This is a genomic window from Gluconobacter sp. R75690, from assembly GCF_015244525.1.
Taxonomy (GTDB): Bacteria; Pseudomonadota; Alphaproteobacteria; order Acetobacterales; family Acetobacteraceae; genus Gluconobacter; species Gluconobacter potus.
In genome coordinates, this window is record NZ_JABCQB010000006.1 from 1 (window position 1) to 113,502 (window position 113,502).

The 113,502-nt window shown below is 58.0% G+C and carries 113 protein-coding genes, 1 tRNA gene and 2 pseudogenes; 78 read left to right on the forward strand and 38 right to left on the reverse strand.

Annotated features, from left to right (window positions below; all coding sequences use genetic code 11):
• Positions 1-177, forward strand: a pseudogene (locus HKD27_RS08670) (IS5/IS1182 family transposase); the annotation flags it as partial.
• A gap of 262 nt (positions 178-439) precedes the next feature.
• On the opposite strand, the gene HKD27_RS08675 reads toward HKD27_RS08670, so the two are convergent.
• The 5 genes from HKD27_RS08675 to HKD27_RS08695 form a co-directional block, all read right to left on the reverse strand.
• Positions 440-1,729 (reverse strand): Zn-dependent hydrolase, encoded by a 1,290-nt coding sequence (locus tag HKD27_RS08675; protein WP_194689207.1) that lies wholly within the window; start codon positions 1,727-1,729, stop codon positions 440-442.
• 33 nt (positions 1,730-1,762) lie between these two features.
• The gene (locus tag HKD27_RS08680) at positions 1,763-2,188 is read right to left on the reverse strand and encodes a VOC family protein (protein ID WP_194265458.1); all 426 of its coding nucleotides are present in this window, start codon (positions 2,186-2,188) and stop codon (positions 1,763-1,765) included.
• Between the two features lie 141 nt (positions 2,189-2,329).
• Positions 2,330-3,646, reverse strand: coding sequence for a CapA family protein (locus HKD27_RS08685; RefSeq protein ID WP_194265457.1), 1,317 nt, complete (start codon positions 3,644-3,646; stop codon positions 2,330-2,332).
• Positions 3,647-3,667: 21 nt separating this feature from the next.
• Positions 3,668-4,963 carry an MFS transporter gene (locus HKD27_RS08690; protein WP_194689208.1) on the reverse strand — a complete coding sequence of 432 codons (1,296 nt, stop codon included), beginning with the start codon at positions 4,961-4,963 and terminating at the stop codon, positions 3,668-3,670.
• A gap of 84 nt (positions 4,964-5,047) precedes the next feature.
• Entirely contained in the window at positions 5,048-7,372 is a 2,325-nt protein-coding gene (locus HKD27_RS08695; protein ID WP_194689209.1) for a TonB-dependent receptor, read from the reverse strand.
• Between the two features lie 357 nt (positions 7,373-7,729).
• Here HKD27_RS08695 and HKD27_RS08700 point away from each other — a divergent pair, with 357 nt between their 5' ends.
• The 3 genes from HKD27_RS08700 to HKD27_RS08710 all read left to right on the forward strand — a co-directional run bounded on the left by HKD27_RS08700 (position 7,730) and on the right by HKD27_RS08710 (position 11,020).
• Entirely contained in the window at positions 7,730-9,136 is a 1,407-nt protein-coding gene (locus tag HKD27_RS08700; RefSeq protein WP_194689210.1) for an amidohydrolase, read from the forward strand.
• A 98-nt stretch (positions 9,137-9,234) separates the two neighbouring features.
• The gene (locus HKD27_RS08705) at positions 9,235-10,104 is read left to right on the forward strand and encodes a LysR family transcriptional regulator (protein WP_062493673.1); all 870 of its coding nucleotides are present in this window, start codon (positions 9,235-9,237) and stop codon (positions 10,102-10,104) included.
• Between the two features lie 34 nt (positions 10,105-10,138).
• Positions 10,139-11,020 carry a LysR family transcriptional regulator gene (locus HKD27_RS08710; protein ID WP_062493663.1) on the forward strand — a complete coding sequence of 294 codons (882 nt, stop codon included), beginning with the start codon at positions 10,139-10,141 and terminating at the stop codon, positions 11,018-11,020.
• A gap of 35 nt (positions 11,021-11,055) precedes the next feature.
• On the opposite strand, the gene HKD27_RS08715 is transcribed toward HKD27_RS08710, so the two are convergent.
• The 5 genes and pseudogenes from HKD27_RS08715 to HKD27_RS08735 all read right to left on the reverse strand — a co-directional run bounded on the left by HKD27_RS08715 (position 11,056) and on the right by HKD27_RS08735 (position 19,173).
• A complete protein-coding gene (locus tag HKD27_RS08715; protein WP_194265453.1) occupies positions 11,056-11,814 on the reverse strand; it encodes an IclR family transcriptional regulator in 759 nt (252 codons plus the stop codon).
• 201 nt (positions 11,815-12,015) lie between these two features.
• Entirely contained in the window at positions 12,016-14,235 is a 2,220-nt protein-coding gene (locus tag HKD27_RS08720) for a pyrroloquinoline quinone-dependent dehydrogenase (RefSeq protein ID WP_194689211.1), read from the reverse strand.
• A complete protein-coding gene (locus HKD27_RS08725) occupies positions 14,235-14,639 on the reverse strand; it encodes a glycerol dehydrogenase (RefSeq protein WP_370544256.1) in 405 nt (134 codons plus the stop codon). Before HKD27_RS08725 ends, HKD27_RS08720 begins: the two co-directional genes overlap by 1 nt.
• Positions 14,640-14,765: 126 nt before the next feature.
• A pseudogene (locus HKD27_RS08730) lies at positions 14,766-16,130 on the reverse strand (carbohydrate porin); the annotation flags it as partial.
• Between the two features lie 622 nt (positions 16,131-16,752).
• Positions 16,753-19,173, reverse strand: coding sequence for a membrane-bound PQQ-dependent dehydrogenase, glucose/quinate/shikimate family (locus tag HKD27_RS08735; protein ID WP_194689212.1), 2,421 nt, complete (start codon positions 19,171-19,173; stop codon positions 16,753-16,755).
• 619 nt (positions 19,174-19,792) lie between these two features.
• Between HKD27_RS08735 and HKD27_RS08740 the strand changes: the two genes are divergently transcribed.
• The 7 genes from HKD27_RS08740 to HKD27_RS08770 all read left to right on the forward strand — a co-directional run bounded on the left by HKD27_RS08740 (position 19,793) and on the right by HKD27_RS08770 (position 30,761).
• The gene (locus tag HKD27_RS08740) at positions 19,793-21,325 is read left to right on the forward strand and encodes an MDR family MFS transporter (RefSeq protein ID WP_194689213.1); all 1,533 of its coding nucleotides are present in this window, start codon (positions 19,793-19,795) and stop codon (positions 21,323-21,325) included.
• 232 nt (positions 21,326-21,557) lie between these two features.
• Entirely contained in the window at positions 21,558-22,229 is a 672-nt protein-coding gene (locus tag HKD27_RS08745; RefSeq protein ID WP_228120710.1) for a TetR/AcrR family transcriptional regulator, read from the forward strand.
• On the forward strand, positions 22,226-23,320 hold the full coding sequence (locus HKD27_RS08750; RefSeq protein WP_228518414.1) for an efflux RND transporter periplasmic adaptor subunit: 1,095 nt from the start codon (positions 22,226-22,228) through the stop codon (positions 23,318-23,320). Before HKD27_RS08745 ends, HKD27_RS08750 begins: the two co-directional genes overlap by 4 nt.
• On the forward strand, positions 23,298-26,408 hold the full coding sequence (locus HKD27_RS08755; RefSeq protein ID WP_194689214.1) for an efflux RND transporter permease subunit: 3,111 nt from the start codon (positions 23,298-23,300) through the stop codon (positions 26,406-26,408). The genes HKD27_RS08750 and HKD27_RS08755 overlap by 23 nt, the downstream gene beginning before the upstream one ends.
• Positions 26,405-27,841 carry an efflux transporter outer membrane subunit gene (locus tag HKD27_RS08760; protein WP_194689215.1) on the forward strand — a complete coding sequence of 479 codons (1,437 nt, stop codon included), beginning with the start codon at positions 26,405-26,407 and terminating at the stop codon, positions 27,839-27,841. The genes HKD27_RS08755 and HKD27_RS08760 overlap by 4 nt, the downstream gene beginning before the upstream one ends.
• Complete coding sequence (locus HKD27_RS08765) at positions 27,838-29,754, forward strand: alpha/beta fold hydrolase (protein ID WP_194689216.1); 1,917 nt, start codon at positions 27,838-27,840, stop codon at positions 29,752-29,754. The genes HKD27_RS08760 and HKD27_RS08765 overlap by 4 nt, the downstream gene beginning before the upstream one ends.
• An 8-nt stretch (positions 29,755-29,762) precedes the next feature.
• Complete coding sequence (locus HKD27_RS08770; protein WP_194689217.1) at positions 29,763-30,761, forward strand: DUF4105 domain-containing protein; 999 nt, start codon at positions 29,763-29,765, stop codon at positions 30,759-30,761.
• Positions 30,762-30,794: 33 nt separating this feature from the next.
• On the opposite strand, the gene HKD27_RS08775 is transcribed toward HKD27_RS08770, so the two are convergent.
• On the reverse strand, positions 30,795-31,967 hold the full coding sequence (locus HKD27_RS08775) for a low temperature requirement protein A (protein ID WP_194689218.1): 1,173 nt from the start codon (positions 31,965-31,967) through the stop codon (positions 30,795-30,797).
• A 104-nt stretch (positions 31,968-32,071) separates the two neighbouring features.
• Entirely contained in the window at positions 32,072-32,935 is an 864-nt protein-coding gene (locus HKD27_RS08780) for an N-formylglutamate amidohydrolase (protein ID WP_338085582.1), read from the reverse strand.
• Positions 32,936-33,043: 108 nt separating this feature from the next.
• Between HKD27_RS08780 and HKD27_RS08785 the strand changes: the two genes are divergently transcribed.
• Positions 33,044-33,118, forward strand: a tRNA-Val gene (locus tag HKD27_RS08785).
• A gap of 191 nt (positions 33,119-33,309) precedes the next feature.
• On the opposite strand, the gene HKD27_RS08790 is transcribed toward HKD27_RS08785, so the two are convergent.
• The 9 genes from HKD27_RS08790 to HKD27_RS08830 form a co-directional block, all read right to left on the reverse strand.
• Positions 33,310-34,413 (reverse strand): site-specific integrase, encoded by a 1,104-nt coding sequence (locus tag HKD27_RS08790; RefSeq protein ID WP_194689219.1) that lies wholly within the window; start codon positions 34,411-34,413, stop codon positions 33,310-33,312.
• A 186-nt stretch (positions 34,414-34,599) separates the two neighbouring features.
• The gene (locus tag HKD27_RS08795) at positions 34,600-35,151 is read right to left on the reverse strand and encodes a Rha family transcriptional regulator (protein ID WP_194689220.1); all 552 of its coding nucleotides are present in this window, start codon (positions 35,149-35,151) and stop codon (positions 34,600-34,602) included.
• Positions 35,148-35,357, reverse strand: coding sequence for a hypothetical protein (locus HKD27_RS08800; protein ID WP_194689221.1), 210 nt, complete (start codon positions 35,355-35,357; stop codon positions 35,148-35,150). Before HKD27_RS08800 ends, HKD27_RS08795 begins: the two co-directional genes overlap by 4 nt.
• 74 nt (positions 35,358-35,431) lie before the next feature.
• Positions 35,432-36,565, reverse strand: coding sequence for a hypothetical protein (locus tag HKD27_RS08805; protein WP_194689222.1), 1,134 nt, complete (start codon positions 36,563-36,565; stop codon positions 35,432-35,434).
• Between the two features lie 42 nt (positions 36,566-36,607).
• On the reverse strand, positions 36,608-36,865 hold the full coding sequence (locus tag HKD27_RS08810) for a hypothetical protein (protein ID WP_172493347.1): 258 nt from the start codon (positions 36,863-36,865) through the stop codon (positions 36,608-36,610).
• 262 nt (positions 36,866-37,127) lie between these two features.
• Positions 37,128-37,478, reverse strand: a complete 351-nt coding sequence (locus HKD27_RS08815) for a hypothetical protein (RefSeq protein ID WP_194689223.1) — start codon at positions 37,476-37,478, stop codon at positions 37,128-37,130.
• The gene (locus HKD27_RS08820) at positions 37,475-38,200 is read right to left on the reverse strand and encodes a phage regulatory protein/antirepressor Ant (RefSeq protein WP_194689224.1); all 726 of its coding nucleotides are present in this window, start codon (positions 38,198-38,200) and stop codon (positions 37,475-37,477) included. Before HKD27_RS08820 ends, HKD27_RS08815 begins: the two co-directional genes overlap by 4 nt.
• Positions 38,197-38,676: a hypothetical protein gene (locus HKD27_RS08825; protein ID WP_194689225.1), complete on the reverse strand. Its 480-nt coding sequence runs from the start codon at positions 38,674-38,676 to the stop codon at positions 38,197-38,199. Before HKD27_RS08825 ends, HKD27_RS08820 begins: the two co-directional genes overlap by 4 nt.
• On the reverse strand, positions 38,663-38,890 hold the full coding sequence (locus tag HKD27_RS08830) for an Arc family DNA-binding protein (protein WP_194689226.1): 228 nt from the start codon (positions 38,888-38,890) through the stop codon (positions 38,663-38,665). The genes HKD27_RS08825 and HKD27_RS08830 overlap by 14 nt, the downstream gene beginning before the upstream one ends.
• 34 nt (positions 38,891-38,924) lie before the next feature.
• Between HKD27_RS08830 and HKD27_RS08835 the strand changes: the two genes are divergently transcribed.
• From HKD27_RS08835 to HKD27_RS16755, 4 genes are all read left to right on the forward strand, one after another.
• On the forward strand, positions 38,925-39,386 hold the full coding sequence (locus HKD27_RS08835) for an Arc family DNA-binding protein (RefSeq protein WP_194689227.1): 462 nt from the start codon (positions 38,925-38,927) through the stop codon (positions 39,384-39,386).
• A 214-nt stretch (positions 39,387-39,600) separates the two neighbouring features.
• Entirely contained in the window at positions 39,601-40,332 is a 732-nt protein-coding gene (locus HKD27_RS08840) for a hypothetical protein (protein ID WP_194689228.1), read from the forward strand.
• Between the two features lie 62 nt (positions 40,333-40,394).
• Positions 40,395-40,859, forward strand: coding sequence for a type II toxin-antitoxin system VapC family toxin (locus HKD27_RS08845; RefSeq protein WP_370544257.1), 465 nt, complete (start codon positions 40,395-40,397; stop codon positions 40,857-40,859).
• Positions 40,860-40,924: 65 nt separating this feature from the next.
• Entirely contained in the window at positions 40,925-41,143 is a 219-nt protein-coding gene (locus HKD27_RS16755; RefSeq protein ID WP_194689230.1) for a KTSC domain-containing protein, read from the forward strand.
• 18 nt (positions 41,144-41,161) lie between these two features.
• On the opposite strand, the gene HKD27_RS08855 is transcribed toward HKD27_RS16755, so the two are convergent.
• Positions 41,162-41,758: a hypothetical protein gene (locus HKD27_RS08855; RefSeq protein WP_194689231.1), complete on the reverse strand. Its 597-nt coding sequence runs from the start codon at positions 41,756-41,758 to the stop codon at positions 41,162-41,164.
• 277 nt (positions 41,759-42,035) lie between these two features.
• Between HKD27_RS08855 and HKD27_RS08860 the strand changes: the two genes are divergently transcribed.
• Positions 42,036-42,497: a helix-turn-helix domain-containing protein gene (locus HKD27_RS08860; protein ID WP_228518425.1), complete on the forward strand. Its 462-nt coding sequence runs from the start codon at positions 42,036-42,038 to the stop codon at positions 42,495-42,497.
• Positions 42,498-43,061 (forward strand): PIN domain-containing protein, encoded by a 564-nt coding sequence (locus HKD27_RS08865; RefSeq protein WP_194689233.1) that lies wholly within the window; start codon positions 42,498-42,500, stop codon positions 43,059-43,061.
• 11 nt (positions 43,062-43,072) lie between these two features.
• On the opposite strand, the gene HKD27_RS08870 is transcribed toward HKD27_RS08865, so the two are convergent.
• Positions 43,073-43,729, reverse strand: a complete 657-nt coding sequence (locus tag HKD27_RS08870) for a LexA family transcriptional regulator (RefSeq protein WP_194689234.1) — start codon at positions 43,727-43,729, stop codon at positions 43,073-43,075.
• An 83-nt stretch (positions 43,730-43,812) separates the two neighbouring features.
• Between HKD27_RS08870 and HKD27_RS08875 the strand changes: the two genes are divergently transcribed.
• Positions 43,813-44,034 (forward strand): helix-turn-helix transcriptional regulator, encoded by a 222-nt coding sequence (locus tag HKD27_RS08875; RefSeq protein ID WP_194265427.1) that lies wholly within the window; start codon positions 43,813-43,815, stop codon positions 44,032-44,034.
• Here the strand turns inward: HKD27_RS08875 and HKD27_RS08880 are convergent.
• On the reverse strand, positions 44,028-44,303 hold the full coding sequence (locus HKD27_RS08880) for a hypothetical protein (protein WP_194265426.1): 276 nt from the start codon (positions 44,301-44,303) through the stop codon (positions 44,028-44,030). The two genes, HKD27_RS08875 and HKD27_RS08880, sit on opposite strands and share 7 nt — an antisense overlap.
• Positions 44,304-44,425: 122 nt before the next feature.
• Between HKD27_RS08880 and HKD27_RS08885 the strand changes: the two genes are divergently transcribed.
• From HKD27_RS08885 to HKD27_RS08905, 5 genes are all read left to right on the forward strand, one after another.
• Positions 44,426-44,719: a hypothetical protein gene (locus tag HKD27_RS08885; RefSeq protein WP_194265425.1), complete on the forward strand. Its 294-nt coding sequence runs from the start codon at positions 44,426-44,428 to the stop codon at positions 44,717-44,719.
• A gap of 118 nt (positions 44,720-44,837) precedes the next feature.
• Positions 44,838-45,704 (forward strand): helix-turn-helix domain-containing protein, encoded by an 867-nt coding sequence (locus HKD27_RS08890; protein ID WP_194689235.1) that lies wholly within the window; start codon positions 44,838-44,840, stop codon positions 45,702-45,704.
• Positions 45,701-46,270, forward strand: coding sequence for a hypothetical protein (locus HKD27_RS08895; protein ID WP_194689236.1), 570 nt, complete (start codon positions 45,701-45,703; stop codon positions 46,268-46,270). The genes HKD27_RS08890 and HKD27_RS08895 overlap by 4 nt, the downstream gene beginning before the upstream one ends.
• Positions 46,267-47,772: a DnaB-like helicase C-terminal domain-containing protein gene (locus HKD27_RS08900; RefSeq protein WP_194689237.1), complete on the forward strand. Its 1,506-nt coding sequence runs from the start codon at positions 46,267-46,269 to the stop codon at positions 47,770-47,772. Before HKD27_RS08895 ends, HKD27_RS08900 begins: the two co-directional genes overlap by 4 nt.
• Before the next feature lie 595 nt (positions 47,773-48,367).
• On the forward strand, positions 48,368-49,480 hold the full coding sequence (locus tag HKD27_RS08905; protein ID WP_194689238.1) for a sulfotransferase family 2 domain-containing protein: 1,113 nt from the start codon (positions 48,368-48,370) through the stop codon (positions 49,478-49,480).
• 165 nt (positions 49,481-49,645) lie between these two features.
• On the opposite strand, the gene HKD27_RS08910 is transcribed toward HKD27_RS08905, so the two are convergent.
• The 3 genes from HKD27_RS08910 to HKD27_RS08920 form a co-directional block, all read right to left on the reverse strand.
• Positions 49,646-50,242 carry a hypothetical protein gene (locus HKD27_RS08910; RefSeq protein ID WP_194689239.1) on the reverse strand — a complete coding sequence of 199 codons (597 nt, stop codon included), beginning with the start codon at positions 50,240-50,242 and terminating at the stop codon, positions 49,646-49,648.
• Between the two features lie 63 nt (positions 50,243-50,305).
• Positions 50,306-51,340 carry a hypothetical protein gene (locus HKD27_RS08915; RefSeq protein WP_194689240.1) on the reverse strand — a complete coding sequence of 345 codons (1,035 nt, stop codon included), beginning with the start codon at positions 51,338-51,340 and terminating at the stop codon, positions 50,306-50,308.
• A 79-nt stretch (positions 51,341-51,419) separates the two neighbouring features.
• Complete coding sequence (locus HKD27_RS08920; protein WP_194689241.1) at positions 51,420-52,112, reverse strand: HNH endonuclease; 693 nt, start codon at positions 52,110-52,112, stop codon at positions 51,420-51,422.
• Positions 52,113-52,207: 95 nt separating this feature from the next.
• On the opposite strand from HKD27_RS08920, the gene HKD27_RS08925 reads away from it, so the two are divergent.
• The 22 genes from HKD27_RS08925 (at position 52,208) to HKD27_RS09025 (ending at position 68,478) form a co-directional block, all read left to right on the forward strand.
• Positions 52,208-52,828 (forward strand): hypothetical protein, encoded by a 621-nt coding sequence (locus HKD27_RS08925; RefSeq protein ID WP_194689242.1) that lies wholly within the window; start codon positions 52,208-52,210, stop codon positions 52,826-52,828.
• A gap of 62 nt (positions 52,829-52,890) precedes the next feature.
• The gene (locus HKD27_RS08930) at positions 52,891-53,235 is read left to right on the forward strand and encodes a hypothetical protein (protein ID WP_194689243.1); all 345 of its coding nucleotides are present in this window, start codon (positions 52,891-52,893) and stop codon (positions 53,233-53,235) included.
• A 2-nt stretch (positions 53,236-53,237) separates the two neighbouring features.
• Entirely contained in the window at positions 53,238-53,708 is a 471-nt protein-coding gene (locus HKD27_RS08935) for a terminase small subunit (protein ID WP_194689244.1), read from the forward strand.
• Positions 53,680-55,164: a DEAD/DEAH box helicase family protein gene (locus HKD27_RS08940; protein ID WP_194689245.1), complete on the forward strand. Its 1,485-nt coding sequence runs from the start codon at positions 53,680-53,682 to the stop codon at positions 55,162-55,164. The genes HKD27_RS08935 and HKD27_RS08940 overlap by 29 nt, the downstream gene beginning before the upstream one ends.
• A gap of 7 nt (positions 55,165-55,171) precedes the next feature.
• On the forward strand, positions 55,172-56,716 hold the full coding sequence (locus HKD27_RS08945; RefSeq protein WP_194689246.1) for a DUF1073 domain-containing protein: 1,545 nt from the start codon (positions 55,172-55,174) through the stop codon (positions 56,714-56,716).
• A gap of 3 nt (positions 56,717-56,719) precedes the next feature.
• Positions 56,720-57,541, forward strand: a complete 822-nt coding sequence (locus tag HKD27_RS08950) for a phage minor head protein (protein WP_194689247.1) — start codon at positions 56,720-56,722, stop codon at positions 57,539-57,541.
• Between the two features lie 65 nt (positions 57,542-57,606).
• Positions 57,607-59,025, forward strand: a complete 1,419-nt coding sequence (locus HKD27_RS08955; RefSeq protein ID WP_194689248.1) for a DUF2213 domain-containing protein — start codon at positions 57,607-57,609, stop codon at positions 59,023-59,025.
• Between the two features lie 3 nt (positions 59,026-59,028).
• Positions 59,029-59,529: a hypothetical protein gene (locus HKD27_RS08960; RefSeq protein WP_194689249.1), complete on the forward strand. Its 501-nt coding sequence runs from the start codon at positions 59,029-59,031 to the stop codon at positions 59,527-59,529.
• Complete coding sequence (locus HKD27_RS08965) at positions 59,514-60,581, forward strand: DUF2184 domain-containing protein (RefSeq protein ID WP_231748112.1); 1,068 nt, start codon at positions 59,514-59,516, stop codon at positions 60,579-60,581. The genes HKD27_RS08960 and HKD27_RS08965 overlap by 16 nt, the downstream gene beginning before the upstream one ends.
• Before the next feature lie 3 nt (positions 60,582-60,584).
• Positions 60,585-60,941 carry a hypothetical protein gene (locus tag HKD27_RS08970; RefSeq protein WP_194689251.1) on the forward strand — a complete coding sequence of 119 codons (357 nt, stop codon included), beginning with the start codon at positions 60,585-60,587 and terminating at the stop codon, positions 60,939-60,941.
• A 4-nt stretch (positions 60,942-60,945) separates the two neighbouring features.
• Positions 60,946-61,371: a DUF4054 domain-containing protein gene (locus HKD27_RS08975; protein ID WP_194689252.1), complete on the forward strand. Its 426-nt coding sequence runs from the start codon at positions 60,946-60,948 to the stop codon at positions 61,369-61,371.
• Positions 61,371-61,946 (forward strand): hypothetical protein, encoded by a 576-nt coding sequence (locus tag HKD27_RS08980; RefSeq protein ID WP_194689253.1) that lies wholly within the window; start codon positions 61,371-61,373, stop codon positions 61,944-61,946. The genes HKD27_RS08975 and HKD27_RS08980 overlap by 1 nt, the downstream gene beginning before the upstream one ends.
• On the forward strand, positions 61,939-62,319 hold the full coding sequence (locus tag HKD27_RS08985; RefSeq protein ID WP_172493316.1) for a hypothetical protein: 381 nt from the start codon (positions 61,939-61,941) through the stop codon (positions 62,317-62,319). The genes HKD27_RS08980 and HKD27_RS08985 overlap by 8 nt, the downstream gene beginning before the upstream one ends.
• Positions 62,277-62,849: an LIC_12616 family protein gene (locus HKD27_RS08990; protein ID WP_194689254.1), complete on the forward strand. Its 573-nt coding sequence runs from the start codon at positions 62,277-62,279 to the stop codon at positions 62,847-62,849. Before HKD27_RS08985 ends, HKD27_RS08990 begins: the two co-directional genes overlap by 43 nt.
• Before the next feature lie 6 nt (positions 62,850-62,855).
• The gene (locus HKD27_RS08995; protein ID WP_194689255.1) at positions 62,856-64,019 is read left to right on the forward strand and encodes a DUF3383 family protein; all 1,164 of its coding nucleotides are present in this window, start codon (positions 62,856-62,858) and stop codon (positions 64,017-64,019) included.
• Positions 64,019-64,456, forward strand: a complete 438-nt coding sequence (locus HKD27_RS09000) for a phage tail fiber protein (RefSeq protein ID WP_172493313.1) — start codon at positions 64,019-64,021, stop codon at positions 64,454-64,456. The genes HKD27_RS08995 and HKD27_RS09000 overlap by 1 nt, the downstream gene beginning before the upstream one ends.
• Positions 64,456-64,932 carry a phage tail assembly chaperone gene (locus tag HKD27_RS09005; protein WP_194689256.1) on the forward strand — a complete coding sequence of 159 codons (477 nt, stop codon included), beginning with the start codon at positions 64,456-64,458 and terminating at the stop codon, positions 64,930-64,932. Before HKD27_RS09000 ends, HKD27_RS09005 begins: the two co-directional genes overlap by 1 nt.
• A gap of 2 nt (positions 64,933-64,934) precedes the next feature.
• Positions 64,935-65,066, forward strand: a complete 132-nt coding sequence (locus HKD27_RS16650; RefSeq protein ID WP_255522942.1) for a hypothetical protein — start codon at positions 64,935-64,937, stop codon at positions 65,064-65,066.
• Between the two features lie 7 nt (positions 65,067-65,073).
• Positions 65,074-66,882 carry a hypothetical protein gene (locus HKD27_RS09010; RefSeq protein WP_194689257.1) on the forward strand — a complete coding sequence of 603 codons (1,809 nt, stop codon included), beginning with the start codon at positions 65,074-65,076 and terminating at the stop codon, positions 66,880-66,882.
• The gene (locus HKD27_RS09015) at positions 66,882-67,604 is read left to right on the forward strand and encodes a phage baseplate protein (protein ID WP_194689258.1); all 723 of its coding nucleotides are present in this window, start codon (positions 66,882-66,884) and stop codon (positions 67,602-67,604) included. Before HKD27_RS09010 ends, HKD27_RS09015 begins: the two co-directional genes overlap by 1 nt.
• Complete coding sequence (locus tag HKD27_RS09020; protein ID WP_194689259.1) at positions 67,601-67,900, forward strand: phage baseplate plug protein; 300 nt, start codon at positions 67,601-67,603, stop codon at positions 67,898-67,900. Before HKD27_RS09015 ends, HKD27_RS09020 begins: the two co-directional genes overlap by 4 nt.
• 86 nt (positions 67,901-67,986) lie before the next feature.
• A complete protein-coding gene (locus HKD27_RS09025; protein ID WP_194689260.1) occupies positions 67,987-68,478 on the forward strand; it encodes a hypothetical protein in 492 nt (163 codons plus the stop codon).
• Here the strand turns inward: HKD27_RS09025 and HKD27_RS09030 are convergent.
• From HKD27_RS09030 to HKD27_RS09045, 4 genes are read right to left on the reverse strand one after another with little or no spacing between them, the layout of a single operon-like run.
• The gene (locus tag HKD27_RS09030) at positions 68,449-68,613 is read right to left on the reverse strand and encodes a hypothetical protein (RefSeq protein ID WP_194689261.1); all 165 of its coding nucleotides are present in this window, start codon (positions 68,611-68,613) and stop codon (positions 68,449-68,451) included. The genes HKD27_RS09025 and HKD27_RS09030 overlap by 30 nt on opposite strands.
• A gap of 60 nt (positions 68,614-68,673) precedes the next feature.
• Positions 68,674-68,889, reverse strand: a complete 216-nt coding sequence (locus tag HKD27_RS09035) for a hypothetical protein (protein ID WP_194689262.1) — start codon at positions 68,887-68,889, stop codon at positions 68,674-68,676.
• Positions 68,890-68,903: 14 nt separating this feature from the next.
• Positions 68,904-69,236 (reverse strand): type II toxin-antitoxin system HicB family antitoxin, encoded by a 333-nt coding sequence (locus HKD27_RS09040; protein ID WP_194689263.1) that lies wholly within the window; start codon positions 69,234-69,236, stop codon positions 68,904-68,906.
• Positions 69,233-69,487, reverse strand: coding sequence for a type II toxin-antitoxin system HicA family toxin (locus HKD27_RS09045; RefSeq protein WP_194689264.1), 255 nt, complete (start codon positions 69,485-69,487; stop codon positions 69,233-69,235). The genes HKD27_RS09040 and HKD27_RS09045 overlap by 4 nt, the downstream gene beginning before the upstream one ends.
• 689 nt (positions 69,488-70,176) lie before the next feature.
• Here HKD27_RS09045 and HKD27_RS09050 point away from each other — a divergent pair.
• From HKD27_RS09050 to HKD27_RS09135, 18 genes are all read left to right on the forward strand, one after another.
• The gene (locus HKD27_RS09050; RefSeq protein ID WP_194689265.1) at positions 70,177-71,175 is read left to right on the forward strand and encodes a baseplate hub protein; all 999 of its coding nucleotides are present in this window, start codon (positions 70,177-70,179) and stop codon (positions 71,173-71,175) included.
• Positions 71,175-71,813 (forward strand): Gp138 family membrane-puncturing spike protein, encoded by a 639-nt coding sequence (locus tag HKD27_RS09055; protein ID WP_194689266.1) that lies wholly within the window; start codon positions 71,175-71,177, stop codon positions 71,811-71,813. Before HKD27_RS09050 ends, HKD27_RS09055 begins: the two co-directional genes overlap by 1 nt.
• Before the next feature lie 72 nt (positions 71,814-71,885).
• Entirely contained in the window at positions 71,886-72,239 is a 354-nt protein-coding gene (locus tag HKD27_RS09060) for a hypothetical protein (protein ID WP_041112360.1), read from the forward strand.
• Complete coding sequence (locus HKD27_RS09065; RefSeq protein WP_194689267.1) at positions 72,226-73,188, forward strand: hypothetical protein; 963 nt, start codon at positions 72,226-72,228, stop codon at positions 73,186-73,188. Before HKD27_RS09060 ends, HKD27_RS09065 begins: the two co-directional genes overlap by 14 nt.
• Before the next feature lies 1 nt (position 73,189).
• The gene (locus HKD27_RS09070) at positions 73,190-73,792 is read left to right on the forward strand and encodes a DUF2612 domain-containing protein (RefSeq protein ID WP_194689268.1); all 603 of its coding nucleotides are present in this window, start codon (positions 73,190-73,192) and stop codon (positions 73,790-73,792) included.
• The gene (locus tag HKD27_RS09075; protein WP_194689269.1) at positions 73,792-74,847 is read left to right on the forward strand and encodes a hypothetical protein; all 1,056 of its coding nucleotides are present in this window, start codon (positions 73,792-73,794) and stop codon (positions 74,845-74,847) included. The genes HKD27_RS09070 and HKD27_RS09075 overlap by 1 nt, the downstream gene beginning before the upstream one ends.
• 12 nt (positions 74,848-74,859) lie before the next feature.
• Positions 74,860-75,051 (forward strand): hypothetical protein, encoded by a 192-nt coding sequence (locus tag HKD27_RS09080; RefSeq protein ID WP_194689270.1) that lies wholly within the window; start codon positions 74,860-74,862, stop codon positions 75,049-75,051.
• Complete coding sequence (locus tag HKD27_RS09085; protein ID WP_194689271.1) at positions 75,048-75,509, forward strand: hypothetical protein; 462 nt, start codon at positions 75,048-75,050, stop codon at positions 75,507-75,509. The genes HKD27_RS09080 and HKD27_RS09085 overlap by 4 nt, the downstream gene beginning before the upstream one ends.
• 11 nt (positions 75,510-75,520) lie before the next feature.
• Entirely contained in the window at positions 75,521-78,400 is a 2,880-nt protein-coding gene (locus tag HKD27_RS09090; protein WP_194689272.1) for a hypothetical protein, read from the forward strand.
• A 3-nt stretch (positions 78,401-78,403) separates the two neighbouring features.
• The gene (locus HKD27_RS09095; RefSeq protein ID WP_194689273.1) at positions 78,404-79,159 is read left to right on the forward strand and encodes a hypothetical protein; all 756 of its coding nucleotides are present in this window, start codon (positions 78,404-78,406) and stop codon (positions 79,157-79,159) included.
• 65 nt (positions 79,160-79,224) lie between these two features.
• Positions 79,225-79,494 carry a hypothetical protein gene (locus HKD27_RS09100; protein WP_172493298.1) on the forward strand — a complete coding sequence of 90 codons (270 nt, stop codon included), beginning with the start codon at positions 79,225-79,227 and terminating at the stop codon, positions 79,492-79,494.
• The gene (locus tag HKD27_RS09105; protein WP_194689274.1) at positions 79,494-79,973 is read left to right on the forward strand and encodes a hypothetical protein; all 480 of its coding nucleotides are present in this window, start codon (positions 79,494-79,496) and stop codon (positions 79,971-79,973) included. Before HKD27_RS09100 ends, HKD27_RS09105 begins: the two co-directional genes overlap by 1 nt.
• 82 nt (positions 79,974-80,055) lie before the next feature.
• Complete coding sequence (locus HKD27_RS09110) at positions 80,056-81,891, forward strand: hypothetical protein (protein WP_194689275.1); 1,836 nt, start codon at positions 80,056-80,058, stop codon at positions 81,889-81,891.
• Positions 81,892-81,915: 24 nt separating this feature from the next.
• Positions 81,916-82,251, forward strand: a complete 336-nt coding sequence (locus HKD27_RS09115) for a hypothetical protein (protein WP_194689276.1) — start codon at positions 81,916-81,918, stop codon at positions 82,249-82,251.
• A 122-nt stretch (positions 82,252-82,373) separates the two neighbouring features.
• A complete protein-coding gene (locus tag HKD27_RS09120; protein WP_370544258.1) occupies positions 82,374-82,949 on the forward strand; it encodes a hypothetical protein in 576 nt (191 codons plus the stop codon).
• A complete protein-coding gene (locus HKD27_RS09125; protein ID WP_194689277.1) occupies positions 82,949-83,974 on the forward strand; it encodes a glycosyltransferase in 1,026 nt (341 codons plus the stop codon). Before HKD27_RS09120 ends, HKD27_RS09125 begins: the two co-directional genes overlap by 1 nt.
• On the forward strand, positions 83,971-84,516 hold the full coding sequence (locus tag HKD27_RS09130) for a hypothetical protein (RefSeq protein WP_228518415.1): 546 nt from the start codon (positions 83,971-83,973) through the stop codon (positions 84,514-84,516). The genes HKD27_RS09125 and HKD27_RS09130 overlap by 4 nt, the downstream gene beginning before the upstream one ends.
• Positions 84,513-85,268: a hypothetical protein gene (locus HKD27_RS09135; RefSeq protein ID WP_194689278.1), complete on the forward strand. Its 756-nt coding sequence runs from the start codon at positions 84,513-84,515 to the stop codon at positions 85,266-85,268. The genes HKD27_RS09130 and HKD27_RS09135 overlap by 4 nt, the downstream gene beginning before the upstream one ends.
• 267 nt (positions 85,269-85,535) lie before the next feature.
• Here HKD27_RS09135 and HKD27_RS09140 read toward each other — a convergent pair whose 3' ends face one another.
• Positions 85,536-87,860, reverse strand: a complete 2,325-nt coding sequence (locus tag HKD27_RS09140) for a TonB-dependent hemoglobin/transferrin/lactoferrin family receptor (RefSeq protein WP_228518416.1) — start codon at positions 87,858-87,860, stop codon at positions 85,536-85,538.
• 206 nt (positions 87,861-88,066) lie between these two features.
• Here HKD27_RS09140 and HKD27_RS09145 point away from each other — a divergent pair, with 206 nt between their 5' ends.
• A complete protein-coding gene (locus tag HKD27_RS09145; protein ID WP_194689279.1) occupies positions 88,067-88,651 on the forward strand; it encodes a biliverdin-producing heme oxygenase in 585 nt (194 codons plus the stop codon).
• A 698-nt stretch (positions 88,652-89,349) separates the two neighbouring features.
• Here HKD27_RS09145 and HKD27_RS09150 read toward each other — a convergent pair.
• On the reverse strand, positions 89,350-90,024 hold the full coding sequence (locus tag HKD27_RS09150) for a YitT family protein (protein WP_228518417.1): 675 nt from the start codon (positions 90,022-90,024) through the stop codon (positions 89,350-89,352).
• 172 nt (positions 90,025-90,196) lie between these two features.
• Between HKD27_RS09150 and HKD27_RS09155 the strand changes: the two genes are divergently transcribed.
• On the forward strand, positions 90,197-90,385 hold the full coding sequence (locus HKD27_RS09155; protein WP_194689363.1) for a hypothetical protein: 189 nt from the start codon (positions 90,197-90,199) through the stop codon (positions 90,383-90,385).
• Between the two features lie 822 nt (positions 90,386-91,207).
• Positions 91,208-91,801: a hypothetical protein gene (locus tag HKD27_RS09160; protein ID WP_338085572.1), complete on the forward strand. Its 594-nt coding sequence runs from the start codon at positions 91,208-91,210 to the stop codon at positions 91,799-91,801.
• A 76-nt stretch (positions 91,802-91,877) separates the two neighbouring features.
• On the opposite strand, the gene HKD27_RS09165 is transcribed toward HKD27_RS09160, so the two are convergent.
• Both HKD27_RS09165 and HKD27_RS09170 read right to left on the reverse strand, forming a co-directional pair.
• Entirely contained in the window at positions 91,878-93,221 is a 1,344-nt protein-coding gene (locus tag HKD27_RS09165; RefSeq protein ID WP_194689280.1) for a gluconate:H+ symporter, read from the reverse strand.
• A gap of 130 nt (positions 93,222-93,351) precedes the next feature.
• Positions 93,352-94,122, reverse strand: a complete 771-nt coding sequence (locus HKD27_RS09170; RefSeq protein ID WP_194265086.1) for an SDR family oxidoreductase — start codon at positions 94,120-94,122, stop codon at positions 93,352-93,354.
• A gap of 286 nt (positions 94,123-94,408) precedes the next feature.
• Here HKD27_RS09170 and HKD27_RS09175 point away from each other — a divergent pair, with 286 nt between their 5' ends.
• The 10 genes from HKD27_RS09175 (at position 94,409) to HKD27_RS09220 (ending at position 105,587) form a co-directional block, all read left to right on the forward strand.
• On the forward strand, positions 94,409-96,055 hold the full coding sequence (locus tag HKD27_RS09175; RefSeq protein WP_194689281.1) for an FGGY-family carbohydrate kinase: 1,647 nt from the start codon (positions 94,409-94,411) through the stop codon (positions 96,053-96,055).
• 78 nt (positions 96,056-96,133) lie between these two features.
• On the forward strand, positions 96,134-97,462 hold the full coding sequence (locus tag HKD27_RS09180) for a sugar ABC transporter substrate-binding protein (protein ID WP_194689282.1): 1,329 nt from the start codon (positions 96,134-96,136) through the stop codon (positions 97,460-97,462).
• A gap of 27 nt (positions 97,463-97,489) precedes the next feature.
• A complete protein-coding gene (locus HKD27_RS09185; protein ID WP_194689283.1) occupies positions 97,490-98,413 on the forward strand; it encodes a carbohydrate ABC transporter permease in 924 nt (307 codons plus the stop codon).
• A 1-nt stretch (position 98,414) separates the two neighbouring features.
• Positions 98,415-99,242 (forward strand): carbohydrate ABC transporter permease, encoded by an 828-nt coding sequence (locus HKD27_RS09190; RefSeq protein ID WP_194689284.1) that lies wholly within the window; start codon positions 98,415-98,417, stop codon positions 99,240-99,242.
• Between the two features lie 53 nt (positions 99,243-99,295).
• Positions 99,296-100,399 carry an ABC transporter ATP-binding protein gene (locus HKD27_RS09195; RefSeq protein ID WP_194689285.1) on the forward strand — a complete coding sequence of 368 codons (1,104 nt, stop codon included), beginning with the start codon at positions 99,296-99,298 and terminating at the stop codon, positions 100,397-100,399.
• A gap of 18 nt (positions 100,400-100,417) precedes the next feature.
• Positions 100,418-101,191: an SDR family NAD(P)-dependent oxidoreductase gene (locus tag HKD27_RS09200; RefSeq protein WP_011253692.1), complete on the forward strand. Its 774-nt coding sequence runs from the start codon at positions 100,418-100,420 to the stop codon at positions 101,189-101,191.
• Between the two features lie 185 nt (positions 101,192-101,376).
• A complete protein-coding gene (locus HKD27_RS09205; RefSeq protein ID WP_194689286.1) occupies positions 101,377-103,566 on the forward strand; it encodes a TonB-dependent siderophore receptor in 2,190 nt (729 codons plus the stop codon).
• Positions 103,550-103,849: a hypothetical protein gene (locus tag HKD27_RS09210; protein WP_194689287.1), complete on the forward strand. Its 300-nt coding sequence runs from the start codon at positions 103,550-103,552 to the stop codon at positions 103,847-103,849. The genes HKD27_RS09205 and HKD27_RS09210 overlap by 17 nt, the downstream gene beginning before the upstream one ends.
• Positions 103,846-105,309: a PepSY domain-containing protein gene (locus HKD27_RS09215; RefSeq protein WP_194689288.1), complete on the forward strand. Its 1,464-nt coding sequence runs from the start codon at positions 103,846-103,848 to the stop codon at positions 105,307-105,309. Before HKD27_RS09210 ends, HKD27_RS09215 begins: the two co-directional genes overlap by 4 nt.
• On the forward strand, positions 105,306-105,587 hold the full coding sequence (locus HKD27_RS09220) for a hypothetical protein (protein WP_194689289.1): 282 nt from the start codon (positions 105,306-105,308) through the stop codon (positions 105,585-105,587). The genes HKD27_RS09215 and HKD27_RS09220 overlap by 4 nt, the downstream gene beginning before the upstream one ends.
• 12 nt (positions 105,588-105,599) lie before the next feature.
• Here HKD27_RS09220 and HKD27_RS09225 read toward each other — a convergent pair whose 3' ends face one another.
• Entirely contained in the window at positions 105,600-108,077 is a 2,478-nt protein-coding gene (locus tag HKD27_RS09225) for a phosphocholine-specific phospholipase C (protein WP_194689290.1), read from the reverse strand.
• A gap of 211 nt (positions 108,078-108,288) precedes the next feature.
• Positions 108,289-110,766, reverse strand: coding sequence for a TonB-dependent siderophore receptor (locus HKD27_RS09230; protein WP_194689291.1), 2,478 nt, complete (start codon positions 110,764-110,766; stop codon positions 108,289-108,291).
• Between the two features lie 237 nt (positions 110,767-111,003).
• Between HKD27_RS09230 and HKD27_RS09235 the strand changes: the two genes are divergently transcribed.
• Positions 111,004-111,942 carry a LysR substrate-binding domain-containing protein gene (locus HKD27_RS09235; protein WP_194265096.1) on the forward strand — a complete coding sequence of 313 codons (939 nt, stop codon included), beginning with the start codon at positions 111,004-111,006 and terminating at the stop codon, positions 111,940-111,942.
• Here the strand turns inward: HKD27_RS09235 and HKD27_RS09240 are convergent.
• On the reverse strand, positions 111,935-113,428 hold the full coding sequence (locus HKD27_RS09240; RefSeq protein WP_081107225.1) for an aspartate ammonia-lyase: 1,494 nt from the start codon (positions 113,426-113,428) through the stop codon (positions 111,935-111,937). The two genes, HKD27_RS09235 and HKD27_RS09240, sit on opposite strands and share 8 nt — an antisense overlap.
• Positions 113,429-113,502 lie beyond the last annotated feature (74 nt).

A 113,502-nucleotide genomic window follows, 5' to 3' on the forward strand; every position in this document is an offset into this window, starting at 1 on the left:
GGAAAATCCGTCGTTCGGTCCCGTGTCGAGCATGTCTTTGCCGATCAGAAAGCACAGACGGGACTGTTTGTCCGGACAGTGGGTATCACCCATGCCACCATGAGGATCGGGCTGGCAAATATCGTCTACAACATGCGCCGCTGTCTGTTCCTGGAGTGGATTAACGCCGATGCGTAGTCACCCAGAACATGGAACTCTCGTTCTGTTCAAAAAGCAGGCCCAAAATCATCAGCCAGAACCATTGATGCCTGCCCGTTGCAGCCGAAAATCAGGCCGCAAAAATTTCAATCAACGGTTCTTCGATCCGTTCAGGTTCTGGATTAGATCCTTTGTCAACACTGCCTCACTTCTGCCCCTACAAAGTGAGGAGCAGGATTTCCTGCGACAGGCAGTGCATGCGACATTAACATCAAGCGCTGCCCCGCCGAGATGTCCCGTTTCAGGATGCCCGCTTGCGCAGAAGTCTTTCCAGCAGGCTGGCACCCAGAAGAAAGTCTTCCATTTCCATGCTTTCGTCTGGGTTATGGCTGCCATTCTCGTTTCGGACGAACAGCATTTCAGTCGGAACGCCCTGCCCTGCGAATGTTGCCGCGTCATGCCCGGCCCCGCTGGCCATTGAAACGACCGCGATACCCATTTCCGCTGCCAGCTCTTTCACCTGCGCCTGAATCGTTTCATCCATGACAGCCGGCGTGCTCTGGGTACGCGGGCCCAGGTCAACACGGACTGAGAACTCTGCTTCCACCCGACGGGCCTGCTCGATGACCCGTGCGTTCATGCGTTCCAGCAGAGCTTCGTCACGTGAACGGATATCGATGACCAGATCGAGTTTGCCCGGTACGGCAGCAAAATTGGCCTGTGCCGGATCCGTCTGGCACACCCCGAACGTCAGGGTCATTTCCTCGCCGGCGGCTTCAACCGTTTTCCAGTCTTCATGAAGCGCCATCATCATGCTCGCACCGGCCATGACAGCATCCGAGCGGAAACGCCGCGGCGTCGCGCCAGAATGGGCGTACTGGCCGTGAATGACTGCGGAGCGATATCGGGTACTGCCGCAAATTCCGGTCACGACCCCAACGGGAACATCCGCCTCAAGCAATACTGGCCCCTGCTCGATATGGAGTTCCACAAAGCAGTCGATTTTTGCCGGGTCCAGAACGGGCGCCTTGCCACACAGTTCGGGATGTGCACCGCAGGCCAGCATATGATCGCGCAGTGTCACGCCATCATCACTACGCGGTGTCTCAAGGGCTTCTGCAGGCAGCAGGCCAAAAGCCGTGCGGCTGCCCAGATAGGACACCGGGAACCAGACGCTTTCTTCCGCACGGGTCACGATCAGCGTCGTATCGCGCTCAGGCTGGAACGCCGCTCTGGCCCAGGCGCACAGGATCAGAAGCCCTGCGATCGCCCCTGCTGCACCGTCAAAATTGCCACCGCACGGGACCGTATCCACATGTGAGCCGGTCATGACCACAGGCAGATCACGGTTGCGGCCCGGAAGCGTGATAAACAGGTTCGATGCCCAGTCCCTGCGGATTTCCAACCCATGCTCTCTGGCGATGTCTTCAAACAGGGCGTGTGCCCGGTTCTCGCCCTCGCCATAGGATGGGCGGGTCATTCCCCGCCCGTCAAAGCCGATATCATGCAGGCGATCGAACACCCGGTTTGCCAGTTCCGGATCAAGAACAGGGGCAGCAGCCGTATTGGAAGAGGTCAGGGAACTGGACACGGAAACTCCTTTTAGAACCGGATGGGTAGAGACTTACTGCTTGGTAAAAAGCTGCTTCATGTCGGCTAGCGCCTTGAATTCCAGCGCATTGCCTGCCGGGTCACAGAAGAACATCGTCGCCTGTTCACCGGGCAGTCCTTCAAAACGGATCTGTGGCTCCAGCCCGAAGGTAATGCCGTGACGACGGACGCGCTCCGCGAGGGCTTTCCAGTCATCCATGTCCAGTACGACGCCAAAATGGGGAATCGGCACGTTGTGTCCGTCCACCGCCCCGCTTCCAGCGTCACCTTTATGGCATGCGTCGGGAACAAGATGGGTTACGATCTGATGGCCGTACAGGTCGAAATCAATCCAGCTGTTCGTGCTACGTCCTTCCGGGCAACCCAGAACTTCACCATAGAAGACACGGGCAGCATCAAGATCGTCGACCGGAAATGCAATATGAAACGGATTAGGCATCTCTACACCAGAAATTAAGAAGGAATATCGGAATAACATGCAGAAACCGACATATTATAGAACGAATATATGTCTTCTGATGAAAGCAAAGGTTACCTTTGCGGATGATCTCTTGAGACTCTCCGCAAAGGCGGTGGCATATCAGTCCTGTTTCAGGACAAGTTTTCCCTTTTCACGCGTGAAGCGAACGCCATAGGGCTCACAGAGGATCTCGAAGCGAGACAGGATGCTCTCACCTTCTTCCCCTTCAGCGAGAAAAGGCAGGCCGCGCGTATGGGCGCTTTTGCCCAATCCAAGCGAGACGGGATGGATTTCCATGGAGGACAATGTTCCGTCTTCTGCGAATTCGCAGATCGGCAGCAGGGTTTCCCAGAAGCGCCGATCGGCCGGGAAGCCCTTCGTGTCATTCAGGGTCCGGGTCTTGTAGACCTGATGCGGCGTCACATCCGTGCTGACCTTGTAGAAGGTATAGGAATCCTCCGGCAGCATATCGACAAGTTCGTTCTGACCAATGAAATTACCGAGGCTATAGAAGATCGGTTTGCCCTTGTAGAGTTCCATTCCCTTCAGAAGATGCTGGCCGTGGCAGACCACGATGTCAGCCCCCTGATCGATGGCATCCCGGGCAAAGGCTTCCAGAAACTCGCCCGGCTTTTCCCAACTGATGGTTCCATCGGCGTCATACCCGACTTCATGGGTATGAACACTGACGATGACCACGTCAGAGACAACCCGGGCTTCACGTACCCAGCGCCCGATTTCCTCCAGATCCCGCGCATTCGGGGCGGTGGTGATGCGGGTTTCACTGCCCTCGACAAAACGGGTTCCATCCAGCGTCAGCGTGTCTTCCGGAGCGGGATAGCCGAAGCCCAGCTTGATCTGCTCCTGCTTGATTTTCTCCAGACCAAGACCTGCCGAAATTGTCTGCAGAACCGAAAGCTCTTCCGGCTTTACCTGATACGTCGTGCTGAAATGCAGCGGATTGAGACCGGGGCGTCCCTGCATGCTGCGGGTCTGATCGGCAGCTTCCTGTCCGCGCGCGAATGTCGAACAGCACGACAGCATCGAGACCGTGCCTCTGGGATGGCTGAAATAGGCCGGACGACGCGCTTCCTCGAGGGTCAGCCCCACACCGGAATACAGGATTTCGCGCTTTCTCAGTTCTTCGATTGCAATGCGAAGACCGGAAATGCCGTAATCAAGACAGTGATTGGTAGCGGCTGCGAACAGGTCGAAACCTGCGGTGCGGAGTTCATCCAGGATCCAGGGATGGGCGCTGAAATGAGATCCGCCATGATCAAGGGCGGGATCGCCCTGATAGTCGCTTGGCATGATCTCAAGATTTGTGAAGGACGCATCGCAATCCCGGATCATGTCAAACAGCGGGGCGCAGACCGGATCGATATCCGTGTTCAGCCGACGCAGGACAATGCTGTCGCCCGTGAGGCAGACTTTCATATACAGGTCTTTCAACTACAGTTACAGAATTTCAGAAGGAATAGAGGGACCGGAAGGGGCCGTGATCCTGCGTGTCACGGACCAAAGGATGACGGCCCCGACCGCGACCGTGATGGCCATGCACACCATCCCGGCTGACAGGGTTCCTGTAAGGGATGTCAGTTTTCCGACGACCATGGGGCTGATGACGCCGCCCCAGAGCCCGATGGCGTTGATCAGTGCAAACCCGCCGGTTGCAGCGCTTCCCTGGAACACATTGGCGGCCATCGCCCAGAAGACGACGTAGGATGCGTAGATCCCGGCCGTAGCCCCTGCCAGAACGATCATCTTCAGGACAAAAATATCCGGAATGACGATTGTCAGCAGAAAGCACAGGCTGGCCAGAAGCGCCGGAGCGTAACAGTGGAAGCTCCGTTCCTTCAGCCTGTCCGAACGGGCACTCCAGTAGGCCATCGAAGCGACGGAAATCACGTAGGGAAACGAGGAGTACAGCCCGACCGCCAGGGACGAATGAACGCCGGATTCATGAATGATAGACGGCAGCCAGAAATTCAGCATGTACATTCCGGCCATGAGTGCGAAGAAGCCGAGCCCCAGGAAATAGATCGCCGGGTCCCGGATGACAGCGGAAAATTCCACATGGCGTACGTTCTGCCGGACGCTCCATGCCTCGATTGTCTTGCGTTCCTGTACCGACAGCCATGCAGCGTCCTTTGGTGCGGTGGGAAGCACGAAAGCGACGATGACGCCGAGCACGATGGACGGCAGCCCTTCGAGAAGAAACATCCAGCGCCACCCCGCCAGACCGGCGACCTGATCGAAGTGGGACAGGATCAGCCCCGAGATCGGGCCGATAATGATCCCGGCCAGAGGCAGTGAGAGTTGGTGCCAGAAAATGACGGCCGACATCCGGTTCTCAGGATACCAGCGGGCCAGATAATAGGTGCAGGTCGGGGCAAAACCTGCTTCGAACACGCCCAGCAGGAAACGCAGGACATAAAAGCTGTCGCGGCTGTGAATGAAGCCAGTCGCCGCCGATGTCATGCCCCACAAGACCATGATTCTGGCAAATGTCTTGGGTGCCCCTACCCGCGATGACCAGAGACTGATCGGAATTTCGAACAGGACCAGGCCGACGAAGAAAATCCCGGCCGCAAATCCGAACTGTGCCGCAGTTAGGTCCACATCCTGGGAGATATGGCTGCGTGCAAACCCCAGATTGGTTCGGTCGATACTATCCATCAGGTAGATCACAATGATCCACGACATGATTCGCCAGTTCAGGCGATGGTAAAGTCTGGTCTGTATCTCGTTCATCAATACCCTCTCTCCTGCGGCACCAGGGCGCTTCCTGTAGGAAAATATTCCGGCACGTTAAAACGGTTCCGGAATATTCCGTAATCAGAAATCATAGGAAAAACGGCCGCCCACAAATCTTGGCTGTCCGGAAATGCCCATGTTGACCGTTGTCGCAAGCGTACGGCTGACGATGTAGTCGCGGTTGAGAATGTTCGTGGCGTAAGCCGTAACAGCCCAGCGTCCCTTGACCGGCTTGAAGGTCACACTGCCGTTCATGAGGAAGTATGCAGGCAGCAGGTAGGTTCCGGTTCCACGTGGGACAGTATCCTGTGCACCACGATATGAGTAATCCCCCTGAAGCGTGACGGTATATTTCCTGAAAACGGGTTTCGTTTCATAGGAAATACTTCCGTTCAGCGTCAGTTTGGGGATACCCATATCTGCGCCGTTATAGCTGTCAGTTATCGACTTGTACTGTCCGGTCTTGGCATAATAGGCGGTCACGGCCTGCACGTTCAGGACCTGGAAGTCATCATAGGTTCCGCGCTGATACCCTACGTTCTGAGAGATTGTCAGACCGCGGAAAGGATGGGCGCTGATCGAGAGTTCCGTTCCGAAGATATGCGAACGGGGCACATTGACATAGGAACCGACCGTCCCCCAGCCGGGAACCAGGATATAGGAGAAATACTGCTGGTCGTGGTAGGAATCCCAGAATGCCGCGCCATTGATCCGAAGACGGTGATTGAAGAATTCACTCTTGAAGCCGACTTCGTAAGCCATCAGCCATTCAGGTTTGAAGCCCGCAGCCTGCTGTTCCGTCAACGTCGTGTTGGCCGTAAAGCCACCCGGTTTCACGCCACGCCGGATATCGGCATAGAGCATTGCATTCTGCATCACCTGATAGTTGATGCCGACCTTGCCCGAGAACTGGTTTGTCAGGGCGCCGTGATTGGCGAAAACCTGACTGTAGGTCTTTGCCAGCGTCACAGGGTTGTAGCGGTAGACGGCGTCGTCGAGAAACTGGCGGTCGTCACTCTGATGCTCCAGACCGAAGATCAGGTGCAGTTTGGGCGTCAGAGCGTATTTCAGGTTCACGAACTGTGAAAAATTCTGCTGTGGCTGCACATGGGTGCTGTCCTGAAAGTAATACTTTCCGGAGCGATCCGTGTAATCGAACCAGTTCTCGCCCGAGGCCCGAACGCGGTTGTAGTACATGCCCGCCACCCATTCGAGCCGGTTGTGGAGCGCCATGCCCGAAAGGCGTACTTCCTGCGAGAACACATTCATGCTTCCCGTCAGATAGCTGTCACCGGAACGATAGGCTTCCGCGTCACGATCGATATATTCATGGCGCTGCTGCTGCTGGAACGAGGAGATCGTTGCCAGGTGCGCCCAGCCCAGATCCCGGTCCGCGTTGAGATTGATGCCCCACTGCATGTCGTTATAGGACGGCTTGCTGTTAGGGGAGATCCCGAGAATCTTGGCGTACTGGGGATTGAGATTCCAGCCCGTCGCATAGATGTCCTGATCGCGCGGGAGGATGTTGTTGCTGTCGGACAGGACGAAACCGGCCTGCGCTTCCGAAGAATCCTGCGACCAGTTGGCGGTCAGTTTGATGTTCGTTTTATCGTCGGGCTGCCAAGCCAGTTTGCCGCGTAGCGCGCCCTCATTGGCGCGCCCGATCGACTCACCGTTGACCCGGTTGTAGCGGAAGGCCCCGCCCTGCAGCATCTGCCCGGCAAGACGAAACTGGAGCCGGTCCGTGATCGGTGCGGACACATAGAAATTCGTCTTGCTGCGCTCGTAGCTCGCGATGTCTTCCGATGCACCGTAGTGAAGGGTCTTGGTCGGATCATTGGTCGTGATGCGGACTTCGCCGCCCGTGTCGGCAATGCCATGCTCAAAACCGACCGGGCCGGGCTCGACACCGACGGAGGCCACGTCGAACATCTGGCCGGAACTCATCGCCGTGATGGTGTACGGTACGTCATCGAAATAGGTCATGACCGAGGACATGTTGTTCTGGGTATAATCCTGCATACCGATGCCGCGCAGGTAATAGTCCGGAACGTTCGAACCGCCCTCAGTCTGGATCGTGAGGTTCGGCACCAGATTCTGGATATCCTCGACGGTCGTGACGTGATGCGTCACGAGGTCTTCAGCGGTCAGATTGGTGATGTTGCCAGCGCGGTGCTGATCGGCTCCGAACCCGAACGCCCGACGCTTCGTCGTGACGCTGATAACTTCGGGATGATCCTGCTTTGCCACCGCATGATGTACGGGTGCGACATGAGCATCCGCATGTCTGGACGGGACTGTCCGACGGGCTTTGTCGTTTTTCGAAGTGGCTGCATATGCCCCTGCCATCGAAAGACATCCCGTACAGACAGACAGCATCAGGAAGCCGCGGAATGCGTTTTTCATAACAGAACCCTGCCGTTCAGCCCGAACCATAATCATCCTGAACTCCTGCTCATAAACCGATCATCCCGCAGACCGGCAATCCTTATGTTTCATATTCAGAACATATTTAGGTTTCCGGACATAGCTGTTCCTGTTTGATTCAAAAGATAATAAAACTATCTCATGAGATGCTTACAGTGAGATAAATCAGCAGATATCCTTAAATTTCAGGGATCGAGATTTCCATAGAAGATGAAAAAAACATTTTGTTGCTGGTTTTCATCAGGAGATGTCGTTAAATTTTTTCAGGAATGATCGCCTTCAACAATATTCCAGATTCGTTCCAAATGGATCCTTGTCCAACCTCAGGAATGCTTCATGCCAATACGAAACACGGAAAAGATCTGGGATCATGTCGACGCCCTGGCGGATGAAGCCATTGCCCTGAGCGATAATGTATGGGCCGTGCCCGAACTCTGTTACGAAGAGCATCACTCCTGTGCGCTGCACACGCGGATGCTGTCTGATCATGGCTTTGTCCTTACCCCCCATGTTGCAGGCATCTCGACGGCTGTGATGGGCGAAAGCGGAGAGGATGGCCCGGTCATTGCTTTTCTGGGTGAATACGATGCCCTGCCCGGTCTCGCGGCGGCTGCAGGCTCCTTCGATCATACTCCGACGACCGAAAACGGCCATGGATGCGGACACAACCTGCTTGGCGCTGCATCCCTTCTGGCCGCTGTTGCTGTTCGGGACTGGCTTGCGGTCATGCAGATCCCTGGCCGCGTCTGGTATTATGGATGCCCGGCAGAGGAAGGCGGAGCGGGAAAAGGTTTCATGGTCAGAGGTGAGGCATTCACAGGAGTGGATGCCGCGATTTCATGGCACCCATCCTCGTTCTGCGGAGTTCTCCCACCGTCTTCCCTGGCAAATGTCCGGATGGATTTCACATTTACCGGCCGTTCGGCTCACGCAGCGGCCGCACCACATCTGGGGCGGTCAGCACTGGATGCGGTCGAACTGATGAGCATGGGCGTTAACTATCTGCGTGAGCACATGCTTCCCACCTCGCGCATTCATTACGCTTACATCAATGCCGGCGGGACCGCGCCCAATGTCGTGCAGTCTGAAACGACAGTCCGTTATTCCGTTCGGGCAGAAGGTCTTTCCGAAATGCTGGCACTGGCCGAGCGGGTGCGGCAGGTGGCTCAGGGAGCGGCCCTGATGAGCGGAACTCAGGTTCGGAGCATTGTAACCGGAGGCGTTGCGAACCTGCTCCCCTGCCCGCCCCTTGAAAAAGTGATGCAGGAAAGTTTCGAGCAACTCGGGCCACCACCTTTCAGCGCCGAAGATCAGGTTTTCGCCGCAAGGATACAGGAGACCCTGTCAGCGGAGGATATTGAGTCCGCTCTTCAGCAGGTGGGATGCTCCGCATGTGATGCGCCGCTGTCCGACTTTGTCCTGCCTGCTGGAAGCCGGTTTTCCCTGGGCTCCACGGATGTCGGGGATGTCAGCTGGACCGTCCCGACGGTTCAGGCTCTGGGAGCAACCTGCGCCATCGGTACTCCCCTCCACTCATGGCAGATGACGGCTCAGGGTGTTTCCCCGGTAGCACATAAGGGCATGATCCATGTCGCAAAGGCGATGGCCATGACCGCCATTCGATTATTCCGGTCCCCGGATGTCCTGAAGGAGGCTCAGGACGATCACGCACAGCGCCTTCTTCGCACTCCTTATGTCTCTCCCATTCCTGCGGATACTTTTCCGCCTCAGGGAAAGTTCTGAAAAAAAGAACCGGAGATCCTGTTCTGATATCGTGGCGCTTGCCATACCATGAAGTCCGCGGAAATCATTTCCAAGTCAGAAACGAGAGACAGCGCATCTTGGACACACGCTTTCTGGAAAGCTTCATCGCCATCGTGGAACGAGGTTCCATCGCCGATGCCGCGCGTCAGCTTTCACTCACCCCTGCGGCCGTCTCCCAGCGCATCAAGGCTCTTGAAGACCAGATCAGACAGCCTCTGCTGATCCGTGCCGGCAGGACCGTGACACCGACTGCTGCAGGCCTGGCCATCATTGAGAAGAGCCGACAGCTCATCAAGGGTGTCGAAGAGCTGCGGTCCCTCGCCTTTCAGGAAGAATTTGCCGGCGAACTGAAAATCGGCGCCATTTCCACTGCCCTGACCGGCATCCTTCCCTTCATGCTGAAAAAATTCTTCATCGAGTATCCACAGATCGACCTGCATGTCACACCGGGTCAGTCGATCAAGCTGTATCATGAGGTCCTGGAAGGACAACTGGACTGCGCAATTATCGTTGAGCCTCCTTTCGGTATTCCCAAGACATGCGGCTGGAAAAGGCTTCTGTCGGAGCCTCTGATAGTTCTGGTTCCGGAAAACTGCGCTGAAACGGATCCTCTGAAGATCCTTAAAAATAATGTTTTCCTCCGGTATGACCGCAATCAGTGGGGCGGTCGTGTCGCCGATACCTTCCTCAAGGACAACAGGATTTTCCCCAAGGAACAGCTGGAGCTTGATTCCCTTGAAGCCATCGCTCTGATGGTCAGCCAGGGCATTGGCATTTCCCTGCTTCCGGACTGGCTCCCGCCATGGCCGGAAGGGCTCAAAGTCCGGAAGATTCCTGTCTCCAGTACACCACCCCAGCGCCATATCGGCCTGCACTGGCTGCACGCCTCACCGCACGCCCATCTCATCAAGACCATGGAGCCATTCCTCACCCTCAAGAAGGCCTGAAGGCTCTCACTTTCCCCATTCCGGATAACCGTTCATGGACACACGCTTCCTTGAAAGTCTGCTCATTGTTATCGAGCAGGGCTCCATCGCAGGAGCCGCACGCCAGCAGCACCTGACCCCCGCAACCGTGGCGCAGCGGCTTCGGACACTGGAAGAGGAGATCGGCTGCTCCCTTGTCCAGCGGAACGGACGCCATGTGCGTCCGACCGAACATGGCCTGGCTATTCTTGAGCAAAGCCGTCGGATCGTCACTTCCGTCCGTGAACTCTGCGTGATTGCGACAAGCGACACTCCGGTCGGAAAACTCAGGCTGGGGGCCATTTCCAGTGCCGCAAACGGCCTTCTGCCTCCTTACCTGAAGCGCTTTTTCGAATGTTTTCCTGAAATCGAATTGCACATCATGCCGGGGTCGTCTTCCGCACTTTACAATGCCGTTCTGGATGGGGCACTGGATGCGGCCTTCATCGTCGAGCCGCCATTCAACATTCCGGAAACCTATGTCTGGGAGACGCTGCGCTCAGAGCCGCTCATCGTTCTTGTTCCCGGCGATGTAACGGAGACCGACCCGCACGAAATCCTGCGGAACTATCCCTTCATCCGTTATGACCGCAACCAGTGGGGCGGACGCCTGGCGGATGACTATCTGAAACGTACCGGAATCTGGCCTCATGAACGGCTGGAACTGGACGCACTCGATGCCATCACGACCCTCGTCAATCAAGGAACCGGCGTCTCACTGATTCCGGACTGGGCCCTCCCCTGGCCGGACGGCTTCCATCTGAAAAAAGTCTCACTCCCTGCTCCGGCACCGTGCAGGAAACTGGGATTTCTTTCCCAAAGGAATACTCCCAGAAGACGCCTGATTAACCGCCTCCTCGATATCCTCCAGTCTCCACTCGGGTCTGCCAGCATGTGAAGGCCATTACGCGCGAAGGCGATCCCGGAGCCCTGTCAAATCGTTTTTCCAAACACGCTTCTGGAACCTTCCAGGTTGGCACTTGCGACATGCTTCATCATCATCCAGGCAAGCTGGATCAGGCGTTGCCGGGGTAGTTCCGCCGCCGGTCCTGACAGGGCAATGCTTGAACGGACTTCACCACTGCTTTCCCGCCAGGGAATGGCAACGGCATTGATCCCGGGCCGATAGGATTCAAGATCCAGGGCATATCCCTTGACCCGGACATTCTCGATTTCCAGAAGAATGTTTTTGCTCAGGGCATTTGCGCGTGTGGCAAGCACACGTTTTCCCAGCCCCGGCACAAACGCCAGAAACACCAACCCGACCGAGGAGCCTTCGAGCTTTTCCCGGTCATGCAGACGGGACGCGGCGAAGAGCGGGTCCTTCAGATCCACGATATCGACGTAAGCAGCCTTGTCTCCGCTAGGAACCGCAAAATAGACCGTGGCGCCACTCTCCCGGGCGATCTGCTCCAGAACAGGCCGCATCTTGTCGCGAAAAACATAGTCATTCCCCACGATGCGGGAGAGATTGAGGATACGTCCTCCAAGATAATAATTCATGTCCCCCAGACGGCGGTGAACATAACCAAGCTGCTCCAGCGTCTGAAGAATGTTGTGGGCCGTCGTCTTGCCCAGACCGGAGATGATGGCCAGATCCCGTAGTCGCGCGGCACCACCCTGATGCGCAATGATTTCAAGCAGAGCTACGGCGCGTTCGATGGATTGAATCAGTTTTGGAGTTTTCGACATAGAACCTTTTCTCTTGAATGGCCGAAATGATCGAAACGCAGCCTGATAGCCCTGTTTAGCCGAAATGCTTTCTCCGACGGATCAGGAAAACATTTGGCCGCTTTGCTCGCAGGCAAAACGGCCATTTTCATGTCCCCCACCGGGCAGGGTTCGCGCCTCGACGTTTCCCGGAGACCGCACTTCATGCGGCCCCCGTTTTTTTCAGTTCGTTCCCTTGGGAAGGGCGAAAACAACCATCTGGTCAGAGATCGGCGTCATCATGAAGTGGTGACCACCAGCCATGATCGCAACATACTGCCGTCCGTTGGCTTCATAGGTCATCGGATTGGCCTGACCGCCCCCCGGAAGAACATGCGACCACAGGACCTTGCCTGTCCGCTCGTCGATGGCCCGGATCAGGTTGTCGGTTGCCGCACCGATGAAGACCAGACCACCCTTGGTAATGACGGCACCGCCATTGTTAGGTGTTCCGATTTCCCAGGGCAGTCCTGTCGGCAGGCCCCACGGACCGTTGGCACGCGCCGTTCCCAGCGGATGCTGCCACAGAACCTTCTGCCCATGCTTCATGTCGATGGCGGTGATCATCCCGTAAGGCGGCTTGTGGCACAGCATGCGGGTGAACGGGTCCCAGAAAGGTGCAATCGTGATCGCATAGGGCGTCCCTTCCATCGGACCATTGCCTTCCGCCGAGGCTCCGGCACCGGGCTTGTAATGCACGGCATCAATCGGCATCAGCTTCAGGCTGTCCGCCTTGCGACGGGTGATGAGCTGGGCATACATCGGGGACGCGTTCCAGTTGGCGATCAGGATGCCCGTTTCCGGATCATAGGCCATGGAGCCCCAGTCGCTGCCGCCATTGTTGCCCGGATACATGATCCACGGCTTGTCCAGGCTGGGTGGCGTGAACTCACCCACATAATGCGCGCTGCGAAACTTGATACGGCAGTAGAGCTGATCCAGCGGGGACATGCCCCACATATCCTTTTCCTGAAGCTCCGGCATGCGCAGGGCAGGCATCCCGACGGACCAGGGCTGCGTGGGTGCACGCGTATCGCCCGGAACATTCCCTGCCGGAGCCGGCCGCTCCTCCACGGGAAGGATGGACTTGCCCGTCCTGCGGTCCAGAACGAAGGTCTGTCCCCGCTTGGTTGGCACGATAATGGCTGGAACCGTCTGTCCGTCAGGCGTCGGCATGTCCATCATCGTGACCTGCGAGCCCATGTCGTAGTCCCAGACGTCCTTGCGGGTCGTCTGGTAAACCCAGCGCGGAGATCCGGTCTTGACGTCAAGGGCTACGATTGACGTGGAAACGGCATTTTCCTCAGGGCTGCGATAACCGCTGAAATAGTCGCCAGCCGAGTTTCCGGTCGGAACATAGACCAGTCCCAGCGCGTTATCGCCCGTCAGCGCGGCCCAGGAATTGGGCGTGCCACGGCTGTAATGGTTGTTGCCGGTCGGCTGCGAATGGTCATCGGGGCGCTTGACGTCCCAGGCCCAGACGAACTTTCCGCTCTCCACATCATAGCCGCGCACGACCCCGGATGGCGCCCACCGGCGCTGACCATCCAGAACCTCGTGATTGACGACAACCACACCATTCACGACCATCGGCGGAACCGTCATGGCCACGAAGCCCGGAACGGACTCACCAAGACCCTGCATCAGGTTAACCTGTCCGCCATGACCGAAAGTAGGGCAGAACTCACCCGTCGCCGCGTCCACTTCGACCAGCCGCATATCCAGCGTGCCTTCGATGATGCGGTTGTGGCATGGCTCGCCTTCAGGCACCTGCGATGATGTGAAATACGTCACGCCCTTACACGCCGCTGTGTAGGGAATGGACTCATATTTCACATTCAGATCGCGGCGCCAGATCTGCTTACCCGTTGTCGGGTCGAGCTTTATGATGTCGTTCTGTGCCGAACACATGTAGAGACCGTCGCCAACCTTGATCGGTGTCGTTTCGGCCGCCCATTTGTTGGCTTGCCCAGGTCGCGGATAGCTGCCCGTGTGATAGGTGAACGCCACTTCAAGCTGGGAGACATTCTCTGGCGTGATCTGGTCCAGAGGCGAATAGCGCGTCTGGTTGTCATCATGTCCGTATGTCGCCCAATCCTCACGCGCCGGACTGGCGCTCTGCTGCGGCACCATGGCCGGCAGTGCCGACGCATCAATGGAATCCATATCCGGCAGATTGGCGGCATTCACGCCCGGGGCCTGCGGCGCATAAGCGGACGGGCCTGCAAAATAGCTCGGGTCTGGCGGCGCATCCCGTGCCGGTTCGTCGGCTTTGCCCGGCCCCGGAATTGAAGCGGAGGGCGGACCGCCTGCTCCGGCAGGAGCGAACTGTGCATGGGCCGCAAATGGCAGCGCAGTCAGCGCCAGAGAGGCCACTGTAGCGAAAAGATATGGCCGACGCATCAGACGGCTCCCTTGCTGGAAAAACGTACTTCCTGACGGCGCAGGACCGGAATGGACAGGGCGACAAGAACGCCCAGAAGGGTCGGCCCAAAAGCGCGCGGAAGAAGATCGATCGGGCTGAAACCCACTTCCCACAGGGACCACCCCCATGTGTAGGCCAATGCGCCGAGATACAGGAACGCGCCCATCGTGCGCCCCAGGATCATGAGAATGCCTCCGGCAGCCAGAAGCAGCCCGCAGAGCGCATAGTAAAAAGAGCCGCCCAACATGGCGAGATCTACTCCGCCGATGACAAAGGCCACACCGACGAGGGTAATAACGAGACCAAGAAGCAGAACGAGCCACTCCACAAAAGTCGCATTATGAAAGTGCCGGAACATTACATTCCAGGATGAATTAACCATGAACCTTTCCTTTCCCGGATGGGAATTAGTGATTACATGCAAGTTGATTAAATAAGAACTCCCGAGATACCTCACGAAGGCGTGATATAACTTGGTATTCTTATAATAGTTACTTTGAGTTTTGCTTCAAAGTGTGATTCCGGTTTCAAAGTCCAGTATTAATGGATTTTTGTATTTATTGGTTCCTCCCGTGCTCCAGATGTACTGGGCACCTGGACGGATCAGCAGCCAGGGCGTCGGACGCCAGCCATAATTGAGTTCGATCGAGTGCTCGCCGGAAGGCTTGTAAATTCCTGTAGCCCCCGTGCCCTGCAGTTCACGAACCCAGTTCGTAAGTTTCGGGCTGACCCAGAGCATCTTCATGCCAAGGCTAACCGTGTCGTTCGGTCGCGTGGGGAATGTCCCTTTGCGTGTCAGGCCCCAGTCAACGAAATACGGCGCAACAGACGTCCGTGGATCGCCCCACGTAAACGACGCGAAAAAAGATGTTCCACGGTTCGGATCATTCCCGTCACGCTCCAGCATCCGGTCGAACTGGAACCAGCCGCCAAAACGCCCGCGCACCTTGGAAACCGGCGCAGAAACCAGGTACTGCTCCGGGATCCCGAAAGTCCCAAGTTGCGAATAGACGTTCTTGACCTCGGAAGAGTCCCAGTAGCCACCAATTTTCACGTTGGTCTGAAGCGGCCCGCTGTAATCGTCTTTTCCACCCTGATGCCAGACAAGCTGGAACGGAAGAAACGTTCCCGTCGCGCCATGCAGGTTCATTTTCCAGCCGTTATGCGTATTGCCGATCGTAGGGTCGACGGAATAGGCCCCGAACTGAATGGAGTAATGGTCATTTCCCGCCGGATAGAATTTGACCCATGCGCCCGGATGGGCGGTTGGATAATAACTGTATCCGGAGTTGTAAGCGATTGACTGGGGCATGCCGCAGATCGCATTACTTTCGAATTGGCAATAGTTGTTCATGCCCCAGTACATGGACCATGATTCGAAATCCGTTTCGGCGTTCATTTCACCGACATCCGTGGTCACATACCGGTTCCAGGGCATTTCCCAGGAGAGGAGTGACAGACGTACGGTCGGAGAACCGTAGATTTCCTGCGGACTATCCAGCGCCGGCAGTTTTGCCCCAAGTCCGAGGCCGGCACGTGACGTTACGGTAAGGTGGAACAAACCGATCGAGAATCCCGTCAGTTTCTTGAGATCGAAGTCCACATTGACCCCGACCTCATGCGCGTAACGGACATTTTTCGAAGCTCCCCCCATCGGGTTCCCTGCACTATCCTGAAAATAATGCCCCCCGATGTTGATGCCCTTTTTCGTCAGCCACGTCCGCCACCCGGCCCAGTCTCCCGTCATCGTGCTCTGGGTCAGCCAGTCATGAAAACTGTCGGGGAAAAAGCTGTTCTCCGTCGTATCGGAGGTAGTGGCCATACGTGTGCCACCGTCGGCATCCGGTGCAGTCTTCACAAGTAACGGTCGTGGATTCACTGTTCTGACAGGAGAATTTTTCGCAGAAGACACATGAGAATTTACACGACCATGAACGTTCCCCGTCTGAATGACGGGAATCTTGGAAATATCCTGTGCTTTCAGCCCGCAAGGAATCCATAGAAGTATTAAGGTACTTACATAAAGGACCCCTTTTTTACGACCAGGATCGTTAGAGTGGTTTGACATATATTTAAAGGCTCCCTGCGCGCCTCCCATTCTTCAGAAAAGAAGTCGCAAAGCCTAGAAATCAAAAAACCGGACCAAACAAAATAGCTCACCCGATGACAAAAACCGGACTGAAATCCATTAGGAATGGACTTCAATCCCAATGGAACCCTAATCTATTGTTTTAAATGGAATTATTTATCGTCTGACCATTCATGAAACCGGCAGAAAGCTGCCCCTCACTTGTCCGTGTAGAAAACGGATCAAACGCCAGTTTTTGGCGGCCGCAAGCACTGATTTTCGTATTCGGATGGACGACAATTCCGGAGCAGAGCAAGGCGCTGTTTAGCCTGCTGTAAAGTTTCAGAACCTGTAGTTCTGAATACACGCCCAATATGAAATGAAGCGACAGGGTTTCCATCTCGGAAAACCCTGTCGCCGGGATGTCTCAGTTGGCCTGAGTTGTCTGCCCGTCATCCAGGGCATAGGCGAGAATATAATCGCCCGTCCGCGTTCCCATTCCCGCATGTCCGCCGGCAGCAATCACGATATACTGCTTGCCGTTGATCATGTAGGACATCGGATTGGCCTGACCGCCCGCCGGAAGACGTGCTCTCCAGACCACTTTGCCTGTGCTTTCATCAACAGCGCGCAGATAGTCGTCCGCCGTTGCGCCCAGGAAGACGAGACCGCCTCCGGTCACCATAGTGCCACCAATGTTAAACATGCCGGTTGGCAGTGGCAGATTGGTATGCGTGCCAAACGGGCCGGTATCGCGCGTCGTGCCGATCGGATGCTGCCAGACGATTTTCCGGCTGACGAGATCGATCGCGGTCAGCGTGCCCCACGGTGGTGCGTCACAGGGAACCATAAGCGGGTTCAGCCAGGGGTGGACGTAGCCAACATACGGCGTACCGTACTGAGGACCATACACACCACCCTTCACATGCGGTTCGTTGCCGCTGCCATCCCACGGGGGCACAAAACCCGCCTTCTCGACGGCGTCACGCGGCGCCATACGCAGCATGAAGGGGATATAGTTGGCCGTGGAAATGACCAGCTTGTTCACCGGATCGACAGACGCGCCATTCCAGTCCACGACACCGTCAAACGCCGGGTAAACGATGGTTTCCTTCAACTGTGGGGGCGTGAACTGCCCCTGATAGGCCGCCTTGCGGAACTGGATGCGGCACATCATCTGGTCGATCGGCGTTGCGCCCCACAGATGCTTCTCTGTCAAATCTTTTGGCGAGACAGAAGGAAGACCGACCGAATAAGGCTGCGTCGGTGTGGTCCAGTCTCCGGGAACGGCGCCCTGGGGGGTTTTCTTTTCCGCAACCTCGGCAACGGGCTTGCCCGTCTCGCGGTTGAGCATGAAGAATTCGCCACGCTTGGTTGTCTGGACCAGAGCAGGGATTGTTGAACCATCAGGTCCGGGCAAGTCGATCAGCGACGGCCCCACCGGAACGTCCATATCCCACACGTCATGATGGACGGTCTGGAAATGCCAGCGCAGTTCGCCGGTCTTCGCATCCAGCGCGATGATCGAACTGCTGAACTTGTCATCGAACGGACGACGATGCCCACCGAAGTAGTCCGGCGGCGCGTTGCCGGTTGGCAGATAGACCAGGCCCAGCTTGGGGTCGGCTGTATAGACACCCCAGGCATTGGGCGTGTCGCGGGTCAGTTCATCATTGGGTCCTGGCGTCCAGGTCTGCGGATTGTGGCCCACATCCCAGGCCCAGACGATCTTGCCTGTGACGGGATCAAACGCACGGACAGCGCCTGACGGCTCGAACGTGGCCTGATTGTCGAAGATCCAGCCACCGGTGATGACGCGATCACTGATGATCATGGGCGGCGACGTGACGAAGTGGAAACCGTCGGGGACATGACCCAGATACTGCGTCAGCGAGATGAAGCCGTGTTCTCCAAAATCCTCGCAGGGCTTACCCGTTCTGGCGTTCAGAGCCATCATCCGGGCATCGAGAACCGGGGCAATAATACGCTCTGGGCACTCTGCGCTCGCTCCTTCAGGAGCCTTGTAATAGGAGACGCCACGGCAGGCGAGATAGACGTCCGGGCCGGTATTGGCCTTGGGATCGTATTTCCATTTGATCTTGCCCGTTGCCGCATCGATGGCTTCAACCCAGCTGTGACCGGTGCAGACATAGAGCGTGTCGTCGACCTTGATGGGCGTATTCTCGAAGTTGAACTCATGTCCACCATCAGTGCCGCCCTGATCTTCACCAGCGCGCATGGTGTCGCCCGTGTGCATGCTCCAGGCGAGCTTCAGGTTCTTCACGTTCCCGGCGTTGATCTGCTTGAGCGGAGAGAAACGATCCTGGCCCTGAGTGCGGCCATAATACTGCCAGTCCTGATCCGGAACGGAGGTATCAGATCCGCCGTCGGAACCGGACGCCAGCTGTGCGGCCCCGGAGATACCGTTTGGCTGCAATGCTGCGACAACCAGGGTCAGGAACGTTACCGCGGTGACACCACCGACAGTAAGTGTCGCAGCACGGGAAACCGGAAACAGCCTGCCCCGGAACCAAGGCAGAAGAACAAGAAGTCCAAGAACGATGAATGCGACAAGGCGCGGTTCAAGTTCCCAGAACGTCAGATGGACTTCCGCCAGAGACCAGACCAGCGTTCCGAAAATCGTGACGGCCACGCCCCAGAGCGCAAGACTGCGCCGTGTCCAGGCCAGCGCGGCACTTGCCGCCAGGGCAAGACCAGCGATCAGGTAATAGAATGTTCCACCGAGAGAAATAAGTTCTATTCCACCGATGATGAGCGTCAGGCTCACAATGAATATCAAGCCACTTATAGCCCATGGCCTTGATCCCGTAGGGGTTTCGCTCGACATTTTACCTCCAATGTGAACGTTTTTATTTTGAATTCAGAAACCGGATTTGCGTTATTTATTTTAATTTTTACTCCATACCTGGTTCCCCAATGCCTCACATCCGTGGATGTTCATGTCTTCTGACGAAACGCCTGAGATGGTTTCCGAAAGGGATTTGCAAATGTGAAGATGTCTTCATTTCTCTGCAGACCATAAAATACGGAAAAGAACAGGCTTCATTAATATTAAATAGAAACAGGTATTTCTGTATTATTTTTCGAATTAAAGTAAGTCATTTTACAAAATATACTCCATCGTCAAAGGGAATTATTTCCATTAATGGCAAACAATAAATAAACACCATCAATCGATTGTGAGTATCTGTTTTGTGATGCTTGCTCACGGAACCAGAACAGATGTCTGCAAGAGACTCACTCTGACGAACGGAAAGATCAGCTCTTCTGATCCGGATGCAGGCCGGAGCAACGGTTGATCAATCATGACGGGTGTGGTCCGTTAGCGCTGATCCGGGCTGACCGAAGCGGGTGACAGGCCGCAGCCCAATGACAGGTAACGCGTCCGGACAGTCGTGATCCTTATGGAAAAACGCTGCTGACGTTTTGAAATTATGGAATTTTTCGTGCAATCCGTCTCCGCTGATCTCCCATCCCGCTATACGCCTTCGACGCGCCTCCGCGTTTTTGCCGGTCTGATCCTGACCATGATCATGGCGGCGCTCGATCAGAGCATTGTCTCCACGGCACTTCCTACGGTCGTCAGCGATCTGGGCGGTCTGGCCCACATGTCGTGGGTGGTGACGGCCTTCATGCTGACATCGACGATTGCCACCCCCCTGTACGGCAAGCTTTCCGACATGTTCGGCAGACGCCCCCTGCTCGGGTTCAGCATCGGGGCCTTCCTGCTGGCTTCGCTTCTGTGCGGGGTGGCCCAGAGCATGTGGCAGCTGATCCTGTTCCGGGGATTTCAGGGGATCGGAGCCGGCGGGTTGATGACCCTGTCCCAGACCGTGATCGGCGACATGGTCACACCGCAGCAGCGCGGCCGGTATCAGGGCCTCTTTACCGGCGCTTTCGCCGTCAGCAGCGTGACCGGCCCATTTCTTGGCGGCGTACTGACCAGCGCCCTTTCATGGCGCTGGGTCTTTCTGGTCAATCTTCCTGTCGGACTTCTGGCCTTTACGCTGATCATGCTGAGCCTGCCCTCTGGTGGCGCTGAAAAAAGGCCGCGTATTGATTATCTGGGGGCCGCGCTTCTGGGGATTGCGACAGCCGGCTTTCTGCTTCTGTTCAATTCCCTCGGAACCGCCCTGTCCTGGACATCTCCCCTCACCCTGCTTCTGCTGACAGGAAGCACGGCGGTTTTCCTGCTGTTTCTCTGGCAGGAACGGCGCGCACCTGAACCTCTCGTCAGTCTTGGCTTGTTGCGGATTGCGGATTTTTCCGTCTGCGTGGCGGCAACGGGGATCATGTCGTTTGCCATGATGGGGTCGATGATTTTCCTGCCGCTCTATTATCAGCTCGTCCTGGGGGAAACTCCCGCGACTTCAGGCCTGATGATGCTGCCGCAGGTCGGCACCATGATGATCAGTTCGATCCTGGGCGGTTATGTCTCATCGAGGACGCAGCGTTACGAACTCCTGCTCGTGATTGGTGTCGGTATCGAGTTTCTGGCCCTCGCCCTGATTGCGCTGTGTGCCCGTCATGGTGCGCCCGCGCTCTCGTTCCTTCTGAGCCTTGGATGCCTGGGAGTCGGGATGGGCATTGGCATGCCCAATGCGACGGTCATCATCCAGAACTCCGTTCCAGGAAACATGCTGGGGATCGCCACAGCCATGATGGCATTCATCCGCTCCTTGGGCGGATCGCTTGGCGTGGCGCTTTCAGGGGGCGTGATGGCCCTGATGCTGCGAAACAGCCTGAATGCCCTCCCCGAAAAGATCGATGTGCCCACATTTCTGGAAAACGGCATGGCCGCCATCCAGACGCTTTCTCCCGCCCTGCATGAACAGGTGAAGGCGGCCTACAAGACGTCGATCAGCGCGAGCCTGACCGTCAGCAGCAGCTTCATGTTCCTCGCCTTTATGCTGATCGTGGGACTGATGGCACGCAAGAAACTGAATGCAGGAAACTCCGGAAACGACCAGACCGCATAGGCTTCAGGTCCGCTCCTCCCCTTACGTCCGAGACTGACAGAAGCCGCCTGGTTTCCCGCTTTTCTTAACGCGGAAGAAACATGTCGCCGCGATACTGCAGCGGTTCTTTCGATCGGGCTGACATAAAAATTCCACAGGCCTGCAAGGATCACACTCTTGCGAGACTGAACCGTCTCGTCTACTGACAGCAGACCATCCTGACGCCACTCAGACACCCGCAAGGAGACATGGCATGGCTACGAAACGTTATGGAGGACGGCCTGATACCAGGATGTCCGAAGAACTTGATGCCCTGATCCTCCAGACGGCCGTGCATCTGTTCGGCGAAAAAGGATATGCCGCGACCTCCATGGAGCAGATCGCCGCCGTCGCGCAGGTGGGCAAACAGACCATCTACCGGCGTCATGCCTCCAAGGAGATCCTGTTCAAGACGGTCATCACCGAACTCGGACAGAGCCTTCTCGGAGCCGCGGCTCCTCCCGAGGACATGGTCTCCGCCGACCCTCTTCTGGCCCTGCGCCAGACCATGCGCATGCTGATCGATCTCGTGCTGCAACCCGATACCATCGCGCTGAGCCGAACCTTCATCGCCGAAGGATGGCGTTTTCCCGATCTGGTCGAACATGCGGGGGCCCATGTCTTCGAACCGCTGGAAAAGCTCACGTTCAAGCTTCTGGGTGAGGTCGAAAAAGCCGGTCTGCTGAACAGGACCTGTGGTTGCGAGGAGACATCCCGGATGCTCTCCGCCCTTCTTCTGAGCTGGCCCCACCAGCAGAGGCTCTTCGGACGGATGGTTCTCGCAACGCCCCAGGAGCGCGACCAGTATCTTGAGCAGACCTGGAACGCCGTCATGAGCGGAATCCTCGTCTCCCCCCAGGCCAGCACGGCGGAGACGTCCCGATGAGAGCTTCTGCCGGCAGATTGCCCGTCATGCTGGGCAGCAGCCTTCTGCTTGTTCTGGCAGGCTGTCACAAGAAAGAACCGGCTCCAGACATCCGTCCCGTCCGTTCCATGGTGGTGCAGCCCGTTGACAGCACAGCCGGCGAACCCCTGACGGGTCAGGTTGCTCCGCACCGCACCGTGACCCTGTCGTTCCGCCTGCCCGGCAAGATCGTTGAACGCAGCGTCAGCGTCGGCAGTGCCGTTCATGCCGGAGAGGTCGTAGCCCGCCTGGACGAAGTGGGCGCGACGCAGACCCTGCAAGCCGCGACCGCAGACGTAGAAGCCGCAAAGGCCGACCTCATCCAGATGGAAGCGCTCCGTAAACGCGCTGTCGCCCTTCTCCCGGTACAGGCCATTTCACGCAACGAGTATGACGACGTCATCCGCCGCTACCATACGGCCCAGAGCACGATCCAGTCCGCTCAGGCCCGCATGCGGATTGCGCGGGAAGGCGTTGAACACACAGGCCTGACGGCTGATTCCGACGGGATCATCACGGACCGTCTGGCGGAAGTCGGGGAAGTCGTTGCTGCGGGCCAGCCCGTCCTGCGCATGGCGCAGAGTGGCGAGCGTGACATCCAGTTCGATATTCCGGCCTCCCTTGTGCGCGCAACCGGCCTGATGGGACGGACATTTTCGGTCTGCCTCGACGCCGAGCCCCGGCTCTGTACGACGGCAAATCTTTATGAACTCGCACCCGATGCCGATCCCCTGACCCGGACCTACCGGGCCAAGGCGCTTCTGCAGTCCCCACCTGTGGACATGACTTTAGGATCGGTCGTGGTCGGTCGCATGACGCTGACGGACCGTCGGGAAATCCGCCTGCCCCCTTCGGCCCTTACGGCACAGGACGGCAAGCCCGCCGTCTGGGTCGTCGCTGCCGACACATCGACCGTTGCCCTGAGACAGATCGAAATTGCCAGCTACACCGCCACGGATGTGCTCGTCTCATCCGGACTGAACGCCGGGGACCGCGTCGTCACGGCCGGTGTGCAGGCGCTCTATCCGAACCAGAAGGTCACGCTGCTGAATGACGCCGATGTCCGCCCCTGAGTCTCCGGCCCCCGGTGGTGTGAACCTGTCGCGCTGGTCGATCAATCATCGTGCGCTCGTTCTTTTCTTCATGATCCTGATCGGTGTGGCGGGCTTCAGGTCCTATTTCGCACTGGGGCGGAACGAGGATCCGCCGTTCACCGTCAAGACCATGGTCGTGCAGGCCATGCTTCCCGGTGCTTCCGTCGAGGAAACGGCCCATCTTCTGACAGATCCCATCGAAAAGAAGCTGCAGGAAACGCCCTACTTCGACTACGTCAAAAGCTACACGGTCGCGGGGAAAACCACGATCCTGCTCAACCTGCAGTCGGGGACGCCCAAGGCCAAGGTTCCGGACATCTGGTACCAGGTCCGCAAAAAAGTGGGAGATCTCAAGGTTTTCCTGCCCTCCACAACCGCGGGTCCATTTTTCAATGACGAGTTCGGCGACACATTCGGCATCATCTATGCCTTCACGGCCCAGGGTTTTTCCCATCGTGACCTGAGGGATTACGTCGAAACGGTCCGCGACGAACTGCTGCACGTCCCCGATGTCGCCAAGATCGAGACGCTGGGCGCGCAGGACGAGAAAATCTATGTCGATCTGTCCAGCCACCATCTGTCCCGGCTGGGGATCAACAGTGCGATGATCGCATCGTCGCTTCTGGCGCAGAACGTCCTCATGCCTTCCGGCACGCTCGATACCGGAACGGAGCAGATCCGGATCCAGCCCACCGGGCAGTTCAGTTCGGTGCAGGACATTGAGAACGTCACGGTCTATGCGGGAAGCCGCAAAATTCGGCTGGGAGACATCGCCACCGTTACCCGCTCCTATTCCGATCCTCCGCAGACAATGTTCCGCGTGAACGGACAGGACGCCATCGGTCTGGCGATTTCTATGAGTTCCGGCGGCAACGTCCTTGCGATGGAAAAGAACATTTCCGCCACGATGACGAAGCTGCATGCGCGGATGCCTGTCGGGATTGAGGCCCATCTCGTCGCCAACCAGCCCAAGGTCGTGAAAGACGCTGTCGGTGACTTCACGGAAGCCCTTTTCGAGGCCATCGCCATCGTGCTGGGCATCAGCTTCCTCAGCCTTGGCGGCCGCGCGGGAACTGTGGTGGCCTTCTGTATCCCCTTCGTCCTCGCCGTCGTCTTCACCTGCATGGAAATCTTCGGGATCGACCTTCAGCGTGTCTCCCTGGGGGCGCTGATCATCGCGCTCGGCCTGCTCGTGGATGATGCCATGATCACCGTCGAAAGCATGGTCAGCAAGCTGGAGGAAGGCTGGACCCGTGCACGGGCCGCGACCTTCGCCTATACATCCACGGCCTTCCCCATGCTGACGGGCACACTGGTGACGATCGCGGGCTTTGTGCCGGTCGGTTTCGCGCACAGTATCGCGGGCGAATACACGTTCTCGCTGTTTGCCGTGGTGGGCATCGCGCTGGTCGTCTCTTGGTTCGTGGCCGTTCTGGTCGCGCCGCTGATCGGGATCACGATCCTGCGCGAACATCCCGAAGCGACGACCGGAACCGCAACGCCCCGTCCTCCCGGGCGGATCCTGACCACGTTCCGGCGTTTCCTGCTGCTGTCGATGCATCATCCGCGGGTAACGGTTTTTACCAGCCTCGGCGCGCTCGCTGTGGCCCTGCTCCTGCTGCCGCTTGTACCAAAGCAGTTCTTCCCGGCCTCGGACCGTCCAGAGCTGCTCGTCAACCTGTCGCTGCGACAGGGATCTTCAATCACGGCCACGGCGGATGTCTCCCGCAAGCTGGACGCCCTGCTGCGCAACGATCCCGATATCGACCACTGGAGTTCCTATGTCGGTCGCGGCGCCATCCGCTTCTATCTGTCGATTGACGAACAGCTTCCCAACGATTTCTTCACCCAGACCGTAATCGTCGCCAAGGACGCCGCGGCGCGCGAACGTGTCCGCCATCGTCTCGACGAGGCCCTGAGCCGACAGTTCCCGGACATCGTGCATGGCCTGTTCGCCCTGGAACTCGGACCGCCCGTGGGCTGGCCCGTGCAGTATCGCATCAGCGGCCGCGACCCGGACCGGGTCCGCGACTATGCACAGCAGGTCGCGCGGATCATGGACGAGAGCCATAATCTGCGCCTGATCAACTTCGACTGGGGCGATCCCGCGCGGAAACTGAGGATCGATGTCCGTCAGGAAGACGCCCGGCGACTGGGGCTCTCCTCGTCCGCCATTGCCCTGGCCATCAATTCCACGGTCACCGGCATGACCGTCACGCAGCTGCGTGACAGCATCTATCTCGTCGATGTTGTCTTACGGGCCAGCAGGGACGAGCGCCTGTCGATCGAACAGCTGCGAAATCTCGATATCCGCCTCCCGAACGATCTGACCGTTCCCCTGTCTTCCGTGGCCACAGTCTCCTATGTGGAAGATTACCCCCTGATCTGGCGCCGTGACCGCCTGCCGACCATGACGGTCCAGGCCCAGCTCCAGAACAACATACAGCCCGATGCCGCGGTCTCCGCACTGGCCTCCAGAATGGCCGCATTCAATGCCAGCCTGCCGCCCGGCTATCATCTTGCGGTCGGCGGAACGGTTGAGGAAAGCGCGAAGTCCCAGGGGTCCGTGGTCGCGGTCATGCCGGTCATGCTCCTGATCATGATGGCGGTGCTGATGATCCAGCTTCAGAGTTTCAAGCGCCTCGCGCTGGTCCTGAGTGTTGCGCCGTTCGGCCTGATCGGTGTTGTCGCCTCCCTCCTGATCTCGCAGCATCCGATGGGCTTCATCGCCATGCTGGGTCTTGTGGCGCTGGTCGGGATGATCATCCGCAACTCGGTCATTCTCGTCCACCAGATCGAGATCGAGCAGCAGGCCGGCAAGTCGGAATGGGACGCGGTGGTCGATGCCGCCATGATCCGGTTCCGACCCATCATGCTGACGGCCGTGGCCGCCATTCTCGGCATGCTCCCGATCGCATCGAGCGTCTTCTGGGGGCCTATGGCCGATGTCATCATGGGTGGCCTGGCCGTTGCCACGGTCCTGACCCTGATCTTCCTGCCGTCGCTTTACGTCATCTGGTTCCGTGTCCGCGAACCCACCCCCAATCCGGCAGAAGGAGCCGCATGATGCGCAGATGGCTTCTCTTTGCCCCGCTGCTTCTGGCGGGATGTTCCTGGCTGGCACCGGATTACAAACGCCCCGCGATGCCCCTTCCCGCAACATGGCCGGGAGCCGCCGCCGTGGCGCGCGATGACCGCACATGGTGGCACAGCTATGGCGATCCGGTTCTCGACCAGCTCGTCCAGACTGCCCTGCGTGACAGTGACGATATTGCCCTGGCCGGCAACCGCCTGATGCAGGCCAGAGCCCAATACGGCTATGCTTTCGCCAACCAGCTTCCCATGCTGTCGATTGCGGGAGCCGATGCCTACGGACAGTTCGCGAACGGACGGGTCAGCGCCCTGAACCAGAGCCTCCATTTTCCGAACAAGACCAGCAATCTCGGGTTTGTCGGCGGAATGCTCACTTATGAACTCGATCTGTGGGGCAAGAACGCCAGTCTCAGCAACGCGGCGAAAGCCGGAGTTCATGCCGGCGTCTATGCGATGGATGCAGCACGTCTCTCCGTCGTCGCGGGTGTGGCGAAACTCTATTTCAGCCTGCGCGCGCTGGATGAGGACGTCGCCCTTCTGAAACAGACCGCCCAGACACAGGACGATCTCCTGGCACTGGTCCAACGACAATACGACGTGGGTGCCACGGATGCCCTCACCCTTGAGAGCGTGAAGGAACGGCGCGATACCGTCCACGAACTCCTGCCGGACATGGAAGACCAGCGCGACCGGGCTGAAAGCGCTCTCGCGGTCCTGATCGGCCAGTCCCCGCAGAGCATCATCCAGAACGAACTTCCCTGCGGCCGGAATATCGGGGACATGACCGTCCCGGAAGCGACCCCGTCCCTTCTGCCCTCGGAACTGCTTGAGCGCCGGCCCGATATCGCCATGCACGAACAGATGCTGATGGCGAGCAATTTCAATATCGGCTTCGCACGGGCGGCCTACTTCCCGTCGATCTCCCTGGCCTCCCTTGCGGGCGTGAATAACGTCGATATCGATAACCTGTACCGGGCTACGGGTCGCGCATGGACACTGGGGGCGGCCATGGCGGCGCCGGTTCTGGATTTCGGACGCACGGAAAGTGGCGTCCGGCTCGCAAAAGCCGGGAAGAATGAGCAGGTGATCCTCTACCAGCAGTCCATCCGCTCCGCCTTCAAGGAAGTGCGGGACGCCATTCTGGCGCAGAAGACCGCCGCAGACCGCGAAGGCGACACCACCTCCCGGGTAGCGTCGGACGAGCACCGTCTGCACCTTACGACGCTGCGGCTTGAAAATGGCTACGCCAGCCGGATCGACCTCCTGACCGCACAGGCCATCGTCCAGCAGGCACGGCTCGCACAGGTCTCGGCAAGGATCCAGCGGCTGAACGCCTCGGTCGATCTCTACAAGGCGACCGGCGGCGGATTTCATGTCCCTGCCCGGCAGGCAGCAGTTCGCCCATGAAAAAGGCCCTGTTTTCTCTTGTCGCGCTCCTCTGTCTGGAAGGCTGTGCCTCTCCCATCTCCGTCCGGCAGCTTTCCCTGACATCCGCCTATCAGGACCGGAACCAGAGCGCCCTTGCGGGAGGTCGCCTCACCAATCTGACGCGCACGGTCCTGCAACGCGAGAACCTGCTTCCCCTGTGGAACGCCCATCCTGCTCAGGCGCTGCTTGCCCTGCAGGACCGGACCCGGAAACATTTCTATACCAGCACGCTGGACGATCAGCTTTTCGCCCTGGCGGAGCTGAACTACCTGCAGGGACGGCGCCATCAGGACCGCGCGGCTTATATGGCTGCCGCGCTTTATGCCTATGCCTATATCAATCCGGACGCCCCTGCAGACGAGCGCCCCAGCCCTTACGATCCCCACCTGCGGCAGGCCTGCGACCTGTACATGTTCGGCCTGACCGAGGCTCTGGGAACACCGGTCAATCTGGTCTCACAGGAATGGCGCCTCTCCTCCGGTCCCGTGACCCTTTACGTCGACCCCGGACAGCTCCGATGGCATGGACATGATGTCACCGATATCCGTCCCGTCTCCCGCCTTGCGGTCAGTGGGATTGAAAACACCTATCGCCAGAAAGGCCTGGGCGAACCCGTAGGAGCACTGCCCCGTCTGACCGCGCAGGAAAACAAATCCTTCCAGATTGCCAATTCGCTGCGCGTACCGATGAACCTGATGCTGGTCATGAGCGCTCCCCGGCAGCAGATCCTTTCGGACCATGTCTCGGCCAGCCTTCGGCTGACCCCCATTGATCAGACCATCGTAGGACAGACGGCGCCGCTCCAGTTCGACCAGACGACCGCCCGTGCCGAAAGCCTGAATGACGCGATGGACTGGTCCGTCGAATATCGCGGTTTCCTCGACGGGCGCCTGTTCAACAAAGGCGATCACCCGCAACTGCTGACCATCGAGCCTCATCAGTATGGGCACCGGCCGGTTGTGCTCGTGCATGGCACGGCGTCCAGCGCGGCGCGATGGGCGAGCATGGTCAATGACCTGATGGAAGACACAACCATCAGAAATCATTATGAATTCTGGTTCTTTTCCTACGCGACGGGAAACCCCATTCCCTATTCCGCGCTTCAGCTTCGCCAAGCGCTGGAAAAAGCCGTGGCCCAGCTTGGTGGCGCGAAGGCAGATCCTGCCCTGGGAAAAATGACCCTGATTGGACACAGCCAAGGTGGCCTGCTGGCCAAGATGCTGGTTGTGAATGCGGGAGACAGGCTCTGGAACGGCATGATCTCCATTCCGTTGGACCGCCTGAAACTACGCCCGCGCGATGAGACTCTGCTGCGTGATGCCCTGTTTCCGACCCCGCTTCCCGAGGCCCGCAGCGTCGTCTTCATTTCCACGCCCCAGCATGGAAGCTATATCGCCGGACTGTCCGTGGCGCAGCTGGTCGGTCGGCTCGTAACATTTCCTGTCTCTGTTCAGGAGACTGTACGCGCGGTGTTCGCGAGCTCGCCGGAAATCCGCAAGCTGAACATGCGGCCCTGGCGCGTCGGCAGCGTATATGGCATGTCTCCACGCAGCTCGTTCATCCGGTCTCTGGCGGCTATTCCCGTCGCTTCGGACGTCGAGAGCCATTCGATCATCCCGGTTCTGGGGGATGGTCCCCTGAAAACCGCCGATGACGGCGTGGTCATGTACGAAAGCGCCCATATTCCGGATGTGCAGTCGGAACTGGTGGTACGTCATTCCGGCCATTCGACCCAGTCCAACCCGGTCACAACCGCAGAAGTCCGCCGCATCCTGATCAGGCAGCTCGAAGAGGACGGAACAGTTCCACCCGAAACCGACAAGGGCGGAAAAGGAACGGTTACCTCTCTGGGGGGCACCTATATTCCCCTTGAACAGGCGCACGCCCAGTGAACCCACAAATGCCATCCCGCTGGCAACGGGTCCGAAAGATCATGGGTCTGGCGGGACTTGTCCTGTTCGTCCTCTTTGGAACGGCCGCGCTTTATTATTCGACGCTTGAGCCGGACGGACTTCGCATTGCCCTGACGGTTCTTTTCCCGCTCCTTGTTGCCGGCGCGTCCCGTCTGCCAAACAGGCTGGCCTCCCGGGCCGGTGTTGGGACGCTGTGTGGCGCACTTGGCATCTGGTATCTCACTGACCCACCGCGCAATGACCGGGAATGGCAGGGGGAATATGCCGTCCCCGCTGATGTCACGATGGATGGAAGCTTCGCCCATATCCGGAATATCCGGAACTTCATCTACCGGACCACGCAGGACTACACCCCCCGTTATTACGACGCGACATACAACCTGGACGACCTTTCATCCGTCGATCTCGTCACGTCCTACTGGGCTGGCAATGCCATTGCGCATGTCTTTCTGAGCTTCGGCTTTCGTGATGGGCGGCATGTCGCCATGTCCATCGAGACCCGCCGCCAGAAGAAATTCCAGTATTCGACAATTGCCGGCTTTTTCCACCATTACGAGATTTTCTACGTCACAGCCGACGAACGGGACCTCATTGGTGTGCGGACGGATGTCCGGCATGAGCGCGTCTATCTCTATCGTCTTACGCTATCGCCTGCGGAACGCAGAAGGCTGTTCGAGAGCTATCTGCGGGAAATCCACACACTGGTCCAACACCCGGCATGGTATAATACCCTGACCGACAACTGTACGACGGGCATCCTGACCCGGGCGCAGGCCCGACTGCGCTACCGGCTGGACTGGCGTGTCCTGCTCAGCGGATACACCGCGTCGCTGGCCTATGATCTCGGGCTTCTCGATACCAGGATTCCGTTTCCAGAACTCAAGGCCCAGAGCCGTATCCAGCGCCCCGCCAATGCCTCGCCGGATGCGGATTATTCAGAGGAAATTCGCAGCAAACCTCATGAGATAAATGACCCGGCGGACTGACTTCTGTCATGCCCGCCAATGTCCCTCCGGTTCTCAGGCGTCCCTCCTTTTTCCCCGCTCGACGCACCAAGCCACCGCCAGAAGCATGAGGGTGCCAATCGAACAGAGGACCAGGGGTGATAATGCGGCACCCGCAAAAAACAGGATCACAAATCCACCCAGTCCCACCAGATGCCAGACAGACCACCTGGACGTCACAATCCATCCGTAAATACAGCTTCCGGAAAGATAGAGGATCGGCCCCGCGATCATGACAGAAAGCGCGGGGCCTGACACGGCCTCAAGGGGATTTTCCAGAAGGATATCCATACCCACAGCCGTCACGATAATGCCGGCGATGAGGATGGCATGAATATAATGAAAATATGCCCCCAGGCGCCCGGGATCGGAAGAATGCTTGATGGCATGTTCGGCCTGTCTGATTGAAGTGCCGAAATAAAGCCACCACATGGCGACCGTACACAGGAAGCTCACACAGAACCCAAGTAAAACCGGCGCTGTCCACTGCTCTGCCCGCGCCATGGACAATCCGGAAGCCATGATGGTCTCGCCCAGCGCCACCATGACGAAAAGCTGACATCGCTCCACGAGATGGCTGCCCGAAATCGTCCAGTCGGACGTACGTGACCGCCCGAGAAACGGAAGCCAGAAGCCGAGCATGGGAGAGACGTATTCGCACAGAACTGCCATGCTCCAGAACACGAGACGCAGGTTGGAAGAGTAAAATGCACCAATGATCCAGAATGTACTGCTGATCAGGTTCCAGACAAGAATCCGCTGATAATTCGGGAGGAGCGCATGGTTGCGGGGCAATCTGCACACCACAAAGGTCGACCTCCCCGTCTGCATGACCGTGTAGCAGAGGGCAAAATTCAGCCCTCTTGCTCCGAATGCCTCCGGAGCAGCCGCGCCACATAAGAGAGCAAGCGCCATGGATGCAAACAGGACACAACGTAACGAGGCAGAGCGTGGGTCGAACCAGTTGGTGATCCAACCCGTATACTGCCATCCCAGCCAGGCCGCGAACCACAGAACAAGCGTCTGGAGGAAGCCCATCCCACCAAGATGATGCAGCAGCCCGTGACTGATCTGGGTAACAAGGAAAACATAAATCAGATCGAAGAACAGTTCTTCGGTCGTAACCTCAACCTGCCCGCTCTCAGGCTGCCTGAGAAACGAATAGCCTGCCCTGTTCTGAAAAATCACTGCAACATCCTGCCTGCAAGCATAAACCCAGCCCTTAAACTATAGATCAAAGGCAGGCTTGTCTTCTGTAACTCACGGGAAAGAAGAACAAGGGTACATCCGCACTACGGAGACGATTCAGCCGCAAGTTCTGCTTCCGGGCCCGGAGACTGCGCCAGAACTCCGCTGCCAATCCATGCCGTCAGCCCCGCAAGGAGAGACTGCATGTTGCGCTGCGTCTGTTCAAACCCGGCGCCAGGCTTGAGCGTCGCGGTATTCAGATAAAGGGATCGGCAGATCTCCAGTTGGACGGCATGAATATTCTGATTGGGGCGCCCGTAATGCTGCGTAATATACCCGCCGGCATAGGGAACATTCCGACGAACGGAATACCCCAGGCTTCCGAGCATGTTTTCAATCATGTCCGGCAGACCGGGAACGCAGCTTCGGCCATGGACATCCCCCAGCACGATATCGCACGATCGCGCATAAGGCAGTCTGGGCATGGAATGTGCTTCCAGAAGAATGGCATAGCCGAAACGCGCCCTCATTTCGCTCAGGAGCGCCGCAAGAGCCTCGTGATAGGGCAGCCATGCCGCGGCAATCCGGTCCTTTATCTCCGAGAGATGAAGGGGCTGTCCGTAAACCTGCCGTCCCTGCGACACATAGCGCGGAATAACCCCGAACCCCGCCTTGACCTTGGCCGTGAGCAGGACCTCGTCATCGGGCGGTGGCGGATCAAACATTTCCGCATCCACTTCGCGCCAGTCGCGATTCACATCGCACCATACACGGGGAAACTCGGCGCAGATCAGCGTCGCGCCGAAATCAGGTGCGTTTTCAAACAACCGATCCACAAACCGGTCTTCGCTCTGCTGCAGTTCATGAAAGGAGAGCGAGGCACTGTCGAGAAAATCCGATGGATAATTCCGTCCGGAATGCGGAGACGAGACAAGCAGAGGAATCGCAGTATTCCGCGGTCGATTCACTCTGAAGGACGTCAGTGGCACAGGAAGTTGCATATTTTTTTCATATTTAGTCCCACAGGGGGTTGCAAGGTTTTCCGGACACAGCTAGAAACCGCCTCACCGGACCGGGGGCGCATAGCTCAGCGGTAGAGCACTACCTTGACATGGTAGGGGTCACAGGTTCAATCCCTGTTGCGCCCACCACTCGGTCCGGTAAGAAACCCCTTGAAAATTAAGCATCTTTTCTTCGACGTCGCTATCGATTTATCGGATCGCACGCTTCGGACTATGTCGCCTCATGACGGCTGAAGCTACTCCTTCTCGAGCAATTCGGTGCAAAATCCGTGCACCCTTCACGGCATCGTGGCCGCTCATGCGAATCGACCGAGGCTGGTTCAGCCACCGATGCCGAGCCATTCCATGATCTCATCCCGATAAGCGTCCGGCATCACCTTGGCGTAGCGCGTCACCGTCGTGATGTTGCCCCATCCCCCGTCAGCCTTGAGACGCATCAGATCCTTGTGCAAACAGTATTGCCAGCTCGCCCATGTGTGGCGGGCATCATGCGGGGTGACGTCCGGGACGAATACGCTCTTCGGTTTCTCCTGTCCCTTGGGTGTCCATACGCGCATGTGCCCCGGCAGGCCCGCTTTGCGACACGCCACTGACCATCCGGACTTGATCTGGCCGCCGCTGGTCCGCCCGTTTTCCGAATAGGCCTCCCCGATCTCCCTGCCCTTCCCGTTTCTCGACTTCCGGGCACGAACAGGACGAAACACGCGGCCATCCCGGTTCGGGAGAGAAGCCAGTGATTCGCAGACACGGGGTGGCAGATCGATATGCCGCTCGTTTCCCTGCTTCTGCCAGACGACAGCCCGTTTTCCCTTCAGGTCGACGCAGGCCCAGTCCAGCTCGAGAGCCTCTGACATGCGGGCACCGGTTCCGAACAGGAAGACCAGCAACGGCTTCAGGTGCGGTGCCGCATTATCGATCAGGTCCGTCACCTGCTCGGGCCTGAGATAAACTGTCCGGCTCATCGGAATGCGCGGCTTGTCGAAGGCCGGACGCTCGCACCACCTCCGGATAGCGGCAAATTCCAGGACAGAGCGCAAAGGCGTGAGAACCGACCTGACTTTTGTGGCAGGACTGGCCTCGGCACCATCGCGCAGAATGTGCCGATAAGCCTGATCGAGCGCGGTCTGGTCGATATCTGCCAGGCGCGTGGTGCCGAAATGGTCCAGTAGACGGCGAAGATAGGCCTTTGTCGCTTCGGAACGCGGCTCTGCTTCGACATAGGCAGCGACCGCATGGGCAAAGGTTACAACGGCCCGCTTGCCATAGATGCTTTCCTGCCAGAGTTCGGCTTCGCGCTTCGCCCTGTATTCTTCTGCCTGTTGGGGGTCAGAAGTTCCTGAGCTTTCATAAACGCTCTGTCCTTTGACGGTTCCGCGAACGTAGTAGGTTTCCGACCGGCCGCGTTTGAAGAGTTTGAGGGGCATTCCAGGCTCAGTAGCAGGCGTTTGAAATCCGCCGGATAAAAGATGATGCGGTGACCCCAACGACGATGCGTCGGACCACCATGAAATTCCTTCACGCGCCTCAAGTGCGCATGGAGCTTTGTGCGCCCAACACGGCCCTTGAGACGCATCAGAACGTCCTGAAGGGTCAGGGTTTCTTCAAGAGGCTCACTCACCGCTTGCTCCTTTCCCGACAAGAACCGCATCCTCGGCGGCCGTGACAGCTGCGTATGGCGTGGCGCTCTGCGCAATGTACTGCTTAACCAGCGAGATAATTCCTGCTGACCAGAGTAACATCTGCCGGGAGCGACGGCCCTTGATTGGCGCATCGTCCAGCTTCATCAGCTTGGCGATCCGGCGCATGTCCGCAAAGGTGCGCCCCATCCCGGCCAGTTTCGGCTGAGGAGCTGACGAGACCGCAACCGGGCTGCCCCCGGCTTCCAGTTCCATCCAGCGCCGGACGATCTTGAGCCGGAGATCCGAGCGGTATCCGGCGACGAGCGTGATGGTCAGGTCCTTGGGGAGATTGTAGCAGCGGTATTCCTGACCATTCTGCTCGTTTCGGTAGGTCTCCTCAAAGTTGAGGAGACCCTCTCCAACGTCGTTCAGCATCTTCTCGATGTCTCGGACAACGTTATCATGACGCTTCCCCGTGACCTCCGCGATCTCGCGGCTGGACATGGTGAGCGATTGGGTCTGTGCGAAAAGATCCGTGTTCATGCTTCAACTCCCATGGCGGCCATGTGCTTCTCGCGAGCCAGTTCGGTCCGCCGGGAAGCCGCTGCCTCGATAAACTCATTCAGGAATGTCCGGACTTGCACGGCTGAGTAGCCGCGCCGTTCCCAGTTTGTGCCCAGATCGGTCATGGTCTTCCGCGCTGCGGCGAGAAAAACTGCGTCAGTCGCATGCCGGGTCTGTTCTGCCATGAGCCTGCCCTGCATCCCGGCTGTGAGCGCGGGAAAGTCCAGGCGCGGCAGGCATTCAGAGATATGCCGCAGGCTCATGCCGCACCGGCCGTCTTGCGGACGAGATCTGCGATTAATGTGGCAAGCAAGGGACGTTCTATTTCCGGGCTACTTTCCGGGAGGACAACGTTCCAGCCGCCATTCATGTAGAGGTCATAGACCTGAGCTTTTGCACGCAACCCCGCTTCAGTCCGAGCAGGAATTCGCTGAACACGAATGGCCAGAACGTCACGCTCTGTACCAAGGGTGGCATTGATTTCGTCTTCGCCTTCATCGCCCGGCAAGGCATTGATCGCGTCCTGCCAGGCCTTCTCCACACGGCAGAAATCCTTGCAGACCTGGAGAAGCTCTGCGTCGATATGATTGTCGGCCCAGATGACGCGCAACGGACCAGCATCCCTCATGGGAGTCTTGACGGCACGCGCACTCAGCCACCATTCACGCCTGGCCAGGTCTTCCACGCGGGTAGGAATCCCAAAGGCCGGACCACGCGTGATAATCATCTCCTGAACCACGGAGCGGAGAGCGTGAGGTTTGATGGCATCGAGCTTTTGCAGCAGGGCAGCATCGCCCTGCCCTTGCTGAGCGTAGATTTCTACAAGACCCTGCGGCGTCAGACGGAAGGCATGCTTCTTCTCGATCGCCAGTTCGACCAGATACTCCTCGTAATAGGGCATCCAGTCCGGTGTTTCTCCCGGTGTCACGCAGAAGGCATCCGCGCCGAGTGCGTCGAGATCTTGCCCGAAGATTCCGGCTGACAGACCGAGCAGACGTACCAGTCGCTCGGTATTGTTCATGGCGTCCGTCAGATCGAGGCCGGCTGGCCCCATGCTGTTTCGCATGTCCGAGATGCACACCATGAGTTCGACCAGTATATCGGCCGGGCTCTCGATGCTTGGAGGAGTATTCAGGATCTCGTCATAGAGATCGGCCTGTTTTTTATCGAGAATGTCGTATTCTTCGTCGCTGACACTGCCGGGTTCTTCGTACTTCCTGTTGCCTGCTCCGTAACATTCAGCGCAGGCCTTTGCATATTCCCGGCCGATATCGGACGCGAGCCGCGGGCTGCTGCCACTCAGAGCAGCGTCGAGCTGATCTTCGATGACCGGGCGGACAGCGTCAGAAGCCGTAATCTGGGCGCAGTTCGGGCGTGTGGTGGTTTCAACCATTTTCAGATTTCCTGTCTTTATTGGCCGTTGAGGCCGGTTTGTTCAGTCTTCGTCGTCAGGTATTTCGCCGAGCGTCATCTCGAAAACGGTGATGAGCCCGACTGCAAATTCCAGGCCATGTCGTTCCAGGGCGATAACAGCCAGATGCGATGTCACGGTGGCGATCGACAGCATCTCGGGCGGCAGGTTGTCGGGCGTGCCGGTTGAGGCCATCCAGCGTGCAAGCTGGTCAATCACATCCGTCACCATAGCCTTGACCAGTTCAGTCCTGCCCCCGCTCGGCATGGCTTCGGCGCTCATGACAGCCCCGTCGCGATCAGGGCCATCATGGAAAGCAGTGGGCGGAGAAACACCAGCAGAGAGGCTGGGGCGAGAAAGCTTGCGGCAATGAATGCCAGATCTTCAAACGTGGCCATGAGACCTCCGTGGGTGCAGTCACCCCGTATGGTAACCATAGAGGTCACCATTAAGTCAATATATAAAGTCCCCATGTGGGTGACTTTCTTTGACGGGAAGGCGCGGAGCCTCTCTCACTCCTTCCCGCCTGTGCTGTGTGGAAGCGCTATCCAGCCGCCCGGAAGTCATCGAGCACGGACTGAACCAACTCGAACCCCTCGCCCAGACCGTCCGGCCACAAGGCCTGCACGGCTTTCAGCTTGGCGTTCCGGCCCGAGGCCGTCCTGGCCGGCAGAGCTGCGATCTCGTCCATGAGCCGGACGTTCTCGCCTGCCAGACTGTCCGCATCCAGCGTCTGTCCACCGTCATACAGCCGGTCCCAGTCCGTATTCGTCGTGCAGAACCGATCGCACTTGGCAATCAACGCTGCATCTGGATTGGGCTGGGCCTGCTCGATCTGGTCCAAGGCCATGAGGGATGGCGGGACGACCGATCCCGAAGAGACATGCGTCATCATGCCGCCTCTCCCTCATCTCCGGTCCGAAGATGCGCGCCGGGCACGAGCCGGGCCAGCTTGACCAGACCCTGCGCCGTGATGCGGACCTGATCGGCCGCCTTCTCCGTGCCATCCGGACGGACGATGATCGTGGTCTTGTGCGTCAGGTCGCCGGCGTTGATGCGCTTCTGATAGGCCTGCCGGTTCGCACTCCCGGCCCGCTTGTAGGTCCACTCGTTCGTGTCCATCCAGCGGAACAGCGTCTGCGGACCGACCTGAAGTTCCTTGGCCGCTTCCGTGCCGTTGAACGTGCCTTCCAGACCGGCAATGCGATCCAGCGCATCTGCCTTCGGCTGAACCAGAGCAAGCTGGACCTTCTGCTTCTCGACCACGCTCTGAAGTCCGGCCAGCGCCCGCAGCGCGAGCTGCTCCGGCGTTTCAGGCGGCGCGATGGTGGCGGCTTCCAGTTCCATCCACCGGCGCACGATCTTCAGGCGAAGGTCAGAGCGGTATCCGGCGATGAGGGTGTAGGTCAGATCGCAGGGGAGATTGTAGCATTTCCGTTGCTCTCCCTTAGCGTCCAGATAGACGCCCCCAAATTTGGGGCGGTCGATTTCATTCTCATCCAGTATCTTTTCGATGTCACGGATCACATGGTCATGCCGCTTGCTTGTCAGCTCCGCAACCTCTCGGCTCGACATCGTCAACGGGGCAGTTCCGCCCATAATAAGGTTCACGCTCATGCCGCACCTCCGAAACTGATGCCAGCGTCCGGGAGGTAATGCTCTTCCCGCTCACGAGCCACGATCCCAAAGAGTGTCTGAGCCCGATCATTCGGAGACAGGTCTTTATGGATCTGCTGAAAAGCAGCGCAGGACCCTAGAGTATACTGCGCTTGGAAACGCTGGGGTAACGTTCCTTCGGTCTCCAGAGCTCCCATGATGCCCTGACAGATATAATGAGGAACAATGGTGGTCTGTCCGCCCGGCACACGGACAGTGCGAAGCGCATCACCGTATTCTCCCTTGCGCGTCATCTCGAGGAAATGCCGACGTGCCTGCCGGGAAAGCCCGGTTGCAGACAGAAGATCCTCATAAGAAGTCCAGGGCAAATCAACGCTGCCATTGGGCGGGCAAAAGAAGCGCACTGGCTTCTCGTTGATCTGATGAGCGTGTACCGGCGTTGAGTCCGGCACACACGACGTGCTACTCTGCGTCATCGCAGTGGTTTCCTTGTTCAGAGTCGCTGCTGAAGGCATTGGGGGTGGTCGCCAAACTGGCCCCTGATGCCTTTTTAAAGTGCATATCCTGTCTAAGCATGAAGACTATATAGCTTCCCATGCTTCGCTCAGTCTTAGACGCAATCTCTCGTAAATGATCGAGCACTTCCGTCGGAATACGAAGTTTGAAGCTTGGATCGGTATGTTTTGCCATATCTCCTTCCCGTGGTCCATGATGGACCACGAAAATGAACCACGAGTGGTTTATTGATGCAAGAGAAAAAATGGACCATGGTCCATTTATGGCTGCTACCGACCCTCAAATGAAGATCCGCCTTCCAGCTTTTCTCAAAGATGAGCTGAGCAAGCATGCCAAAAATCGTGGAATGTCAATGAATCAAGCGATTATTGATCTTCTCCAAGATGCTCTCGCGGAATTTCCAGCGGGCATTCCTAAACTAAAAGTAATCCCTGAAGACAATAGAAACGCCATAGAAAAAGAAATTGATTTTATTTCACTCAGAATTAACTCTTTAAATGATGATTTTTTTGAACTAACTAATTCCCTTAATAATTTAAATAAATTAGAAGATATAGAATCTCGTACATATAGAGGATATTTGATAAATCAGATTCTTGAAACCAACAATGAGTTAGAGGATTTAAATAAGAAATTAAGAATACTGGAAGCAAGACTTAAATCAATTTAGATAAATAGATGCACCTAAACGACCACTACTCCAATACCAAAGCGTCTCCGAAACTAGAGACCGGAGGCTTCTCAGAAAGCCCCAATAAGCGCCACTCTTGGAGAAGCATGATGGCCCGCACCGGCCTACATGAGATAATTTGACGCGAATCATATAGGTCTGCGCATAGTATGTTCTAGCAGTTTCTAATTCAGGCAGCGAGGAGGTCATTATCGTGCATATCGAAACCACTCCCCGCTTGGCTGATTTGCTATTACATATTGACGGTTTCTGCTTAAGCGAACTGCCATTGGATAGGGCAGGAGAATATATCAAACTACTGAGCCGTATGCTGGGTGCAAATAAAGAGATGCATCTTGTTTCGCTGCAAAATGGCTCTTTGCAAGCTGCGGTGAAAGTCGAGCCATCTGCACGTTCGAAGACTGATGAACGATTATATTTGGCCGGTCGTCCTAATGGAGGTGCGGCCCGGAAAGCTTTTGAGAAGCTGAACGATGCGATTGCCGAAGATGGTGGCAAAGGTCATTTACTCAATATCCCTGAAAACCGCGTTATACTAGCCTTTCCTGGACGTGATGAGGCTCAAGAGAATTTGCCATCTTTTTGGGAAGATGGAGCGATACGCGGAAAGCTGTCGTTATTAGGAGAGCGAGTAGATGGCCGTTATAGCGGCCAAATACGAGACCCTAAAAGCACGTATTCGTTTACTTGTTCGGAAGTTTTGGCTCACGCTTTGAGACCGCATTTGTGGGGAACTGTAGAGTTGGGTGGCCGAGGGAACTGGCAGCGCCAAACCGATGGAAAATGGAAGTTGATAAACTTTCAGGCGGGATCGTTCCGTGAACTGCAAAAAAACAATCTCTCCTTCATTCGAAGTGAAATATTGAATGAAGGAGGCTTTGGATTAAATAACGATGCAACCGAAATATTAAAGGATATCCGCTAATGTCTCGGAGGGTCCTTTTTGATACTAATTTCTTTTCATGGTTCTGCGACAAAAAAGCATCCGTGGATTTTACGCCAGATGATGATTTGGATTCACTGGAAAAGAGATTTGATTTTTTATTAAAAGATCTTGATCATGATGACTCTGAGATAATAATTCCTGCACCAGTCATTGCGGAAGTGTTGTGTGCAAGCACTATTGATCCTCGAAATGTCATGAAAATTTTGAACCAGGAAGTTCGAGTGCGAGTGGTCGCTTTCGGGCAACGTGCCGCTGAAGAATTCGGACAGATATTCAGAAAGACACATAGAGGTTCTGAAAATAGAAACTCTTTCCGCTTCGATCTCTTAATTATTGCTACTGCGAAAGCTGAAGGCGTAGATATAGTATACTCATCTGATGGTGGGGTGATCAATAAATGCAACGCAAAACAAATCCGTTGCTATTCCTTCCAAAAACTACCTAGGCCACCATTCCAAAAACAAAGAGATTTGCAATTGGATGCCCATCCGGATGGAATACAATAAAATTTTATTTTGACACGACTCTTCGGTAACTGCTCCGGTTACACTCCTGCTCATGGAGAAATCCGGTGCCCACATTTTCACACAACTTCATTAGATCTACGGCAATTTCTCACGCCACCTACGACGATACTTCACACGTTTTAACAATCATATTTCGCACAAGCCTTAAGAGCTACACCTATTATGGGGTACCACCAGCCGTGTGGATCCAGTTCACACATGCCTCCTCTGCTGGTCAGTTTGTTAGGCAGCAAATCGAACCCCGTTACAGCACCAGAAGATGAACAGACGGCTGCTCCACTTTAGGCCGGAGATGGTCCGTCACTCTTTTCTTCTTTTGGAAACCGCCCCGCCAAAAACTGCCACTTCCAGTCCGCACCATAACCCGCTGGTTCGAGAGAACTATGATTACTGAAGTTGGCTCCAAGGGTCTCCTCAATGATCGTTCTGCGATCGGCGCACTCTTTTCGGCTGATGTCAGTCAGGAGAATGCCGAGGTAGGTGTCTATCTGGGTTCTCACTGAGAGCCGGCGCATTTTTTCGAGATCCGCCAGGACTTTCCCGCCTCGCGCATCTCTTTCATCGCAGATCTTCAACTCGACGAGCGCGAAAGGCCGCCTTTCCCGATAAAGTGCCACATCAGATCGAAGACCACCCATACTGCTGATTACTTCATCATCGATGCGGCCGCCCAGTTCTTTGAGGATCGTAAGATAGGGCCGCTCAACATGACACTGCAGCCTGAACTCATCATGCAGCCCGATCGCGATCTGGCCGCCCAGGAAGATCTCCGGGATCTCGTTGTCATTCCTGATGCCGGAGATGTCGCGGTACTTTTTGACGGCTGCGGCGCCGTAGTTGGCGATGCTCTGGCTGTAATCCGCGTTTTCACTCGTCATTGTACCTCCCCTGCTTCGTGGTCGTCGGCCTTCCGCTGATTGCAAAACCACAATCACCCGACATTCCGGTAGTTTGACGTAACCACAACAGGGTCAGCCCGAAAATGGTCTCACCCCTTGGAGAGGCCCATTTCTGTGGATTAATCGCGCGGTTAATTCCCGGGAACAGCCATCTCATCACGAGCCTTTGTCCTATGCGGTGTAACCACAAGAGTTTCGTTTATTGCGTTTATATGCTATATGATCGCCCTCAAAATGGAGGAACAGTGCCGTGACCATGGCAATGCTGAAGACAATCAAACCTGACTTTGCGTCGAAGCAGGACAAGGAGGCTCTCGTTGGAGCCAGCCGTGCCCTCGCCACGTTCAGTGGGCGTGGCTGTGTTCGCGTTGAGGCATCCACCGACAATGCGGATGATCGGCAGACCTTCGTGCTGCCGGCCTATGCTGTGCGGATGGTGACTGACATGCTCACCTTCCTTGCGGATGGGCGCGCGGTTTCGGTCATGCCGGAAAATGCTCTTCTTACGACGCAGCAGGCTGCAACCCTTCTGGGGGTGTCCCGCCCTCACCTAGTCTCCCTGCTTGAAAAGGGAACAATACCGTTTGAGAAGGTGGGAACACATCGACGGATCCTGATCAGCGACCTTCTGGCTTATCGTCAGGCACGCAAGGCAGAGGCGACGGCCATTTTGGATGACATGGCCGCTGAGGCTCAGGAACTCGGGATGGGTTACTGAGTGATCTTCATCGTCGTTCTGGATGCCTGCGTTCTTTATCCCGCGCCCCTCCGGGACCTGTTGATGCGTCTGGCGGTCACGTCGCTTTATGCGCCCAAATGGACGGAGGTCATCCATGATGAATGGAGCCGAAACCTTCTCAAGAAGCGTCCTGAGCTGGAAGATCGGCTTCCCCGGGTCAAGGCGCAGATGAATGCTGCTTTGCCGGATGCGAATGTGACGGGATATGAAGGGCTGGTTTCCGGAATCAACCTACCGGATCCGGATGATCGTCACGTTGTAGCGGCTGCCATTGCGGCGCGGGCGGATGCGATCGTGACGTTCAATCTCAAGGATTTTCCTGCAGCAGAGCTGGAAAAATATGGACTGGAAGTCATCCATCCCGACGTGTTCATCCGCGGTAATTTCGACCTGGATCCCAGTGTGGCGCTGTCAGCAGTGCGTGCCATGCGTTCAGCCCTGAAGAACCCTCCCTGCACGGCAGAAGAGCTTCTGGATATTCTCAGTCGACAGGGACTGCCGGATACCGTTGCGTTCCTACGGGACTGGACTGACCACCTGTAAGCTCAAAGCCTTTACGCCCAGGACCACTTTCCAACGACCTTGCCGATAATGGCGAGAGCAGCAGCCGGACGCTCATAGGGGCTGTAACGCTTGCTGGTGGCGCTGACCCGGACTCTTGCAGGTATGCTCCCCACGAGAGGCTCCAACTGCCTCAGTGCGATCCCTGCCCCATCCCAGAGCAGATAGACACCGGCCGGTGACGGCACCTTGTGGGCAAAGTCGATCAGCACGCGGTCAGTCGGCAGATAATCGGGTGTCATGGCATCGTCAGAGACGCGGACGAAGCCGAGTTCCGCGCCTTCGCCGGCATGAGCCCGCACCATCTCATGCGGGAGCGTCCAGTGGGCCAGAACCGTCAGCTTTTCAACGGGGGATTTTCCGTCCGCTTCGGCAAGATCGTATTCCGGAATGGAGATGCTGGGATGGAGTGCCGGCGGAAGCCCGCTCTGGGGTGCAGGAGCCAGGCGCCAGTCCCCTTCCATGAGTTCCGGCCAGGTCACGCCCAGATGTGGCGCCAGACGTTCCGCCCATTCGCGGGACATCTTCCGCTCGCCTTTCCGGAGCTTGAAAATCTGCTGCTTGGACGTATCCGCCCGCCGCCCCAGTTCCGGGTCGGTCAGGCGTGCACGGGCCATGAAATCGGCCAATCTGGTCGGATGATCAGTCATGACACGATTGGTAACCACTTCCGGTGACCGTGTCGGTCACTAATTTATTGACCGAACAGTCCCCGGCATGGTTGTGTGCGTCCATGACCCTAGATGAATATCTGAAAAAGCACGAACTGACCGATGCGGAATTCGCTCGGCAGTCCGGCATCAACCTGCGCAAGATTGTTGGGGACTGGCGGCGGGGAACGCGTCGTCCGGACGCTGAAAACATGCGCAAGATCCTTGTTTACACCAGCGGGCGTGTGACGCCGAATGATTTCATCCTGTCGAAGGATATGATCCAGAGATACCTGGGTCAGTAATGGTCGGGGGCAGCTCCCATTTCCTGCAGCCTGCTCAGCAGGTCGAGCAGGGTTTCGACGGTCTGGGCTGTTGGCCTGATCGGCGGAACCGGCAGGAGTGTGGGCGACAGGATGATGCCGCTGAGCCGCGTCGTAAGACGTGCGGCCGGAATATACTCGTAGATGCCGGCCTGGGCTCTGAGCTGGGCAAGTCCAAGCAAAGTTGCGTCGATACAGGCGAGCAGCTTTTCCGCCCCCGATCTCTGATCTGTTCTTTCTTCACGCTCCACCTCTGCTCCTTCTGTGCGGTTTCAACGGGTCTGAACATTCCCAAAACTGCAGGAGGCCAAGGCCAATGTTGTGGAGCATCTCGTCCAAAGGCACGAAACCGCCGGTTCAGAGTGAAGCGGCCATGAGCGAAACCGTTCTCGAAGACTATGCGTCCCTCGTTTCCCAGACCGTCGAAAGCCGGCGGAAAGGGCGTGGTCTCAAAGCCGCGATTTACGACGCATCGCGTATTCTCGGGCTGACGGAACGGCGTGTTCGTGCCTGCCTTTATCGCGAAATCCGCTCGGTCAAAGCCGCTGAATGGCTGTCTGTCCGTGCGCGTTTTGCGGCTCATCTGGAAGCTGAGGAACGTCGCTACGTTGCCGAGGCTGAACTGCTGCGCGCCCGCATCAAGGCGCTCAGGAAAGAGGCTGCATGATCTGGAAATGGTTCTGCCGGAAGATGGCGTTCTACTGGAAGTGGGTTGCCCGCTGCCGTGCCGACAAAGCTGCATTCGCCCTTGAGAGGGCTGAAGCCTGGAACAGGAGAGCTGGCGTATGAGCGTGCAGGCAATGACATGGGCTTGGGCCCAGACGGTCGTCACGGATCCGTTGGCGGTCAGCGTCCTGCTGGCATACGCCAACTTCGCCACGCCCAGTGGAGAGGACTGCTTTCCCTCCACCGAGGTGATCGTTCAGATGACGAAGCTGAGCGAGCGCACCGTACGCAAGAAGGTCGATGACCTGATTGCCGCCGGCGTCATGGAGATGGGCGATCAGGAGATCGTCCGGGTCAAGATCGCACACGCTGGTCGTCGACCGGTCAATTACCGCCTGCGGATGGACATCCTGACGCCTGATGATGTGCCTCCTGCTGACTCCATTTCAGGGGTGCAGATCGTGCAGGAAACAACCGGCAGGGGTGCATCTCACGTCAGTCAGGGGTGCAACTCAGGTAGCTTAGGGGTGCAGCTCACGTCATTTAGGGGTGCACCAGCTGCACCCAAACCCATATATAACCCAAATAAACCATCCAAGAACCCAAACCCCCTAAATCCCCCGCTTGCTTCCGAAGCCACTTCGATGACTTTTCGCGAGCAGGACGACGACGGCAAGATCCGGACCGTGAGCCTCGACCTGCCCTCATGGCTTCCGGCCGAGGCCTGGGGCGGATACCTCCAGACCCGCAAGGCGAAGAAGGCTCCACGAACGGTCCGGGCCATCCAGGGCGTTCTCCGCAAACTCGAGGCCTTCCGGACCGCCGGCCATGACGTCGAAGCCATTCTCGACACCAGCACCGAGCGCGGCTGGACCGGGATTTTCGAGCCGAAAGGCAGCTTTCCAGCCAGTGCTACGCCGAAGCGCCAGAGCTTTGGCCGATCGCTTGAGCAGCATTTCGCCTCGCCGGAGTTCGACGGACGATGAGCCAGAGCCTCTCCTTCGCCGTTCGTCCGCATTCCGCGCTTCTGGCTCAGCTCATCGGGCAGCATGACCCGGATCCGGCCCTGTGCCGTCAGGTCCATGACGAAGCCGTTCAGGCGCTGGCCGACATGCGGCGGTCGATGCGTCCTGGCACACCGGCCGAGATGGGCGCCTGGCTGACGCGGCTGTGCAAGTTCGTGGCCAATCCGCCAGCCAGCGAGACCGATTTCCGCGACGCCGTGGCTGTGATTGCGGAGATCTGTGCCGACCTGCCCCAGGGCGTGTGGATCCGGGAAACCCGCGTGTCATGGCTGCAGAAGGGCCCAGACGCTTCAGGACGCATCCCCGGCAAGTTCTGGCCCTACCCGGCCGAGCTGTATGCCCATCTGAGCGGCTATGCCGCGGCAATGGAAGCGCAGTGTCAGGCGATCGAGCGGGTCATCCAGCAGCCGGCTCTTGCGGCCTATGCCACGGCACGCCGGAACTGGGCGGCAGGCGGTCATGAAGGTCCAGCGCCGAAGCGTGAGGATTTCATTCCGGAAGCCCGGGATGTGAGGGTTTCCCGATGAGTGAAAATCTTCACGGACTGCTGCAGCCGCCCCAGCCACCTGCGCTGGAAAACGTCATGGCCGAGCAAGGGATTCTCGCCTCGATCCTGCTGCGCAATGCCGACTTCGACGTCGTCGCCGAGATCCTGAAGCCGGAGCACTTCTCAGCCAGGTATCGCGGCGAGATATACCGGATCTGCGGAGACGCCATCCGGAACGGGCGCTTTGCTGATCCTGTCACACTCCGGAGTGCTTTTCAGGCCAACGATGCGATTGCAGAGTACGGCCCCCAGAAGGCGATCACCGAGATCCTGACGGGCATGATGGCAGCCCCACACAGCCTTCTGCGGAACTATGCCGCCGAGATCGTGGACATGGCGACCAGACGGGGCATTCGGGATATCGCAAGCAGCGTCTTGTGGGGCACCAACGAGTTTGAGGGAGACACGGCGTCCTCGATCATCAGCCGCATGCAGGAGCAGCTTCAGGGGCTGGCTGCTGGCACGGACGGCACCCGGCAGGCAAGAACTGCGAGTGCGGCCACCGATGCGCTGTTGGCCGAGACAGAAGCATCCTGGAAAGCCGGGAATTACCTGTCCGGTCTCGACTGCGGGTACGAGACGCTGAACAAGCGCATTCGCGGCTTCCGTGCTGGTGCGATGTACGTCATCGCGGGCCGACCAGGCATGGGTAAGTCAGCCCTCGGGATCGGGATTGCAACGCGCATGGCAATTGCAGAAGGCCGCGGACTGTACTGGACGGGCGAGATGCCGGCCGAGGAGCTGATGGGCCGTGTAGTCTCTGCCCGATGCGGGCTGACCCTCGACACGGTGCTGACGGGCATGTTCGACGGAGCCAATGGCCCGGAGCCGGTGTCAGGCAAGACCATAGAGCGCATTGTCGCCGCGGGTATGGAAGCCAAACGCATTCCGCTCGTGATCGATGACCGTGAAGGCCTGAGCGTTCAGCAGGTCGCCATCCGGGCGCGACGCATGGCCCGAGAGCCTGAAGGCCTGAAGTTCATCGTGCTGGACTACATCGGTCTGCTGCGGGGCAGCGATGCCGTGCGCCGATCCGGAAACCGGGTGAACGAGGTCACTGAGATCAGCGGCGAGATTGCCCGCATGGCGCGCGAACTGAAGGTTCCCGTCATCGCCCTCTCCCAGCTCAACCGGCAGTCCGAAAACCGGGAAGACCGACGCCCGGGAATGTCCGATATCCGGGAGAGTGGTGCAATCGAGCAGGACGCACGCTGCATCCTTGGTCTGTACCGTGAGGAGTATGCGCTCCAGTCCCGGATCGGGGCCGACGGCAGCGTAGTCCGGAACACAAACGAGAGCGACGCCGTCTATCAGAAGCGGGCAGCAGAATTCGACGCCAATCTGGAGCGGGCGCGAGGCAAGGGCGAAGTCCTGATCCTCAAGAACCGCGGCGGCAAAGGCGGGATCGTGGATATGTGGTTCGACGGACCAACGACCTGGTTCCGGGATCAGGGGGAAGATGAGAGAGGGCCGGCGTGGTGATTCACGTCCCATCTCTGAACTCTGTAGCTTCTCGGGCGCTTAAAAAGTAAAGGCCGCCAAAAGAGAGATCATGCGTTTCATCATTCCTTCACTTGCCGCACTCTTCCTCGCAGGCTGTTCTGGCAGCCAGCATAGCCAGCCGTCTCGTGAGACAACGGCAGCCTGCATGGAGTATCAGTCCATGATGACTGCTCCCATGCCGCCTGAGGCCATGCGCAGGCTCCAGAAAGCTTGCGCAGCTTCCACCCGGGACAGAGGTGAGTAATACAGACTTTCTTAAGGACGAAGCCTTAAGAAATCCGCGGATGTTGGAACTGCCAGCAGGCAAAAGCATGATGCCGACGTTACCGCACGGCTTTACCAACCTTGAGATGGGTCTGTAAGCCCTGGTTCAGCAGCATGGATACAAATCTTTCAGGTTATTATTCTGGGTTTTTGAAATATATTTTAAATTACCGATAATTTCCATATGTATTTATAATGTTCTTATATGGGAATATATTGTAATAATGGAGTATTTTGATTTTTAATTTCCTAAAATTCAGCAAATATAACGTTCATGGAACTTTCCACGTCAAAACGATAAGGCGCGGACATGAACGTTGCGGAGCCGAGTGTTCATGCCCCCTCTGGGAATATGAAACCTGCCTGGATGGATCCACTGTGGCAGGATGCCTGGCTCGGGGTCGCATCGCATCTGAGGCGAGATGACCGGATTTTGCTACCAGAAGGAAACTGGCCGGTTGCGGATGTGGCTGAAATACGGACCTATCGCTATGTCATTGATATCGCTGATGCGACGGTTCTGTTTCTTTACAAGGCACGCATTGCAGGCATATCTCACGCCGTTCTCAAAAAGATCTATGCAACTTGGCGACCGGTTTTTGCCAATGAAGTTTTCGCCTGTTTCATGCAGCCTCGCCGCTGGGAACTGTTTCGTTTAAAGGGGCGTCCTGGCCGGCATTATCAGGTCATTCAACAGTACCTGAATGCGCGCAAGCTCCGACGTTGCAGTGAGACGATCTTTTTTACCCATATTCCCAAGACGGCTGGTACGTCTGCATGGGAAGCCATCGCGCGTTCGGTGCCGTCCAAGGTCTATTGCGAAAGTTATGAATCTCTGGTCCGTCATCCTTTGGTAGCGGCCAATTTCGATCTTGTCGGTGGTCATGTACCTTTGCAGATCCTGGTTCATTCGGCCGCGCCTAATGATCGTTTTGCAGGCGTATTGCGAGATCCACTTGCGCGCTTCCGTTCAGCATTCCTGCACTCTCGACGCATGAGCGAAGATCCGCGAACTTTCACTGATACCATGCGTCTCATGCGGGAAACCTCTCTGACGGATTTCCTGTCCCATCCCGATGCAAAGATGGAAGTGTGTCAGCAGACCATCATGCTGGGGTTCGCCTTTGATGGTGTTTATAGCACCAAAGTGGAGCAGGAGATTTTCGATCGTGCCCGTGTTGCTGTCGAACATAAAAATAACCTCTTTGCGACAACCCGGCGGCTGCCTCAGTTTATCGACAGGATGCGTGCACAGTTACGGCTGTCTCCCCTGGAACAGTCGCAATCTGTTCGAAACGCAAGTGACCTGATTGCCCAAACTGAGGACATTGAGGAGTTCGAGGCATCTGTACCAAAAATTCGTGAATTGCTGACGATGGAACAGGAGCTTTACGACCTCGTCGCACGCGGGGAAGAACACTAGTTGCTTTGCCCACTGGCGCGTTGCGGCGCTGAAGAAATGGGACTGCGTGATCCGAAGCCCGAGCGAGTGAGGGTGTCGCGGCAGCCGAGATCGTGACTCAGTGCAGTGCGGTGGAGCAAGTCTTTGGTAGACGTTTTCGCCGTTAACGAAGATGCTCCGAGGCGCTTAGGAGGAGCGCCCTGCTCCGAAAAAGAGTTGGGTATCGTCCAATCTGGAAAATTTTCCAGAAAGGAACTGCCAGTTCCAGTCAGCCCCCTGGGATGCTGGCTCTAACGGCCCCTCTTCGCTGAACGGTTCTCCTAGAAGTCTCTCCAGTTCAGGGCGGCGGTCTGCACAACGCACGTCGTTACTCAGGTCAGTCAACAAAATACCAATATACGTGTCGAGCGCACATCGTTTGGTTAGAAGGTTCATTTTTTCGAGATCGGCAAGTACTTTTGCTCCACGACGATCGCCCTCATCGCATATCTTCAACTCGATGATCGCAATAGGCGTTTTATCGCGGTAAATTGCGACATCAGCACGCAGGCCGCCCAAGTCATCGATTTCCTCGCGTCCGACCGATCCACCCAATTCTTGAAGAATGTCTAGGTAACGACGCTCAACATGGACATGGATGCCGCATTGCGTATGGAGACCAAGCGCTATTTGACCACCCAGAAAAATCTCTGGGATCTCGTTATCATGTCTGATCCCAGACATCTCACGATAGGCTTTGACTGCCTTGGTCCCGAGTTCAGAGATTTTCCGGCTAAAATCCATGACGATCCGCTTTCAGTCAAACACGCAAAAAAGAAACCCGGCCGGAGCCGGGTTGGGAGAAGCTTAATCGATTTCACGCCGAACAATCTTACTCAACGCTCTTGGCACGGAACCTTCAGGGAGTTGTGCAGACTTGTTCTGTAGGTAGCGGGAGAACTGACCGCCCGAGATGTAAGTACCTCTCAACCATTCACGGTAAGCACCCAGAGCAGACCAAGGATAACACTTAGCTGTCTGGGGGTTTGATCTTGCTTGAGGGTGGCTATCTGGATAGCGATGAGGAAAGTTTGCGGTGTCTCCATACTGGATATGAAGTTCATTTGCCCTCCAATATTGGGCCCATGCTTTTCCGATAGAGATATCTGGAACAGTCTTTGGGCCAACTGGAATCCCAGACATGATCATCTCATATATCAGAGTACTAGCTTCATTGAATACACAGAAGAACCCATCTGGGGCGGACTGATGATTAAGCGCGATTCTATCGTGCCATTCTTTGAGGTTGATGTTTTCGGCAGCATTGGGATTGTAACCGACCCGACGATAAATCTCTTCCGTCAGCTTGCTTCCCGCTAACTTGCGGAAGTTGCTCTGCGCTTCATGTTGGCAATTTGGGCCTGCGCCAAATGCATAATATTGCAGTATCGCCAAACAGACCCCTACTGGATAGCAGTAGTGGGTTTTTCCGGCATGAGGGACTTCAATGTGAGGACTATCAGGTGCTGCCTCGCCATCTTCTGAGAGAAGATTACGAATCGCGATGATTCGTGGCTTATAACGGATCTCATTCCATTGGGAACTGATCGTACCGATATGCGCATTTTGCACACCACATAAGGTGGCCAGACCGCGCTGATTAAGATACGGCGTTCCATCGGATAGAACGCCCATTCCCAGAGCTTCTTCCTCAGCCTCCATGGCAGAAAAAAGCATTGGCTGCTGTCGTTTTTGGGTGATTCTCTCTTGGGATGAATTTGTCGATAAAATGCTGATTTTCTTAGACAAAATGGTGATTCCCTCTAAATGATTTTCTTTAAAATTTGAGGGAAATTCACCCTCACTTCCAAGTCCACTTCCCACGACGCGAGACTGGCTCACTCCACTAAGATTCGTGTCAATACGTTACAGGCTAGAAAATGGGTTAAGAGCCAGCCGGTGGAGCTTTGTGGGCACGCTATTATCTGATCGATTTTGGCTTGATAGCCTTTTCAAAGCGACGCAGAAATTTTTCAATAGGCTCATCTCCAAGCGCATGGATTGTTCTATGACAGTTTGCGCAAAGTAAGATGAGATCGTCCAAAGTTGTTTTTGCCATCCCTTCGCTTAGGGGATATTTATGATGGACTTCTAAACAACTTTTCTTGGCCTCACCGTATTCTGCGAGACCTTTAAAACCACAAGCTGCACATTCTAATTCGCCTTGTGAAGAAAGAGCATGTCGATAAATCTCAGAGAGAGACTTGCTTCGCACGACGGACCGCGAACTGTATTCCCGCTTTTCACCTTCATCGGCACCAATTTTGCTTACCTTAACTGGAAGGGCAATCCATTCGCCGTCTTCTTCGCGCCAAAATAGCTCTGAAGCGCCTTCAATCTTGTTATAGTTAAGCTTAACATCTCCTCGGTAGACCCCAGTTTTTTCGTTTAGGGGGGCACAAATCCCTCCATAGGAAAAAACAAAAGATGAGGGATCTCCACTTGCCACAAAGGCCGAAAAAATTTTCGATCTAGATACGGTGGTGGCGTGGTAATGGATGCGCCCATCAGCAAGGCTTTCACTGTAGTCGGGCAAAAAATCGACGGATCCTTTTGCCTCAGGATTTAACCATTGTATTTTCCAAGCAGGCAAGGGCGACTGACTCAATTTCATACTATTGCTCCATTGCGCATATCTGAGTGACTACGGGCAAAGCTAGCATGGTTTTCTTCTTGTACAGCTACCCACGCCTGTACTAACATTCCTCCATGCCAGCAGCCCTGAAATCCCGCGCCGGACTCGGCGACACGATCCGCCAGTTTTCGACGCCGAAGACGGTCCGAAAAACGGCATTCATTCCAGCGAAGGCAGAGGATAATTCCCCAACGCCCGAGCGGATGGCGAAGGGGGATTTTGAGTGGCAGGGCAAGAAGCGGGTGAAGCTGAACACCGTCAACGCCCTGCACATGGCAGGCGATATTGACGGCTCCGCAGTCACGGCAGCGAAATGGTGGATCTGCGATTACGTCTTCGCAAACCACGGATATCTCGACATTCTGAACGATATTCTCCCTTCCGACTATGTGAAGGGCGATGTCCATACGTTCGCTATTTCTCGCGGGAATGCTGCTGAACGGATTGGCATGATCCGCGATCGGCTTGGGCTTTGTGCCCATGTTCGGCTGGAAATGATGCTCGCACGGGAACTGTCGTTCTCAGCCATGGCGGAAGCTCTGGTGCCGGCCAAGGGCACGCAGGGGCGTAAGGTCGTCTCTGCCCAGTGCGCGCTGGTGCTTGAGCAGCTCTGCGATGCGTACACCCAGGTACGCCGGGATATCCGCGACAGGATCGAGCGGAACAAAGCGCTTGTACTTGGCCCCAGCGGCTGATACGGTTGGACAACACTGAAGAATTGCGCCCATAGCGCCAATTTTATTCCGGACAATCAGCGATGGCCGCAACCACAATCACAGTCGGTGATGTGGTGAAATGGCGCGGGTCGCTTCATGTGATTGCGGAAATACAATCAGGCAACGCAGCACTGTGTCCCGTTCTCCCGACGCGAACCGTCAGGCATCGGGCCGATATCCTGATCGGGTTTCCCGACACCCTGCATCTCGGCCTGGTCGATGGCGCACTGATCCGGTGCAAACCCTTCGTGTTCCACAATGCCTGCAACCTGACGAAAGACGGCTCGCTCTCCCCTGCCCTTCTTTGCCGCATGCGGCGCGCGATTGAACGCGAAATGGATGCGAGACGCGTCGAAGCAGGCGTGGCCAAGTATCTGGTGAGGTAGTCATGGCGAGAAAGAAGGCGGAAGTTATTCCGGCTCGTCCCAAAAGAGCGCCGCCTACTCCCATCACTCCCGAAGTCTGGGATGATGTTCTGGATCTGATAGAGCAAGGCCATACGATCCGCGATATCTCCGCCATGGCTCACATGCCGGACTGGACGACGATCCGGCGATACATCAGGGCTGATGCCGAACGCAGCACACAATACGCCCGCGCGCGCGAGGTCGCTGCCGATGCTTATGAGGCAGAAATCCTGAGCGAAGCACGATCGGCAGATCCTGTGACGGCTGCCGCTGCCCGTGTCAAAATTGATGCGCTCAAGTGGGTGATGAGTAAGCGGGCCCCCAAGGTCTATGGCGACAAGATCACGCAGGAACACACCGGCGCTGACGGCGGCCCAATAGAGATAAAGGGCGGCGGTATTTCCGCTCTACTGGCGGCGGCAAATGGCCCTAACGAAAGCGGATCTGACTGACTACGCCAAACTGCGTGGTATCTGGCGGAAAGACCCGGTCCTGTATGCGCAGCAGCGTCTGGGGCTGAACCCAACAGCACAACAGCGGCAGCTTCTTGAGGCTATTGCCCCGGCGGGCGCCAAAGTGTCCGTCCGTGCAGGGCATGGCGTCGGCAAGTCCGGCGCAACGTCTGCAACGATCCTCTGGCACCTTGAGTGCTATGAGTATTGCCGCATCCCCTGCACGGCGCCAACCGCGTCACAGCTCTACAACGTCCTCTGGGCTGAGCTGTCCAAGTGGATGCGCCGTTCAGATGAGCAGTCGAAGACGATGGGACTTCCGTCTGAGCTGTTGCTGTCTAACCTGTTCGACAAGACGCAGGACCGGCTGGCAGATAAGGGCAACCCGTCCGAATGGTATGCCGTGGCACGCACAAGCCGGCGCGAGGCTCCTGATGCACTTCAGGGTTTCCATGCCTCGGATGTGCAGATCACTGACGACAATAAGGCTGTAGAGCGCTCTTCATCAGGCGGCTCCATCCTGTTCGTGATCGAAGAAGCCTCCGGCGTGCCAGATGAGATTTTCGAAGTGGCAGAAGGCGCGCTGTCATCGCATGGCGCCCGGCTGTTGATGGTCGGCAACCCGACAAAGAACAGCGGTTTCTTCGCCCGATCGCAGAAACAGGACCGCGCGCTCTACACGGCTTTGCACTTCTCCTGCTCAGATAGCCCTCTGGTGGATGATACCTACCGGAAGAATCTGGTTCGGAAATATGGCGAGGGATCGAACGTTGTCCGGGTTCGTGCTGACGGAGACTTCCCGAATCAGGACGATGATGTCCTGATCCCGCTGGAACTGACAGAAGCGGCGCTTGAGCGCAAGGATGGAGAACGCAACGGGCCGCGCCGTCTGGGTGTGGACGTGGCGCGTTTTGGTGACGACCGAACGACATTCGTCCTTCGTGCGGGAGACGTGATCGAGCAAATCGAGGTTCGCTCCAAACAGGACACCATGACCACGGCGGGAATGGCCGCGCAGTTCTTCCGCCAGTGGAGCGCGGATGAAATCCATGTGGACGTGGTCGGCATCGGCGCTGGTGTGGCGGACCGACTGCGGGAACAGAATTTCCCGGTGACAGACGTCAACGTGGCAGAAAAGGCTCCAGAGAACCTGGACCTGAAGGATGCGGTTCCAGCCAAGCTGCGCGATTACCTCTGGCTTGAAATGGCCGAATGGATGAAGGGAACGCCTGCTTTCATGGCCCCCCAAAAGGAAAACGCGGAAGACCTCGCCGGGGAACTGTCCACGGTCCGTTATGGGTTGGACAGCTCCGGCCGCATGGTGGTCGAGAGCAAGGACGCAATGAAAAAGCGTGGCGTGCGGTCGCCTGATCTGGCCGATGCGCTGGGGGTGACGTTTGCGCCAGAAAAACGAAAACCAATGATTTTCACGATAACAGACCTATCCATGATCTAGGGCCGCCATGTTTTTTCGCAAGAAGCCACCCCTGCCGCGCGAGCCTCGCAAAGAGCCGGTTCTGGGGAGTGCGCGAAAAACGGTCCTGACGATTACCGAGGATGATGCGAGGGAAATAGATCGGGTAACACGTCCCCGCCCTCAGCCGCGTACGTTCACGCCGTACAAGCCGATAGCAGGCGTGGTGAGAGACGGTGCGCCTATGGCAATAGACGCCGCGCCGCAGATGAACCTGTCGGCTGCGATGAACAACATGATCGCCGAGGGTGTGGCGTTCATGGGTTATCCGCGCCTGGCGGAAATGGCCCAGCGCGTCGAGTACCGGCACATCGCCACGGTTCTCGCGGAAGAGGCGACGCGGGAATGGATCGGGTTCCGTAGCGGCGGAGACGGCGACAAGAAGGATCGGATCGCGGCTCTTGAGAAAGAGTTCACCCGGCTTAATGTCCGGGACAAGTTCCAGCGCCTGTCAGAGTTGGATAGCTATTTCGGCCTCGGGCAGCTCTTCATTGATACGGGCATCCCGTCGCTTGACGCAGATCTTGCCACTCCCCTGCTGCTGACGCCTGAAACGCTTCAGGTCGGCGGTCTCAAAGACCTCGTCGTGATTGAGCCCGTCTGGGTCAGTCCGAACGAATACAATTCGACCAAGCCGTTACAGGCTGACTTCTACAAACCCTCCCGCTGGTGGGTGATGGGCTCTGAAGTCCACTCGACGCGCCTGCTCAGGTTCGTGTCGCGCGAACCCGGGCAGATGCTGCTGCCGTCCTACAACTTCGGTGGCCTGCCGCTGATCCAGCTTGCCAAGCCGTATGTGGACAACTGGGTCCGCACCCGGCAGTCCGTGTCCGACCTCATCAACGGCTGCTCGATCGTCAATCTCAAGACGGACATGGCAGCAACGTTTAGTAATTCTGGGATCACCGGCCTGATCGGGCGCATCCAATCGTTCATCAGGTTCAGGGACAATCGCGGCGTCTTCCTGACCGACAAGGAAACGGAAGAACTCCAGATCCTCTCGGCCAATCTCGCCGGTCTCGATAAACTCCAGAACCAGGCGCTGGAACAGATCTGCGTCGTCGCTCAGATGCCGCTGGTGAAGTTCTCGGGCATCTCTCCGTCTGGTCTCAACGCCTCATCCGAAGGTGAGATCCGGGTCTGGTACGACCGCGTGACGGCATATCAGGAGGCCTTCTTCCGGCCGAACCTGACGCCCGTCATGCACGCCTGCATGCTGAACCTCTGGGGCGAGATCGACCACGACATCGAGTTCTTCTTCGTTCCGCTCTGGCAGATGGACGCGGCTGCGAAGGCAGCGGTTGCAAAGACCAACGCTGACACGCGGGCCGTCTATGTGGAGATTGGCGCTGCGGATCAGGACGAGGTCCGCAAGGCCCTCGCCAACGACGAAGATAGCCCGTTCTCTGGTGTAGATATGTCGGGCCCCGGCTACCCTCCCCTCGAAGAGGAAGAAGGCGGCGGGGGATCGGTGACGGGCGGCGTGCAGACGCTTGGGGATCCCGCCGCGCATCTGGACGACGAAGAGGCGTAATGCATGGCTCGGCGCCCGAAGACACTCCGTCCGATCCGGTCTAACGCCGGGGTAGAGGCGAAATATCAGCGGGCGCTGGACAATCTCCTCTCCGAGATGGACAAGAGCCTGCGCTACTGGATCACGGCGGAGTATCGTAAGGCGCTTCCTAAGATCACGCAGGACGCGGCGGCGGGGATGGCGATGGATGCCTCTATCGCTTCCATGCTCCAGTCTCTCATGAACCGGCTGACGAAGCGGTGGCGCAAGAAGTTTGACGACACCGCCAAGGATCTTGCATCCCGCACGGTGTCGAGCGTTGATCGGAACTCGACCGCCTCCATGCAGAAGGCGCTCAAAGACGCGGGCATGGCGATCCGGTTCAAGCCGACCGCCAGCGTCAGGCAGGCCATGCAGTTGGCGGTCAATGAGAACGTCATGCTCATCAAGAGCATTGCCGAGCAGCACCTGACCGACGTGGGCCAGATGGTCATGCGCTCTGCCATGCGGGGTGGAGATCTGAAGGAACTCACGGACGGTCTGACCCAGCGTTTTGGCATCACCCGGCGACGGGCGGCAAACATCGCCCGCGACCAGAACTCGAAGATCACCACGGCCATAAACAGACAGCGGCAGATGGACATGGGTCTGTTCGAAGGGGAGTGGATGCACTCGGGCGGCGGGAAGGAACCTCGCCCGAAGCATGTGGCCGCTGGCCGTGCCCGACTGCGGTTTGATATCCGGGAGGGCGTAGACGTTGACGGGGATGGCCGGAAGATCTTGCCCGGGCAGGACATAAATTGCCGCTGCACGTGGCGCATGATTTTACCCGGATTTAACGACTGATCTGCCCCGGATCACCAAGACAAGCCCCGCCGTCGAGCGGGGTTTTTTATTGAGGTACGCATGACATGGCCGAGCTGAAGATAGCGCTAGACAAGAGCGTACGGCGACTGGATCAGGACGGGCATCTCTTCGTTGAGACCTGCATCCTGAGCGCGGCCATTGTCTCGCCGTATCGAGGCCGGGAGATCCCGGACGCAGAAAAGCTCGGGCTTGAGCCGGACACGGTCTATCAGGTCTACCGTGACGCCGATGCCCTCAGAGCGGCGGCCGCTTCCTTCGCCGGGAAACCGGTCCTGAGTGAGCATAAGCCGGTTTCCGCCAACGACCATCCATACATGATTACTGTGGGTGCGGTCGGCGATAACATCCAGTTCAAGGATCCTGACCTGATCGGGTCCTTCTCGGTTTGGGAAAAGCAGGCCATCGCCGACATCGAGAGTGGAGTGAAGCGCTCCGTCTCTGCCGGGTACCGATACCGCGCTGTTCCCGAAACAGGGACGGTGGGCGGCGAGGCCTACACCCTGAAGATGGTGGACATCCAGTTCAATCACCTTGCCCTGGTCAGTACGCCTCGCGTCCCCAATGCCGTCATCGGCGACGATGGCTCGCAAGTTTACAATGCCCCCAACGTGGAAAGACACGATAACATGCCGAAGAACAACCGCGCCACGCGGCGTGCGGCCCTGTCCAAGCTGCGCCCGTACCTTGCGCAGGACGCCGATATCGAAGCCGTGAAGAAGGCTCTCGACTGCGACGACACGACGCGCGACTCTGCCGTTGATACCCTCCGCGACCTGCTTGGCGGCCGCGTGCCGGATGAGATCATGGACCAGGTTCTGGCCCTGTTCGAGAACATGGGCAGCGAAGGCGCAGAGAACGTTGACGCCGAAGTCGCTGATGAGCAGACGGACGACGAGCGCCGGGCCAAGCTGAAGGCCGCTGGCCTGTCGGACGATGAAGTCGAGAAGTGCATGGGCGCCTTGTCCGTCACTGGCGAAGACGAAGAGGTGGACGAAGCCGCCCGGGAACGCGAAGCCGAAGCCACCCGCAAGGCGGACGAAGAGCGCAAACGCAAGGAAGACGCCGACCGTGAGCGTGAAGCTGCCGGTGCCCGTCTTGCTGATGAAGAGCGCCGCGCTGCCGACAAGGCCGCGATGGACAGTGCAATTGCCGATGCCGTGAAGACGGCCGAAGCGAACACAATGAAGCGGATGCGCGATCTGTCGGAAGCACAGACTGCCGTTAAGCCGTTCGTCGGCAACGTCGTCATGGACAGCGCCGAGGGCGTCTATCGCTTCACGCTGCGCCAGCTTGGCTACGACCTGACCGGCATCCCGGGCGCGGCATACGGCGCCATGTTTCACCAGCACGCCAGGCAGTCGGCCAAGGCATCCGCTCCGGCCCCGATGGCAGCCGATAGCGCCTCCGGCGTGGACTTCTTCAAGAAGTTTCCCGGCCTCGCAGCAATTCAGATCAAGGGCTAACCCATGACCTTTCAGACACGAGTCAACGTCGAGCCGGCCATTGGCGTGCCGGGCGACTTCGCTTCCGCCAACCCGACCGCCAACGTCCTCGCCGGTGAAGGCGCGCTTGTCGCCGGTGCGGCTGGCGTCACCATTGCCGCCTTCGCGTGGATCCAGGCCGACGGCCAGACCGTCCTGAACGCTCCGGCATCCGGCAACACGGCCGCCCCGGACGGCTTTGTTCACCGCGAACTGCAGGCTCTTATCGCCAATCTGTACGATGAGACGTCCATGGTCATCCCGGGCGGATACATGGTGTCCCTGTTTGCCGCCGGTGATTTCTACGCAGTCAGCAGCACGGCTGCCATGCGTGGGCAGAAAGTGTTCGCCTCTACGACTGACGGCAGCGTCAGCACAGGCGCTGCGGGGGCAACCATCGCCGGGGCCGTTGAGACGCCGTTCTATGTCGCTTCCACCGGGGCGGCAGGCGAAACCATCAAGATCAGCACATGGGACCATCACTGATGCCCTTCGATACCGAATTTGATATCCTCCGGGATCGCGGCTTCGTCATGCCGGAGGGCGCTGGCCTTCTGGCGAGCGACGACGTTCTCCGTACCGACGCCATGGCCCTCGCTGCCATGGCCGGTGACGCGGCCCCCGTCCTGTCCACCTCGCCGAATGGTGGCATCCCTGCTTTCATGGCAACCTACGTCGATCCCAAGCTGATCGAAGTGGTCTTCTCCCCGATGCGCGGCGCCGAACTGAACGGCGAAGTGAAGAAGGGCGACTGGACCACGCCGACGGCCATCTTCCCGATGATCGAGAGCACCGGTCAGGTCTCCAGCTACGGCGACTGGAACAACAACGGGACGTTCGGCCTCAACCCGTCCTTTCCGGATCGGCAGTCCTACCACTATCAGGGCATTGCCCAGTGGGGCGAACGCCAGATCGAGATGGCGGGGAAGGCCCGTCTCCAGTGGGTTGCCGGTCTGCGCCGTTCCGCCGTTCTGAAGCTCAACAAGTTCCAGAACAAGAGCTACTTCTACGGTATCGCAGGACTCAGAAACTACGGATATCTCAACGATCCGTCCCTCTCCCCGTCCATCACCGCTTCCACGAAGACGGCTGGCGGAACGGAATGGACGACGGCCACGCCGGAAGAGGCTACGGATGACGTGATCACCCTGATCGGTGAGCTGCGTACCCAGTCCTCAGGTCTTGTGACCACTGAGTCCAAGATCACGATCGGGCTGTCCCCGACGCGCGCCGGTCTGCTGACCAAGCCGAACCAGTTCGGCCTGTCCGCGATGGACCAGATCACGAAGCAGTATAAGAACCTGCGCTTCGTGGAGGCCGTCGAGTTCGGCGACGAAACCGGCATGACGGTTCAGTCCATGATTGCGATCGCGGACGAAATCGAAGGCCAGAAGGTCTCCGAGGCCGCGTTCACCGAGAAATTCCGCACGCATCCTATCGTCACCGGCCTGTCGGGCTGGGAACAGAAGATGTCTCAGGGGACCTGGGGCGCAATCATCTACATGCCTCTGGGCATCGCAACGATGGCGGGTATCTGATCCATGAGTGAAACCAAGACAACCTCCGGAAATGCAGTCATGATTGGCTGCAAGATGCCGAACGGCCTTGTCCTCAAGGTTGGAAGCCAGCGTTTCGTCCTCAAGGGGACGAACGTGAAGCCGGGCGCTCCGCATGTCGTCACCGGCAGCTATGGTCTTACGACCATCCCGGCTGACGTCTGGGCCGAATGGTCGGGCAAGCATAAGGACAGCGTGTTCATCAAGAACAGCATCGTCTTCATGCAGACCACGGCGACGAAAGCCGAGGGACAGGCCAAGGAACAGGAAGGCGTCAAGACCGGCCTTGAGCCGCTGGACCCCGCCAAGCCTGCTCCGGGCGTGAAGCCCGTAGAGGCCTGATGTCATGGGCGTAGCGGTATTCGATTATGACGAATGGTCGCAGCGCTACCCCGCGTTGGCGGCTAACGTCGATCAGGATCTGGCTTCCTTCTATTTCATGGAAGGCGGCCTGCTCTATCTCGACAACACGGACGCCAGTGTCGTGCAGGACGTAGCGACGCGAACGCTCCTGCTCTATCTCCTGACGGCTCATATCGCTACGCTCAACCTGCCCGTCAGTGCAGGCGGGAATGGCGCGGGGGTCGTCGGGCGCACGTCTTCCGCGAGCCGGGGCTCTGTCTCCGTTTCTTTCGACATGGGGCCAACGACGGCTTCGTCAGCATGGTTTATGCAAACCCAGTACGGCGCAATGTTCTGGCAAGCCATGCTTCCATACCGGACGGCCCGGTACGTCAATATTCCCTATGTCGAGGGGCAGACCTATCCCTGATGGCAAAGTCAATCATTCAGGGATCCGATCGGCTGCGGCAGACGTTGGCAGGTTACGGCAAGGCCACGCAGGGCGGCATACTCAAACGCCTCCTGAACACCCTGCTCCGCCGAACGGTTCGGCTGCCAAGCGTGGAGATCGGCTTCTTCCCCGATGCGACTTACCCTGATGGCACATATGTGGCGCAGGTAGCGTTCTGGGATGAATACGGGACACAACATGCCCCGCCCCGTCCCTTCATGCGCGCGACAATCGTCGCTCATCAAACTGAGTGGGGAAAGCTGATGGGCGCTGCCCTGAAGCAGTCGGGATATGATCTGGATAAAGCGCTGGATATCGTCGGGCGCATGATCTCGGATCAGGTGAAAGAACAGATCGTCAGCACCGATGGCCCCGCGAACTCGCCGGTCACCAACCTGCTCAAGCAGCGGTTCCCGACTGGCGAATACGGCGCAGGTGATTACTGGCAGGCACTCAAGGATGTAGCAGCGGGAGAGACTGCGCCTGATGGCAAGGTTCTTGTCTGGTCCGGACGTCTTCTGAACAGCGTCTCGTATGAGGTGAGCGATGATTAACCTCTTCGCCATCGCGGGCGCGGCCACTGGTGTGGTCAATCCTCAGATTGAGGCCGTGCTGAAGGTCTCGGATGGGGTAACGCACAACCCTGATTTCAGCACGACGCCCAGGATCATCGAACTGGCGATGCAGATTGAGGTTCAGGCGCTCTCGTCGTCTGACCTTCAGCAGATCCAGAGCGTCAACCAGTCTTCCGACATGCGCGCCGTCTACATCATTGGTGGCATCAAAGGGCTGAACCGGCCGCTTCAATGCGGTGGCGACATCATCAACTTTTATGGCTCCGACTGGCTTGTCACGCAGTCTCTCGAAGAATGGGGAATGGGCGAATGGTCCAAAGTTGCGGTGACGCGCCAGACAACCCCAACGTAGCCACCTCCACTCTGCTGACTGCGCCAACGGACAGTCAGATTTACACGGCACTTGGGGAATGGCTGAAAACTGTTCTCCCTGCCGGAACAGACATCATGCAGGGGCAGCTGAACCAGACCGCCCAGCCCATTGGGCCCTACTGCATCATGTTCCTCATCGCGCGCCGGCGTCTGGCGACGAACTCATGCACCTACACGGCCACGGAACGGATTGTGGTCGAGCCCACCGAACTGACCATCCAGGTGTCAGTGTTCGGTAACGGGGCAGGCAAAGCGGTCTCTGTGGTTCAGTCCCTTTGGCGCGATCTCTATGCCGCAGACTTCCTCACGGCGAACAGCGGCATACTCGCCCCGCTCTACTCGTCCGAGCCCCGCCAGATGCAGTTCGTCAACGGAGAGCGCCAGTACGAAGACGCCTGGTCGGTGGATCTCAAAGCACAGGTCAATTTCACCACGACGCTGCCTCAGCAGTCCGCCACGAAACTCACCGTTGGATCTTTCGTGGCCAACCGTCCCACAATGCAGGAGTAACAGCCAGTGGCTGCCGGAATTCCTATTTCACAAGTCGTCTCTGTCACTCCCAGCGCTTTGGCCGCAGCCGGGGGCGTGGCGTTCATCAATGGCCTCATCATCACCCAGAACGTGGCCGTCGTTCCCGCAGGGACCGTGCTCGAGTACACGCTGGCATCTGATGTCGTCACGGCCTTCGGGGCGGCCTCGATCGAAGCCCAGATGGCAGCGATTTATTTCGCAGGCTTCGAGGGGGCAACGAACACGCCAAGCACGCTCTGCTTCGCGGGAATGGCCGCCCCGGCAGAGGGGGCGACCGCGGATTTTGCAACCTATCTGACGGACCTGATCGCGCTCACGCAGAATTTTGCGGGCTTCACGACCGCGTTCGAACCGGATCTGGCAGGCAAGCAGGCGATTGCCACCTGGGTTGGAACACAGGCGGACCGGTACTGGTATGTCGCCTGGGATACGGACGCTCAAGCCACCACGCAGGGGAGCACAACGGCGTTCGGCGTCTGGCTGGGCACGCAGGACATCGACGGCACCACCGTCTTCTACAAGGATCCGCTCGACGCAGCCGCTGCTCTGGGTTGGATGGCCTCGCTGGATTACAGCGCGACGGATGGCCGCTACAATCTGTTCGGCCGTCAGTTCTCCTCCCTGACTGCGACGGTAAGCGACGGGACGACTGCGTCTACCCTCACGACCAACGGATATTCCTTCTACGGCCTGCATGCCAATGGCCTCGGACGTTTCACGTTCATGCGTGGCGGCAAGGTGTCGGGGCAGTTCCTCTGGGCTGACAGTTACATCAACCAGATCTGGCTGAACGCGTCTTTCCAGTCCGACATCCTGACCCTGCTCCTGAGTGCTGGTCAGATCCCCTACAACGTGCAGGGGGATGCGCTGATGTCCGCCGCCGTGCAGGACACGATCAATCAGGGGCTCGCGTTCGGGGCGATCCGTGCCGGGGTCACCCTTACCGCCGCACAGGCTCTTGAGGTCAACAACGCCGCCGGAATTTCGATCTCCGGCACGCTCCAGACGCGCGGCTGGTATTTCCAGCCCAACGTCTCAACCGCACCGGCTTCAAGCCGGGTGGCGCGAACCTCTCCGCCCTGCAAGTTCTGGTACACCGACGGCCAGAGCGTCCAGAGCATCAACCTTGCATCGATTGAGGTTCAGTAATGGCCACCAACATCATCACCTCGGCCAATGCCGTCTACACGCTGACGATCTCGTCCCTGTTTGATGCGCCGATCGTTCTGGAGAACTGGGGCTCGGACCGTGGATGGGAGCAGGAAGCTCTGGAGATGCTGGAATCCCAGATGTCCATCGACGCGCATCTGAATTTCGGCTGGGTGCCGCGCCCGGTCAGTCAGACCCTCACCTTCTCGGCCTCTTCCGCTTCTCTGGCCTATATGGAAGCGATCCTGGAAGAGCAGACCCTGACCAAGACGCCCGTCTCGCTCGGGGCAGAACTGACCATTCCGGCCACCTCGCGCAAATACACTTTCACGAACGGCGCCATGATGACCGGCTCCGTGGCTCCGAATGGCGGGACGGTGCTTGAAGCCCGGGCCTTCACCTTTCTCTGGGGCCAGGTCTTCCCGGCAGGTATCTGATGAAAAGCATTGAATGGAGCCCCGCCTCTGGTGAAGACGCGGGCAAGAAGTTCGTCATCACGCGGATGCCGGCCTTCGCTGCGGACAAGTGGGCCCGGCACCTCTCCAAGGCCGTGATCCAGAGCACGAACAAGATGTCCGATGCCATGCTGGATCAGGCAGTCCGCAAGGCCATGGAAGAAGGCATCCTGGGCATTGCGTCCATGTCGATGACCATCTTCGCCAATGTGGACGATGAGGCCTGTGACAAGGCGTTCGATCAGCTTCTGCAATGCGTGAAGATCAAGCGCGGCAAATCGGAACTCGCATCCCCCCTGCTCGAAGCGGACATCTCTGATCCCCAGACCCTGACTGATCTTCGCTCGGAGGCGTTCAAGCTTCACGTGGGTTTTTTCAAGGCCGCGATCTTCCAGAGTTCCCCGCTCGCGGCGGCCCTGATCTCGGCAGTAACCCCAGAAAAACAGCCGTCCCGGTAAACATGTCCCGGCTCATGGCAGTCGTCATCGGGGAACGGATGGCGACCCTTCATGAACTGATGACCATCTATGACAGCGAGGACATGCTCCTGATGTGGGAAGCCGCAATGGTCACGGCATACAACAAAAGCTAGGGCCATCATGGCGAACGTCATCGACAGTCTTGTCATTCAGCTTGGCCTTGACGGGCGGGGCGTCGCCAAAGGCGCGCAGCAGGCCTCCAAGAGCCTGGACCAGATCGAGCGCAGCGCCACCAGGACACAGAGCGCCCTCACCGAGAGCGGCAAGGCGGCGGCGGACGGGTTTTCCCGCGCCCGCACGGAAGCGCTTGCCCTGCTGGCCGTCTTCACGGGTGGCCGGACGCTCAAGGCCTTCACATCAGAGATCACCCGCTCCAATGCCGAGCTCGGCTATATGGCGCAGCGGCTCAATCTGGATCCTCGCAGGCTCTACCAGATGCAGCGGGCCGTTATGGCCGTCGGTGGTTCCGCCCAGGAAGTCGGCGCCTCCTTTCAGGCCATGCAGGGGATGCTCGTCGATCCAGCGCAGGCCGAGAACCTGCAGCGCATCATGGGCCAGCTTGGCGTTCGGAATTACACGGATGCACACGGCCATATCCGGCAGGACATCCTTCAGCAGCTCAACCGCTCCACGCAAGGCATGGATCAGGGCGTCAAGAACACGCTTCTGGCCCAGCTTGGCATCGGGCCAGGCGAGATCAGCCTGATCGATCAGACAGCGGCGGCCTTCGATAAGCTCCAGAGCCAGTTCAAAAATGCCGGCCCGACGCCCGACCAGATCCGGGACAGCCAGCAACTCCTGAAAGACTGGGTGGACCTGACCACCACGACGGAAGGGCTAGGCCGGGCGATCCTCGGCGACCTGACTCCGGCCATTGACGGCGTGGTGACGAAGATCACCGCCTGGGAGAAGGCGAACCCGGACCTTACGAAGCATCTTGGAGAAATCACGCTTGGTGCAGTCGCGCTGGGGACGGCGCTTGGAGCCGTGGGAACGGCGGTCACCGGCCTTATGGCGATCCAAGGCTTCAAGGCCCTTCTCATGGGTGGAGCGAATATCGAAGCTCTGAAAAATGCGGCCTGTGGATGCGAATGTGGAAGCGCACCCGGAGTATCAGCCAAGCGGCCTGGCGCCACATCTGAGGCGGAACGGATGGGTGGTGGCAAATTGTCGCCATACCTCGCCGAGGATATGGACGCGGCAGGCGGCCATCTTACTCTTGGCCGAGCGGCATTACTTGCCACGCGCATGACGGGTTGGGGAGCTGTGGCCTATGCCGCGCTCCACGCGGACAGCCTCAACAAAGGGGAAAGCAGCGCGGTTGATCGGCTCCGTGCGCGCGGCATGTTCGGCCCTGATCCGTTTGGGGTATATGCGCGCAGTATTGCCGGTATCGAAAGTGGCGGCCGGTACAACATCATGGGCGGTTCTGGCGGGAAGTATGCCGGAAAGTATCAGATGGGCGCAGGTGCTATTCAGGACGCGGCAAGGCGCCTGCATGAGGCCGTCCCAACCATGGGGCAATTCCTGAATGATCCCGACATGCAGGAACGCTTCTTCAAGGCCTATACCGAGCAGAATGCCGATGTACTTAATTCCAAAAGCGCTGAATTCAGAAATGCGTCTCTGACGCGTCGGTATGCCATCCTGGCCTATGCTCATAATCAGGGCGCCGGCGGTGCGCTAAATTGGATGAGGACCGGACAGACGGGATATGACGGCTTCGGCACGGCCGGAACCCGCTATTCAAACGCCGCAGCCTCCGCGCTGTCCGGGCAGGGTGCAAGCCCGGGCGGCAACTCAACGCAGGTCCATGTGGGCGACATCCACATTCACACGGACACCAACAATCCTCAGCAGCTCGCGCAGGACATTCACAACGAACTGCGCCGCACGCTCCCCCTCATCAACGCGCAAGGACAGACCTGATGGCTTTTGCGGATGTCACCCTGCCGTCCGTCTGGGATATCCCTGCTGCTGTCGGTGTGCCGGCTCTTCTGGGGCAGTCTATCGCGACCGGGGTGGACGCCACGGCGTCCACGGCCCTCGCCGGGATTGCTCAGAATTACCTCACCGCACAGGCCGCGAAGCAATGGGGCATCTTCGGAAGCGGGAACACGCAGCTTCTCACGTCCGGACGAGTGATGGGGATCGAGTACGAGAACAGCTACACCGTGTCGGATGCCCCGCTCGAAGGAGGTGCCTTTGCCTCCTACAACAAGGTGAAGATGCCCTACTCGGCACGGGTCATCATGGTCTGCGATGGAACAGAGACCGGATCGGACGGGATCATCTCGGCGATCACGACCCTGATTCCCAATCTGACGGGAGCGACCGGAAACCACGTCCGCTCTTCCTTCATCTCAACCCTTGAGGCCCTGGTCGCAGACACGAACCTCTATTCGGTGGTCACGCCCGAGTTCACGGCCACGAATGCCAATATCACTGGCTATCGCTGGCGCCGGGAAAGCAGCCAGGGCGTCACAATGCTAATGGCGGAAATCATGATCCGGCAGATCCGCAGCACTGGTACGGCAGCCTATACCAACACCTCGCAGCCGCAGGGGGCTCAGACCGTCCAGAACGGGACGGTCCAGACCACAACCCCTTCCCTGCCCGTGCAGACTTCTCTTCTGGGAGTCACGTTGTGACCGCCGTTCAGATCCCGCTCAATGCGACAGCGAGCCAGACGCTGAATGTGATCCTGAACCAGCAGCTTGTCCGGCTGGACGTCTACCAGCGCTCGACCGGGCTCTATATGGACGTCTGGCTGAATGACACCCAGATCGTGGCGGGCGCCATCTGCCAGAACCTGAACCCTGTGGTCCACGCGGACTATCTGGGTCTGGGTGGAGACTTCGTGTTCGTGGACACCCAAGGCAGCGCCGATCCGACCTATGACGGGCTTGGCGACCGGTATGTGCTGACTTTTGTGACGGCTTCATAGCCCAGCCGAAGCGAAGGCATGCTGTTGATGGACGAAGCCGCCATGGTCTGGCGATATAATGGCTGAAGGGAGCAAAGGATCAGAAAATGTCAGATTCAATACAGCCGTGGCTTGCAAAAGAAATGCTCCGGCAGGCTGAAGCGACCTGCAAGGCGCGGATCGACGCGATCAACAAAACACGGGATCGAGCCTCTACTCTGTTGGGCTGGTCTATGGCTGCATTGACAGGATCAATTGCCCTGGCCGCTCGCGGCTTTGATGGGCAGTCGGCGCTCTTGTTCCCGAGCTTAATCCTATGCGTTGGTTTTGCTGTCGTCTGCTTGTGCTGTGTAGTCGTTCTGCTGCCACTTAAACTCGAGCGCATGACGTTCTATCCACTGGAGATAGAGCAGATCGCGGCTGACACGCATGCTTCCTCGGAAGATGAACTTCAGGTCGCGCTGGCTGATAAACTGGCCGTGATCGAGAACAAAAACACTGTTGCTCATGAGCAACGCCAGAGGTGGCTGCGGGGGGCTTGGTATGCCAGCGTTATCGCCCCGACCTTATCATTTGCGGTGCTTGTTGCGCTCAGTTAGGGCTTTTTCAAGTTCGGGCGACATACCATCCATCGCAATGACAGTACCTCTTTGTTTGAGGTCTTCCGCACTCATGCGGTTCGGGTCTCGCTTGAATCCCTCTTTAGGCTTCTCGTCTTTCTTTTCGTCGCTCATCTCTCTCTCCCAAGCAGAGACACGAACACAGCAGCCGACCCGGAGTCCGGTCAAACGGCCTCAGGCTCGACGGAGCGCCTCATTGATCTGATCTACTGGCTGGGACAATCGAATTACACCCTCCTTCATATCTCCTGCCAGATCAGGGAAGACCTCGGTGAATGGACGCATCATGGCGAAGTCTTTCTCAGTCAATTCGGGATTGTCTGAATCGTAAGCAATCGTTTCCGGCGCCTCATCCATAAAAATGCGCTCAGAAATCGTGCGCTTCTGCATGTCCTGTTCAGACTTCAAAGCGCCGCCTCAATGATGGCATCCTGCACGAACTGGTTCAGACTGACCCCCTTGGCCGCAGCAGCCGTGACAGCGCGGGCATGGATTTCTTCAGGAACGCGAACCTGAAACTTGCCGGAATAGTGCTTCACGGGATCAATCCCCTTCTCAGCACACATCTCCTGAAACACCCGCAAAGAGATTTCTCCTTCACGGACCAGGCGCTCCACGCTGTCGGCATAGAAATCGGCACCCCCGTTCAAGCCCAGAAATTCGCCCCTAAACATACCAAGATCCGGATCATACTGGATAACGGCCCGATGGCCGCCGATGGTCATGGTATTGTTCATGGTTTCACTCCATTCGCTTCAAGCCATTTCCGAACCGAGGCAACGGCTCCCTTGTCTGTATCCGGCTTTGGGTGCGGCCGGTGGAACACCTGCACCTCACCAAAGAGAAAGACGCCAACGCGAGAGCCTTCCCGCTCCGAGATTTCAGCACCAAGCACCACAAACAAAGCTTCGATATCGCCCCATGCGACATTGCCAGATACGGGGCGCTTGAAGATCAGTTCCAAGGTGCGACGGTATTTGGCTTTCATGAAGGATTAGTACTGTAACTTGGTATCAAATACAACCATTAAATGGTACTACCCGAGTTTAGCAGGACGGGGCCGCTCCCATTCTGTCAGGTCATCCTTCCCTTCACATCCTTCGTGCGGTCAAGCACGTTGTTCCGCCTCCTCACCGGCCAGCTTTCTATGAAGCAATCAGTCAGGATACTGGTTCGATCCCTCGAACTTACCGGGTGAACCTTCAGGCGGTGGTGGCGGGCGGCAGCCGTCTGGCGGTGGTGGTGGTCTACCATTACTGTCCATAGGCGGAGGTGGCGGTCGATTGCCGTCATTATCCATTCCCGGCGGTGGTCTGTGACCAAATCCGCCCGGAGGTGGCCCGCATCTGTGATGTGATTTTGCATCCCCACCCCGCTCACCTTGCTCGGTATCGTTGTACGACGGAGCGGCTGTACTGAGAGTTGTATAGGTCTGCCCGTTATAAACGGTGGTGCCCTGAGCACGGACTGGCAAAGGCGTGAGACTGGCAGCAAAAATGATCAGAGCTGTAGTTCTGGGGCTCATAAATATCTTCCCAAGGTAGGTCTCCTACCCTTGAGACGCGCACCCGAGAATTGCCAGTAAGGAATGGCAACGGCGTGTTTCCCGTCCCTGCACCCTGCCCTAATACCAGCCGCTCTTCGAAGCGGCTTTTTTATTACCAAAAAGGACCGCCCGTGAGCAGCACCACAACCGTCACCGCCTCACGCCTCCCTCGCAGCTTTGCCAAAAAACAGATCGATGTCTCGTTTACGGTACCGACGGGCGCGATTGGACCGGGCAGCACGGCGGACAAGGTGACGCTCTCCGGGCTTCGTGTGCGTGCGACCGTGACCAATGCGGGGATGCTCACAGGCTCTCAGTTATCGCTGCGGGTCGAGGGGATGACCCTTGCCATGATGAACCGGCTTTCTGTCGTCATGGCCATGACGAACGTCGGCAACCAGACAAACACGCGATTTTCCGGGGCTCTTGTTGAGGTCCAGGCTGGTGATGCAGGCGGAACGCTCTCGACCATCTTCCTCGGAGATATCGCGGAAGCCTTCGTGGACTTCTCCGGCGCGCCTTCTGTCGCATTTCAGGTTCTGGCCTATGACACCTTGCCGCTCAAAGTCACAACGGCCATTCCAACGTCGTATGGCACGCCAACCCCTGCCGCGACGATCTTCAGTGAACTGGCTGCCAAGGCAGGACTGACCTTTGCCAATCATGGCGTCAGTCAGACGATCAACTCCTTCTATGAAGCTGGTGATCTTATGAAACAGATCGACAAGCTCGCACGCAGCATTCACGCCGTTTACCGGGTCGATACCGTAACCAAGACCCTGCATGCATGGGGCCGCTCCAGCGACGGGACGCAGGAAAAGACCACGGTCAAGCTCAGCAAATCCACGGGGCTGGTCGGATATGCGGCCTATAATCAGAACGGCATCAATGTGACGTCCTTCTTCAATCCGGCCCTTCAATACATGATCCCGTTCCAGCTCGTGAGCGAGTATCTCCCCGAGGGATGGACCAACAATCAGATGGGGCAGAGCATCCCGCAGATGCCGTCTTCAGGCCTGTGGAAGCCGACGCTCATCACACATGATCTGGCCTCTGAACTCCCGAATGGCCCGTGGTTCACCCAGATGACCGCCATCCGGGCGGACGTCCCTCAAGCGAAAGCATACTGATGTCCGGATCAAGCTCTTCTTTCGTCGGCATCACGCAGGGCAACACGAATAGCAGTGCCATCGACGCGGCCGTCCGGCGCAATCTGTCCGATCTCGGCACGGACGTTCTGGTCCAAGTGTCTGCCGTGCATGCCGGTAATGGCATTGTTGGCACCGTGGACGTCACGCCCATGGTCCATCAGCAGACGAGCGATGGTACAGCCGTTCCGCACGGTACGATCTATGGCGTCCCATACCTTCGCATTCAGGGTGGGGCATGCGCCGTCATCGTTGACCCGGTGGCAGGCGACATTGGCTACATCATCATCTCAGGTCGGGACCAGTCGAACGTGGTGGCAACCCGCGCGCCCGCCCTTCCCGGCAGCTTCCGCCAGCACTCCATGGCCGATTGCGTCTATGTGGGCGGATTCCTGAACGACGCTCCTGCGCATTATGTCCAGATCACCACGGATGGCGTCCGGATCGTCACGACGGGCAAGGTCACGGTGCAGGCGTCAGAGATGGATGTGAACTGCGACCTGAAGGTCTCGGGCACCATCACCGCAACCGGCGATGTGCAGGCGGGGGCTGTTTCGCTCGAAAGCCACGTTCACGGCGGTGTACAGAGCGGCGGAAGCAAGACGGGCGCCCCGGAATAGCCTTGTACTTGTCCCCAGAACGAACTACTGTCCAGATAAATCCCCAGACGAGCGCGTTGCGCGAGATACTCCATGAAATCGCTATTGCTCGACCGGACGACATGGGACCTGTCCCTTGATGCGAACCGTGATCTCGCCGTCTGTACCGAGCCCTATTCCGTTCTTCAGGACGTAGCCACTGCCGTCCGGACATGGCTCGGAGAGTGCTGGTACGACACCAGCCTCGGCCTGCCATTCGATAGCGGGATCTTCGATGGCTCTTCGTCCCTTCCCCTTCTTCGCGCTCAGGCTGAAAGCGCAGCAATGAGCGTTCCGGGGGTTGCGGCCGCGCAATGCGCACTGATCGGACCGCGTGAAGACCGGTCTATCGGGGGCGCCATAGCCATCACCCTCACGACAGGAGAGACGCAGAGTGTCCAGTTCTGACGCCACAACCTCTGTCCCCGCTCCTTCCCTGACGGATGCAGGATATGTTGCCCCGGCCGAGACAGACATTCTGGCGGGCGTTCAGGCCGATATCGGAGCGGCACTTGGCGGGAACGTAAATCCGGCCCTCAATACGCCTCAGGGACAGCTCGCCACCAGCGAAACCGCCATCATCGGCGATTGCAACGACCAGCTTCTGGCCGTCTTCAATGGCATTGATCCGCGGAATGCGTCTGGCCGGATGCAGGACGCCATCGGCTATATCTATTTCATGGAGCGCCTGACCGGAGAAGACCGGGCGGCATTCGAGTATCGACGCCAGAACAGCGTCGGGGCCAACAGCACAGGCATGAACGCCTCTGTGCTTGGCAATCTGCTACTCGTTTCGGGAGTGACCGATGCGTATGTGGTGGACAACCCAACCGATGCCGAAACAGTCGTTGGCGGCGTAACCCTGCCCGCCAATTCGCTCTATTGCTGCGTTGCCGGAAGCGCGACGGCAACAGCCATCGGTTATGCGATCTTTCAGAAAAAGTCGCCCGGCTGCAGCTATGCCGGGTCCACATCCGTAACGGTTCAGGATCCAGCGTCCGCCTATGGAGGAAACGGACCGACCTATACCGTCAAGTATGACGTGGCGATCGATACCCCGATCTATTTCTCTGTGCAGATCACGAATTCTTCTGCAGTCCCCTCTGATGCCGTTTCGCAGGTACAGAGCGCTCTGATCGCGGCTTTCACGTCCGGTGAAGCCAATGTCACGCCCCGTATCGGCAGCACCATTCTTGCGGGACGGTATTACTGCGCGGTTGGCGACCTCGGCTCCTGGGCGGCGGTGGAAGACATCACCATTGGCACGACAGCAGCAGCGGGCGAGTTGAAGGTTGCGCTGAATATCAACCAGTCTCCCTCTCTGGTTGCAGCGAATATCTCCGTGACTCTGGTGTGATATGCTGAATGTCGAAGCAACCATACAGGCCCAGTTCGCCAACAGCCCTTCCCTGGGCACGATCATCGAGGGCTTCAACCAAGCGATAGACCCCTCAGCCCTGATTGATGACTGGTATGAGAATGTCTGGAATCCCCAGACGGCGACAGGATGGGGCCTGGATGTCTGGGGCCGGATCGTCGGCGTCAGTCGGGTTCTGCAGGTTTCCACGACGGACTATTTCGGGTTTTCCCAAGGAGTGCCGGGCGCGCAAACCTTCGGGAGCGGCGTCTTTTACAACGGTGGGGCCGTCACTTCGAACTATATCCTGTCTGACGACGCTTTCCGGCGCCTGATCTTTGCCAAGGCCGCCGCGAACATCTGGGACGGAACCATTCCGTCTTTGAATGCTATCCTGATGTCGCTCTTCGCGGATCGCGGCCTTTGCTACGTCAGCGACAACGAGAACATGACGATGACATTCGTCTTCGAGTTCTCCCCTTCTCCAGTCGATGTATCGATCATTGCCAGTGGAATTCTCCCCCGGCCAAGCGGGGTCGGGACCACTTATATTTTCACCCCTTACATCGACAAAAATACCGATTTTGGTGGAGATATTCTCTGATGCAGAATGCAGGCTTCCCGACAAAGATTGCGGTTCCTTTCGGGTCATCCGCATCATCTGCCAATATTCGCGCAATTCCCGTCACTGCATCAGACGCGGTTTCCGCATCCTTCAATCTGGGCTTCCCGCCCAACACGATGATCCCGACGGACGCCGGCGGGACGCCACCTGATGGCCGGGACATGAACGGTATCCTGTTCATGACCACGGCGCTAGCACAGCAATACTGCGCTGGCGCGGTCTCATCATTCGATGCCGCATTTCAAACGGCCGTGGGCGGCTACCCCATCGGATGTATCGTGCAGGATGCAACAACGCCGGGCAAATACTGGCGTTCCACGGCGGATGCCAATATGACGACGCCCGGTGCCTCTGCCGCATCCTGGGTGGATTTCTTTGCTGACATCACCACGATCCTGACCGGCATCACGTCGCCTGTCCTTGTAACGTCCAGCACCTCGGTCACAGCTCCCTCATGGGCAACCCGGGTGGAGGTGATCGCTGTAGGGGCTGGCGCAGGTGGCAGCGACTGTCAGGCCACCGGATCCACAATCGCCAATACCAATGCAAGTGGCGGTGGTGGCGGTGCAGGCGCTAATGCACGCGCCATTCTACCGATCACAAGCGGCCAGACGCTGGTCCTGAATATCGGTGCCGCAGGCGGTACGGAAGGCAATGGCGGGGCAACCACGGTCTATGTGGGAGACACTCTGGCCCTGACATGTAATGGCGGCGCCAAATCCGGCTTTACACAGACAGGCAATTCCCCGGGCGGATATGGCGGCACCCTTTCGCTGACGCTGACAGGCGGCGTCCTTCTGGAAAACTCTTCCGGCTCTCCGGGAGGCGATGGCCAGAACGGCAGCTTTATCAAATCCGGACGCGGTGGAGACGGGCCGTGGGGCGGAGCGGGCCGTGACGGGCAAGGCGCGGGCGAAAGCGCCACAGGCTTCGGTGCTGGCGGCGGGGGCGCTTACGACAGCGCCTTCTCCAACACACTCTATACCGGCGGCTCCGGGTTCCAGGGCTGCTGCATCTATCGTTTCCTGCCGTAAGAGAGGTCCATCATGGCCAGTGATGTACGCTATATCGTCTATCGCACCGTCGCCGATGGGGCTGAAGGAGTGGGCTACGTTGTCAACGCCCTGGTCTGGGACGGCACAGGCACGACCCCCCTCATTCCGGCTGGGACTGCACTCGCGCAGGATGCCGCGCAGGCCTACCAGATCGGCAGCACCTACACGGCACCCACGTCATGACCTGGGCCCCCTGCCGGCGCATCGTGCGTGCGGACGTGCCATTCGCATTCCGGGTTCGCGGGATCAACGCGCCGCTCTTGCTCTGCTGGCCTGACACGTTCCTGAACGGATCGGCAGATTACAGCATCGATTTTGCCAGCCAGCTCTGTTGCGGCGAGGTACTTGTCGACGCGGCCTTCTCCGTCTCGGGCGGAAGCCTCGGCTGGTCCGGAAAGCCGACCTATACGGCCACCATCGCGACGGCATGGGTGACCTGGACAATGGCGGGAATACAGCAGATCGAGGTCACGGTCCTGACCAGTGAAGGCAGAAGCCTGTCGACGCTTGTCCAGATCAACGTGAAGCCCATAGCGGCTCTTCTGTCAGGCGGCAGTCCTTCCAGTGCTCCGAACATCCTGACTTTGCCTGATGGCACTCCACTCCTGACCGAATCAGGTCGTTCACTCCTCACCCAATAATCGGAGGCCCCATGAGCGGTACTCAGAACCCCGCCAGCGCAGGTGCGTCTGGTGGACAGTCGATCTCTGCCCTCGGCACGGCCCCGAAGATCGCTGCGACCGATACTGTATTGGGCGTCTTTGCGGGCGCCGTACAGAACGGGACCGTGGCTGATCTCGTTGCTGCGGGGCTGCCGGAAACGGTGGCGAAACAGTCGGATATCACAGAAGCCCTGAGTTCATCCGTTCTGGAGCAATATACTGTCCAGGCACAGACAAGTGCCCAGCAGTCAAAGCTGAGCGCCACACAGGCGGGTGCATCACAGGCAGCGGCCGGAGTTCATTCGCAGGCAGCAGCTCAGTCTGCTTCTGATGCAGCAACTATCCTTGCGGGATCCCAGTCTGCAGCGTCCCAGGCGATGGCTGGAGCCGAAAGCGCACAGAATGTGATCCAGGCAGCGGGTAATGTTCTGAATCAGGCTGCCTTCCGTATGTCACAGGGAATGGGTGGGGGCCTGCCGTTCATCGCCCGCGGCTGGTGGGACGCTGCCACAAACAGTCCAGCGCTCACCAGTGGCTCTGGCGCTGCAGGCGACGCTTATGTCGTCGTCAATGCCGGCGGAACGTCCCTGGACGGTCAGATGGGCTGGGAGCCATTCGACCTGGCCTATTTCAATGGCATAACCTGGGTCCGCGGCCCTGGTGCTGGCGTGCCGGTGGCGGCGCAGCAATTCGTCGCCACGGTTGCAGCGCAGATCGCCGACAATCAGCTCGGTCGGACATCGGGTGACAATGTATTCGAAATCGCAGATCCTGTTGGCTATCTGCTCTCCTGCATTGACGCTTCGGGGAACCTGACCACAGCAGGGTCAAGACTGGCATTCGGCTCGTTCGCGCTCGATGCCAGTGCGACCGCGATGCTTCAGGTTTCAGACCAGAACGGCTTTGTAGGCTTTGAAATCGACAGCTCCGGCGCGATTCAGTCTCCCGCCGGAGCTGTCGCTCCCAATCTCGGTCCCGTTTCTTTCGAAGTTGTGGAAGACGGTCTTGAGGGCGTCTCGATCATCGACCAGTTGGGCTATGTCGGGTTCGATACCACGGGGGCATTCGGAACAGTCTCCGGCCTGTCGGGCGGTTTCACCGCTGAAGACATCCGCTCCCATGACAGTGTGAACCTCGCCCGGTCTGCCCTGCTGGCCCAACGTCGGGCCAGCGCGAACCATGCCGCGCCAGTCTGGGGTTACTCGTTCTGCGACAGCTCGGGCCAGTCCGAACTGATGGGGTGGTATTCGGTTCCCCCGCGCACGGTGAATACACCTGCAAATCTCGGCGCTCTGATGATGGGCGCAAGCGTTTACGGGAATGGGGCGAATGATACCAGCCAGACGACGTTTTCTCCCGCGGGGGGATCATCCGCACTGCAGCCGATTGTCGGCACGTCATACGAACTATCCACGGCATCGCTTAACGGGCGTCCCGGGAACCAGTTGTGCTCTTACAAGCCGGCAGATGTCACTGTGTCGGCAAGTTCGACGGATGCCACGCAATGCATTCTGACAACCACCGATACGGCGATAGACTTTACGAAAGGAATCTGGTCCGCAGCCTCTGGAAACACCGGCACATGCCCCGGCTTGCAGGTTGGGGACAACATACAGATAACCGGCTTCATCGGCGATGCGGCAGTGATGAACATCAAGCCGCTAATTTACGGCTACACCCAGATCTGGACGGTTGCCGCTGTTTCGGCTCAGTCCCTGACACTGACTCTCAATACAAACAATAACGGCGGGTCCGACAATCCCGTTGCTGTCTCCGCTGCGGCAGGGATCACGATTGAGATCGTGTGGGGAGGGAGTGCGAACTACATCGGCGAAGCGCAGTGTGTACAGGCTTCCGTGGCGTTTAGAAAGTTCCAGCTTCAGGCCCGGGGACTGATCGAAGACTCTTCACGCCAGCTTGTAACCTACTGTTCCGCCATTGGCGGGCAGTCCATCACACAACTTTCAAAGGGAGCAAATCCCAATATCTACGAGCGTGGCATCACGGCCTTTGCGGCGCTCAAGACGCTGGCGACTACGGCCAATGTAACCTTCGGAGCGTATCTGATTGAGTGGCTGCAGGGCGGTTCCGATCCCAATACGGATTATGCCACGTACTCGGCGGCGCTTGAGGCCTATCATGATGACAAGGCTGCGGATTTCATGGCGATCAGCGGTCAGTCCCTGCCGCCGCGCATGGAAATCGCTGTTCTGTCGCAGTTCAACACGGTCACGCATGACAACATGGGGGTGGAACGGGCTCAGGTCGATTACTGCGAGGCCAATCCCGACAGGGCATACTGTGTCGGCGCGATGTATCCGGCCTATGATTATTACGTCCATAACGCCAGCAATGGAGAGACATGGATGGGAGCGATGCGGGCCAAGGCCCGTGATCGTCTCTTCAACGGAGGGGTCATCCCATTCCCGGTGCGAATGTACCAGGCGACAGCGCGCGGGAATCAGGTGCTCGTTGATTTTCAGGCTCCTGTTCCCCCTCTGGTGATCAAGCCGGCAGGCGTGGGTCAGAGAGACACACTGCTGCCGAACTACGGCCTGGTTGCCGTGGATGCCAACGGGAACATGTTGACCATTGCTTCCACGGAACTGGTCGGGGATCTGACGATCCTCATCACGCTTGCAGCGACCGTGCCGGACGGGGCGTGGATCTACTGTGCTCCGGCGAGAAATTACGGAGCCGATGGCTCATCCAACATTTTCGACAGCGACCCGACCGTCGCCGCCATCCCGTATCTCTGGACGGCCGGTGACGGAACCACATTCCCGGAACAGGAACTTGCAGCCTCCGGAACCCCAATGAGCCTTGCCAATCCGGCGGTTCCTTACGCACTTCAAATCACTCAGGGGTAAATCATGAGCCTTCGTATCACCACGCCTGCCTCGTTCGCTGGTAATAATATCGGCTGGCGGGCCCCCACTTCGCAGCAGCCGGAGTTCGCGGCATTCTTTAATGCGTCAATCTCGAACCTGGTCCCGGGCTCGATCCAGCCCACCACAATCCCAGGACTGGCCGCGCCGCAACTCACGGACGGCATGGCTGGAAGCCAGTTGCCTTATGTGACGACGCAGGGGGGAAGCTACGGGATTGATACCGGACTATCGCAGACGCCTGATTTCACCATCATATTGCTGGCAAATGTGCCGAATCCTGCGACGACGTCGGAACAGTCAGTCCTGGTATCAAGCTATGGACGCGGCAGCGACAGTTCCATGCAGCTCTGCACATGGACGAGCGGAGTGTTCCACGCCTACTGTACCTCGTCCAACACCGGGGATGTGATCGCGAATTTGCAGGATAGCGGTGCGTGGGGTAGCTGGCGGCTGCTTTCCATGACGGTATCCACATCGGGCACGACCCAGACGATCACGATTTCCGACCTGACGGGTGGTAACACGGCCACAGATTCAGTCACGAAATCTGCCAATACAACAGACAGCGGCGTTACATACTGGATCGGCAATGATCCGACGTGCTCCACAACGCAAAATGCCGGTGCCGTCAAAATGGCGTTCCTTGGGATCTGGGACAGTGTGCTGTCTTCGGATGACCAGAATGCCGTGCGTGCCCTGCTTCAGAAGTATGCCACACAATACGGGCAGACCTGCTGACCCTTCCCCAGGCTGACACACCGACATGGCCGCCCTCTGAGGCGGCTTTTTTATTGGAGGGCCGCATGCCCGATGAAGCCGTTGGCAATACTGAGCTCCTCGAGCGTGTTGTCAGGATCGAAACCAAGCAGGAACATCTGGAAGATACGACGGGATCCCTCTCGGATCGTGTCGCCACGCTCGAGGATACCGTGAAAAGCGGGTTCGCCTCTCTCAGTGCCAAGATGGATTCCCTCAACAGCCGACGCGCCATGGTCATTGCAGGCGGATCCGGGGTCGGGGGCGGCGTTGCCGTGGGGCTTTACTCCCTGGCACGCCTGCTCTGGCACCTGTAATGACCGGCCTGAACCTCTCACAGATCAAGCGTCTGTGGATCCGGCCGGCACTCCAGGCGATTGGTCTGGACGACCCGGCACATCTCAACATCGTCACCGGTATCGGCCTGGTCGAGAGCGGCTATGTCTGGCTGGAGCAGCTCAACAGTGGGCCGGCCAAGGGCTTCTGGCAGATGGAACCGGCCACCCATGACGACATCTGGAAGAACTCCCTTCCGGCACCGTCCCGCTCAAGGATCGCATCAGGCCTGAACCGGCTGCTCTCTGGCCAGCCGCACACAGCCGATCTGATGATCACCTTGCCGCTCTACGGCGCGGCCATGTGCGCCACGAAAATTCTTCTAGCCCCTGAGCCGATCCCCGCAGCTGATGATGCGGCCGGTCAGGCCCAGTACCACAAGCGCTGGTACAACTCCCCGCTCGGTTCGGCCTGCGCTCTGGAGAATATCCCTGATTTCCAGGCCGCCATCGCAGCGTGAGCCTGCTCCTCTGGGCGCTGTGGCGCCGTCATCTCCTGCGCCTGCGCGTCCTCGCCTGGTGCTCCCGTATCCCAGGACAAAAATGATGATCCGACGCCTTCTGGCAGTCCTGTCACTGGTTGCGCTTGCGGCCTGTGCTGGCGGAACACCTTCGCCTGTCGCACGCGTTTCCGACTTCGGGGCAGATGTTCATCCGGTTTTGCGCCACACGGCGCATGCTCCGGTCAAAGCGGCTCGATATGGCGTCACAGCGACCGGTTCGACAGATCCGAATGCCACTCTGAACTGGTGCTCCTATACCGGCACAGGGAACATAGCCTGCATCCAGACGGCAACAGCTGTCGCAAGCGCGGTGAACGCCCGCGTGCTGGCTGCAGGTGGTGCATCTGCGTCCCAGACCCTGACCACGCCCACCCTTTCCAGCCCGGCAGTTATTGGCGGAACCCAGTCAGGCACAGCTATGACGGGTGTATCTGTGGACAGCACGAGCACGATCAACAGCGCATCCCGCGCAGCCAATTCGATCGTCCGGACCAACGCGGAGCGGTTCGGCGACCGCATCAGCGCCCTCGATTACTGCGCGCTTTCTGACGTAAACGGCAGCACCGACAACACCGCCTGTATCCAGCGGGCGATCTATGCGGTCTGCGCCGCCTCCGGTGGTCAGGCGCCGTGGGGATCCGGCGGTGAGGTCTTCTTCCCGCCAGCTGCCTGGACGTTTTCGTCCCTGTCCGCGCCCTGTAATGGCGTGACGCTCTCGGGCGCGAATAACGGCAACGTCAATTCCGGCTCTCTGGATTACCGGGGCACGGTCTTCAGGCTAATCACGCCGGCCAACCAGTCCGCCATCTCGTCAGGCATGACAACGTCGGATTACGGTGGCGGCCTGCATGTCCGGGATGTCGCGATCGACGGCAGCAGCATGGCCGCCACGGCCACGGTGTTCGATTATTCCTGGGTCCAGCATTCCACGATCAAAAACGTCTCGGCCTACAACATCACCAACTTCTTCCGGGAAGAAGGCGGCGCGGCCAATACGATCGAAGATGTGGTCATCCTCGGGATCTCCGGAACGGGCATCGAATTTTTCGGCGACGCATCGGCCTGCTCGGATCTGGCATCGTGCAACAAGCGCGCTGATCTGCTTCGCGTGAACCGCGTCAACATGAATGGAACTGTCACCAGCAGCGGCGCGCATACGGCGACCTGTTTTGCCTATCATGACTTCGCCCAGTCTTTGAACGTCGATCATGCGATCTGCGAGAATGCCCTGTTCGGGCTGAACATCTATTGTCAGGCCAGCCAGGGCCATAACGGTGAAGCCTGCCCGGCTTTCCCGCGCTTTCACGACCTCGAAGCTGAAAACTGCACGACCTGTGGCAATATTTCGGACGCTCAGGACGTCGAGATGCGTGGCGGCTATATGCTCGGCCAGGGGACGGCCAGCGCGCATGTCCTGCAGGTCTACAATACCAATTTCGGCGGGGCGGCATCGTCGTCCGTAGTGGGCTCCTATGCCCAGGCGTTCCGGAATTTCGGTGGCCGGTTCGGCGATTCCGGAGGCGCCGCAGTCGTTCTGGGCGTGGCCGACTTTGTGTTCAGCGGCTCGCAGATTTTCTCGTCCAACCTGTCTGATACGAACAACAGCATCGGCGCTCCAAACATCGAGGTGACACCGACGGGAAGCACGACGAACCCGACGCGCGGCATCATCACGCAGAACATTCTCTGTGAAGCCTCGGGACAGCAGCCGCTCCAGAACACCAATGACAGCAGCCTGTCACTGATCCAGGGATCCATCTGGCTGGCTCCTGGAGTCACGAACACCAAGGTTTTCGGCAACGAATACTCCCGCTGCGTCAGTGGTCCGCAGGATTTCACGACGAGCAATTCCACCAATACGATCGCCGCATACTGAGCGGCGTCTCTCTGGAGAACTGAAATGGACTGGACCTCCCTGTTCCAGACGATCCTGCCATATCTGCCTGCGCAGTATGCGGGAGATCTCGTCTCGATCCTCACCTTCCTGATCGCGGCCGCTGCTCTGGCCACGCGCTTCTGGAAGCCGCCTGCTGCCGGCAGCAAGCTGGTGCTGCTCTACAAGGCCGTTTCTGCCCTGGCGCAGTCCAGGGGCTGGAACACCAACGTCTATCAGCCCGATGCCAAGGCCCTGATGATCCCGGCCGAGGCCAGCCGTGCTGTCGAGGCCGCCAGGCTGGGTCTCGATCCGGCTTCAACACATCCGAAATCGGGTGAACCGCCCAAAGTATCTGGTTGACGCGGCTTTCTCTTAGGTGCGCGCGATTTTCTTTTCCTAGAAGCATGCTCCCCTGATCGGGGATGCCAATGAATGACCTGTTCCAACCGCCCTCCGGGGCGGTTTTTTTATTGGAGGCCTCTGTGACTGATCTGAATTCCCTCACTGCGCGTCAGACGCGCCGCGGTTTCCTCGGGACAATTCTTGCCGGCTCCGCAATCGGCATGCTTGGCGCCTGCACTGTCACGAAGTCCGGCAACGTCACGACCATCACGGTCAACGTCGCCAAAGTGAAGGCTTACGGTCAGGCGGGCATCAACGCGGTCTCGACGGTCCTGTCCATCGCTGCGGTAGCTTCGGCGATCGGTGCACCGGCTGTCGCTGTGATCGAGACGGCATCGGTGGCGCTGTCCGGGGCGTTGACCGCTTTCTCGTCCGCCGCCGGATCGAGCGTGACGGTCAGCTACGACGACACGACCATGAAGAGCGCGATCAACTCGGTCCTGGCAGATCTTCAGACGGTCGCTGCCGATCTGTCTTCGGCCATCACAGGCGCGAGCAGCACGGTATCCAGTTCCGTCCTGTCCGACGCGAATACGGCCCTGTCTGCTCTCAAGACCATCGTATCCGTGTTTGAAGGCATCCTCGGCGTCGTCTCCCTGTCTGAACCGGCCATGACGGAAGCTCAGGCTCTCCGCATCCTGAAGGTGGCGGCCTGATGCGCCTGCTCTTCATCCTGAAAAGCCGCGAGGGAAACTGGGGCTATGCCTCCGGTTCCTCCGGCCTGGCCAATTCGGTGCGCTTTGTCGTGGACATGCTCACCAGCCATGGGATCGAGGCCCAAGCGATCGAAGTGCAGGACAACAACTGCATCGACCGGGAAGTGACGGCCTATCGTCCGACACATGTCATTGTCGAGGCCTTCTGGGTCGTTCCGGAAAAATTCGACGTTCTGAAAGCCCTGCATCCGCGCGTCCGCTGGATTGTGCGCGACCATTCCGAAACGCCTTTCCTCGCCAATGAGGGCATCGCGTTTGGCTGGACGGCGGCGTATCTGGCCCGTGGCGTAGAGGTCATGTGCAATGCGCCCCGAGCAGTCGGTGACATGCAGGTTGTCGCATCGGCATGCGCTCATCCGGAGACGCTTGTCACGTATGGGCCGAATTATTACCCGACGCCTTCGGGAGGCGAAATCAGTGCCAGGCCCATGCCGTCGGATATGATCGATATCGGCTGTTTCGGTGCTATCCGTCCGCTCAAGAACCACATGGTTCAGGCGATTGCCGCCATGGCTTTTGCTGATGCGGCAGGCCTGTCCCTGCGCTTCCACGTCAATGCCACGCGGGTTGAAGGGAACGGCAGTCCGGTCCTCAAGAACCTGCGGGAACTGTTCGCTGCGTCGCGGCATGAACTGATCGAGCATGGCTGGCAGGAACACGCGGATTTCCTGCGCCTGATGGCCACGATGGATATCTGCATGCAGGTCTCCTTCACCGAGACATTCAATATCGTAGCAGCCGACGCCATGGCCTCTTCCGTGCCGGTTGTCGCATCAAGCGAATTCCCGTGGCTCGGGGAGTATGCCTTTGCAGATCCGACATCGAGCAAGGGCATTGCGGCCCTGCTGATGGACATCTGGACAGAAAGCGACGTGGCCCGTTCGTATCGGCTGCATCGCCAGCGGCGCGATATGATGAATTATAACCGGCGCTCCGAATGCGTCTGGCTGGAGCGGTTCGCATGACCGCGACGGTTCGCCTCTACGATCCGGCGGACGCATTCGGGAGCCTGATCTGCTGGCGGCTCGAAAGCGACTACAACCACGCCACGATCGAGCTGGACGGGACGATCTATTCGGCCACCTACCCGCGGATCGTGGGGGTCGATCCTACCGATCCAGACTTCGGGATGCCACCCCGGAACGGGCATGCCTTCACGATCCGCCTGACGGACGATGAAGCGGCACGTGCCCAGGCCTACTGCAAGTCCATGCTGGGCACGTCATACGACGTTCTGGCGATGGCAGCCTGGGCCTTCCGGATCCAGTCCCTTCAGCGGCCCGGCCATGCCTACTGCTTCGAATACGTTTACGACGCGCTCGCAGCTGCCGGCGTGTTTTCGACATCCCGGCGGCTGGTCACGGGCGAGCAGCTTCTCAACGACCTGTATCAGGCCGGGCGGGTCGAGAATATGGCGCTTGGAAGCGCCCTGCCCTTGCGGATGCGCGCGCGCCTTCTCGGCCAGGCCGCCCCCATTTACGTCCCCGCCCCAAAGGTGAACGCATGACCCGCTGCCTCGGCAAAAAAGACCCTAAACACGACTATCGCACTTATCGCCTTGCGCCTGTTCTGGAAGCCGCATTGCCGACCGTACCCTACGCCCGCGACTGGTCCGCGTCTGTGCCCTATCAGATGTGGGGCAATGACCGCTTTGGATGCTGTGCCTTCGCTGCCCACGCCGCGTTGGTTGCGACCTGGACGAAAGCAGCGCAGGGGCTCGTCGTCCTCTCAACCGATCAGGTGCTGGCAAATTATGCTGCCGTCACCGGCTTCGATCCCGCCACAGGCACAAACGACGACGGTACTGTGCTGCTGGATGAACTGAACGCATGGCGAAGGACGGGCTTCCAGCGGCCGGGTCAGACCCTCGACTATCTGACTGCATTCGGCTCCATCCAGCCGACCGACGAGATGAGCATCAAACGCGGTATCGCGTTCCTTGGTGGGGTACTGGCGGGGGTGCAGGTGCCACAGGGCTTCCTGTCGCTCGGCCTGGGTGAGACGTGGGATCTGGATACGCTTGCCGGCGATGCGCTCAAGCCTGCTGGCGGCCATGCGATCGCTCTTGTGGGCTACAACCCGGACGGCGTGTTCTTCAACACCTGGGGCGCCCGCACCTTCATGCCCTGGGCGACCTTCTCGGCAATCGCCGATGAGGCTTACGGTCTGCTGTCACGGCAGAACTGGCTTGGCGTGCCCGGCACGGCACCGACCGGTGAGGATTTCGATGCATTGCTGGCAGAAGTCCGTGCTGCATGATCTCCTCACCGCCGTCATCATCCTCGTTCCCTTACTCTCGGGAGTCACGCTCGCCATGATCGGCACGGCGCGGGATCTGCGGGGGGAATGACCCGCAATCCTGTGAATTCGATGGACGAGCGCGGAATCGAATTGAAGGGTTCCAGTTAGGGGGTATGAGAAACTTACGAAAAGTACTCCCATACCCTCAGTAACTCTAAAAACATCGACCAGCAGTCAGCTAGTTCCAGAGGATCTCTATCTGTCTTCTGGAGCTTCTGATCTGTTTCAGAAGTCAATCCTTGCAGTGACTTTGAAGGAGCGTCCAGGCTGCGTGTAGTAGCGTTCGGAGAGAGATGAAGACGACGCTCCGTACGGGAGTGATGCGGCGTTGTAATAGGCTTTGTTGAAGATGTTGTACATTCCGGCCTGAATGCGCAGGGCGTGATAGAAAGAAGGGCTGTACCAGCCGGTAAGGTCAAAGAGGACATAACCGGGTGTCTTCCACTGACTGGTCAGTGTTCCGGTAGAGGTCAGATATTTAGCGTCGTTTCGATGCGTGGCGAATGTGGCTGACAGATCGCTGCCCCAACGGTCAGTCTTGTACCCGAAGCCAATAATTCCGCGGAAAGGTGCGACCGACGCAAGGTGGAAGTTCATGTCGGTATCGCGTCCATCCGTGTAGGAAAAGGACCCCCATGTGTGCCAGTGCTTGTCAAAGGCCCAGTGGATATTGGCTTCAGTACCGTAGATTCGAACATGGGAAAGATTGGTATAGCCGTAGCAGAGGTAATAACCTGAGCAACCGGTAATTCCGTCCATGTCGATATAGTTCTTATAATAATTGTCGTAGAAGGATACGTTGACGCCACGTTCGGAATCACCATACTTCAAGCCAACCTCCCAACCTTTGCTGCTTTCGGGCTTGAGATTGGGATTTCCGACAACCTGGTAGTAGGGTGCCGTACTGTAATTCAGATATTCTTCTGTAGCGGAGGGTGCACGATAGGCCTGTGAATACAGAGCATACAGCGTCAGATCCTTCGTGACTTTTCCTTCGATGAGGACTTTGGGAGAAAAGTGGGAGCCATGAGCTCCATGCGGCAGGCCGGTGTAGCCCGAATTCGCCTGATAGGAAGCAGTATTGTGAGGATCGCGCTGGAAGTAGTCGAAACGGAATCCGGGGGTGATATGGAACCATTCCTTCGCACCCATACCGATACGATCCTGCACCAGTGCTCCAAGGTCAGTGCCATGAACTTTCGGCATGTCCGAGAAATTATCATGCAGATAAGGACTGGATGTCGCCTGCTGGCCGGTCTGGGTTTGGTAGGTATCGGTCAGGAAAACTTCACCGCCATAGGTAATGGCGTGATGGAGTGGACCGGTGAAGACATTGTTGGTGGCTGAACCTTTCACGCCATAGGACTGCACCGGCAGCGTCAGATGCTCATGGCTATAGGTCGAAGCCTTGGCAGTATCGTTGTTGAGAATATCGGTATCAGTCTTGATCTGCTGCCAGTACGCCAGAAGATGAGCCTCGCTGAAAAGCGAAGTCGGCGTTTCCCCCTGGTAATCGTAGTTGCCTGAGATGCGCGAACGCTGATTTTCACTTTTGGTCGTATAATGGTCGGTAGCAGTGGATTCAGACGTCCGTGTTCGTTCATTGTAATTGCGGTCAAACCATTCGCCAGTCAGACCGATCCGGTGGCCACCCTCAAAATAGTGACGGATTTTGCCGAGGAAGCTGCCCTGACTATAGCTGGCAGGATCTTTAGCGGTTCGGGTGCGCCCGTAACCGTAGATGTTTCCTTCGTTCCCTGTCTCGCTGCCGTTCTGATAGCCACCCTGGAGCAGGAAAACCGTGTTCTTGTATCGGGCTGCAAAAGCCTGATCGAGGAGAGCCGCTTCAGCAGAGCCGTTATAGGTCAGCTTCGTGATGCCGCCGAAGGTCTTTCCCGGTTTGAGGATGTCTTCCGGATCCAGTGTCCGGAGTGCAATAACGCCTCCGAGGGCACCTGTGCCGAAAAAGCTGGAATCTGCGCTTTTGACCACATCAATGGCGCCGAGGGAATTGAAATCGAAGGCGCTGACACCACCCTGCGCGGTGCTGAACGACCCGGCATAGGCACCATCATTCGCCCAGGGCATGCGAACGCCATCAATGGTTGTCTGGATGCGGTTCTGATCAAGCCCGCGGATGTTGATGCTGGAATTCCCGGCACTGTAATTCACGGACGCATCCACGCGACGGGAATAATCTTCCAGGCTGTCGATCTGACGGTCACGAAAAGTCTTGTAAGTGGTCGTTGTCGTGAGAACACCAGCCATGCCGACCGAACTGTGATCTGCATCGGGATCGAATTTCATCGAATCAATGATGTCCTGCGCCCCCTTCACCTTCACGGCCGGCAGGGCAATCGAGACCTGTGGAGGCGTTGGTGTACTCGCGCTGCTTTTGGACGTGGTTGCTGAAACAGCAGATTTGGACGTCTTCGGATCGGTATTCACCGACGCTGCAACGGCAGGTGCTACGCAGGCGCAGGCCAGTGCCGTGGTCGCCAGCATATAGGAAAAAAAGACGCGACGTGGTCGTGGACAGAACCTTGGCATTGCGGGAAACCTCGGGCATTGCAAATGAGAATCGATCGCATGTAAGGTCCTTAAAAAGCGCCCGTCAACCGGAATTCGCTCTTGTTGCTCATGATTATCGTTCGCAACAAAACGAGTGTATTTTTCTGGTCACATCGGATCGATCGGCATTTACATTGCGCCCTCCCATTCAGAGAGCGGCATACTATCGAAAGGCCCGTAGCCTGATGAACGAAACGAACACACTCCCCCTGTCGCGCCGCCTCAGGGAAGCGACAACGTCAACACATGAGACGTTGGATCAGAGCATCATGTCGCGGAACATGTTTGCCACGACCAAGGGCTATCGCGACTTTGTGCTCCTGCAGTATCGGTTTCACCAGCATCTTGACCCTCTGTATCGTCATGAGGTGCTCGCCGGCATTATTCCGGGTCTTGAGGCCAGAAACCGTTTTTCGTTGATTCAGGAAGACCTGAACGATCTTGGCGAGCCTCTTCCGTCACACCCAACCTTTTTGCCGGTGGAGGACGCCTCCGTGGCAGCCGGATGGTTGTATGTCGGAGAAGGATCCAAGCTCGGCGCCGGTTTTCTCATAAAGCTTGCGCAGAAAATCGGCTTTACATCAAGCTTCGGTGCCCGACACCTCGCCCCGGATCCAGAAGGCCGGGGACTGTCATGGAACAGGTTTCGTGAAGCCATTGATCATGCGCCGGAACTGGACCCTACGCGGTGTATCCAAGGGGCTCAGGACGCCTTCAGGCACGTCAGGAGATATCTCGAGAGTCCCGAAGATGTCCTGATGCATCCTTAAACGCCGGCCCACTTCACTGCCTCTACAAGCCTGTCGCTAGAATCTTCCTGCTCAGTTTAATGTTGAAAATCTGGGCAGGATGCTGACGTGAAGTGCAAAACCCGTGCAGTCTCGTAGCTCTCTATCTATTTTACCGCAGAAAACTGCCATTTTGAGAGATTTCCACCTCCCTTGACATGGTAGGGGTCACAGGTTCAATCCCTGTTGCGTCCACCACTCGATCCGAACCGTCATCGTGGTAGTCTGTGGGCTTGGCCAGCTCTGAGGGTGACGAAAGTCATCAAGCTCCCTTTTCAGTTCACCAGATTGGGTGGTTCCTCCATGGGAGGCGGATTACCACCCGGCGGAGGATAAGGATTGGGTGCTGGCGGAATGGGAGGACGGGGCGGACATGGGTTCGGCAATTCACTGGCCTTGATCCACGATGCGCGAATAAACAGGTTGCTCTCAACGGTCATGGTCGGCTCCCATCAAAGTGGTGAGACACTGTAAAACCACTCGGCAAACAAGGTTCGGTCAGGAAAAAAAAAAGAAAAGCGGGCGGCCTCTTTGCGTGGCTCCATATCGTGCTGAGGCGGCACTCCAGGAGCAGAGGGTTGAGGTCCTGCTCCGTTCCACTTCTCGTTGTTCACCCCCAGCCGTCCGGGCCTATACCAGGACCGTAGCAACCTGACAGAAGGAAATGGGTTTGCCTGCGTTTAATGCCCGATGTAGCGCCCAGGCCGGTGGAACACAATCAGGACACCACTCATTGCAAAGGCGCTTACGGCTGACAGCAGGACTTTTTCCCATGGCAGGAAAAATGTGGACAGTGTCAGAATGGCTGTATCAATCATGATCTGAACGCGGCCTGCATTGATTCCCCGACTTTTCTGGAGCCAGAGCGTGATAACGCCTGTTCCACCTACACCGGCCTGATGGCGTGCAAGGGAGAGAATCCCCATCCCGATGACGGTTCCACCGAATATCGCGGCGAACAGGGGTTGGACATAAGAGAGTGCCATGACATTCGGGATGACACCTGCGAGGGCTGTGATCCCGAAACTGGCGATTGTCGTTTTAATGGCAAAGCGCGCGCCCATAGCGCGAATGGCGAACAGGAGAAACGGTATGTTAATGACCGTAAACAGATTCCCGGGGGTCATGGGAACGACATATGAGAGCAGCAGGGCAATGCCGGCCACGCCTCCGGTCACGAGCCCGGCCTTGTGCAGGTACATGAGTCCCATAACAATCAAGGAACAGCCTATCAGAAAGGCGTAGATGTCTTCTGCGTGCGAGTGACGAAGCCCGGGTCCATATGGTGAGGTCATATCCAGAAAATCCAGCCGTCCAGCAGGCAGACCCCTTCCGCCCCGCCAGATCAGATCCATGAGAATTCGAGCCAGATAGTTCAGTCCCCGCTACCTGCACAGCCCCTTTCATACGAAGAAAATATTGTTTCAAATGGCCGCTTTCTGTCTTGCCTGAAACTGCTGATAGCGCATCGATATTGCATGTTTGAAAGCGTGTTGAGCTGGAGGGTCCGATTCTCAAAATGGGATTTTGGAAAGCGGCGTTGAGGATGAGGAAGACGGTATTGGTTCAGAGATGCACGAGTTAATGACCGAGCTTCAAAATAAAGAAGAGCGCCTCAATATTGCCGCCGACAAGTCAGGCATACCGAATGAGGGCACGCACATGATTACAGCGCTTGCCAACAAAATCGACGGATTGGTTTCACGCGGCCGATAGAGACCTGCCGCCTTCCCACATACCAACATTTCCAGGTGCTGAGCCCCTGAAATCCTGCGCCGGACTCGGCAGAACGCTCGGCAGTTTTTCACTTCCCAAGACGGGCGAGTTCGGTAAGAAGACAGGTCGCACAAAGGCGAATGTTGTGAACACTGGGCATCTCAAGGACGACGTTCCACCCCGGATATTTGATGACCATACGATGGTCGTTTTCAGATCTGGAACTGGGACAGACTCTGTGAACAGTATGCGGCAGGCAGCCTTCCGTTCCACGGCCTTAAACGACAAAAATCAGGATACCGATATTTCCTTTACCCGGTCCTGAGTGAGCAGAACATGTAACCTTCTGGCACCTCCTTGCAGAGAGTCCCGATAGTGAACCGCTGGCTGTTATCGAAGACCTGTCATTTTCTCAGCGCTGGGAATATACCAGTATTCTTTTTAAGGATTTTCTATAGTAAAAGCGAATCATACCGCTACATACACCTCGATAAAATTCAATTATTATTCCAATATAGTGATAAATACTTCATTATATATGACATTAATCTTTTTATACAAGAAGATCACTAAAGTCTTCTATTGTTACTATTCGGAATATCTCAAGGGTATCCCTCTCACCGGGGCACTTATCCCGGATCTACACCTCGCAGAACCAGATGACAGTCTTTCGTTCTGCATTATGTGGAGACTAGAGCAGTGATCTGTCACTGCGGATAACAGCGCGGGACTTGCTTTTTTGGCAAGAATGGACGGAAAATCATCAATGCTCTTCCCTGTAACGAAAACGGTTGAAGAAAATTCACACGGAGCAAGCTGATCGTGGTTCCGCATCCGTTGACGCCTCCCGATATTTTCCAGCATGTGCGGATAATCATGGGCATGGTGGTTGGTCTAAGCGTAACACGCCTCCTGACGGGCCTCGTGCGGATTATTCAACACCCCAACCAGACGCGGATCTATCCCGTTCACATCGGCTGGGTTCTGACACTGCTCCTGATGCTGATGCATTTCTGGTGGTGGGAGTTGTGGCTGATCGAATTACCAGCCTGGACATTTGAAACCTACCTGTTCCTGCTGCTCTACGCGATCATACTATTTTTCCTGAGTGCTTTTCTGTTTCCTGAATCCATCAGCGATTACACGGGATATGAAGACTTCTTTATTTCCAGGAGGAAATGGTTCTTCTCCTTTTTTGCACTGACAGTCATCTTCGATCTGTTTGATACGATCATAAAAGGTCCCGCGCATTATGCCCTGTTTTCAATTGAATACTGGTTCCGTATCCCAATCTATCTTGTCCTGTGCGGTATTGCGATCATCTCGACTGATCGCCGGTTTCATATCGGGTTTGTAAGCCTCGGCCTTCTTTACGAAATTTCGTGGATCATCCGGCATTTCGAAAGATTATCGTAAAGTCTCGCTCCGGTCTGAAGCAAAACAACATGCTGATCCGTCCATCAGTTTGATAGCCCGAACAGGGCGGGAAAACTTAATGAACGAATATCGAAGCAATCATGCAGAAGACGAGGCCGCAGACTGCGATCAGTGTTTCCAGAACGGACCACGTCTTGAGGGTCTGCGGAACCGTCAGGCCGAGATATTCCTTCAACTGCCAGAATCCCGCGTCGTTCATTGGCCCGAAAGCGACCGAACCTGCTCCCGTCACCAGGACCATTAACTCAGCCGAAACGCCCGTTGAGCGCGCAAGAATGGGGGCCACGATCCCTGATGCTGTTGCCATCGCAACGGTTGAAGAGCCACAGGCAACACGCACAATGGCAGCGAGCATCCAAGCCAGAACCAGCAGAGGGACATGAGCGCCAAGTGCCGTATCCGTGATGGATCGTGAAACTCCGCTATCCACGAGAACACGCCCGAAACCACCCCCTGCCCCTACGAGAAGCATGATCAGGGCGGTCGGCCCCAGGCACTCATTTGTAAATCGCAGAACGGTCTCTCGCGAAAAACCCCGTGCGTGACCCAGGACATAAAATGACAGGACCGTCGCCAGCAGAAGAGCGATATCCGTATTACCAATGAAATGCAGAATATTACTGAAGGTTGTATGAGGCGCGGCAACGCGATCTGCCATTGAACCGGCCAGCATCAGGATCACGGGAGACAGCACTGTGAAGACCGTGATGCCAAACCCCGGAAGATCTTCCGGCGGCTTGCTGCTCACGAATTGCTTCGCCAGTGGATTGACCCCTTCGGGGATTACTCTTGCTGAAGCAAACCGCCCGAAGACTGGCCCGGCAATCACCGCAATCGGCGTTCCAATCGCAATGCCAAGCAGAATGGTCTTCCCGATATCCGCATGATAGGCGCTCAGCGCCAGAAGCGCAGCCGGATGCGGGGGAATAAGGGCATGCGTGATGGACAGCGCAGCCCCCATGGGAAGAGCGACACGCAGTAAAGGCGTCTGCGTCCGATCCGCCAGAACAAACGCCAGCGGAATCAGAAGCACAAAGCCGACTTCGAAAAATACGGGAAGGCCGACCAGAAGGCCGATCAGCATCATGGCCCAGTCGACATGCCGACGGCCCGAAAGGGTCGAGATCGTCAGGACGATACGATCGGCGCCACCGGACTCCGCCAGCATTTTCCCAAGCATGGTGCCAAGCGCAATGACAGTTCCGACATGCCCCAGCACATGTCCTGCCCCCGCCTCGAACGACCCCACCACCTTGTCAGCAGGCATGCCAGCAATAAGGGCCAGCAGGATCGAGATCGAAAAGAGGGCGATGAACGGATTAATCCGGAAACGGGCAATAAGGATGACAACCGCCGCAATGGCCGCAGTCGCAAGCGAGATGGCAAAGATGGAGTTCATCCGGTGTCAACTTTCCTGTGGCATCCCGACAGAAGAGGCCATCTTAACGAAAACCATTCCATCACAAACCCGATAGACAGTGCCCCTAACACAGTTCTGATAAATTGAAACAGAGTCAGCCGCAGAAAGACTACAACGATACGGTAATCCCGCCATCAACCATCAGCACCTGTCCGTTAACGAAGCTTGAAGCCGTGGAAGACAGGAAGACTGCTGCCCCGACCAGTTCCTCGACCCGTCCCCATCGCCCTGCCGGCGTGCGTTTGCACAGCCAATCCGTGAACTCTGCATCCGCCACGAGCTTTTCATTCATTTCCGTGGCAAAATATCCTGGCGCCAACCCGTTGATCTGAAGCCCGTGCCTGGCCCAGTCCGTCGCCATGCCTTTTGTCAGGTTTTTGACCGCTCCCTTGCTCGCCGTATAGGGCGCAATTCCCGGGCGGGCGAGCTCACTCTGGACGGAACAGATATTGACGATCTTGCCCCGTCCGCGCGGAATCATGTGCCGCGCCACCGCCTGCCCGACGAAGAAAACCGCGTTGACATTAGTTGACATCAGATCATCCCAGTCCTTGCGCTGAAATTCCTCCAAAGGTGCGCGGCGCTGTATCCCGGCATTATTGATCAGGATATCGATCGGCCCCCTACGCTGCTCAATCGCCGCGACCCCCTCAATCACCGCATCCTGATCCGTCACGTCGAAAACCGCCGTACTGGCTTTTAACCCTTCCGCCTCCAATTCGGACTGCGCGGCCTTCAGACTTTCAGCGTCTCGGCCATTCAGGACGACTTCCGCCCCGTAACGCGCCAGCCCCTTTGCGAGAGTCAGGCCAATTCCCCGTGACGCCCCAGTCACAAGGGCACGCGAACCAGAGAGTGAAAAAAGATCGGGATGGGACATATCTGTCAGCCTTCGAAATCACGGTTCTGCTCTTCCTAGCAGTCTGAACCCGCCTGGGATCCACAAGTCCGCGTGCGCACCACGTGCTCTCACATCGTCAATAAACTTTTATCAGAAAAAATTTCCATCCCCCCTTCTGGACAGTCTGAAAGTTATATGTAACACAAATAACGGTATTTTGTGCCGATATAATGTGATATTCTATCACAAACAAACGTTAGGCTGAATTGGGGCATGTTTTTCTCTCATGTCCTGTCTGTATTTTTTGAGATCTGGGTGTGATTCTATGGATCTGGTTCTGGGAATTGATGTTGGAACAGGCAGTGCCCGGGCGGGTCTCTTCACGCTTGAAGGACTTAAGAAAGCCTCATCCGTCCGGCCAATCCAGACATGGACACCGCGCCCCGGTTATGCCCAGCAATCCTCACAGGATATCTGGACCGCCGTTTGCGAGGCGACCCGCAGCGCTTTAGAAATGCTTGACAAACCTGGACAGGTCATTGGCATCGGTTTCGATGCAACCTGCTCCCTCGTCGTCGTTGGCGACGACGATCAGGGCCTCTCGGTAGATCCCGAGGGCGCACCGGGACAGGATATCATTCTCTGGGCAGACCATCGGGCCCTTGAAGAAACGCGCGAAATCAACAGCAGTGGCCAGGACGTGCTGCGTTATGTCGGCGGTACGATTTCTCCCGAAATGGAAACGCCGAAACTGCTCTGGCTGAAGCGCCATCTTCCGCGGGTCTATGAACAGGCGGCCCATTTCTTCGATCTTCCCGATTTCCTGACATGGCGCGCTACAGGTTCGCTATCACGGTCGGCCTGTTCGACAGCCTGCAAATGGACCTACCTCGCCCATGAGAACCGCTGGGACGAAGGATATTTCCAATCCATTGGACTTGAAGACCTCGCACGCGACGGCTTCAGCCGCATCGGGAACGACATTCGTCCCCTCGGCGGTCTTGTCGATGGTGGATTGAGCGCTCAAGCCGCTGCGGAAATGGGACTGCCAGCCGGTATCCTCGTTGGTGTTTCCGCCATTGACGCCCATGCCGGGGGCATCGGTCTGTTCGGGCTGAACACCGAAGGCTCTCTCTCGGACGATCAACTTGAGCGCTCAATATCGCTGATCTGCGGGACGTCGAGCTGTCACATGGCCGTGTCGAAAGAGGCGCGTTTCGTGCCCAGTGTCTGGGGCCCCTACTGGAACGCCATGGTTCCTGAGATGTGGCTGAACGAAGCAGGCCAGTCCGCTACGGGCGCGCTGATCGACTTCGTTATTTCCAGCCATACCTTTGGCTCCGTCCTCAGACAGGAAGCCAAAGACACGGAAACCAGCGTCTACGCCCTTCTGAACACACGGATCGAATCTCTGGAACGCGGCAGCCTGCCGGGGACGATCACGGCCGACCTGCACGTGCTTCCGGATTTCCATGGAAACCGTTCCCCCCATGCCGATCCTGACCTGACCGGCATGATCAGTGGCCTCAGATTGTCCGACACGGTCGATGATCTGGCACGATTGTACCTCGCCACCTTGCAGGGCCTTGCCTACGGCACGAAGGACATTATCGAGGCTCTCAACGCGCAGGGCTACCGTATCGACACGATTTTCGCGACCGGTGGCAGCACCAAGAACCCCGTCTTCCTGCGCGAACATGCCAACGCTACCGGATGCCGCATCCTGCTCCCCGCGGAGCCGGATTCCGTGCTGCTGGGCGCCGCCATCCTGGGCGCTGTCGCGAGCGGAACATACACCGATCTGCGACAGGCCATGGCGCAGATGAGCCACGCGGGAGACGAGATCGTCCCCGACCCGCGCCTCGCTGCGTATCACGCCGCCAAGCGCAGCATCACGCACGACATGCTCTCGCAGCAGCTCACCTGGCGTCAGCAGATGCGTGACGTTCTGGAAAAGGAGAACACCGCCTGACGGCCCAACCGTCCGACCCGTTCTGCCATTCCCGTCCCACCGAAACGCATCACCATCCCTTTCCAGAGGCCGATTTCCATGTCCCGTCTCAAAGCCACACGCACAGCCATCTGCACTCTCGCCCTTCTGCTCACGGGTTCCGCCCTGTCCAGTGCCGAGGCAGCCGGAACCCTGACGATCGCCACCGTCAACAACGGCGACATGATCGTCATGCGGCAGCTTTCCCAGGAGTTTGAGAAGGCCCATCCGGACATTCACCTGAACTGGGTCACGCTGGAAGAAAACGTCCTGCGTCAGCGCGTCACGACCGATATCGCCATGAAGACTGGCCAGTTCGATGTCGTGACCATCGGCAACTACGAAGTGCCGATCTGGGCCAAACAGGGCTGGCTTACCGAGATCAAACCCGACGACGCCTATGACGTGAACGACATCCTGCCCTCCGTCCGCGACAGCCTGATGGCGGATGGCAAGCTCTACGCCCTGCCGTTCTACGCCGAAAGCGTCATGACCTATTACCGCAAGGACCTGTTCCAGAAGGCCGGGCTGACAATGCCGGACGCACCGACCTACGACCAGATCCGCCAGTTTGCGGACAAGATCACGGACAAGGGCAATCAGGTCTATGGCATCTGCCTGCGCGGCAAGCCGGGCTGGGGCGAGAACATGGCGTATATTTCTTCGCTCGCCAACACGTTCGGCGCTCAGTGGTTCGACATGTCGTGGAAGCCGACCATGACGTCCGATGCCTGGAAAGCGACCCTGAACTGGTACGTCTCGGCCCTGAAGGCTGACGGTCCTCCGGGCGCGACTTCCAACGGCTTCAACGAGAACCTGGCCCTGTTCGCCAGCGGCCATTGCGGGATCTGGATTGATTCCACCGTCGCAGGCGGCCTGCTGTTCGATCCCAAACAGTCCCAGGTCGCCGACAAGGTCGGCTTCGCACCTTCTCCCAAAGGCCCTTATGGCAAAGGTCCAACCTGGCTGTGGAGCTGGAGCCTCGCCGTCCCCGTCAGCTCCCACCAGAGCGCGGATGCCCAGACCTTCATCACCTGGGCCACGTCAAAGGATTACGTGAAGCTGGTCGCCGCTCAGAAAGGCTGGGTCGCCGTTCCCGCTGGAACCCGCGCCTCCACCTATGCCGCGCCCGAATACGTCAAGGCCGCCCCTTTTGCCTCCTTCGTGCTGAACGCCATCAAGACCGCTGATCCAAACGGTCCGACGGCCCAGCCGCGTCCCTATACCGGTGCGCAGTTCGTCGGCATCCCGGAATTCCAGGCCATCGGCACGCAGGTCGGCCAGACCGTTGCCGCGACCCTGTCCGACCAGATGACTGTCGATCAGGCCCTGACCTCCGCCCAGGCTTCGATCACCCGCGCGCTCCGCCAGTCCGGCCGCGCGCGATAACGCCGCCCGATCAAGGTTAAGAATACCATGCAGGCCGTACTCGAACACAGCCCGCCCGCCGGAGCGGCCGCCCTGAACCAGACGAAGGCACGCGGGAAAAGGACAGGTCTCCTGCTCCTTTCCCCGTCCGTCCTGCTTCTTCTGGTGTGGTCGATCGTCCCACTCGTCATGACGCTGTGGTACTCGGTGCAGAACTACAACCTCGTTGATCCCACGCTGCACGGCTTCGCGGGGATCGACAATTACTGGTACCTGCTGACCGATCCCGATTTCCTGCATTCGCTGCTGAACACGTTCGTACTGGTTGCGGGCGTCCTGCTCATCAGCATCGGCGGCGGCACCCTGCTGGCCGTCCTGTACGATCAGGAGTTCTTTGGCCGCGGCATTGCCCGCATCATGGTCATCTCCCCGTTCTTCATCATGCCCACGGTCTCGGCGCTGCTGTGGAAAAACCTGATGCTGCATCCGATCTATGGCGTCTATTCCGCCATGATGCGGGCTGTGGGTCTTACGCCGATCGACTGGCTAGCGCGCTTTCCGCTCCTGACCGTCATGATGATCGTTGCCTGGGAATGGCTGCCTTTCGCGGTCCTCATCCTGCTGACGGCGGTACAGTCGCTCGACGGTGAACAGCGCGAAGCCGCCCGGATGGACGGCGCAGGCCCGATCGCCCGTTTCCGCTACATCATCCTGCCGCATCTGGGCCGCGCGATCAGCGTCGTCGTCATGATCGAGACGATCTACCTGCTGACGATCTTCGCCGAAATCTCCGTCACGACTGCCGGCGGTCCCGGCGTGGCCTCCACCAATCTGGCCTATCTGATCTATTCACGCGCCCTGCTCCAGTTCGACGTGGGTGGCGCCTCGGCTGGTGGTGTGGTCGCTATCATCATCGCCAATATCGTCGCGATCTTTCTGGTGCGCGCCGTAGCCCGCAATCTGGAGGCCTGACATGGCGCTCAAGACCAAAACCAGCACCCGGATCGGCGTCACCGTCCTCGGCTGGGGCATTGCGCTCTGGCTGTTCTTCCCGATCTTCTGGATGATTCTGACGAGCTTCAAAAACGAAGTCCAGGCGATTTCCACCCCGCCGAAGCTGTTCTTCATGCCAACGCTGAGCAGCTATGCCGAGGTATTCGAGCGCGCCAGTTACTGGCATTTCGCGCTCAATACGGTGATCGTCTCAGTCGGCGCGACAGCAATTGCCGTCGCCCTGGCCGTCCCGGCAGCCTATTCGATGGCGTTCCTGCCCTCAAAGCGCACACGCGGCACCCTGCTGTGGATGCTCTCAACCCGCATGCTGCCTCCCGTCGGTGTGCTGGTCCCGATCTACCTGCTGGCGCGCAATACGCATCTGCTCGACACCTGCACCGGCCTGGCCGTCGTGGACATGCTGACGAACCTGCCGATCATCGTCTGGATGCTCTACACGTTCTTTCGCGAAGTCCCTGCCCCCATTCTGGAAGCCGGCCGGATGGACGGCGCCACGCGCTGGCAGGAAATGACGATGGTCCTCCTGCCGCTCGCCCTGCCTGGCATCGCATCCACGGCTCTGCTGTCGCTCATCCTGTGCTGGAACGAAGCCTTCTGGTCCCTGAACCTGACCTCCTCGCACGCAGCCCCCCTGACAGCGTTCATCGCATCCTTCTCATCACCGGAAGGACTGTTCTTCGGAAAACTGTCCGCAGCCTCCACCCTCGCCGTGGCCCCGATCCTCGTTTTCGGCTGGATCAGCCAGAAACAGCTCGTCCGCGGCCTGACTTTCGGAGCCGTCAAGTGATGCGGATCCCGGCTCACTCCACTCAACATTCCTGCATAAACGGGGCCTGACCCATGGCGACTGTCGAACTCAAGAAGCTCCGCAAGACCTACCTTACGGAAGAAATCATCAAGGGGATTTCCCTCTCGATCGAAGAGCGCGAATTTGTGGTCTTCGTCGGCCCGTCAGGCTGCGGAAAATCCACGCTCCTGCGCATGATCGCGGGCCTTGAGGACATCACATCCGGCGATCTGCTGATCGACGGGCAGCGCGTGAACGACGTGGAACCCGGCAAGCGCGGTCTGGCGATGGTCTTTCAGTCCTACGCGCTCTACCCGCACATGGACGTCTACAAAAACATGGAGTTCGGCCTCAAACTGGCCGGAATGCCGGAAGCCGAGCGCCGCGAGAAGATCGAGCACGTCGCCCGCACGCTTCAGCTCGAACCCTATCTGCACCACAAACCCGGACAGCTCTCCGGTGGCCAGCGCCAACGCGTCGCCATCGGTCGCGCCATCGTCCGCAATCCGAAAGTCTTCCTGTTCGATGAGCCGCTCTCGAACCTCGATGCCGCCCTGCGCGGCCAGATGCGCGTGGAACTCTCCGCCCTGCACCGCAAGCTCGGCGCCACCACGATCTATGTGACTCATGATCAGGTCGAGGCCATGACCATGGCAGACAAGATCGTCGTCCTTCAGAAAGGCGTGGTCGAACAGATCGGCTCCCCGCTCGAACTGTACCACCACCCCCTCAACCTGTTCGTGGCCCGCTTCATCGGCTCGCCGCCCATGAACTTCTTCCCGGCCATTTTCCAGGGCGGAGATTCTGCAGGCTCCAGCGTCCAGCTCCGCGACGGCTCGATCCTTTACGTGCCCGTTACATCCCCGGGGCTGCTGCCCGGAACAAAGGTGACGGTCGGCATCCGTCCCGAACATGTCGAACTGGTTTCTTCCGGCCCCAACACCGGCGTCGTGGAAGTCATCGAACGCCTCGGTGCCATCACGCTCGTCCATGTCCGCATGCCGGACGGGGAAATCATCGTCGTCCAGACGGATGGCGCAGTCCTGACGGAGGTCGAAACCCGCGTCAGCCTGACTCTTCCCCCAAAGAACTGCCACCTCTTCGCGCCCGACGGTCTGGCCTTCGAAGCCTGTCACCGCCACCCCCTCGCTGCCTGATTGTAGGAAACCCATCTCATGTACATGGAAAAACTCCGCCTCGATAACCGCGTCGCCATCGTCACCGGCGGCGCACAGAACATCGGCCTGGCCTGCGTCACCGCACTGGCCGAGGCTGGCGCCCGCGTCATCATCGCCGATCTCGATGAAGCCATGGCCACAAAAGCCGTGGAAGACCTGCGCATGGAAGGCCATGATGTCAGCAGCGTCGTCATGGACGTCACGAATACCGAAAGCGTGCAGAACGCTGTCCGCAGCGTTCATGAGCAGGAAGGCCGCGTGGATATCCTGGTCGCCTGCGCCGGCATCTGCATTTCCGAAGTCAAGGCCGAGGACATGACGGACGGCCAGTGGCTCAAGCAGGTCGATATCAACCTGAACGGCATGTTCCGCTCCTGTCAGGCCGTCGGGCGCATCATGCTCGAACAGAAACAGGGTGTCATTGTCGCAATCGGCTCCATGTCCGGCCTGATCGTCAACCGCCCGCAGCAGCAGGCGGCCTATAATGCGTCGAAAGCCGGTGTTCACCAGTATATCCGCTCGCTGGCCGCAGAATGGGCCCCCCATGGCATCCGCGCCAACGCCGTTGCCCCCACCTATATCGAAACGACGCTCACCCGCTTTGGCATGGAAAAGCCGGAACTCTATGACGCCTGGATCGCCGGAACCCCGATGGGCCGCGTGGGCCAGCCCGATGAAGTCGCTTCCGTCGTGCAGTTCCTGGCATCCGACGCAGCCAGCTTGATGACCGGCGCCATCGTGAATGTGGATGCGGGCTTCACCGTCTGGTGAGCAAGGACGATCCGGGCGCCATCTCTGTGCCCGGATCCCTCTTCAGCAAAAGACCGCAACAATAGGTCACTGATTGAGGAAATCTTTCAAAGTTTCATTTTCTTCCGACGCTACTTGCAACTAACTCGCAATATCGATACCAGCCTCTGATCACGCGCCAGCACGCACAGTCATTGAGGTCGGGTATGCACCGCAGCAGGATTCTTTACGCGATACCCCTCTCCCTCGTCATGAGCGGAGAAGCCTTCGCAGCCGACCAGAATGCCGCAACCGAATTGCCCCCGCGATCGGGCACAAAAAAAGCCAGCTCAACCGGGACACAGGCCAGGACTATCGAAAAGCTCGAAGTTCGCGCACGCAGGGCTTCGACCCTCGCCTCGTCCGCAACCAAGTCGGACACGCCCCTGATCGAAACCGCCCAATCGGTCACGGTCATCACGCGCAACGAAATGGACATCCGCAACGTCCTGAACCTCAATCAGGCCGTGCGCTATACCGCGGGCATCACTGCCGATCTTCGTGGCGGCGGTGTGGGAACACGTTATGACCAGTTCGCCCTGCGCGGATTTACCGTTCCCACCTTCCTCGACGGCCTGAAGCTTCAGGACAGCCCGACCGGCTATGCCGTGGCGCAGACCGACACCTCGCGTCTGGATCGTATCGAAATTCTCAAGGGCCCGGCGTCGGCTCTTTACGGCCAGTCCAGCCCCGGCGGCCTCGTCGCGCTGTCCAGCAAGATCGCCACGGATCAGCGCTCCTATGGCAGCGTCAATGCGACCGGCGGCATGTTCGACCTGTACCGCGTGGATGCCGATGTCGGCGGCTATGTGACGGATAACGGCTTCGTCCGCTACCGCGTCAATGGCACCATCAACGGCCAGCACAGCCAGCTCGCCCGCACCGGAAGCCGCCGCTTCTCCATCAGCCCGTCCTTCACCTTCGGTGGCGACGGCCCCACGACGCTCACGATCCTCGGCAACTACCAGTACGACCCGGAAAACGGCACTTATGGTGGCGTCCCGCTCGTCGGATCGCTCAAACCGGCCTCGTTCGGCTATCTGCCGCGCAATTTCTACGACGGCGATTCATCGTTCGAAAAATACAACCGTCGCCACGGCTCCATCACCTACATCCTCAACCATCGCTTCAACAGCGACTGGAGCTTCAGCACGCGCGGCCGCTACGACGACATCAAAACCCAGTACCGCAGCGTTTATGACAGCGGCTATTACGTCTCGGACGATACGCTTGCCCGCTCGGCCATCGCCACCAACGAACATACGCACAACCTGACCTTTGACAGCCAGTTCAAGGGCCATGTCCGGACCGGACCGCTACGTCATACAATGATGTTCGGCTTCGACTACATGCAGCAGAGCGCCTCGGAAGTCGGCTATTACGGTTCAGCTCCTGATCTGAACGTCTTTCATCCGAACTCACAGATGGCCATTCCCACGCCGTCCCCCTGGGTGAACTACAACACCGACTCCCATCAGGCCGGCATCTACGGACAGGATGAGATCCACTGGCGCCACCTGATCCTGACAGGCAGCATCCGTAACGACTGGTACCGGTCCCATCAGACCGACAACATGTACAACACGACGACCAACCAGAGCCCGAGCCAGATTACCTGGCGTGCTTCGGGCCTGTATCATTTCGATTTCGGTCTTGCGCCGTATATCAGCTACTCGACATCCTTCCAGCCACAGTCCGGCAGCGTCTCGACGGATGGTGGAAAGACCGTGCGTCAGGCCAATCCGTCCCTCGGCAAGCAGCTTGAAGGCGGCCTGAAATACCAGCTTCCGGGCACCTCACTGCTCCTGACGGCTGCAGGCTTCCATATCGAGCAGACCAACGTTCTCGTTGCTGTCGGCAACACCGGCTACAGCGCCGAAAGCGGACTGGTCCATTCGGACGGTTTCGAGTTCGAAGCCCATGCCGAGCCGTTCCACAATCTCGTGCTGACAGCCGCCGTCAGCATCCAGAAGGTGCATGACGACTCAACCGGCAAGCCGCTCATCCAGTCCGGCAAGGGTAATGCCTCGCTGTTCGCCTTCTATACGATGCCGTCGGGTCCCGCGAAGGGCCTCGGCTTCGGCGGCGGCATGCGCTATTCCAATAAATCCTATGGTGGTGAAGCGTCTTACGGGAGTGTCTGGGTGCCGCAATATGCCGTGTTCGATGCGTCGGTGCGCTACGACCTGTCCAACCTCTCCCACAGCCTGCATGGCTGGAATGTGGGCGCGAGCGTCCGCAACCTCTTTGACAAGAACTTCATCGCCAATTGCCTGAGCTATGCCTCTTACGGTCAGGAATACTGCTATTACGGAGAGCGCCGCAACGCGCAGGCCAATATTGGCTTCAGCTGGTAAACCACAACCCGGAACCCGGCGCTACGACATCGCCCTGCGCCTCGTCGTGGCGTTGCCGCTCGGTTACGCCCTCTCCGCGCTGGGCGGTGTCTGCCTTGCGTACTGGCTTCCCCTGTCTAGGGCTGACAACTCCATGGCCGGGATCCTTCTCGGCCTGGTCCTCTGGCCCGTCGTTTTCATAGCAGCTTTCGCAGTCACCCGTATCAGGCGACTGCTGGCTTTCCTGATCCTCGTGGCCTCTCTCCTGAACGGCCTTGGACTCCTTGGAGGCTGGCAGCCATGAAAGGCACGTTCCGCGCGTCCATGGCCATAGTGCACACGACACTGGGTCTCGTCACGGGCTGGGTGCTGTTCGCCATTGCCCTGTCCGGCGCATTGAGCGTCTTCCGGCGAGAAATCAGCCTCTGGGCCAGGCCCGAACTTTCCACTTCCGTTTCCTCCCCCCTCCTGACGGACGCCCATGCCCTGGACTGGCTGAACCGCAACGCGTCCACCGCCAGTGCCTGGTATGTCGGCAGCGCAACTGATCTGTGTGCCTTTGCAACAGCCCTGTGGCCTGACACAAAGGGCAAATACATCCAGCGTGCCCTCGACCCCGAAACCGGAAGCCCGGATGGTATCAGGGACACGCTCGGCGGCGAATTCTTCTACCGCTTCCATTTCGAGCTTCAGCTTCCCCATCCCTGGGGGCGGCTTATCGCAGCCCTCGCCGCTCTGGCCCTCGTCGTCGGGCTGGTCACCGGCATCATCATCCATCGGCGCATCTTCGCGGATTTCTTCACCTTCCGTCCCTCGCGCGGACAGAGAAGCTGGCTGGACACGCACAATCTGCTTGGTGTCGCCGCCCTGCCTTTCCATCTGATGATTTCCTTCACGGGCGCCGTCACCCTCGGATCGCTGCTCCTTCCCTGGAGCACCCAGGCGCTTTACCGGAACGACGTCACCGCCTCCTACACGGAGCTCAATCCCGCGCTCTATTCCCGCCCGACAAGTGGCCATGCAGGTCATCTCGCACCGATCCTCCCCATGCTCCAGGAAGCTGACAGGCATTTCGGCGGCACGGGTCTGGAACAGATCTATGTCTTCAATCCGTCCGATCAGGCGTCCCTCGTTACAGTAATCGCGGGTAACAGCCGTACCGTCAGCACCTCGTCGCAGATCATCACCTTCGACGGTCCATCAGGCCACATCCTCAGGGAGCATATCGAAAAACGCCCCGTCATACGGGCCTACACATTCCTGTACGGGCTGCATGTCGCGCGTTTCGCCCCCCATGTCACACGCTGGCTGTATTTCCTGTCCGGACTGGCCCTTGCGGCCCTGATCGGCAGCGGCCTGCATCTGTGGACGCTCAAGCGCCTGCGCCGCCCACACCATATGGGACACAGGATCGTCGCCCGCCTGAATGTAGGCGTCCTGATGGGTGCACCCCTTGCCTTCGCATCCTTTTTCATCGCCAACCGCCTGCTCCCGCTGACGATGTCACACAGAGCCGGATGGGAAGTGACGACTGTCTTCATCGTCTGGGGGATCGCGCTGATCTACACGCTGCTCCGCAACCCGGAGCGAAGCTGGGCGGAGCTTCTGGCCGGCAATGCCGCAGCCTGCCTTCTGATTGCAGCACTCAGCCTGCCATGGCACGGCAGCACCATCACGGGTGTCGGCATGACAGCTCTGATCCTGTCAGCCTCTTTCGCTTTTGCAACGTATCACAGGATACGAAAAACCAGGCTCCTGGCATGATCTGGATTTCCGTTCTGTGCGGACAGTCCGCCATGCTGCTGTTCGTCGCGGCCTCCCATCGCGGAAACCGGGTCTTCTGGCATGACCGTCTGACAGCAGCACGGCAGCGCATCCTGAAATCATGCGCCGCCGCAGTTCTGCTCCTCAGCCTTATCCTTCAAACCCTCTGCGACGGCACCGTCGTCCTGAACATGATTGAATGGATCCTGCTCGCCGGCCCGGAAATCATGGTCGCGACACTCGCCTGCTCCCTGCGGGAACGCTACGAACGACCATGAACCGGAAGACGCTTATCCGGCCATCGCCGGATCGGTGAGCGTGATCTTCCCCGTTTCCATCCGGCCACCCAGAACATGCCTGAAATCCGGATCTTCCGGCGACGTCAGCGTCACGTCATACCATTGATGGCTGGCTGACAGATCCAGCCGGATCTCCTGATGCCCCCGCGCTTTGAGGATAACGGTCCGCAAGGACCCTGCGTCTCCGGCACGGTACTGAACCGTCAGCGGCACCTTGCCACCATTGGTCAGTGACAGGATGATCCCGGGCCCTTTCCCCTTGCCGCCAACGTCATAATGACAGGCCGAACGAAGCGCGACCCGATCAGCATGCCCGCGATAAGCCCGGTAGAACCCGTTGGGCGCATGCACCGCGACATCATACAGACCGTCCGCGGGCGGAAGCGTCACGTCCATCTGGTCCCCCGCCGCCACGGCATAGGTTCCCGCCTGAAGGTCACGACCGCCATTGCGATAATCATAGACATTGAACGGCGCACCGGCCGCCCGCTCTCCATGAACGCTCTGCCCGGCTCCCAGCTTCAGGCTGACCTGCCCGCGCTGCACATCAATGCCGCCGTCACAGTACAGCTCATAAGGCAGCGCACAGGCCGGACGCGTTCCGCTTTCCTGTCGCACGGTTTGTCGCAACAGATCCGGCTGATCCTTCAGTGCGGCGATCTCATCCCCGGACAGCGAGCGGAAACCACCCGGCATGGGACGGTTCCGCGCATCCTCGATAGCCTTCAAATGCGTATTCCGGTCCAGATAGCTCAGGGACGGTGCAACCTCATCATGAGCATGGAAACAGGATGTCAGATCACCGCAGATCGCCCGGCGCCATGGAGAAATATTGGTTTCCCGAACGGGTGTGCCGAACTTCTTCTCAACGAAATGTTCCAGGAACCGCAATGTCGAACTGTGATCGAAAAGCTGCGAATTGACCAGCCCACCCCGGCTCCACGGAGATGCCACAACCATCGGCACCCGGAACCCGAGCCCGATCGGGCCACTCCGTGCGAGCCGTTCGGGAACGCCCCGGCGAACCTCGTCCTCGGCGGTCGTGTATTCCAGTCCGTCCGCCCCGATCGAAGCGGAAGAGCGGCCCGTTTCCGGACGCTGCGGATCAGGAGCCGCATAGGAACAGCCGTGATCGAAATACCCGTCATTTTCATCATAGGTCAGAATGAAAATGGTCTTCTTCCAGACCTCGGGATTTTCGGTCAGGATGTTCATGACTTCCGACACATACCAGGCCCCGTACCAGGCCGATGTCGGATGATCCGAGAAATGCTCCGGCGCCGCCATCCAGGAAACGGCCGGAAGCTGGCCTGTCCGTACATCCTTGCGGAACTGGTACAGCACGTCTCCCTTCGGCGCCTTCATCCCCTTCGCATCCGGATCGTCCACGAAGGCCAGTTCTTCAAGACTGCGATAATCGGGATCGCCGCTGTTGATCACGAAGGCCTTCGTAAAAAGCTCGCGCTCCTCGGGCGTCAGCTTCTCAAATCCCTTCGCGGATTTCTGACGCTTCTTCAGAACCTCCATCAGGGCCTTCGCCTCGACAAGCTGCTCGCTCCGCTCCCCGGAAACCAGCATCTCAAGGTTTTCAAGCCGATTGATATGTTCCGAACATTCCCGGATCCGCTCTTCGATCCAGGCCCCGAAGCCCGGATTGGAGCTGACATTGAAGCTGTCGAAACACTCCAGCACGTTACAGCCGAAATTGGACAGCCAGGAACGCTCCGCCGGAGACATGCCGCCCGTCTGGCTCAGTTCGTTCTGATAGAACTTCCACGACACCCCGACTTTCTCCAGCCGCTCCGGAAAGGTCGTCCAGGTCATGCCGCCTTCCAGGATTTCCGGGTTCCGCATGTAGACGTTTGACGCGGTATTCTGCTGGTCCCGCACGGTTCCAGTCCAGAAAACGAGCCGGTTGGGTGTCGTGCTGGACATGACGCCGCAGTAGTTCTGGTCACAGACCGTAAATGCATCGGCCAGAGCGTAATAGAACGGCAGATCCTCGCGGGTATAATATCCCATCGTCAACGGATACTGCCTGTATTCCTTCTTGTGAGGTCGCTTGACGTCAATCCACCGGTCATGATGCCCCCCGTTCCAGGCATCGACCTGACTGTCCCGGGAGTGCGGGATCGAGCCCATCCAGGTGACCTTTGTGTCGTGAATGTTCAGGTGCCACGGCGCATAGGTCTCCCCGCTCTTGCCGGACTGCACGAAAACGGAGCTGCCGTTCTTCTGACGGATTGCGCGCCTGTCGTTGAAGCCGCGAACGCCGGCCAGTGTTCCGAACATATGATCGAAAGAGCGGTTTTCCTGCATCAGGATAACGACATGCTCGGCATTCAGATATGTCGTACCCGGCTCGGGCGCGATGGCGTAAGCGCGACGGATGGCGGCCGGAAGCCCTTCCGTTGCGGCTGCGGCACTACCGAACAGGGCATATTTGAGGAAGGTTCTGCGAGTGGACATATCAACCGTTGCCTGGGACAGAAAGCCGCGTATTGCGACAGACTAGAGAAATAGCCCCGGATGAATAGTCGTCTCCCGTCCCTAATTCATCCCGCAATCCCGAAACTTCATAAAAACGTCACCTGGCCGGAAACGGCGAACGGGCGCAGGTCGCTTTGCCGACCACACGCCCGTTCATTTCGAGACACAAAAAATCGCGTTCTGAATACAATCAGAAGTTGATAGACGTTTTTACGTAATACATGCCGCCATTGAAACCATAAGGCGAATAGGAGGCATATTTCGTAAGCCCCTGCTGCGTATGGGAAATGGAAGAAGGAACGCGCGTCGGATACTTGTTGCCAACATTGTTGGCACCAACCCCGATCGTCCAGCGCGGCAGGATCTTATAGTCCACCTCAAGATTGGTCAGAAGTGCGGGATTCTGCATGAAGGGGACGCTGCCGGCGCCTGTCGGAGATGCCATATAGATGATCGAGCCATAACGCATCTCCTGCACGAACGCAGACCACTTGCCGTAGGTCCAGTTCACGCTGATCTGCTCGCGGTTCTTCGGAGCCGCATGCAGGACAATTTCCTTGGTGTACTCGTTGACGAAGCTGGCGTTCGAGGAGCGGATTTCCGTATCCGAGAAATTGATTCCCATCGCAAAGCGGAACTGCCCCAGACGCCGCGTATGCAGCGTGTAGTCAGCGCTGAAGTCGCCGCCGAATGTCTGGGTATTGTAAAGGTTGGCGTAATAGGAAAGCGAAGTCGCACTCTCAAGATTATTCTGCGCAAGCAGGTTCATGAGAACGGCATCGCTCGTATCGACGCTATAGGTTTTCGTGCTTCCCAGACGGGAATTGATGGCGATGTAATAAAGATTACCCGTCACATGAAAATCATTCACCGGCGTCGCATCCACACCGATGCTGTAGCTTCGGGAATATTCACCCTTCATGCTACCTGCACCAAGATATTTGGCGATGGCGCTGTTAGCCGGGACCTGATCCACCGTATAGCCGGGATAAGGCGCAGAATAGAAATAGGACATCTCGCCCAACGTCGGCGGACGATAGCCCGTATTGATATTGGCGCGGATAGCCCAGCGCTTGTTGAAATTGTACCGTGTCCCGACCGATCCGGTCTCAACGGTCGCAAGGTTGTTGTAGCTCGCGACACGCCCGCCCAGCGTCCACTCCCACTTCTTGGTAACGTAGAAGTCCAGGTTCGCGAAGCCTTCGTAGACATCGCGGTTCTGATTGGTAACAGCCATCGGGACGTTACCCGGATGATCCGTCGCCCCAAGCCCTTCCCAGGACGCCGTCTCACCCTCGGTCATCTGGAACGTATCGTGGCGGTATTCGGCGCCAAACTTCAGATCAACCGGTCGAGGCAGAAAGCCCGTCTGGAACGAACGCGACCCGCGAATGCCGCTCGTCAGTTCCGTCGCAATGGAAGACCCGTCATAGAACGAGGTCTGCGTGCTGTCGGTGAGGGAGACGTTTTCGGAATCCTTGGTACCGTATTTCTGGGCGTCACGGCCAAACGTGACATACGCATCCCAGGCGAACCCGAATTTATGGGTCCGGATACCATTATCCGTCTCGAAATCATACTGGTCCATTGTGATATACGGCTGATCGCCGTTCGGGTACAGGTCAGTATTGATCCAGGTATCCGTATCGGCAGCGCTGCGATACGTCTCCGCCACATTGGCCCGGCGATGTGAGAATGTCGACGTGCTATAGACACTGAAGCCATTCCCCAGCGGCATAGACATGTTCTCGCTGATCGTCTCAAGCGTGGATTTCGGCAGACCAAGCCCGCGCTGAACGTCACGATTGGCCGTTTCATTCCGTGAATCGCTGTAAAGCGTTCCATAGAAATTGCCTCCACGCGTCGTGGGAAGCTGATGCGTCACCTGAGCTGCCAGATCGAGATAGCCGCCGTTATTGCCCAGAGCCATGCCATAATTGGCCGATCCATCAAGACCCTGGCCGTCACCTGCGTAATAGCCATTGTTCTTGAAGTTGATGCTGCCACCATGCGTATCGCGCTTGAGCACGATATTGACCGCACCAGCAATGGCATCCTGCCCGTAAAGCGCAGACGCGCCCTCCGTAATAACCTCGATATGATCAATTGCAGACACCGGGATCAGCGAAATGTCGCTTGGCTCACTGCCCCAGTTCGTACCGGCATTCGAATTGAAATTCGCACCAATATGGCGTCGATGCCCGTTGATAAGGATCAGCGTATCGTCAGGAGACTGCCCGCGAAGCTGCATCGTCTGGACGAACGCACTCGCTCCACCGCCTGGCAATGCCGAGGTGGTGATGGCTGGATTGGCCTGGGCCAACGCTGACAGGACGTTCGTCTGACCCGTCTTGAGCAGTTCAGCCCCCGTCACCACCGTCACCTGCGTCGTGCTGTGCCGCGCCGTCACCGGAGAGAATACGGAGTTCGTCTGCCGCCCACCGACCTGAATACTTTCAGTCGAAGAGGCCAGAAGTGACGTCGGAGCATGATGAACCGGCGCAGCACTCCGCACAGGCGCGGCACTTGCACCTTTTCGTGCAATAACCCTGTGATGTTTTACAGGCACGGATGGCGCAGTCGACGCTGCGAGAACGATATCCGGTATGAACGCGCCCAGTGCAGCACTTGCGACCAGACAGAGTTTCCAATTTGACCCAATCAACATTGCATCCCTCTCAAGTCGCCGGAATCCCGATGCGAAAGCATGAGTTTATGGTACGGATACGTTATGTTTTGGCGTCATATGGATTATTTATATTCCAATTTCGCAACGAGGACGCAGGAAAATTTCACCAGCTGCCGCAGCTTAAAAAATTAAGCATATTCCGATGGATTCATTGACGATTTCCCCCAATCGGCAGACTATCGGAATCATAGTTCGTCACATCAGGAGATTGACCAGTTGGATATCAGGCGTTTGCAGGCCTTCGTGAAGATCATCGACCTCGGCAGCATTTCACGCGCTGCCGACCTGCTGAACATCGCCCAGCCGGCACTCAGCCAGCAACTGGCCGCCCTCGAAAGCGCTTTCCGTCAGAAACTGGTCATCCGCAGCAAAAGCGGCGTCACCCCGACAATCGCTGGGTCAGTCCTTTACCGACATGTCCAGATCCTGAGCAAGCAGTTCGACCGTGCCATGGTCGAGATCACCCAAGGGGCTGGTCCCCTCGTCGGCAAGGTCTCTGTAGGCCTTTCTCCATACAGCGCGGGATCCACGCTCTCGGTTGAGCTTCTGCGCCGCATCCGGGAAGACCTTCCCGGCATCGTGCTGCATCTGACCGAAAGTTTCGACGACATATACAGTGAACTCGTCATGACGGGCCGCCTGGATATGGCCGTGATCCATGGCTCAGGCCCCATGAAAGGGGTCAGCTTTACGCCGCTGATGAAAGAGGAATTCTTTCTGCTTGCCCCGCATGCCCTCAATATTCCCTATGAGGACGAAAATACGGTCCAGCTCGCCGACATTACGGACATCCCGCTTCTGGTGCCCCCGAAGCATAACTTCGTCCGCAAGGCTATCGACATGGCCTTCCTTCGCAAGGGGCTGGAGCCAACCATCGTCGCGGAGATCGAAGCCCTGACAACCCTTCAGGGCGCAATCCAGGAAGGAATCGGCAGCACCATCCTTCCCTGGTCGGTTGCCAGCCGAATTGCCGTCGAAGGCAAATCCCGCATCTACGCCCTGCGCAATCCCGTCATCAGCGAAAACGTTTCCCTCTGCATCCCCGAACTTGTTCCCGAAACCGAGGCTTCGGTCGCGGTCCGCGAACGCCTCATTGATCTTGCCCGGGCCATGGCATCATCGCGCAACTGGCCCGGGACCCACGCCTCTACATAACAGCAGCAGTCACGCGCCCGACATTGGGCTGTGTCAGGAATTCCGGCCGCAGAAGCCCTGCAAGCTCGTTCTCGGACAACAGCTTCTCTTCAAGCACGAGCTCCGAGACCGTCCGGTTTTCTGCCAGCGCACGGCGGGCAATCTGCGAACAGGCATCATATCCAAGCACCGGCACCAGCGCAGTGACAATACCGATATTCCGCTCGAACAGATAGCGGCACCGCTCGGGATCCGCGGCAATACCAGATACGCATTTCGTAGTCAGAAGCGTCACTGCCGCCGTCAGCGTCTTCAGCGACGAGAAGAGACAGTACCCGATCATGGGCTCGAACGGATTGAGCTGGAACTGCCCACCATCGGCACACATACTCACCGTGACATCGTATCCTGCCACGAGATACGCCACCTGGTTGACGGCCTCTGGAATGACCGGGTTCACCTTACCCGGCATGATCGATGACCCTGCCTGCACGGCTGGCAGCGTGATCTCGCCGATGCCGGCCCGCGGCCCGCTGGACAGCAGCCGCAGATCGCTTGAAATCTTGGACAGCTTAAGCGCCAGGCGCTTCAGTACAGCCGAGAACTGGACGAAAACCCCGACATCCGAGGTCGCTTCAATCCTGTCAGACGCCTCCACTACCGCCAGACCGGTCAGCCTGCCAAGCTCCTGCACAACAGTCTCCGCATAACGCGGATCGGTGTTCAGACCCGTCCCGATCGCTGTCCCGCCCAGGTTGACTGTCAGGAAAGACTCGGACTGATCCCGGATATGGCGGATCTCCGTCTCCACCGCATGCTGAAACGCCCTGAATTCCTGCCCGAGCGTCATGGGAACGGCGTCCCGCAACTGGGTGCGTCCAACTTTCAGAATAGATGCGAATTCATCAGCCTTTGTCTTGAATGCGCACGCCAGATCTTCCAGAGCCGCCAGCAACGGCGCTGTGGCTGCAAGCACGCCAAGTCTCAGCGCCGTGGGGTAAACATCATTGGTAGACTGCGCCATATTCACATGGTCGTTCGGATGCACAACCCGGTAATCGCCAGGCTTCTTCCCCGCCAGTCCCAGCGCGACATTGGCGATCACTTCGTTGACATTCATATTGGTGGACGTTCCCGCCCCACCCTGCATGGCATCTACGATGAAATCATTGCGGTAATCATCGCTCTTCAACAGCGCCAGACAGGCCTCCTCGATCAGTGCGGCACGCTTATGGTCCAGATAGCCGAGCGCCCTGTTCGTCCGTGCCGCAGCCTGCTTGACCGTCACGAATGCACGGATGAAATCAGGAAACGCCCCTACGGGCTCTCCACTGATCGGAAAGTTCTGCGCCGCCCGACTGGTATGAACGCCCCAGAGCGCCTCGACCGGAATCCGGGCCTCTCCCAGCAGATCTTTCTCGACCCGGAAACCGGCTGGCGGCGGCATATCCGTCTGCTGCGGCATCATGTTTGCCGGGACTTCTGACTGGGGTGCAGATGTCGTCATTTCGGATATCCAGAACTGTGATTGAAGCAGAGCACGATCCTTCGCCAAAAGGATCTTCAGAGGCCTTGCACCCC

What these genes read in the sequence shown, in the direction of transcription:
- HKD27_RS08680 (WP_194265458.1), bottom strand. Translation starts at nt 2,188, where the DNA reads ATGCCTAATCCGTTTCATATTGCATTTCCGGTCGACGATCTTGATGCT.
- HKD27_RS08685 (WP_194265457.1), bottom strand. Translation starts at nt 3,646, where the DNA reads ATGAAAGTCTGCCTCACGGGCGACAGCATTGTCCTGCGTCGGCTGAAC.
- HKD27_RS08690 (WP_194689208.1), bottom strand. Translation starts at nt 4,963, where the DNA reads ATGAACGAGATACAGACCAGACTTTACCATCGCCTGAACTGGCGAATC.
- HKD27_RS08695 (WP_194689209.1), bottom strand. Translation starts at nt 7,372, where the DNA reads ATGAAAAACGCATTCCGCGGCTTCCTGATGCTGTCTGTCTGTACGGGA.
- HKD27_RS08700 (WP_194689210.1), top strand. Translation starts at nt 7,730, where the DNA reads ATGCCAATACGAAACACGGAAAAGATCTGGGATCATGTCGACGCCCTG.
- HKD27_RS08710 (WP_062493663.1), top strand. Translation starts at nt 10,139, where the DNA reads ATGGACACACGCTTCCTTGAAAGTCTGCTCATTGTTATCGAGCAGGGC.
- HKD27_RS08715 (WP_194265453.1), bottom strand. Translation starts at nt 11,814, where the DNA reads ATGTCGAAAACTCCAAAACTGATTCAATCCATCGAACGCGCCGTAGCT.
- HKD27_RS08720 (WP_194689211.1), bottom strand. Translation starts at nt 14,235, where the DNA reads ATGCGTCGGCCATATCTTTTCGCTACAGTGGCCTCTCTGGCGCTGACT.
- HKD27_RS08725 (WP_370544256.1), bottom strand. Translation starts at nt 14,639, where the DNA reads ATGGTTAATTCATCCTGGAATGTAATGTTCCGGCACTTTCATAATGCG.
- HKD27_RS08735 (WP_194689212.1), bottom strand. Translation starts at nt 19,173, where the DNA reads ATGTCGAGCGAAACCCCTACGGGATCAAGGCCATGGGCTATAAGTGGC.
- HKD27_RS08745 (WP_228120710.1), top strand. Translation starts at nt 21,558, where the DNA reads ATGGCTACGAAACGTTATGGAGGACGGCCTGATACCAGGATGTCCGAA.
- HKD27_RS08750 (WP_228518414.1), top strand. Translation starts at nt 22,226, where the DNA reads ATGAGAGCTTCTGCCGGCAGATTGCCCGTCATGCTGGGCAGCAGCCTT.
- HKD27_RS08755 (WP_194689214.1), top strand. Translation starts at nt 23,298, where the DNA reads ATGACGCCGATGTCCGCCCCTGAGTCTCCGGCCCCCGGTGGTGTGAAC.
- HKD27_RS08760 (WP_194689215.1), top strand. Translation starts at nt 26,405, where the DNA reads ATGATGCGCAGATGGCTTCTCTTTGCCCCGCTGCTTCTGGCGGGATGT.
- HKD27_RS08765 (WP_194689216.1), top strand. Translation starts at nt 27,838, where the DNA reads ATGAAAAAGGCCCTGTTTTCTCTTGTCGCGCTCCTCTGTCTGGAAGGC.
- HKD27_RS08770 (WP_194689217.1), top strand. Translation starts at nt 29,763, where the DNA reads ATGCCATCCCGCTGGCAACGGGTCCGAAAGATCATGGGTCTGGCGGGA.
- HKD27_RS08790 (WP_194689219.1), bottom strand. Translation starts at nt 34,413, where the DNA reads ATGCCCCTCAAACTCTTCAAACGCGGCCGGTCGGAAACCTACTACGTT.
- HKD27_RS08795 (WP_194689220.1), bottom strand. Translation starts at nt 35,151, where the DNA reads ATGAACACGGATCTTTTCGCACAGACCCAATCGCTCACCATGTCCAGC.
- HKD27_RS08800 (WP_194689221.1), bottom strand. Translation starts at nt 35,357, where the DNA reads ATGGCAGAACAGACCCGGCATGCGACTGACGCAGTTTTTCTCGCCGCA.
- HKD27_RS08805 (WP_194689222.1), bottom strand. Translation starts at nt 36,565, where the DNA reads ATGGTTGAAACCACCACACGCCCGAACTGCGCCCAGATTACGGCTTCT.
- HKD27_RS08810 (WP_172493347.1), bottom strand. Translation starts at nt 36,865, where the DNA reads ATGAGCGCCGAAGCCATGCCGAGCGGGGGCAGGACTGAACTGGTCAAG.
- HKD27_RS08815 (WP_194689223.1), bottom strand. Translation starts at nt 37,478, where the DNA reads ATGATGACGCATGTCTCTTCGGGATCGGTCGTCCCGCCATCCCTCATG.
- HKD27_RS08820 (WP_194689224.1), bottom strand. Translation starts at nt 38,200, where the DNA reads ATGAGCGTGAACCTTATTATGGGCGGAACTGCCCCGTTGACGATGTCG.
- HKD27_RS08825 (WP_194689225.1), bottom strand. Translation starts at nt 38,676, where the DNA reads ATGACGCAGAGTAGCACGTCGTGTGTGCCGGACTCAACGCCGGTACAC.
- HKD27_RS08830 (WP_194689226.1), bottom strand. Translation starts at nt 38,890, where the DNA reads ATGGCAAAACATACCGATCCAAGCTTCAAACTTCGTATTCCGACGGAA.
- HKD27_RS08835 (WP_194689227.1), top strand. Translation starts at nt 38,925, where the DNA reads ATGAACCACGAGTGGTTTATTGATGCAAGAGAAAAAATGGACCATGGT.
- HKD27_RS08855 (WP_194689231.1), bottom strand. Translation starts at nt 41,758, where the DNA reads ATGACGAGTGAAAACGCGGATTACAGCCAGAGCATCGCCAACTACGGC.
- HKD27_RS08860 (WP_228518425.1), top strand. Translation starts at nt 42,036, where the DNA reads ATGGCAATGCTGAAGACAATCAAACCTGACTTTGCGTCGAAGCAGGAC.
- HKD27_RS08870 (WP_194689234.1), bottom strand. Translation starts at nt 43,729, where the DNA reads ATGACTGATCATCCGACCAGATTGGCCGATTTCATGGCCCGTGCACGC.
- HKD27_RS08875 (WP_194265427.1), top strand. Translation starts at nt 43,813, where the DNA reads ATGACCCTAGATGAATATCTGAAAAAGCACGAACTGACCGATGCGGAA.
- HKD27_RS08885 (WP_194265425.1), top strand. Translation starts at nt 44,426, where the DNA reads ATGAGCGAAACCGTTCTCGAAGACTATGCGTCCCTCGTTTCCCAGACC.
- HKD27_RS08890 (WP_194689235.1), top strand. Translation starts at nt 44,838, where the DNA reads ATGAGCGTGCAGGCAATGACATGGGCTTGGGCCCAGACGGTCGTCACG.
- HKD27_RS08895 (WP_194689236.1), top strand. Translation starts at nt 45,701, where the DNA reads ATGAGCCAGAGCCTCTCCTTCGCCGTTCGTCCGCATTCCGCGCTTCTG.
- HKD27_RS08900 (WP_194689237.1), top strand. Translation starts at nt 46,267, where the DNA reads ATGAGTGAAAATCTTCACGGACTGCTGCAGCCGCCCCAGCCACCTGCG.
- HKD27_RS08905 (WP_194689238.1), top strand. Translation starts at nt 48,368, where the DNA reads ATGAACGTTGCGGAGCCGAGTGTTCATGCCCCCTCTGGGAATATGAAA.
- HKD27_RS08910 (WP_194689239.1), bottom strand. Translation starts at nt 50,242, where the DNA reads ATGGATTTTAGCCGGAAAATCTCTGAACTCGGGACCAAGGCAGTCAAA.
- HKD27_RS08920 (WP_194689241.1), bottom strand. Translation starts at nt 52,112, where the DNA reads ATGAAATTGAGTCAGTCGCCCTTGCCTGCTTGGAAAATACAATGGTTA.
- HKD27_RS08925 (WP_194689242.1), top strand. Translation starts at nt 52,208, where the DNA reads ATGCCAGCAGCCCTGAAATCCCGCGCCGGACTCGGCGACACGATCCGC.
- HKD27_RS08930 (WP_194689243.1), top strand. Translation starts at nt 52,891, where the DNA reads ATGGCCGCAACCACAATCACAGTCGGTGATGTGGTGAAATGGCGCGGG.
- HKD27_RS08935 (WP_194689244.1), top strand. Translation starts at nt 53,238, where the DNA reads ATGGCGAGAAAGAAGGCGGAAGTTATTCCGGCTCGTCCCAAAAGAGCG.
- HKD27_RS08940 (WP_194689245.1), top strand. Translation starts at nt 53,680, where the DNA reads ATGGCCCTAACGAAAGCGGATCTGACTGACTACGCCAAACTGCGTGGT.
- HKD27_RS08945 (WP_194689246.1), top strand. Translation starts at nt 55,172, where the DNA reads ATGTTTTTTCGCAAGAAGCCACCCCTGCCGCGCGAGCCTCGCAAAGAG.
- HKD27_RS08950 (WP_194689247.1), top strand. Translation starts at nt 56,720, where the DNA reads ATGGCTCGGCGCCCGAAGACACTCCGTCCGATCCGGTCTAACGCCGGG.
- HKD27_RS08955 (WP_194689248.1), top strand. Translation starts at nt 57,607, where the DNA reads ATGGCCGAGCTGAAGATAGCGCTAGACAAGAGCGTACGGCGACTGGAT.
- HKD27_RS08960 (WP_194689249.1), top strand. Translation starts at nt 59,029, where the DNA reads ATGACCTTTCAGACACGAGTCAACGTCGAGCCGGCCATTGGCGTGCCG.
- HKD27_RS08965 (WP_231748112.1), top strand. Translation starts at nt 59,514, where the DNA reads ATGGGACCATCACTGATGCCCTTCGATACCGAATTTGATATCCTCCGG.
- HKD27_RS08970 (WP_194689251.1), top strand. Translation starts at nt 60,585, where the DNA reads ATGAGTGAAACCAAGACAACCTCCGGAAATGCAGTCATGATTGGCTGC.
- HKD27_RS08975 (WP_194689252.1), top strand. Translation starts at nt 60,946, where the DNA reads ATGGGCGTAGCGGTATTCGATTATGACGAATGGTCGCAGCGCTACCCC.
- HKD27_RS08980 (WP_194689253.1), top strand. Translation starts at nt 61,371, where the DNA reads ATGGCAAAGTCAATCATTCAGGGATCCGATCGGCTGCGGCAGACGTTG.
- HKD27_RS08985 (WP_172493316.1), top strand. Translation starts at nt 61,939, where the DNA reads ATGATTAACCTCTTCGCCATCGCGGGCGCGGCCACTGGTGTGGTCAAT.
- HKD27_RS08990 (WP_194689254.1), top strand. Translation starts at nt 62,277, where the DNA reads ATGGTCCAAAGTTGCGGTGACGCGCCAGACAACCCCAACGTAGCCACC.
- HKD27_RS09000 (WP_172493313.1), top strand. Translation starts at nt 64,019, where the DNA reads ATGGCCACCAACATCATCACCTCGGCCAATGCCGTCTACACGCTGACG.
- HKD27_RS09005 (WP_194689256.1), top strand. Translation starts at nt 64,456, where the DNA reads ATGAAAAGCATTGAATGGAGCCCCGCCTCTGGTGAAGACGCGGGCAAG.
- HKD27_RS16650 (WP_255522942.1), top strand. Translation starts at nt 64,935, where the DNA reads ATGTCCCGGCTCATGGCAGTCGTCATCGGGGAACGGATGGCGACCCTT.
- HKD27_RS09010 (WP_194689257.1), top strand. Translation starts at nt 65,074, where the DNA reads ATGGCGAACGTCATCGACAGTCTTGTCATTCAGCTTGGCCTTGACGGG.
- HKD27_RS09015 (WP_194689258.1), top strand. Translation starts at nt 66,882, where the DNA reads ATGGCTTTTGCGGATGTCACCCTGCCGTCCGTCTGGGATATCCCTGCT.
- HKD27_RS09025 (WP_194689260.1), top strand. Translation starts at nt 67,987, where the DNA reads ATGTCAGATTCAATACAGCCGTGGCTTGCAAAAGAAATGCTCCGGCAG.
- HKD27_RS09030 (WP_194689261.1), bottom strand. Translation starts at nt 68,613, where the DNA reads ATGAGCGACGAAAAGAAAGACGAGAAGCCTAAAGAGGGATTCAAGCGA.
- HKD27_RS09035 (WP_194689262.1), bottom strand. Translation starts at nt 68,889, where the DNA reads ATGCAGAAGCGCACGATTTCTGAGCGCATTTTTATGGATGAGGCGCCG.
- HKD27_RS09040 (WP_194689263.1), bottom strand. Translation starts at nt 69,236, where the DNA reads ATGAACAATACCATGACCATCGGCGGCCATCGGGCCGTTATCCAGTAT.
- HKD27_RS09045 (WP_194689264.1), bottom strand. Translation starts at nt 69,487, where the DNA reads ATGAAAGCCAAATACCGTCGCACCTTGGAACTGATCTTCAAGCGCCCC.
- HKD27_RS09055 (WP_194689266.1), top strand. Translation starts at nt 71,175, where the DNA reads ATGTCCGGATCAAGCTCTTCTTTCGTCGGCATCACGCAGGGCAACACG.
- HKD27_RS09060 (WP_041112360.1), top strand. Translation starts at nt 71,886, where the DNA reads ATGAAATCGCTATTGCTCGACCGGACGACATGGGACCTGTCCCTTGAT.
- HKD27_RS09070 (WP_194689268.1), top strand. Translation starts at nt 73,190, where the DNA reads ATGCTGAATGTCGAAGCAACCATACAGGCCCAGTTCGCCAACAGCCCT.
- HKD27_RS09075 (WP_194689269.1), top strand. Translation starts at nt 73,792, where the DNA reads ATGCAGAATGCAGGCTTCCCGACAAAGATTGCGGTTCCTTTCGGGTCA.
- HKD27_RS09080 (WP_194689270.1), top strand. Translation starts at nt 74,860, where the DNA reads ATGGCCAGTGATGTACGCTATATCGTCTATCGCACCGTCGCCGATGGG.
- HKD27_RS09085 (WP_194689271.1), top strand. Translation starts at nt 75,048, where the DNA reads ATGACCTGGGCCCCCTGCCGGCGCATCGTGCGTGCGGACGTGCCATTC.
- HKD27_RS09090 (WP_194689272.1), top strand. Translation starts at nt 75,521, where the DNA reads ATGAGCGGTACTCAGAACCCCGCCAGCGCAGGTGCGTCTGGTGGACAG.
- HKD27_RS09095 (WP_194689273.1), top strand. Translation starts at nt 78,404, where the DNA reads ATGAGCCTTCGTATCACCACGCCTGCCTCGTTCGCTGGTAATAATATC.
- HKD27_RS09100 (WP_172493298.1), top strand. Translation starts at nt 79,225, where the DNA reads ATGCCCGATGAAGCCGTTGGCAATACTGAGCTCCTCGAGCGTGTTGTC.
- HKD27_RS09105 (WP_194689274.1), top strand. Translation starts at nt 79,494, where the DNA reads ATGACCGGCCTGAACCTCTCACAGATCAAGCGTCTGTGGATCCGGCCG.
- HKD27_RS09110 (WP_194689275.1), top strand. Translation starts at nt 80,056, where the DNA reads ATGATGATCCGACGCCTTCTGGCAGTCCTGTCACTGGTTGCGCTTGCG.
- HKD27_RS09115 (WP_194689276.1), top strand. Translation starts at nt 81,916, where the DNA reads ATGGACTGGACCTCCCTGTTCCAGACGATCCTGCCATATCTGCCTGCG.
- HKD27_RS09125 (WP_194689277.1), top strand. Translation starts at nt 82,949, where the DNA reads ATGCGCCTGCTCTTCATCCTGAAAAGCCGCGAGGGAAACTGGGGCTAT.
- HKD27_RS09130 (WP_228518415.1), top strand. Translation starts at nt 83,971, where the DNA reads ATGACCGCGACGGTTCGCCTCTACGATCCGGCGGACGCATTCGGGAGC.
- HKD27_RS09135 (WP_194689278.1), top strand. Translation starts at nt 84,513, where the DNA reads ATGACCCGCTGCCTCGGCAAAAAAGACCCTAAACACGACTATCGCACT.
- HKD27_RS09140 (WP_228518416.1), bottom strand. Translation starts at nt 87,860, where the DNA reads ATGCCAAGGTTCTGTCCACGACCACGTCGCGTCTTTTTTTCCTATATG.
- HKD27_RS09145 (WP_194689279.1), top strand. Translation starts at nt 88,067, where the DNA reads ATGAACGAAACGAACACACTCCCCCTGTCGCGCCGCCTCAGGGAAGCG.
- HKD27_RS09150 (WP_228518417.1), bottom strand. Translation starts at nt 90,024, where the DNA reads ATGGATCTGATCTGGCGGGGCGGAAGGGGTCTGCCTGCTGGACGGCTG.
- HKD27_RS09165 (WP_194689280.1), bottom strand. Translation starts at nt 93,221, where the DNA reads ATGAACTCCATCTTTGCCATCTCGCTTGCGACTGCGGCCATTGCGGCG.
- HKD27_RS09170 (WP_194265086.1), bottom strand. Translation starts at nt 94,122, where the DNA reads ATGTCCCATCCCGATCTTTTTTCACTCTCTGGTTCGCGTGCCCTTGTG.
- HKD27_RS09175 (WP_194689281.1), top strand. Translation starts at nt 94,409, where the DNA reads ATGGATCTGGTTCTGGGAATTGATGTTGGAACAGGCAGTGCCCGGGCG.
- HKD27_RS09180 (WP_194689282.1), top strand. Translation starts at nt 96,134, where the DNA reads ATGTCCCGTCTCAAAGCCACACGCACAGCCATCTGCACTCTCGCCCTT.
- HKD27_RS09185 (WP_194689283.1), top strand. Translation starts at nt 97,490, where the DNA reads ATGCAGGCCGTACTCGAACACAGCCCGCCCGCCGGAGCGGCCGCCCTG.
- HKD27_RS09190 (WP_194689284.1), top strand. Translation starts at nt 98,415, where the DNA reads ATGGCGCTCAAGACCAAAACCAGCACCCGGATCGGCGTCACCGTCCTC.
- HKD27_RS09195 (WP_194689285.1), top strand. Translation starts at nt 99,296, where the DNA reads ATGGCGACTGTCGAACTCAAGAAGCTCCGCAAGACCTACCTTACGGAA.
- HKD27_RS09200 (WP_011253692.1), top strand. Translation starts at nt 100,418, where the DNA reads ATGTACATGGAAAAACTCCGCCTCGATAACCGCGTCGCCATCGTCACC.
- HKD27_RS09205 (WP_194689286.1), top strand. Translation starts at nt 101,377, where the DNA reads ATGCACCGCAGCAGGATTCTTTACGCGATACCCCTCTCCCTCGTCATG.
- HKD27_RS09215 (WP_194689288.1), top strand. Translation starts at nt 103,846, where the DNA reads ATGAAAGGCACGTTCCGCGCGTCCATGGCCATAGTGCACACGACACTG.
- HKD27_RS09220 (WP_194689289.1), top strand. Translation starts at nt 105,306, where the DNA reads ATGATCTGGATTTCCGTTCTGTGCGGACAGTCCGCCATGCTGCTGTTC.
- HKD27_RS09225 (WP_194689290.1), bottom strand. Translation starts at nt 108,077, where the DNA reads ATGTCCACTCGCAGAACCTTCCTCAAATATGCCCTGTTCGGTAGTGCC.
- HKD27_RS09230 (WP_194689291.1), bottom strand. Translation starts at nt 110,766, where the DNA reads ATGTTGATTGGGTCAAATTGGAAACTCTGTCTGGTCGCAAGTGCTGCA.
- HKD27_RS09240 (WP_081107225.1), bottom strand. Translation starts at nt 113,428, where the DNA reads ATGACGACATCTGCACCCCAGTCAGAAGTCCCGGCAAACATGATGCCG.